The sequence below is a fragment of the Peptoniphilus phoceensis genome (assembly GCF_001517665.2).
Classification (GTDB): Bacteria; Bacillota; Clostridia; order Tissierellales; family Peptoniphilaceae; genus Peptoniphilus_A; species Peptoniphilus_A timonensis.
In genome coordinates this window covers 139,130-234,251 of sequence record NZ_LN999807.1, presented here as the reverse complement: position 1 = coordinate 234,251, position 95,122 = coordinate 139,130, and the positions used below count along the sequence as shown (strand labels likewise).

84 protein-coding genes, 1 tRNA gene, 8 pseudogenes and 1 other annotated feature (1 of these 94 only partly in view) are annotated in these 95,122 nt (G+C 31.2%); of the genes and pseudogenes, 64 read left to right on the top strand and 29 right to left on the bottom strand.

The window, feature by feature from the left end; translation table 11 throughout:
- The 21 genes and pseudogenes from BN3657_RS02055 to BN3657_RS01965 all read left to right on the top strand — a co-directional run.
- A partial coding sequence (locus BN3657_RS02055; RefSeq protein WP_062551566.1) for a hypothetical protein occupies positions 1-200 on the top strand: 200 nt, incomplete at its 5' end.
- Positions 187-1,770, top strand: a complete 1,584-nt coding sequence (locus BN3657_RS02050) for a stalk domain-containing protein (RefSeq protein ID WP_062551565.1) — start codon at positions 187-189, stop codon at positions 1,768-1,770. The genes BN3657_RS02055 and BN3657_RS02050, both read left to right, overlap by 14 nt.
- 14 nt (positions 1,771-1,784) lie before the next feature.
- Positions 1,785-2,645 carry a CD1107 family mobile element protein gene (locus tag BN3657_RS02045; protein WP_062551564.1) on the top strand — a complete coding sequence of 287 codons (861 nt, stop codon included), beginning with the start codon at positions 1,785-1,787 and terminating at the stop codon, positions 2,643-2,645.
- A gap of 73 nt (positions 2,646-2,718) precedes the next feature.
- Positions 2,719-3,330, top strand: coding sequence for a DUF6088 family protein (locus BN3657_RS02040; RefSeq protein ID WP_062551563.1), 612 nt, complete (start codon positions 2,719-2,721; stop codon positions 3,328-3,330).
- Entirely contained in the window at positions 3,323-4,306 is a 984-nt protein-coding gene (locus tag BN3657_RS02035; RefSeq protein ID WP_062551562.1) for a nucleotidyl transferase AbiEii/AbiGii toxin family protein, read from the top strand. Before BN3657_RS02040 ends, BN3657_RS02035 begins: the two co-directional genes overlap by 8 nt.
- Before the next feature lie 93 nt (positions 4,307-4,399).
- A complete protein-coding gene (locus tag BN3657_RS02030) occupies positions 4,400-6,121 on the top strand; it encodes a DNA topoisomerase 3 (RefSeq protein ID WP_062551561.1) in 1,722 nt (573 codons plus the stop codon).
- Positions 6,114-7,079, top strand: a complete 966-nt coding sequence (locus BN3657_RS02025; RefSeq protein WP_062551560.1) for a DNA cytosine methyltransferase — start codon at positions 6,114-6,116, stop codon at positions 7,077-7,079. Before BN3657_RS02030 ends, BN3657_RS02025 begins: the two co-directional genes overlap by 8 nt.
- 1,786 nt (positions 7,080-8,865) lie before the next feature.
- A pseudogene (locus BN3657_RS08715) lies at positions 8,866-13,341 on the top strand (helicase-related protein); the annotation flags it as partial.
- Positions 13,342-13,916: 575 nt separating this feature from the next.
- Positions 13,917-15,587 (top strand): group II intron reverse transcriptase/maturase, encoded by a 1,671-nt coding sequence (gene ltrA, locus BN3657_RS02015; RefSeq protein ID WP_062551558.1) that lies wholly within the window; start codon positions 13,917-13,919, stop codon positions 15,585-15,587.
- Positions 15,588-15,675: 88 nt separating this feature from the next.
- Positions 15,676-17,049, top strand: a pseudogene (locus BN3657_RS02010) (DNA helicase); the annotation flags it as partial.
- A 43-nt stretch (positions 17,050-17,092) separates the two neighbouring features.
- Positions 17,093-17,749, top strand: coding sequence for a hypothetical protein (locus BN3657_RS02005; protein ID WP_062551556.1), 657 nt, complete (start codon positions 17,093-17,095; stop codon positions 17,747-17,749).
- 160 nt (positions 17,750-17,909) lie between these two features.
- A pseudogene (locus BN3657_RS02000) lies at positions 17,910-18,310 on the top strand (phage holin family protein).
- Positions 18,311-18,574, top strand: a pseudogene (locus tag BN3657_RS01995) (N-acetylmuramoyl-L-alanine amidase); the annotation flags it as partial. It lies immediately after the preceding pseudogene.
- A gap of 76 nt (positions 18,575-18,650) precedes the next feature.
- Positions 18,651-18,716 (top strand): annotated as a pseudogene (locus tag BN3657_RS08710) (hypothetical protein); the annotation flags it as partial.
- 226 nt (positions 18,717-18,942) lie between these two features.
- Complete coding sequence (locus BN3657_RS08475; RefSeq protein WP_154664282.1) at positions 18,943-19,092, top strand: hypothetical protein; 150 nt, start codon at positions 18,943-18,945, stop codon at positions 19,090-19,092.
- A gap of 84 nt (positions 19,093-19,176) precedes the next feature.
- Complete coding sequence (locus BN3657_RS01990) at positions 19,177-19,809, top strand: ATP-binding cassette domain-containing protein (protein WP_062551555.1); 633 nt, start codon at positions 19,177-19,179, stop codon at positions 19,807-19,809.
- Positions 19,810-19,814: 5 nt separating this feature from the next.
- The gene (locus BN3657_RS01985; RefSeq protein ID WP_062551554.1) at positions 19,815-21,488 is read left to right on the top strand and encodes an ABC transporter ATP-binding protein; all 1,674 of its coding nucleotides are present in this window, start codon (positions 19,815-19,817) and stop codon (positions 21,486-21,488) included.
- A 736-nt stretch (positions 21,489-22,224) separates the two neighbouring features.
- A complete protein-coding gene (locus BN3657_RS08470) occupies positions 22,225-22,374 on the top strand; it encodes a hypothetical protein (RefSeq protein WP_154664282.1) in 150 nt (49 codons plus the stop codon).
- 82 nt (positions 22,375-22,456) lie between these two features.
- Positions 22,457-23,869 carry a radical SAM protein gene (locus BN3657_RS01975; RefSeq protein WP_062551552.1) on the top strand — a complete coding sequence of 471 codons (1,413 nt, stop codon included), beginning with the start codon at positions 22,457-22,459 and terminating at the stop codon, positions 23,867-23,869.
- A 25-nt stretch (positions 23,870-23,894) separates the two neighbouring features.
- Positions 23,895-25,106, top strand: coding sequence for a radical SAM protein (locus BN3657_RS01970; protein ID WP_062551551.1), 1,212 nt, complete (start codon positions 23,895-23,897; stop codon positions 25,104-25,106).
- Positions 25,107-25,113: 7 nt separating this feature from the next.
- Positions 25,114-25,719 (top strand): hypothetical protein, encoded by a 606-nt coding sequence (locus tag BN3657_RS01965; RefSeq protein WP_062551550.1) that lies wholly within the window; start codon positions 25,114-25,116, stop codon positions 25,717-25,719.
- A 466-nt stretch (positions 25,720-26,185) separates the two neighbouring features.
- Here BN3657_RS01965 and BN3657_RS01960 read toward each other — a convergent pair whose 3' ends face one another.
- From BN3657_RS01960 to BN3657_RS01935, 6 genes are all read right to left on the bottom strand, one after another.
- Entirely contained in the window at positions 26,186-27,517 is a 1,332-nt protein-coding gene (locus BN3657_RS01960; RefSeq protein ID WP_054252129.1) for a relaxase/mobilization nuclease domain-containing protein, read from the bottom strand.
- A gap of 1 nt (position 27,518) precedes the next feature.
- Positions 27,519-27,875: a plasmid mobilization protein gene (locus BN3657_RS01955; protein WP_054251366.1), complete on the bottom strand. Its 357-nt coding sequence runs from the start codon at positions 27,873-27,875 to the stop codon at positions 27,519-27,521.
- A 169-nt stretch (positions 27,876-28,044) separates the two neighbouring features.
- Positions 28,045-29,127, bottom strand: coding sequence for a virulence RhuM family protein (locus tag BN3657_RS01950; RefSeq protein WP_054251367.1), 1,083 nt, complete (start codon positions 29,125-29,127; stop codon positions 28,045-28,047).
- Positions 29,120-29,602 carry a ligand-gated ion channel gene (locus tag BN3657_RS01945; RefSeq protein WP_054251368.1) on the bottom strand — a complete coding sequence of 161 codons (483 nt, stop codon included), beginning with the start codon at positions 29,600-29,602 and terminating at the stop codon, positions 29,120-29,122. Before BN3657_RS01945 ends, BN3657_RS01950 begins: the two co-directional genes overlap by 8 nt.
- Before the next feature lie 8 nt (positions 29,603-29,610).
- The gene (locus tag BN3657_RS01940; protein ID WP_062551549.1) at positions 29,611-30,159 is read right to left on the bottom strand and encodes an ImmA/IrrE family metallo-endopeptidase; all 549 of its coding nucleotides are present in this window, start codon (positions 30,157-30,159) and stop codon (positions 29,611-29,613) included.
- An 8-nt stretch (positions 30,160-30,167) separates the two neighbouring features.
- Positions 30,168-30,569 carry a helix-turn-helix domain-containing protein gene (locus tag BN3657_RS01935; RefSeq protein ID WP_000852880.1) on the bottom strand — a complete coding sequence of 134 codons (402 nt, stop codon included), beginning with the start codon at positions 30,567-30,569 and terminating at the stop codon, positions 30,168-30,170.
- A gap of 158 nt (positions 30,570-30,727) precedes the next feature.
- Between BN3657_RS01935 and BN3657_RS01930 the strand changes: the two genes are divergently transcribed.
- The 12 genes and pseudogenes from BN3657_RS01930 (at position 30,728) to tnpA (BN3657_RS01880) (ending at position 42,255) form a co-directional block, all read left to right on the top strand.
- Entirely contained in the window at positions 30,728-31,207 is a 480-nt protein-coding gene (locus BN3657_RS01930; RefSeq protein WP_230204173.1) for a hypothetical protein, read from the top strand.
- 341 nt (positions 31,208-31,548) lie between these two features.
- A complete protein-coding gene (locus tag BN3657_RS01925; RefSeq protein WP_062551548.1) occupies positions 31,549-31,959 on the top strand; it encodes an RNA polymerase sigma factor in 411 nt (136 codons plus the stop codon).
- 476 nt (positions 31,960-32,435) lie between these two features.
- On the top strand, positions 32,436-32,657 hold the full coding sequence (locus tag BN3657_RS08540; protein ID WP_000924607.1) for a hypothetical protein: 222 nt from the start codon (positions 32,436-32,438) through the stop codon (positions 32,655-32,657).
- A 100-nt stretch (positions 32,658-32,757) separates the two neighbouring features.
- Positions 32,758-34,428 (top strand): recombinase family protein, encoded by a 1,671-nt coding sequence (locus tag BN3657_RS01915; protein WP_062551547.1) that lies wholly within the window; start codon positions 32,758-32,760, stop codon positions 34,426-34,428.
- Positions 34,428-36,094: pseudogene (locus BN3657_RS01910) on the top strand (recombinase family protein). The gene BN3657_RS01915 and the pseudogene BN3657_RS01910 overlap by 1 nt, the downstream one beginning before the upstream one ends.
- On the top strand, positions 36,087-37,580 hold the full coding sequence (locus BN3657_RS01905; protein WP_062551546.1) for a recombinase family protein: 1,494 nt from the start codon (positions 36,087-36,089) through the stop codon (positions 37,578-37,580). The pseudogene BN3657_RS01910 and the gene BN3657_RS01905 overlap by 8 nt, the downstream one beginning before the upstream one ends.
- 100 nt (positions 37,581-37,680) lie before the next feature.
- Positions 37,681-39,189 (top strand): serine/threonine-protein kinase, encoded by a 1,509-nt coding sequence (locus BN3657_RS01900; RefSeq protein ID WP_062551545.1) that lies wholly within the window; start codon positions 37,681-37,683, stop codon positions 39,187-39,189.
- A 210-nt stretch (positions 39,190-39,399) separates the two neighbouring features.
- Positions 39,400-39,603: an N-6 DNA methylase gene (locus BN3657_RS08595; protein ID WP_222859614.1), complete on the top strand. Its 204-nt coding sequence runs from the start codon at positions 39,400-39,402 to the stop codon at positions 39,601-39,603.
- A 75-nt stretch (positions 39,604-39,678) separates the two neighbouring features.
- Complete coding sequence (locus BN3657_RS08590; RefSeq protein ID WP_062551544.1) at positions 39,679-40,230, top strand: hypothetical protein; 552 nt, start codon at positions 39,679-39,681, stop codon at positions 40,228-40,230.
- Positions 40,231-40,232: 2 nt separating this feature from the next.
- Positions 40,233-40,841 carry a restriction endonuclease subunit S gene (locus tag BN3657_RS01890; RefSeq protein ID WP_062551543.1) on the top strand — a complete coding sequence of 203 codons (609 nt, stop codon included), beginning with the start codon at positions 40,233-40,235 and terminating at the stop codon, positions 40,839-40,841.
- Between the two features lie 206 nt (positions 40,842-41,047).
- Complete coding sequence (locus BN3657_RS08705) at positions 41,048-41,374, top strand: restriction endonuclease subunit S (protein WP_062551542.1); 327 nt, start codon at positions 41,048-41,050, stop codon at positions 41,372-41,374.
- Between the two features lie 425 nt (positions 41,375-41,799).
- Positions 41,800-42,255 carry an IS200/IS605 family transposase gene (gene tnpA, locus BN3657_RS01880; protein WP_062551533.1) on the top strand — a complete coding sequence of 152 codons (456 nt, stop codon included), beginning with the start codon at positions 41,800-41,802 and terminating at the stop codon, positions 42,253-42,255.
- A gap of 192 nt (positions 42,256-42,447) precedes the next feature.
- On the opposite strand, the gene BN3657_RS01875 is transcribed toward tnpA (BN3657_RS01880), so the two are convergent.
- Positions 42,448-43,458: an aminomethyltransferase family protein gene (locus tag BN3657_RS01875; protein WP_062551571.1), complete on the bottom strand. Its 1,011-nt coding sequence runs from the start codon at positions 43,456-43,458 to the stop codon at positions 42,448-42,450.
- 297 nt (positions 43,459-43,755) lie between these two features.
- Between BN3657_RS01875 and nadA the strand changes: the two genes are divergently transcribed.
- From nadA to tnpA (BN3657_RS01810), 13 genes are all read left to right on the top strand, one after another.
- A complete protein-coding gene (gene nadA / locus BN3657_RS01870) occupies positions 43,756-44,673 on the top strand; it encodes a quinolinate synthase NadA (RefSeq protein WP_062551541.1) in 918 nt (305 codons plus the stop codon).
- A 1-nt stretch (position 44,674) separates the two neighbouring features.
- Positions 44,675-45,937, top strand: coding sequence for an L-aspartate oxidase (locus BN3657_RS01865; protein ID WP_062551540.1), 1,263 nt, complete (start codon positions 44,675-44,677; stop codon positions 45,935-45,937).
- Positions 45,909-46,754 (top strand): carboxylating nicotinate-nucleotide diphosphorylase, encoded by an 846-nt coding sequence (gene nadC, locus BN3657_RS01860; protein WP_062551539.1) that lies wholly within the window; start codon positions 45,909-45,911, stop codon positions 46,752-46,754. Before BN3657_RS01865 ends, nadC begins: the two co-directional genes overlap by 29 nt.
- 7 nt (positions 46,755-46,761) lie before the next feature.
- A complete protein-coding gene (locus BN3657_RS01855) occupies positions 46,762-47,271 on the top strand; it encodes a transcription repressor NadR (protein WP_062551538.1) in 510 nt (169 codons plus the stop codon).
- A 129-nt stretch (positions 47,272-47,400) separates the two neighbouring features.
- Positions 47,401-48,558 (top strand): copper amine oxidase N-terminal domain-containing protein, encoded by a 1,158-nt coding sequence (locus BN3657_RS01850; RefSeq protein ID WP_062551537.1) that lies wholly within the window; start codon positions 47,401-47,403, stop codon positions 48,556-48,558.
- Positions 48,559-48,790: 232 nt separating this feature from the next.
- Positions 48,791-49,690: a substrate-binding domain-containing protein gene (locus BN3657_RS01845; RefSeq protein WP_019138690.1), complete on the top strand. Its 900-nt coding sequence runs from the start codon at positions 48,791-48,793 to the stop codon at positions 49,688-49,690.
- A gap of 17 nt (positions 49,691-49,707) precedes the next feature.
- Entirely contained in the window at positions 49,708-50,616 is a 909-nt protein-coding gene (gene pstC, locus BN3657_RS01840) for a phosphate ABC transporter permease subunit PstC (RefSeq protein ID WP_040542633.1), read from the top strand.
- On the top strand, positions 50,609-51,490 hold the full coding sequence (gene pstA, locus BN3657_RS01835) for a phosphate ABC transporter permease PstA (RefSeq protein ID WP_187363608.1): 882 nt from the start codon (positions 50,609-50,611) through the stop codon (positions 51,488-51,490). The genes pstC and pstA overlap by 8 nt, the downstream gene beginning before the upstream one ends.
- Entirely contained in the window at positions 51,490-52,245 is a 756-nt protein-coding gene (pstB, locus tag BN3657_RS01830) for a phosphate ABC transporter ATP-binding protein PstB (RefSeq protein ID WP_019138687.1), read from the top strand. The genes pstA and pstB overlap by 1 nt, the downstream gene beginning before the upstream one ends.
- Positions 52,245-52,874 (top strand): phosphate signaling complex protein PhoU, encoded by a 630-nt coding sequence (gene phoU, locus BN3657_RS01825; protein WP_062551536.1) that lies wholly within the window; start codon positions 52,245-52,247, stop codon positions 52,872-52,874. The genes pstB and phoU overlap by 1 nt, the downstream gene beginning before the upstream one ends.
- Positions 52,875-52,909: 35 nt before the next feature.
- Positions 52,910-53,590, top strand: coding sequence for a response regulator transcription factor (locus tag BN3657_RS01820; protein WP_062551535.1), 681 nt, complete (start codon positions 52,910-52,912; stop codon positions 53,588-53,590).
- Between the two features lies 1 nt (position 53,591).
- Complete coding sequence (locus BN3657_RS01815) at positions 53,592-55,262, top strand: sensor histidine kinase (RefSeq protein WP_062551534.1); 1,671 nt, start codon at positions 53,592-53,594, stop codon at positions 55,260-55,262.
- Between the two features lie 188 nt (positions 55,263-55,450).
- The gene (tnpA, locus tag BN3657_RS01810; RefSeq protein WP_062551533.1) at positions 55,451-55,906 is read left to right on the top strand and encodes an IS200/IS605 family transposase; all 456 of its coding nucleotides are present in this window, start codon (positions 55,451-55,453) and stop codon (positions 55,904-55,906) included.
- A 110-nt stretch (positions 55,907-56,016) separates the two neighbouring features.
- Here the strand turns inward: tnpA (BN3657_RS01810) and BN3657_RS01805 are convergent, their stop codons facing one another.
- A complete protein-coding gene (locus BN3657_RS01805; protein WP_062551532.1) occupies positions 56,017-56,544 on the bottom strand; it encodes a DUF4364 family protein in 528 nt (175 codons plus the stop codon).
- Between the two features lie 97 nt (positions 56,545-56,641).
- Here BN3657_RS01805 and hpt point away from each other — a divergent pair, with 97 nt between their 5' ends.
- From hpt to BN3657_RS01785, 4 genes are read left to right on the top strand one after another with little or no spacing between them, the layout of a single operon-like run.
- Positions 56,642-57,169, top strand: a complete 528-nt coding sequence (gene hpt, locus BN3657_RS01800; protein WP_062551531.1) for a hypoxanthine phosphoribosyltransferase — start codon at positions 56,642-56,644, stop codon at positions 57,167-57,169.
- Positions 57,156-58,070 (top strand): type II CAAX endopeptidase family protein, encoded by a 915-nt coding sequence (locus BN3657_RS01795; RefSeq protein WP_082676812.1) that lies wholly within the window; start codon positions 57,156-57,158, stop codon positions 58,068-58,070. Before hpt ends, BN3657_RS01795 begins: the two co-directional genes overlap by 14 nt.
- 12 nt (positions 58,071-58,082) lie before the next feature.
- Positions 58,083-58,820: an SIR2 family NAD-dependent protein deacylase gene (locus BN3657_RS01790; protein WP_062551530.1), complete on the top strand. Its 738-nt coding sequence runs from the start codon at positions 58,083-58,085 to the stop codon at positions 58,818-58,820.
- Positions 58,817-59,542 carry a class I SAM-dependent DNA methyltransferase gene (locus BN3657_RS01785; protein WP_062551529.1) on the top strand — a complete coding sequence of 242 codons (726 nt, stop codon included), beginning with the start codon at positions 58,817-58,819 and terminating at the stop codon, positions 59,540-59,542. Before BN3657_RS01790 ends, BN3657_RS01785 begins: the two co-directional genes overlap by 4 nt.
- A gap of 109 nt (positions 59,543-59,651) precedes the next feature.
- On the opposite strand, the gene BN3657_RS01780 is transcribed toward BN3657_RS01785, so the two are convergent.
- Positions 59,652-60,425 (bottom strand): copper amine oxidase N-terminal domain-containing protein, encoded by a 774-nt coding sequence (locus BN3657_RS01780; RefSeq protein WP_062551528.1) that lies wholly within the window; start codon positions 60,423-60,425, stop codon positions 59,652-59,654.
- A 196-nt stretch (positions 60,426-60,621) separates the two neighbouring features.
- On the opposite strand from BN3657_RS01780, the gene hslO reads away from it, so the two are divergent.
- Complete coding sequence (gene hslO, locus BN3657_RS01775; protein WP_062551527.1) at positions 60,622-61,542, top strand: Hsp33 family molecular chaperone HslO; 921 nt, start codon at positions 60,622-60,624, stop codon at positions 61,540-61,542.
- 87 nt (positions 61,543-61,629) lie between these two features.
- Here hslO and BN3657_RS01770 read toward each other — a convergent pair whose 3' ends face one another.
- The 14 genes and pseudogenes from BN3657_RS01770 to guaA all read right to left on the bottom strand — a co-directional run bounded on the left by BN3657_RS01770 (position 61,630) and on the right by guaA (position 76,045).
- Entirely contained in the window at positions 61,630-62,133 is a 504-nt protein-coding gene (locus BN3657_RS01770) for an ECF transporter S component (protein WP_062551526.1), read from the bottom strand.
- Between the two features lie 100 nt (positions 62,134-62,233).
- Positions 62,234-64,528, bottom strand: coding sequence for a threonine synthase (gene thrC / locus BN3657_RS01765; protein ID WP_062551525.1), 2,295 nt, complete (start codon positions 64,526-64,528; stop codon positions 62,234-62,236).
- Entirely contained in the window at positions 64,525-65,706 is a 1,182-nt protein-coding gene (locus BN3657_RS01760) for a homoserine dehydrogenase (RefSeq protein WP_062551524.1), read from the bottom strand. The genes thrC and BN3657_RS01760 overlap by 4 nt, the downstream gene beginning before the upstream one ends.
- A 1-nt stretch (position 65,707) precedes the next feature.
- Positions 65,708-66,688 carry an aspartate-semialdehyde dehydrogenase gene (locus BN3657_RS01755; protein ID WP_019138673.1) on the bottom strand — a complete coding sequence of 327 codons (981 nt, stop codon included), beginning with the start codon at positions 66,686-66,688 and terminating at the stop codon, positions 65,708-65,710.
- Between the two features lie 2 nt (positions 66,689-66,690).
- The gene (locus BN3657_RS01750; RefSeq protein WP_062551523.1) at positions 66,691-68,001 is read right to left on the bottom strand and encodes an aspartate kinase; all 1,311 of its coding nucleotides are present in this window, start codon (positions 67,999-68,001) and stop codon (positions 66,691-66,693) included.
- A gap of 349 nt (positions 68,002-68,350) precedes the next feature.
- Positions 68,351-69,484: a cation diffusion facilitator family transporter gene (locus BN3657_RS01745; RefSeq protein ID WP_062551522.1), complete on the bottom strand. Its 1,134-nt coding sequence runs from the start codon at positions 69,482-69,484 to the stop codon at positions 68,351-68,353.
- A 442-nt stretch (positions 69,485-69,926) separates the two neighbouring features.
- The gene (locus tag BN3657_RS01740) at positions 69,927-71,786 is read right to left on the bottom strand and encodes an AIPR family protein (RefSeq protein WP_062551521.1); all 1,860 of its coding nucleotides are present in this window, start codon (positions 71,784-71,786) and stop codon (positions 69,927-69,929) included.
- Positions 71,787-72,042: 256 nt separating this feature from the next.
- Positions 72,043-72,468: pseudogene (locus BN3657_RS08685) on the bottom strand (KilA-N domain-containing protein); the annotation flags it as partial.
- Positions 72,469-72,882: 414 nt separating this feature from the next.
- Complete coding sequence (locus BN3657_RS08575) at positions 72,883-73,104, bottom strand: GNAT family N-acetyltransferase (protein ID WP_222859613.1); 222 nt, start codon at positions 73,102-73,104, stop codon at positions 72,883-72,885.
- A complete protein-coding gene (locus BN3657_RS08570; RefSeq protein WP_230204170.1) occupies positions 73,101-73,307 on the bottom strand; it encodes a hypothetical protein in 207 nt (68 codons plus the stop codon). The genes BN3657_RS08575 and BN3657_RS08570 overlap by 4 nt, the downstream gene beginning before the upstream one ends.
- Positions 73,308-73,432: 125 nt before the next feature.
- Entirely contained in the window at positions 73,433-73,642 is a 210-nt protein-coding gene (locus BN3657_RS01720; RefSeq protein ID WP_062551520.1) for a hypothetical protein, read from the bottom strand.
- A gap of 38 nt (positions 73,643-73,680) precedes the next feature.
- Positions 73,681-73,896: a helix-turn-helix domain-containing protein gene (locus BN3657_RS01715; protein ID WP_062551519.1), complete on the bottom strand. Its 216-nt coding sequence runs from the start codon at positions 73,894-73,896 to the stop codon at positions 73,681-73,683.
- A 103-nt stretch (positions 73,897-73,999) separates the two neighbouring features.
- Positions 74,000-74,330: pseudogene (locus BN3657_RS01710) on the bottom strand (plasmid mobilization protein).
- A gap of 194 nt (positions 74,331-74,524) precedes the next feature.
- On the bottom strand, positions 74,525-76,045 hold the full coding sequence (gene guaA, locus BN3657_RS01705) for a glutamine-hydrolyzing GMP synthase (protein WP_062551518.1): 1,521 nt from the start codon (positions 76,043-76,045) through the stop codon (positions 74,525-74,527).
- A gap of 216 nt (positions 76,046-76,261) precedes the next feature.
- Here guaA and secA point away from each other — a divergent pair, with 216 nt between their 5' ends.
- The 5 genes from secA (at position 76,262) to BN3657_RS01680 (ending at position 82,759) form a co-directional block, all read left to right on the top strand.
- The gene (gene secA / locus BN3657_RS01700; protein ID WP_062551517.1) at positions 76,262-79,000 is read left to right on the top strand and encodes a preprotein translocase subunit SecA; all 2,739 of its coding nucleotides are present in this window, start codon (positions 76,262-76,264) and stop codon (positions 78,998-79,000) included.
- Between the two features lie 276 nt (positions 79,001-79,276).
- Positions 79,277-80,371: a dipeptide epimerase gene (locus tag BN3657_RS01695; protein ID WP_062551516.1), complete on the top strand. Its 1,095-nt coding sequence runs from the start codon at positions 79,277-79,279 to the stop codon at positions 80,369-80,371.
- Between the two features lie 89 nt (positions 80,372-80,460).
- Positions 80,461-81,642, top strand: coding sequence for a DUF819 family protein (locus BN3657_RS01690; RefSeq protein ID WP_062551515.1), 1,182 nt, complete (start codon positions 80,461-80,463; stop codon positions 81,640-81,642).
- A gap of 42 nt (positions 81,643-81,684) precedes the next feature.
- Positions 81,685-82,455, top strand: coding sequence for a serine hydrolase (locus tag BN3657_RS01685; RefSeq protein ID WP_230204169.1), 771 nt, complete (start codon positions 81,685-81,687; stop codon positions 82,453-82,455).
- Position 82,456: 1 nt separating this feature from the next.
- The gene (locus BN3657_RS01680) at positions 82,457-82,759 is read left to right on the top strand and encodes a DUF3870 domain-containing protein (RefSeq protein ID WP_062551513.1); all 303 of its coding nucleotides are present in this window, start codon (positions 82,457-82,459) and stop codon (positions 82,757-82,759) included.
- Positions 82,760-82,852: 93 nt separating this feature from the next.
- Here BN3657_RS01680 and BN3657_RS01675 read toward each other — a convergent pair whose 3' ends face one another.
- Complete coding sequence (locus BN3657_RS01675) at positions 82,853-83,509, bottom strand: PepSY domain-containing protein (RefSeq protein ID WP_062551512.1); 657 nt, start codon at positions 83,507-83,509, stop codon at positions 82,853-82,855.
- Between the two features lie 210 nt (positions 83,510-83,719).
- On the opposite strand from BN3657_RS01675, the gene BN3657_RS01670 reads away from it, so the two are divergent.
- The 3 genes from BN3657_RS01670 (at position 83,720) to murI (ending at position 85,559) form a co-directional block, all read left to right on the top strand.
- Positions 83,720-84,388: a GntR family transcriptional regulator gene (locus tag BN3657_RS01670; protein ID WP_062551511.1), complete on the top strand. Its 669-nt coding sequence runs from the start codon at positions 83,720-83,722 to the stop codon at positions 84,386-84,388.
- A 92-nt stretch (positions 84,389-84,480) separates the two neighbouring features.
- Positions 84,481-84,556 (top strand) — tRNA-Lys (locus tag BN3657_RS01665).
- A 172-nt stretch (positions 84,557-84,728) separates the two neighbouring features.
- Positions 84,729-85,559, top strand: coding sequence for a glutamate racemase (gene murI, locus BN3657_RS01660; protein WP_062551510.1), 831 nt, complete (start codon positions 84,729-84,731; stop codon positions 85,557-85,559).
- A gap of 17 nt (positions 85,560-85,576) precedes the next feature.
- On the opposite strand, the gene BN3657_RS01655 is transcribed toward murI, so the two are convergent.
- The 5 genes from BN3657_RS01655 to BN3657_RS01635 form a co-directional block, all read right to left on the bottom strand.
- Positions 85,577-86,359, bottom strand: coding sequence for a type III pantothenate kinase (locus tag BN3657_RS01655; RefSeq protein WP_062551509.1), 783 nt, complete (start codon positions 86,357-86,359; stop codon positions 85,577-85,579).
- A gap of 1 nt (position 86,360) precedes the next feature.
- Positions 86,361-87,110, bottom strand: a complete 750-nt coding sequence (locus tag BN3657_RS01650) for an ECF transporter S component (protein WP_062551508.1) — start codon at positions 87,108-87,110, stop codon at positions 86,361-86,363.
- Positions 87,111-87,151: 41 nt separating this feature from the next.
- Entirely contained in the window at positions 87,152-88,114 is a 963-nt protein-coding gene (locus tag BN3657_RS01645) for a P1 family peptidase (RefSeq protein ID WP_062551507.1), read from the bottom strand.
- 75 nt (positions 88,115-88,189) lie between these two features.
- The gene (locus BN3657_RS01640) at positions 88,190-88,501 is read right to left on the bottom strand and encodes an MTH1187 family thiamine-binding protein (protein WP_062551506.1); all 312 of its coding nucleotides are present in this window, start codon (positions 88,499-88,501) and stop codon (positions 88,190-88,192) included.
- A 1-nt stretch (position 88,502) separates the two neighbouring features.
- Positions 88,503-89,159, bottom strand: coding sequence for a trimeric intracellular cation channel family protein (locus tag BN3657_RS01635; protein WP_062551505.1), 657 nt, complete (start codon positions 89,157-89,159; stop codon positions 88,503-88,505).
- Between the two features lie 100 nt (positions 89,160-89,259).
- Here BN3657_RS01635 and BN3657_RS01630 point away from each other — a divergent pair, with 100 nt between their 5' ends.
- The 5 genes from BN3657_RS01630 to BN3657_RS01610 all read left to right on the top strand — a co-directional run.
- Positions 89,260-90,552: an amidohydrolase gene (locus BN3657_RS01630; RefSeq protein ID WP_062551504.1), complete on the top strand. Its 1,293-nt coding sequence runs from the start codon at positions 89,260-89,262 to the stop codon at positions 90,550-90,552.
- A gap of 1 nt (position 90,553) precedes the next feature.
- Positions 90,554-91,546 carry a tryptophan--tRNA ligase gene (trpS, locus tag BN3657_RS01625; protein WP_062551503.1) on the top strand — a complete coding sequence of 331 codons (993 nt, stop codon included), beginning with the start codon at positions 90,554-90,556 and terminating at the stop codon, positions 91,544-91,546.
- 63 nt (positions 91,547-91,609) lie between these two features.
- Positions 91,610-91,906 carry a hypothetical protein gene (locus BN3657_RS01620; RefSeq protein ID WP_062551502.1) on the top strand — a complete coding sequence of 99 codons (297 nt, stop codon included), beginning with the start codon at positions 91,610-91,612 and terminating at the stop codon, positions 91,904-91,906.
- Positions 91,907-92,108 (top strand) — a binding site (T-box leader). It abuts the gene before it with no gap.
- A gap of 72 nt (positions 92,109-92,180) precedes the next feature.
- Positions 92,181-94,832 carry a valine--tRNA ligase gene (locus BN3657_RS01615; protein ID WP_062551501.1) on the top strand — a complete coding sequence of 884 codons (2,652 nt, stop codon included), beginning with the start codon at positions 92,181-92,183 and terminating at the stop codon, positions 94,830-94,832.
- Positions 94,829-95,122 carry the beginning of a bifunctional folylpolyglutamate synthase/dihydrofolate synthase gene (locus tag BN3657_RS01610; protein WP_062551500.1) on the top strand. It continues 1,005 nt past the right edge of the window, so the window shows 294 of its 1,299 coding nt (coding positions 1-294); it begins with the start codon at positions 94,829-94,831; its stop codon lies beyond the right edge, outside the window. Before BN3657_RS01615 ends, BN3657_RS01610 begins: the two co-directional genes overlap by 4 nt.

Sequence of the window (95,122 nt, the reverse complement as noted above, 5' to 3'; positions counted from 1 at the left end):
GAAACAAAAAGAAAAAAATAGAAGAGAAATTGAAAGATTTAAATGCAAGATACAAGGAAATCTGCGATGAAGAAATACAAGTTGAAAATGAAGAAATAATTGTAACTCTTAGGAGGAACAATATTAGCTTGGAAGAATTAATGGAGAAAATTAATGATAGAAAAAAAGAAAAGGAGAACATTCATAATGAAGAAATTTAATACGAACAGACTAAGAGCCTTTTTTATGGCTCTTTTATTAGTTTTAACATCAACCTCAACTACTAATGTACTAGCTAAAGCTGATGATACAGATGGTAGTAAAAAAGTTATAGAAAGTTCAATAAGTAAAATTAGTGATTTAGAAAATCAGATCAAAGACTTAAATGATAAAAAACAAGAAGACCAATCAAAGATAGATGAATTAAAGGAAAAGTTAGAATATTGCAAAGATAATGGAGAAAAACTAAAACAAGAAAAAGCTAAGTTAGAAGAAGAAATTAGAGATAAAGATAATAAGGTTGCTCAATTGAATAAAGAAATTGAGAATCTTAAAAACTCCAATAATGATGAATTAATAGCAGAAATTACTCAGCTTAAAGATGAATTAAAAAGATTACAAGATATAAATGCAAAACTAAAAGAAGATTATTCATCTACAAAATGGGAGTTAGAAGCTGAGAAAGAAAAGACCGATAAAAACGAAAATAAAATCAAAGAAATGCAAGAAAAGCTTGAGTCTTTAGAAGAGGAACTTGCAAAGAAGACTAAAGAAATTGAGGATAAAGATAATAAAATTAAGGGTTTGGAAAAAGCTCTTGATGAAAAAGATACTAAGATAAAAGACCTAGAGTCTAAAAAGAAAGAAACAGAAAATTCTAAGTTAGAATGTTGTAAGAAAATTGAAGAGCTTCAAAAGGCTATTGATAGTTTAAAAGAATCTTCTGAAAATACAAAAAAAGTATTAGAAGAGAAGATTAAAGGGTTAGAAGAAAAACAAAAAGCTTCTGAAGAAGAAATTAAAAAGCTAAAAGAAGAATTAGATAAGAAAATCGAAGAAGCAAAGAAGTTAATCGAGGAAGCAAATAAAAAATCGAAAGAAGAACTTGAAAAACAAGCTAAAGATGAAAAAGACAAAAACCTAAACCAAGACTTATCTAAGAAATTAGATGAACTTCTAAAACTTCAAAAAGAAAACAAAGAGAAGAAAGAAGATAAGAAATCTCAAGATAAGAAGTGGGACGAAATTTTAAAAGCTGATGATAAGAACATCCTAAATCAATTTGATCTTAACAAGATGAAAAAGCAAGAGGAACAACAGGACAAAAAACAAGTTAAAGATGAAAAAGAATTTGCAGTTTTCCAAGTAGACAAAAACTTTTATAACATTATCAACAAAGATGGTAAGACAACAGTCTATATGGATGTAAAAACTTATGTGGATCAAGGAAGAACTATGATTCCAGTAAGATATATTGCTTATACTCTAGGTTTTAATGTTGAGTATGACAACTCTACTCGTGAAGCTATTTTCTCAAACAAAGAGAATAATATCTTAGCTAAAAAGACATTAAGATTAAATATTGATACTGGTGTTATGAAAGATTCAGATGGAAAGGTCTACAATTCAGATGTTAAGCCAGTGATTATAAATGGAAGAATTCATGCTTCAATTTCAAACATTGCCAAAGCTTTCGGAGCAAGTCATGGGGATATTAAAGATGGTAAAAACCAAACAATAGAATGGGACAATACTAGAAAAGCAGTCTATGTATTTAAAAATGTAAAATAAGAAAGGATAGAAAAATGAATATGAGCATTAAACGAGGAGTAGCCATAGCGTTACTCCTTTTTACATTTACAGTACCAGCAACTACATTTGCAATGACAAATGAAGGGAAAATAGAAAGTCAAAACGAATCAATCTATGAACCACAAAAAGAAGAATTTGAAAAAATGTTGAAAGATGATGTTTTTACACCATCAAAAGAAGAAATTCCTTATCAAGATGTTCCAAGAATACCAGGAAATACAAGTGAAGCAAATAAGCCTTCAAATGATTCTCCAAAGAAAACCCCACTTGTAAAAGGTGGTAATACAAAGGCAGTAAATAATCTTGCAACACAAGAAAATAAGGCAAGAGGTTCAGTAATTGAAAATGTAGATAGGAATGGAAAAGATATTACACCAAGTGGAGATACAGAAAAAGATAAAGAAAATCCAGTTGATGTAAGACAATTCTTAACATTTCAAACTAAAAGTGGAAAAACTATGCACCTAATAGTGGATCACTCGTCAAATCAAGATAATGTAAGGTTATTGACAGAAGTAGGGGAGCAAGACCTACTTAATATGATTGAATCAGAAGATAAAAATACTATAAAGGTTGAAGAGCCTAAGAAAGAAGAAGTAAAAAAAGAAGAACCTAAGACTGTTCCAGTAAAAGAAGAAAAGAAAAGCGGAATAGGTTCATTTCTAATTATTGCACTTGTAATTGGAGGAGTTATAGGAGCAGGATATTACTTTAAAGTAGTCAAAGCAAAAGAAGATAGAATGTTGGAAGACTTTGAAGAAGATGATGAAGATTATATTAGTGAGTCAGAAGATGAATCTGACAATGAAGAAAGTCATGAAGAATCTTTAGATGAAGACGATGAACTATTATAAGGATATTAAATTTAAGTACAATTGAACTTTTGTCCCAGATATGATATGATATTTGGGACAAAGGAGGATTGTAATGAGTTCATATACAGAAAAAATATCAGATAAAATAAATGATTTTGACTCACATAAAGTATTTTTTGCTAATGACTTTTTAGATATTGCTTCTTATGAAACTGCTAGAAAGACATTGAATAGAATGGTTAATGAAAGAAAAATTAAGCGTGTCATTGATGGCTTTTATTACAATCCAAGATATAGTGAATTAATTGGAGAGTACGAAGCAGTATCAATTCACGAGTTGGCACTTGCTATAGCAAGAAAATACAATTGGAATATTGCACCATATAATAGCACAGCCTTAAACTTATTAGGACTTTCAACACAAGTTCCAACTCACTATAAATATATATCTAGTGGAAGATATAAAGAATATAAAATTGGAGATACGGTTTTAGAGTTTAAAAAAGTAAATTCTGGAGAAATTGCCAATATGTCTTTGAAGACAGCAACAGTTATTCAAGCAATTAAGTCTTTAGGTAAAGAAAATATAACCAACGAAGTTATACAAAAAATAAGAGAAAACTTAACTGAAAAAGAAAGAAAAGACTTAATGAATGAGTCAAAATCAGTTCCATCATGGATATATGAAGTAATAAGAGAAATTTCTGAGGGTAAAAATGAATAAGTTTTATATAGGAAACAAGGACGATTTGAGAGTTTTAATAGTCAATACTGCAAGAAAGAAAAATATATCTGAAGCAGTCATTGAAAAGGACTATTGGGTTACTTTTATCTTAGGCTATCTATTTAATGAAAATAAATGGAAAGAATATTTTACTTTTAAAGGCGGCACATCACTTTCAAAGTGTTTTAGACTTATAGAAAGATTTTCAGAAGATATAGATCTAATCTTAGATTGGCGAGTATTAGGTTACGAAGAAAAAGAACCTTGGTTAGAAAGATCAAATACTAAACAGGATAAATTCAACAAAGAAGTTAATAAAAAGACAGAAGAATTTTTAAGAGATGAATTTTTAAAAGTTTTAGAACAAGATTTAAAGGACATGGACTTTGAATTTTCCGTAGATAGTATAGATCCACAAACAATTCTATGTAAATATCCTAAAATCTTTGAATCTAATTATTTAACACAAAATATAAGGCTTGAAATAGGAAGTCTTGCAGCATGGACACCTGCAATTGAAGTGGAAATCCTGCCAATAATTGGAGAAGTCTATCCAAATGTTTTTAAAGAAAAAACTAATATAAGAACAGTATCAGCAGAGAGAACTTTTTGGGAAAAAGCAACAATTTTACACCACGAAGCAAATAGACCAGAATCTTCTCCTATGCCACATAGGTATGCAAGACACTTTTATGACTTATATAAAATAGCAAATTCAGATTTCAAAGACAGAGCCTTAGAGGATAAGGAGTTATTAAAGAAAGTAACTGAATTCAAAATGAAATTCTACCCTAGGAAGTGGGCAAGGTATGAAGAAGCATTAGATGGTAGATTAAAGTTTGTTCCAAGAAACTACCGACTTTCTGAAATAGAAAAAGATTATAAGGCTATGTCAGAAATGATATATGGAGAATATCCAAACTTTGAAGAGATTATAAAAGTTCTTCAAGAACTAGAAAAAGAAATTAATAAGTAAATCGAATTCTCCCAAAAATAATATAATATTCGGGAGAAATACTTTGAGCGAGAGAGAAATCTTTCGCTCTTTTTTTTATTTATGGAGGTATTAATGAAGTTAGTAATAGCAGAAAAGCCAAGTGTAGCAGTTACAATTGCAAAAGTAATTGGAGCAAGAACAAGAAAAAACGGATATTATGAGGGAGGTGGATACATTGTTTCTTGGTGTGTCGGTCATTTAATTCAAATGGCAAGTCCAGATAAGATTGATGAAAAATGGAAGAAATGGAGAATAGACACTCTTCCTATAATTCCAGAAGAATATATTTATGAAGTATCTAAAAGCACTAAAAAACAATATGGAGTTTTAAAGAAACTTTTAAACGATAAGAACATCGACACAGTTATAAATGCTTGTGATGCTGGAAGAGAGGGAGAACTTATTTTTAGGCTTGTATATAATCAAGCTAAATGCAAGAAGAAAATTCAAAGACTTTGGATATCTTCAATGGAAAACAAAGCTATTGAAGATGGCTTTAGAAATCTTAAAGATGGAGAAAACTTTGAAGACTTATATAGATCGGCAAGTGCAAGAGCTATTGCAGATTGGCTGGTAGGAATGAATTTAAGTAGGCTTTATTCTTGCATTTACAAGGAAACATATTCAGTTGGTAGAGTACAAACACCAACTCTATATTTAATAGCTAAAAGAGATAGCGAAATAAATCTATTTAAGAAGCAAAAATATTATACAGTTGACCTATCTTATGGAGGATTGAAACTTGTATCAGATAGAATTGATAAAATTGAAGTTGCAGAACAATTATTAAACTTGCTAGAAGATGAAATAGTTATTACAGAGGTAGAAGATAAAGAAATAAGCACAAAACCAGATAAGCCTTATGATCTCACTACCTTACAAAGAGAAGCAAATAAATATTTTGGATATTCAGCAAATGACACTTTAAATCTGGCACAAGGCTTGTATGAAAAAAAGCTAATCACATATCCAAGAACAGATAGTAGGTATTTAACCGATGATATGGTTACTACTATGAAAGAATTATTGGAAGGACTTGAAGAAGATTTTAAAATCAATGAATCAAACTTTAAGTCTATTTTTAATTCATCTAAAGTTACAGACCACTATGCAATTATTCCTACTATATCAGGTATTGGAAAAGCCAAAGATTTAACTGATAAAGAAAGTAAAATCTATAATCTAATTAAGGATAAATTACTTGCTTCATGTTCGGATAACTTAAAGGAATCTAGTAGAAAAATCAGATATGAATATGATAAATTTAACTTCAATGCAAGTGGCAAGACTATAATCGATGAAGGTTATACCAAGTATCTAAAGAGCTATGGAAAAGAAAAACAAAAAAATGAATTACCAGATATAAAGACTGGAGATAAAATTAAGCTAACTTCTAAAAATATATCGGAGAAATTCACCAAAGCCCCAAGTCATTATAATGAAGATACACTTTTAAAGACTATGGAGAATGCAGGAGTAGAATCTTTGGATAAAGCTATAGAAGTAGAAAGAAAAGGCTTAGGAACACCAGCTACAAGAGCAGGAATTATCGAAAATCTTATCCATAAGGATCTTATAAGAAGAGATAAGAAAAATCTACTTGTAACAGAAAAAGGCAATAGACTTGTATCGATTGTAGAGGATAAGTTTAAATCAGCAGAAACAACATCTGAATGGGAAATGAAACTTGCAAAGATTAGCTCTGGCGAAGTTGATAAAGAAGACTTTTTAAGAGAAATAGAAGATAGTATAAAGGAGCTTGTAGATAGGTACAAGAATAATCTAAATGAATAAGGTAAAAATATTAGAGCTTTTCGGCGGCATAGGTGCTATTAGAAAGGCTTTTATTAATTTAAAGATACCTTATGAAGTTGTTGATTATGTAGAAATAGATAAGGCTTGTGTTAAATCATATAATGAACTTTATGGAGAAGATTATAAGCCAAAATCAGTAGTAGGATATAAAGTACCTAATGAGAATATAGACTTAATAATGCATGGAAGTCCTTGCCAAGACTTTTCAAGAATTGGAAAAAAGCAGGGAGGAGTGAAAAACTCAGGCACTAGATCAAGCTTACTATTTGAAACAATTAGAATAATCAAAGAAATGAAAGATAAACCTAAATGGATAATTTGGGAAAATGTAAAGGGAGTCCTTGATAGAAATATGAGGGACTCCTTTTTTATTTATCTAAAAGAGCTAGAAAACCTTGGATATGAAAGCAAATATGAAATCTTAAATGCAATGGACTTTGGGATACCTCAAAAAAGAGAAAGGATATTTGTTGTTTCATGTCTTGGAGCAAATAACTTTTCTTTTAATAAATTGGAGAGGAAAGAAACTAGACCACTAAGTGAATTTTTAGAAAAGGATGTAAGTGAACTTTACACAATGACCCAACCTTATATGCTGAAATTTTTAAATAAAGGCATAGATAACAGTTTTAGAGGGCGACTAAAAGTGATTAAAGATTTTTCTTATACTATTTCTACAAAACAAATGAGAGTACCTAATTCTGGAATAATAGATATTGGAAATGGTCAGTATAGGTATTTAACAGAAAGAGAATGTTTAAGACTCATGGGTTTTGATGACAGTGATATTGACAAACTAGAAGAAGTACATCCAAGAAGAAAAAATTGCACTTCAAGTAAACTATATAAGCAGGCCGGCAATTCTATTGTGGTTGATATTTTAATGGCTATTATAAAAGAAATTCATAGAATGGAGGTAGAAAATGCAAGTAAATGATTTTAAGAATATACAAGAGGCAATAAAGTATGAAGTGTTACAAGATGAAAAAGAATATTTAAAGCTCTTAAAAGTTATAGGCAATAACCAGAAATATGATTTTTCTAGCCAATTAAGCATATATAACAAGAAACCTGAAGCTAGAGCTTGTGCGACTTTTGATATGTGGAAAAAATATTTTGGTCGAGTTGTTATGAGAGGTCAAAAGGGCATTCCAATTTTAGTTGGAAGTGATATAAATCAAAGAATTTCATATATTTTTGATATTAGTCAGACAACATCAATGGATAGGAATATTAATGAGGTTAGCTTATGGCAGTTTGACCATGAAAACCATAAGGAGGCTTTAAAAGAAATAATAAGAGATTCTTCATTTGAAGCTAGTGATTCACTCAATGAAAATATATTTTCTTTAAGTCGAATTTATGGAGATGAATACATTAATTTGGCACTTGCTGATTTGAGAATAGATATAGAGGATAGACTAAGTTTTGAAAAGTTTATGAGAGACTCAATATCCTATGCGGTAGCTAATAGGTTTAATACAGTTTATCCTATGGATATGGAAAATTTAAAAAATAATTTTTCGAGGATTAATACAATTTCTTTAGAGCAGATAGGTCTTGTAATATCAAGGGTTAGTGAAGATATTATAGATAACACAATAGAAAAATCTAAGGAAATGGATCGAGCTAGGCTGCTGACAGAAAGGGCCGGTGGCGACTATAATAGAGATATAGAAAATATAAACGAAGATAGAGGAGGTCAAAATGATTTATATAGACGAGATGATAGGTCAAGAAGTAGAGATGGACGAGTTTTCACAGATGGAAGCGACAGAGGAAATAGCGATGAAGATCGAAGAGAAAACATTGGACATGATGGAGAAGGATCTGGAATTTATGGAGAGATTTCCGAATCCAACATACGCAGTTCTAAGACTGTCTTACCTGGTAGGGAGCGAGGACATGGAGAACTGGAAGAAACTTCAAGAAATGTACGAGGAGAAAACACTTTTGAACCACCTGAAGGAAATTCAGACTCAGGCAGTGGACTATATCAAGAGAGAGAAAGTCAAGATGATGAAAGCACAAGGATTGACAGAGAAGATGATGAGAGAAAATCCAGAGAAATTCCAAGGACAGATGAACAACTTGATTGCAACAGTGAAGAGAATGGCAATCAAGGAATACGTGGAAGCGTAGAAAAGGAAATAAGCCAAGAAAAGGAAGCTGATGAAGCTTCTTTTTTTGATGGCAAAAACACTGAAAACAGAAAAGATTATTGGATTGTAGAATTTAATGAAAACCACGAATTAGTTCCCGATTATAGTGGACAGATAGTAACCAAAGAATTAATAAATGTCCTAAGACAAAAGGATATTGATGTTAAAGACCATAATCAAACTCTTGGAGAAAATGAATTTGGAGAAATGACTGATGATTATATCGGATATTTCAAATTCTATTTTGACCACTATGTAGACGGCGAAGTTGTCGAACATTATAGGGTTGACCTTGGTGATGGTGAAGAAGTAAATGAGCGTGAATTTTCATTTTTAGAAGAGCAAGTTGAACTAAGTGAGGAAAATTCCTTACAAGAAGAAGTTAAGGAAAAGATAGAGCCTAAGTTTAAAATAGGAGATCAGGTTAGGTATAAAGATAAAGAATTTACCATTACAGATTTTGATGAACTTAGTGGAGGACTTAAAACTGTAACCATTAGAGATAATATGGAATATATGGGAGGTATGATTAGGGGTTCGGAAGTAATTCCATATAGAAACGATTCATACCTGGAAGAAATCTTTGAAAATATAAGTCAAACATCAGAAAAACTAGCGGTAAAGGTTGGAAAAGAATTTATTTTAGAAGATGAGAATACCTTTGATGGAATTAACTTAATTGAAACTGGAACTAAGGTAGAAGTTAATGGGGAAGAAATTCCTTTATATAAGGGTGAAACATTTGAAGAAAGTAGAAAGATTGATGACCTTTTAGATAGTGGAAATTATGAGATATACAAATTATCTGAACATGAAAATCAAATTGGAACAGAAGTAGAGCAAGAAAGCTTTATTGATAACTACAATCCTGAAATTGACCAAATGATGGATAGGTATGATGTCCCAAGGGAAGCAGCCGAAAACTTATTGAGGGGTAAAGAGGATTTAAAAAATCTAGGCTATGAACCTAATAAGGAAAGGCTAAGCTTTGCTAGAAATTATGACTTGAAAAATCATATCTACTCAGAATACCTAACACCATCAGAAAAGCTAGATAAAAATATAAAAGCTATTAAAATGCTAAAAAGACTTGAAAATGAAAACAGGAGTCCAAGAGAGTATGAACAAGCCTATCTTGCTGACTATCTAGGTTGGGGAGGTCTTGCCGATGTCTTTGATGAAGAAAAGGGAGGTCAATGGCTCGAAGCAAGAAATATTTTAAAAGAAAATCTAACAAATGAAGAGTATTTGAATGCTAAAGAGTCTACTTTAACATCCTTTTATACACATAGAGAGGTAATGGATGGAATATATAAGACTCTAACAGATATGGGTTTTAAGATTGGGAATATCCTTGAACCATCTGCAGGGGTCGGTAATTTTATTGGTAATATGCCAAGTGAAATAAAAGGCTCTAAAGTATATGGAGTAGAAAAAGATAGTCTAAGCGGAAGAATAGCAAGAGAACTTTATCCTGAAGCTAATATTCAAATTAAAGGCTTTGAAGAAACAAACTTCTCAAATAACTTTTTCGATTTAGTTATAGGAAATGTTCCCTTTGGAGATTTTAAAGTTAACGATCGTGAATATAACAGAAATAACTTTCTGATTCACGATTATTTTTTTGCAAAGTCAATAGATAAGGTTAGGAATGGAGGAATTATTGCCTTCATAACTTCATCTGGAACTATGGATAAAAAAGATGAATCTGTTAGAAAATATATTAATGCAAGATGTGAGTTTTTAGGAGCTATGAGGCTTCCTAATACAACATTTAAAGGACTTGCTGGTACAGAAGTTACTTCAGATATTATTTTTCTAAAGAAGAGAGACTCAGTTATAGAAAGAGATGACGATTGGATTCATCTAGGAACTGATAAAAAGGGTTTAACTTACAATAAATATTTTGTAGATAATCCTCAAATGGTATTAGGGGATATGAAAGAAGTATCTGGAAGATTTGGAAATACAATTACTTGTGATGAAAAAGAAGACGAAAAGTTAAAAGATTTAATGGATCTTGCAAGTAAGGAAATATCTTCAAATTCAAAATATGAAGAGGTCGAACTATTGGAAGATGAAGAATTAAGTCTTCCAGCGACAGATGATGTTAAGAATTTTTCCTATACCATTATTGATGAAGAGGTCTACCTAAGAGAAAACTCAGTCTTAATTAAGCAGAATATATCAGATAAAAATAAAGAAAAGATAAAAGATTATCTTGATGTAATGAATGCTTTGAAAGATGTAATAGAAAAACAAAAGGACGATTTTTCTGATGAAGAAATAAAAGAGTCACAAGCAAAGTTAAATGAAGTCTATGATAACTTTTCAAAGAAACATGGCTTTATTAACTCCTTATCAAACACTAGAGCCTTAAAGGAAGACTCAAACTTTCCTTTGGTATCATCAATAGAAATACTTGATGATGAGGATAATTTCAAAGCTAAGAGTGATATATTTTCAAAAAGAACAATAACAAAGGCAAAAGTAGTAGACCATGTAGATACTTCCCTTGAAGCCTTAGTCTTATCAGTTTCACAAAAGGGATATGTAGACTTTGAATATATGGAATCTATAACAAGTAAAGATAGGAACACCTTAATTGGTGAGCTTGAGGGCGAGATATTTTTAGATATTAAGGATACAGACCTAATAAATAACAGAATGCCCTTTGAAAACTTTAACAATGATGATCCCTTTCATTTTTCATATGTATCAGCTGATGAATATTTAAGTGGCAATATTAGAGAAAAGATTGGTTACCTCAATTCATATATCGGAGAAATTGAAAATGTAATAGATTTAGCACCTTCTGAAAAGAAAGACACATTATTAAACGAGTTAGGCAAACTCAAATATCAAAGAGAAAAATTACAAGAAGTTATGCCTGAAGAACTCACTGCTTCTGATATAAATGTAAGGTTAGGAGCAACCTGGATACCTCAAAAAGATATAGAAGACTTTACTTTTAACCTTTTAAAAACACCAGGTTATGATAGGTGGAATATAAATGTTAGGTTCTCGCCACACTCAAGTGAATGGAATATTGAGGGTAAAAGTGTTGACTCAACTAATGACCTTGCTAACATGACTTATGGTACAAGTAGAGTGAATGCCTATAAGCTAATTGAAAATGCCCTTAATCTAAAAGATACAAAGGTATTTGACCAAGTAATAAATGATGATGGTTCTAAGACTTCTGTATTAAACAAAAAAGAAACTATGCTTGCAAGTCAAAAGCAAGAACTGATTAAAGAAGAATTTAAGAATTGGATATTTGAAGATCCTGATAGAAGATATAGGCTAGAAAAGATTTATAATGAAAAATTCAACTCAATTAGAAATAGAGAATTTGATGGTTCTAACTTAACATTTGATGGAATGAATACAGAAATCAGACTTCGAGAGCATCAAAAAAACGCCATAGCAAGAACTCTTTATGGTGGAAATACACTACTTGCCCATGTAGTAGGAGCAGGAAAAACTTTTGAAATGGTAGCTTCTGCTATGGAATCTAAAAAGTTAGGACTTGCAAGTAAATCATTATTTGTAGTTCCTAACCATCTAACTACTCAAATTGGTAGGGAGTTTATGCAATTATATCCGTCAGCAAACATTATGGTGGCCGATAAAAAAGACTTTCAACCGAAAAATAGAAAAAGATTTATTGGAAGGATTGCAACAGGAGAATATGACGCAGTCATCATAGGACACTCTCAATTTGAAAAAATACCAATGTCTAAGGAATACCAAGTTAGACATATACAAGACCAAATAGACGATATAGTTTCCTTTATTGATGAGAACAAAAGAAATAGAGGGGAAAATTTCACAGTAAAACAACTGGAAAAGACAAAGAAGAAACTCTTGGTAAGACTTGAAAAACTAACTGATGACTTTAAAAAAGATGATGTAATAACCTTTGAAGAACTAGGAGTAGATAAGTTATTTATAGACGAAGCTCATAATTACAAAAACCTATTTTTGCATACAAAGATGAGAAATGTTGCGGGTATCGGTCAGAGTGAAGCCTTTAAGTCTTCGGATATGTATATGAAATGTAGGTATATGGATGAAATGACAGATGGAAAGGGAGTTGTATTTGCTACTGGTACACCAATATCAAATTCAATGACAGAGCTTTATACCATGCAAAGATACCTTCAATATGACGATTTAAAGGCAAGAGGATTAGAACATTTTGACGCTTGGGCTTCTACTTTTGGAGAAACAGAAAACACCTTTGAGTTATCTCCAGAAGGTACTGGATATAGGCAAAAGACAAGATTTTCAAAGTTTTATAATTTGCCAGAGTTGATGTCTATGTTTAAAGAAGTAGCAGATATAAAGACTTCAGATATGTTAAATTTGCCAGTACCAGAAGCAAATTTTGAAGTTATTAAAACAAAACCTACTGAGGAACAAAAAGAAATATTAGAAGCCATTTCAGAAAGAGCTGATGCGGTTAGAAATAACCAAGTAGAGCCAACAGAAGATAATATGCTAAAGATTACAAATGATGGCAAAAAACTTGCCCTAGACCAAAGATTAATAAACCCACTACTTCCCGATGATCCTAATTCAAAGGTTAATGTATGCGTTAAAAATATCTTTTCGATCTGGGATAAGACAAAAGAAAATTCATCGACCCAATTAGTATTTTCGGATATGTCCACACCAAAAGGAGATGGAGAATTTAATATCTATGATGATATTAGAAATAAGCTAGTGAATATGGGAATACCTAAAGAAGAAATAGCCTTTATTCACGAAGCAGATACAGACAAACAAAAAGATGAATTGTTCTCTAAGGTAAGAAGAGGAGAAGTAAGAGTATTATTAGGCTCTACTCAAAAAATGGGAGCAGGTACAAATGTACAAAATAAGCTAATAGCCTTACACGATTTAGACGTCCCTTGGAGACCGTCTGACCTAGAGCAAAGAAGTGGTAGAATTGTTCGTCAAGGTAATGAAAATGATAAAGTCAATATCTTTAGATATGTAACAGAGAATACATTTGATTCTTATTTGTGGGTGCGACATGAAGTCGCTTAATTTAACTGTTTGGCAAAATGACCAAACCAACTGTTCCGTTAGTTGAGCCGAGTATCGACTGCACTTAGGTGTGGTAAGCCGATATTAAAGTAGCCCTACTTGAGGTAAAACCGTGAGGGAATACCGAAACTGCTAGCAACAAGGTGGTTAGGGAGCGAGGCTTGATAATATGGCTAACATATGTGAACTACTGATAAATGTCGTTAAGGCGAACAGGCTAAAGTTGCTGATAAGCCTGAACAAAATGGTGTGTAGTCGGATAATTCTTTCCACAGTGGGATTACACGGACAAAAAGACTACCGGCAGAGAGGTAGAGCCTAAGTTATCAATGTTAATTAAGTGAAACATGGTAAGCCTGTACTATTGCCATAAGGCAAGGCAAATCGTAAGAAATGCTGATAATGGTGCAGGTAAAGGAGAATGGAAAAAGCGAATGCCATCTTGTAATGAGATGGATAGGGGTTCAAAATTTGCCCTAACTTGAAAGAGTGCAGACTTCCATTTGGTTTTTAATCACAAGAGAACTTGTAGAATTTTTGAAAGGAGAAAGCAAATGAACAGTAAAATGTGTGCTACTACTAACAGAGCTAAAAACTGGGAAAGTATAGATTTTTCTCTAGCAGAAAGCTATGTTAAAAAACTACAAATGCGTATTGTGAAAGCGTGGAAAATGAGTAAATATGGAAAGGTAAAATCTTTACAACATTTACTCACAACTTCATTTTATGCAAAAGCCTTGGCTATTAAGAGGGTAACTGAAAATCAAGGCAAGAAAACAAGTGGTGTAGATGGCGAATTATGGCTAACACCACAGGCAAAGTATAAGGCGATAGAAAAGTTAAATTTAAGAGGATATAAACCTAAGCCTCTTAAAAGAGTGTATATACCAAAGAAAAATGGCAAGAAAAGACCTCTCAGCATTCCTACAATGACAGATAGAGCAATGCAAACCCTATATAAATTTGCACTTGAACCCATAGCAGAAACTACTGCTGACCCTAATTCTTATGGATTTAGGGCAAAAAGATGTACACAAGATGCTATCGAGCAGTGTTTTACATCACTTAATAAAAAGAAATCTGCAAAATGGGTACTTGAGGGAGATATAAAAGGTTGTTTTGATAATATAAGTCATGAATGGATATTAAATAATATCCCAATGAACAAGAAATTATTAAAACTTTGGCTTGAGTGTGGATATATAGAAAAACAAAAACTATTTCCAACAGAAACAGGAAGTCCCCAAGGCTCTCCAATATCACCTATTATTTCCAATATGGTATTAGATGGTTTAGAAAAAGCAATCAAAGAGAAATACCATAGAAGAACAGTAAATAAGAAAACATATTTCCCAAAGGTTAACTTTGTTAGATATGCAGATGATTTCATCGTTACAGGGGAAAGTGCAGAATTACTTGAAAATGGTGTAAAGCCAATCATTGTAAAATTCTTGGCTGAAAGAGGTTTAGAATTATCAGAGGAAAAGACACTCATAACACACATAAATGACGGTTTTGATTTTCTTGGAGTTAATATTAGGATGTATAAAGATAAGTTGCTTACAAAACCATCTGATAAGAACTTTAAGGCTATTGTCGATAAAATCAGACGAATCATAAAAGATAATCCGTCAATGAAACAAGAAATTTTGATTAGAAAATTAAATCCAATCATTATAGGTTGGGTAAACTATCAGAAATATAATGTTTCATCTAAAACCTTTGAAAAACTTGATTATGAAATATATAAAAGCTTGTGGACCTGGTGCGTTCGTAGACACCCAAAGAAAGGTAGAAAATGGATAGCTAAGAAATACTTCCATACCATTGGAAATAGAACCTGGACTTTCAGTGTAGCAACTGGCGACAGAATGGAAAATGGCGAGAAATACTATCTTCGTCTTAAATATGCTACAGACACTGATATTAAAAGATTTACCAAAATACAAGCTGAAGCAAATCCATTTGATGAAAATTGGCAAATATACTTTGAAGAAAGAGAAGAGTTAAAAATACGAAACGAACTTAAAGGACGTACAGTTATAAATAGACTGTATAAAACGCAAAATGGAATATGCCCTGTTTGTGGAGAGAAAATAACTATTGATACAGACTTTAGAGTACATCAAACAATTCAAAATAATATTACTCTTAAAACTTTAGTACACCCTTGGTGTCATAGAAAATTGCATATAGATGATGAAGAAAACACGCTGGCTCTTTAATTAGGGCTTATAAAAACTTGAGCCGTGTGAGGGGAAACTCTCATGCACGGTTCTTAGAGGGGAAAGGGATAGTAATATCCCCGACCTACTCGACCAGACAATAGAGAATAAGCAGAAATTCATATCCCAAATTATGACAAGCAAGACGCCTGTGCGTGTTGCAGAAGATGTTGATGAAGCAAGCCTATCTTATTCAGAAATTAAGGCTTTAGCCACTGGAAATCCTTTAATTAAAGAAAAAATGGATTTAGATAACGAAGTTACAAAACTAAAAATGCTGGAAGCAAACTACAAGTCTAATAAATATAAGCTTGAAGATAAGGTAAATAAAATTTATCCTCAAAGTATTTTAAAAACTGAAATGGAAATACAAGCAGTTAAAGAAGATATTGCAAGTGTTGAGAAATTAGGAGAAGGAGATAGTAAATTTACTTCAATCAGTCTTGGTGCAGATAAAATTTTAGATAAGAAAGAAGCTGGAGAGAAGCTATTAGAAGAAATAAAAAAAGTAAAGATAAATGATAGCAAGGTCATTGGTAAATATAGAAATTTAGACTTACAAGTTTCATATAACTTTATGACTAATACTCATACCTTTAAACTCCTAGGAAAAGCAGAATATTTCGGAGAGCTTTCAAACTCTACTGATGGTAATATAACAAGGCTTGATAATGCCATTGAAAAAATGCCCGCAAAGCTTGAAAGATTAAATCAAAATCTTGAAAACTATAAAGAATCTTTAGAAAATGCCAAAGTAGAATTGACCAAACCATTTGAAAAAGCAGATGAGTTAAGGGATAAGACACTAAGACTAGCTGAAATTAATAAACTTTTAGATATGGGAGAAGTAGAAGAATTAGAAAATCAATCACCACTATTAGAAGATTTAAAAAGGGCGATAGTTGATTATTCTAACTATGAGTTTTCAGAATCTAATAGCTATGAAGACTTTGACAAACTATACCCTGATTTAAGCCATATAGGACTTGCCTATACAGAAACACCAGATGGTAAGCACTCTATTCAATATGAGGTGAATTTGGAAGAAAAAACATGGACTCAGTATGTAGATAATGTTGCTATTAGAACAGAATCTTTTGTAGAAGAAGATATATCTAATTCACAAGCTCTTAAAGATATGACTGAAGCCATAAAGATGTCAAGTTTTGATGATTTGGTATCAGTAGATGAAGAAGATTTAAAACAAGCCTTAGGCTTAGAAATAGATGATGACGGAAACTTCTATGACCCACTAGCAAAAGATCTTGATAATGATGGAATACCAGATAGGTATGACAATGATTTTAAAGATAGTGATTACTTTGAATCAACTTATGATGTAGAGGATAATCTTCACGCAAGGGAAGAGAAACCATCAATATTGGGACAAATATCAAAATTCAAAGCGGAAGAAGAAAAAGATAAAAATCAAGAAAAAAGTGAAAAAGGACAAGAACGATAAAGGAGGGCGAAAGGCTCTCCTTATTTAGTACAAGGAGGAAATTATGGAATACAAAGATATTAGAGAAAATTTAGAAGAAATGATGAATGATAACTACAAGGATTTTATAAAAGCACTTGTGAGCATAGAAAAAGGTGTTACTGATGAAAAGGCACTTGAAGAAGTCTACGTTTTATATATGAACAATGACACAACAGGTCTACTAAGTGATGACTTTGACTATATGATAGATGATATGAAAGAACAGGGAAAGCTTATTGAAAATACCAATGAACTTGAAGAAAAAGATGACCTCATAAATCTCGTGGGTAATATATCTGGAAAAGTAGAAAATCTTGAAAGAGAAAATGTTAATGGAGAAAAATTCAAGGTAAGCAATTTCTCAATTGTTTCTAAAGATGACGATGGGAATAAAATTTATACCAATTGTTCAGCTTATGGAGATAAGACAAAAGATGTAGAGAACCTAAAACAAGGAGATTTTGTTAAAATATTCGGACAAGTAAAAACAAGTATTGATAACAACGGGAAGGAACATAAGAATGTCCGTATTTTATCTTCTAAGCTCTTAAAAGCAAAAGAACAAGTAAAGAGTCAAGATAAAGATAAAAAGTCCATATTAGGGCAAATAAAAAGCTTTAAGACAGATGACAAAACTAAGTCAACTAAGAAAGACCATAGCAAAGGTACAGAGAGATAAATATCGGCAGTCTTCGGACTGCCTTTATTTTTTTGTCATATTGAAACAGATTGTATAATGACGTAATACCTTGGAACAATTAATAACTTATCAAGTCCAATATTAAAAACGGCAGATAAAACAATGAAGATAACATATACCTTAACAGAGGAGGAATAAAATGAACAAATTCTTTGAAATACTAAAAGTATGCTTTACAGCTATCGGAGGATGGTTGGGATTTTATCTAGGAAGTGTAGATGCTTTCATCTACACACTACTCGCTTTTGTGATAGCTGACTATTTAACAGGAGTTTTAAGAGCAGGAGTCGAAAGATAGCTATCCTCATCCATATGATTTAAAGAGATAGCTAAAAAGATTATGATTTTTATAGTTGTGGGAATAGCAAACCTATGTGATGTAAATTTAATTAAAGGTGATGGAACAATCATAAGAACAGCCATCATTTTTTTTATATAGCAAATGAGGGACTTTCTATACTAGAAAATTCTGTAGCACTAGGATTGCCAGTACCAGAAAAGTTAAAGACACTATTAAAACAATTCAAGGAGGAGAAATAAATGAGTAATAGCCCATTAGTACAAGCAACAATTCTATCACCGAACCATAGTGGAAGAAGAAATCAGAATATAACAAAAATTGCTATACACCATGCAGCTGGAGTTATAAATGGTAGAAATCTTGCTGGAGTATTTGTGCCAAGGTCAAGACGAGCATCTGCAAACTACAATTTAGGATCCGATGTAGTAGTTGTTTTAGGGGTAGATGAATCTAACAGAGCCTGGACAACTTCATCTTCCTGGTGTGACAATCGATCAACTAGCAAGAGAATTTATAAATGGAAAATGGAAAATGTAGAAATGGAGAAGAAAGAAAAAAAGATTAACCAATGCTGGATATGATTATCATGTTTTTCAGAGAATAATGAATGAAGTTTTATGTAGTAAAATAATTTTATTAAACTAAACAAAGCAAAATAATCACTTAGGGTGTGTAATATCACGAAAAGATAGAAATAAAGAACAGTTTATTACTTATATACAAGCCTCAGCTAAAGAATCAAGATAAAAACTATCAATAATTTTATAAATATTTGACAAAAATAGAAATATATGATATTAATAAGTCAAGACATATTGTACATTATGTTATGGTCAATCGTTTTCAACTTAAAAATTTATTAAGGAGGTAAATGATGGGTAATTACGATGTAGAAACTAGAAGTGTGGAGTGCTGGGTAATTTGCGGTGGAGGATGTGCGCTGACTTGTTTTGCTGATTCAGGAGTACCTGTGTTAGATGCAGTTGGCATATCACTTTCTTATAATGATGATTTAGCTTAAAATTTAAAAGCATAGTGAACTCTTGAATTATAGGGGTCACTATGCTTTTTTACATAGTTAGTGGATTTGTATGGGGGACTAAAAATGATTATAGAATGCTGTAAATTAAAAAAAAAGATGGGGGATTTCGAATTTTATCTAGAACATATCTTTTTTCAAGAAGGGTGTATGTATGTTATTGAAGGAGAAAATGGATCTGGAAAGACTACATTTTTAAATCTTTTATGTAATTTATTAATTCAGGATGAAGGGATAATTTTATATAATAACAAGAAAATGGAAGGAAATGAAAGAATCATAAAAAATAATATTGGGTTTTTACCAAATGTAATCTGCTTACCTAATATATATGATAGTGAAATAACAGCTAAAATATTCGGAAAGCAATTTTCAAATTTCTCAAAACAGAAATTTCTAAAATATTTGAGAACTTTTAAAATTGACAATGGTAAAAGGATTGGTGAGATGTCAGATGGTATGAAAAAAAAATTTATGATTTCAACTATATTGGCATATTCACCAGATGTTTTAATATTTGATGAGCCTTTTAATGATATAGACACTGAATCTCAGAGGTTTCTTGTAGAAGAATTTAGAAATGTAATAAAAAACAATGGAACTGTTATAATAAGTACTCACATAAAAAACGTTTTAAATTCAATTAGTTATAAAATAATAAAACTTAGCAATGGAAAATTAGATCTTGAAAGCAACTGATAATTATGAAAGATTTTTTAAATATCATAAATATAATACATGAATACGGGAATATAAAAAAGAAAACTATAATTTTATCAGTATTCATATCTATGTTTATAGCCTTATTAAACTCCGCTCCTGTGAAGTTAATACAAAATATTATGGATGAAGGGTTTGTTAAAAAGAACTATGAGTTAATTGTAATCATAAGTATACTCCTAATAGTTATTTATTTTCTCAGGTCAATATTATCCTATTTTTTAAATAAAACTTCTCTAAAGATATCTAAACAATTAGCACAGGATCTTAGAGAATCTTCATTTGAACTGATATTGAATAGCGACTACGAAACATATTCACGATATGATAGTTCTTATATTAATCATAGAATAAATGAAATTGCAACATTGGGGGATATATTTTCTCCTAATATATTTAATATAGTTACAACAACTCTAGAAGCTTCATTTGTATTTTTATTATTATTTAGAATTAATATTTTTCTTTTGATGATATCATTGATTCCAATACCCATATTGTTTTTATTGATTAAAAATAAGAATAATAAATTGGAAGAAAGCACAAAGGAACTGATGGAAAAAATGTCAAGGCAGACTCAGAGAGTAACTGAAAAATTATCAGGTATTGAGTACATACAGAAGACTGGTAAAGAAGGAACAGAAATAAACTCAATGAAATCAATTGATAGAGAGGTCTTTAACCAAAAGTATCATCAGGGGCTGTTAACTAAAAAAATAACTGAGACAATTAGTTTATATGTTACCATTTTACCTGTGTTACTATATATGATTGGAGGATATCTATATATCAATGGCAACATTACATTGGGTGGAATCATATCATTTACTACCAACATATCAAAAGTATATTCTCCTTTTTTAAATGTTGCACTTTTTACTGTAAACATTAAATCAATTAAGGCGTCAGGGAGAAGAATGATAGAATTATTAGAAGAATTTAAAAATGAAGATGATTTAAGAGTAAGTAATGAAAATGATAAAATTTGTTTAGATGAAATTAATAAAATTGAATTCATAAATGTCTATTTCAAATATAAATCTTCATCAAATGTTATAATTCAAAATATTAATTTTGATTTATCTAAAGGAGATGTGATGAAAATATCTGGAGAGAATGGAAGTGGGAAAAGTACTTTACTTAAGCTCGTTTTAGGTATTTTATCTCCAACAAGAGGTAATATAAAAATCGACAGTTTGAAGTATGAAAATTTAGATAAAAATGCTGTAAGGAAAAAAATCGGGATAATTGACCAAAGTATATTTCTTTTTAATGACACAATTGAAAATAATATTTTGTACGCTTTGAATGAAAAACCATCTAGAGATGAATTTGTAAATATAATTAAACTATTAAGATTAGACAGAAACTATAGTGAAAAAGATATAATGGAGAAAAGAATAGGACAAAACGGAAGAAATTTATCAGGCGGAGAAAGACAAAAAGTAGCACTTGCTAGAGTTTTGCTTAGAGATAATGATGTAATTATCTTCGATGAATCAATAGCAAATGTTGATTATGAGACAAGAAATGTAGTAAAAGAAATAATAAACAATGAACTAAATAATAAAATCGTCATAGTTATAGACCATAATAACTTTTTTGACGACATAGTTACAAAGAGTATTCTTTTAAAGAATGAATATAAGGGGTCATAAAAAATGTATGAATTGATTTCTATTGATTTCAAAAATAACTATAAGTTAATAATCTCGTCTCTCTTTATAATAATTTTTTCTAATTATATAGTGAGAAGTAATATTTTAAACTATATTATTTTTTACTATGTAACTTTGGGTATTGTATTAGATATAGAGTCAAAATCAATAAAAGATAAATCGTTATTTTACTTTAATATGCTTCCGAAAATGAGAGGATATGTAATAATAGAGAAAATAATTTTCGGATTCCTTTTAAGTATAGTATTCTACTCACTCACAAATTTAATAAATTATATCATTAGTCTAAACATTATTAAACCCTATACTTTAATTCATTTGTTTAATGTTATTTTAATTTCAGGAATATTATCAATTAAGGTTAAAGTTTATAATTTGAGAGTTTACACAAATATCATAACAATTATTTATGGTCTAACAATAACTGCAGTAAATAAATTTAACTTTCGATTTCCTATTAAGTTTGATTTTTTTTCTGTATTATTCTTTTTCCTATTAGTTTACAGATTTATTTGCAGAATAAGAAAAACAGATTACTTTTATAACAAAAGTATATAATATATACTAGTCTCAACTAAAGAATCAAGATAAAAACCATCAATAATTTCATAAATATTTGACAAAAATAGAAATATATGATATTAATAAGTCAGGACATATTGTACATTATGTTATGGTCAATCGTTTTCAACTTAAAAATTTATTAAGGAGGTAAATGATGGGTAATTACGATGTAGAAACTAGAAGTGTGGAGTGTTGGGTAATTTGCGGTGGAGGATGTGCGCTGACTTGTTTTGCTGATTCAGGAGTACCTGTGTTAGATGCAGTTGGCATATCACTTTCTTATAATGATGATTTAGCTTAAATTTAAAAGCATAGTGACCTCATGAATTATAGGGGTTGCTATGCTTTTTTACATAGTTAGTGGATTTGTATGGGGGTAATATATGTTAAAACCAATAGCTTTTAAGACAAAGAATGACAATTGGTATATTTATGACAATAAAACTCGATTTGTTTTGCCTATTAATGACGTTGAATTATGCGAAAATGACCTAGATAAAAATGGTAATGTAATTGAAGTAGGTAAAATACATCAAATAAAAAATAAATATAAAAAATACCCATTGTTCGAGGATTTTGACATAAGTAATGAAATGGACATTTGGGTTGAAGGAAGTAAGGATTTTATCACAAGTAATGGAATAAGACAGCTAACTTTAATAATAACCGAGGCTTGCAATTTTAGATGTAAATATTGTTTTTATTCTGATGAATATGAGTACTCAAGGAATCATAGTAAGAATATGATGGATTGGAGTATTGCTAAAAAATCAATAGACTATTATTTTAATTTTAATAAAAACGTTCTAACGTATAATCCTAATTTTAAACCAACGATAGGCTTTTATGGTGGAGAACCTTTATTGAATTGGGATGTAATATACAAGAGTGTGGAATATATTAAGGATAATTATGCAAGTAACTATAAAGAGGTATTCTATACAATAACAACAAATGGTTATCTTTTAAATAGTGAGAAGTCTAAATATCTTCTTGATAATGGATTTTCAATAGCAGTTAGCCTAGACGGGAATAAAGAAGATCATAACAGAAATAGAATTCTCCATAATAGAGAAAAAACATACGATTCAGTTATACGTAATATAATTGAATTAGATAGAATATATAGAGACTTATCTAGGGAAAATAATACCATATATCCATATACACTTTTAATGACTTACGATAATAACACATCTTTTTCAAATACAATTAAAGCAGCTTTAGAAATGCCGGATATATTTAATAAATTTAGAAAGATAAATAAAGTAAAATCTATGAATACTAATTATTATAATGGTCAAAGAGGAGATAAGGAGGCATATGCAGATGTTTTAGATATTGTAAATTCGTATATAGACGGAAATTCAAATGGAACTAATATAGAGACTATTTTATTCAATCAATTAACACTTTTTCAAGCCAATAACGTAAATCTTGTAAATAATACAAGCGGGGGTACCTGCATACCAGGTGAAAAATTAGCAGTTACTCATTCTGGGGATATGTATATATGTGAAAGAATAGATTACCAATCTTCGATAGGAAATATTGACGAGGGAATCAATTGGAATTTGCAGAAAAAGTATTTAGAGGATTTTATCAGTATAAAGAAATCTTACTGTAAGAGTTGTAACATATCTAATTTATGTAATCTTTGTTTTGCAAATTGTTCTTGCGGAGATGACAAATTTTTTATGAATGAGGAATACTGCAATAAATACAAACACAATATTACTAAATTATTTAGTCTTTATTATACTGCTTTGGAAAATGGACAGGTAAGTAAGGTTTAAATTTTCAAATGAGGAAGGTGTGAATATGATTAGGTTATTATTAAATCCAGATGTCTATTATGAGAAGGGATTAAGAAAGGATATTTGCTACTCGCTATATGATGGGAAAGTTTATTATTTTGATGATGAACACAGAAAGATAGTTGAAAAGCTATTTAATGGCATCAATGAAGATGAATTTAATTTTATTGAGAGAAAAGTAATGCTTTTTTTTGAGAACAATGGTTTAGGTATAAAAGATGAGTATATGGAAAATCAAAAAGCATTGTCCACTGTGGAACCATTTAAAATGAATTTTTTTGATTTAAAAGCATATGAAAGACTTAAAAAATTAAACATAAAAAGATGCATGATTCAAATAACAGGAGAATGCAATTATAATTGTGAATACTGCCAAAGTAAAAATTACATACCATGTTCTTGTGCTAAAAATAAAGATGGCGAAGAAAATAGTATTAACTGGGAATATTTATTTATTCAGCTAAAACGTTTAGGTGTTGAAAAAATAAACATTATTGGTGGCGAGCCTTATTTAAAAAGAAATACAATAAATGAGATATTGAAGATATTAAAAAGATTAGAAATAGGCTGTATAATTAGCACTAACGGCTCCTTGTTGAAAGAAGATGATATTAAGTTCCTTGGCAAGCATAAATGCTCAATTGAATTATTTGTACCATCGTTGAATGAGGATTCGATGAAAGGTATATCTGGGATTTGTGGCATAAAAAAACAAATTGAAAATGTTATTCATCTGTTTAATAAATACAATATAAATTATAGTATCATATCAGTATTTAGTAAATTGACATTACATGAGAATAAAGATTTAATTACGGAAGCGTCTTGTAAAGATAAGATTTTATATAAAAGTGATTTGCCACCAAGTGAATATGCAGTAATAATAGATAATTCTGTAAAGTATTGTATAGAAAATACACCTGTAAACTATTTAAACTTTGAGTCTCTTAAAAATTTCAATCCATGTTTAAGAAATACAATTTTTATAAACAGTGTTGGTGATATTAAATTATGTCAGAAATTAGATGAGTCATTAGGAAATGTTAGTGAAACACTCTATAAATCATTGATGTCAGACAAAATATTTGATACATGGGAAATAAACAATTATGAAGACTCTAAATGTTCTTCGTGTTGTAAAAAATTAATGTGTATAAATTGTAAAGCAAATTTATTACAAGGGTCTACAGAATATGAATGCATGAGTAAGGAGTAAAGATATTATGTTACATTTAATTAAGTCATCCTTGGAAGCTAATAAAAGACTCAACTTAATTATGATATTAATATTTATAATTATATCATTTTATAAGTTTGAGGCTGGTTTGGTAGCTGCATTATATATAATAATAAAAATTGGAAAATCAATTTCAGACTATAATTACTTTAATGAAATAAAAAATATGGTTAAAACATTTCCGTCCTCAAAAGACCTGTATCCAAAATATTGTATTATAAATAACAATATAACAAGTCTAATAATACTAGTAATGTGGGTCATCATAGGTATGTATAAAAAAGAATATTCTACTCAACAATTGATATTTTATTCGCTAATTATATATACTATAAGTACATTTTACAAATTTATGTTCGACATTTCTGAAATCAACAATAGAAAAGTATATGTTGAAAATATAAGAAAAATGTTATTTGTTATACTAGCTATTTTATTTATTATAGTGTCAAGAACTCCAAATCTTTATGAACATGTAGGAAATATAGTATTCTCATATTCTAATACAAAAATGCTATTAATTATAGTCTTATCAATCATATTAAACATCTTGTACTATAAAATCCTTAAATACAATGCTAATAAATTTTAATAAATATAATAATTCTTGATATTATTTTGGAACAATTGGAACAGGGCTATATATACCTATCTATATGAGTTTTAAGAAAATAGCATATTATTCAGTTTTTAGCTACCCAATGTATCATCTAGTGATAGTTTGAATAATTACTTTAATATTATGTTTAACAGTACCTATAATTATTTTTAATATAGATCTCAAAAAAACTATTATTGAGAGATTGCGTCAAAATTGAATTGGGAACCATATTTAGCAATTTTACCTATAATATCTGTTTGAGAAAAAATCTTAACAGATATTATAGATACCTAAACCTTTAATAAGATAGTATATCTATAAAAGGATATCTTTAATATTACTATAACATTGCTATTTTTAAATTTAATTATAAGATGTTATCCAAATTACTCTGAATTTATTTGTGGAGTATTGTTTTGACAATTGGAATATAAAACATATATTTTAGTATAATGATTTATCTTTCAATTTCTTCTTTATAATAATTTTCATAGTTTTTCCTATACTGAACAAGGTCGGAAAATTGCTCTTTATTCAAAGAATACTCTTGCATAAGGGTGTTCTTTTTTTCTTGCAATTTATTGAGATTTGATAGTATTTCTTTTGTATTTGGAGGCTTTTTATAGTTAACTAAAATTTCTTTAGCGGCTATTTTATAGACGGAAATTTCACTATAATATTCTTCTGCAAATTGCTTGTCCTCAGGATTTTTCTTGTGGTATTTATAGATTTCACGATACTTATTTATAGTATTAATATTTTCCATATCTTGAGATAAACTCTTCATTTCAGTTTCAAATTTCTTTATTTTATCTAACAAGTCTTGTCTATCATCAGCAGATTTTTTGATCAGGTCATCGAGTTGAGTAATTGAATTAATTCCTTGCTCTCTAAGTTTAATTATTGAATCTGCCATTGTTTTTATATTATGTTTCCTTGCCCAAACTTCATAACCTTTAGAGGATAGAGCTTTTTTATTAGTAGAGATATCAATAACATTTCCTACTCGTTTTTTAATAGGATTAGCTTTGTTTTTAATAGCTAAATCTATTCTTTCTTTGATTTTTTCTTCGGTATAATCTTCTCCGATAGTCTTAGCTCTTGTAAATCTTTGTTTGTCTTTATGGCGAAAAGCTATGTGTTTACCAAACTTAATTTCATAATCAAGAGATTTCATATTTTCTAAAAACTCTTCCCACGAGTTAGACTTATTAATCATTCTATCTATATCAAATTGCAGTTTAGATTTCCAAGAATTTCCTTTCTTATTTTGGTCATATTCGTACCAAGATTTACCTGCAGTTTTATATTTTCTTTTGTAAGCTTCATAATATTCATCAATGACTGAAAGCTTATTTTCATTACATAATTCGTCACTTTGATACCTAATTTTATGGTAAGTTTTTTTGTTGGATTGATAGCATTTGCCAGTCTTGTAATTGACATTATTAAAAATAATATGGTTGTGGATATGCCCTCTATCTATATGTGTTGCAAGAACAAATTCATAATCTTCTTTTAAAATTTTCTTGCATAATTCCATTCCAATTTCGTGAGCTTTTATAGGATCAACCTCTCCTGGTAGAAAAGATTGAATTAAATGTCTAGCCAAAACTGTACCTTTAGTATCATTGTCTTCTCGTGTTCTCATAAATTGAATATGAGCAGTAGATGGATGACATTTGAATGAAGATACTAAGATTTTTTCATCAGTTTTTTCACTCTTAGTTATATAATCTATTGCCAAATTTAGAGTTGATTTTATAGGATGTATTTTTGTAATTGCCATATTATTCATCAGAACTTTCTTTTGATTTATTAAGAAGTAGGGAATGGATCTGCCATATTTCTCTTGATAATTTTTCTATCTGATTATTCATAGATTCAATTTCATTTTTGTAAATAACACCAGTTGTATTAGTAGCTTTTGCAATCTGGTTTATATTATTTGTTGCATTTGAAAGCAGCCATTGTAGGTTTCTAAATGGTTCTAAATCTACAACATATATCTCTTTTTCCAATACACATTTTCTAAGAAAGTGGGACATTGTTTTGCAATTTGCAAGTTTCATTTTCTTTTCAAAAACTTCCTTTTCTTCCTTAGTTAATTTTATTTCTATTCTTTCATTTCTAAATCTATTTGCCATTTTATTCTCCTTTATAAAATATATTTCGGGGTCTTAGGGTTCTCCCTAACAAGGTAAAAATTAAAAAAATGGAGCATTCCGTAAAGGTCTGCTCCATTAATTTTTTCGTAAGTGTCCGTACACTTACTGTGCTTGCTATTAAAGTTATAAGCGTTAAGCGTGTATTAAGTTATTCTTCTAATTTTTTAGCATCATCTTCTAGTTCCAAGAATTTATCAAAATCACTCTTGTAGAGTCTATCTTGTATAATTCTATATTTTTCAAACTCACTCTCTGCGTGTTTTTTAGCAAGGGCTGCAGATACTTTTCCTGCATCGTTTAGAATTTCTTTATCCCATAATTGTAAAAATCCATTTAATCTTTTTTCCCAATCTTCCATAGTCATAGGGATATGTCTTTCTGCTTGTAGTTCTGCCATGTCCAAATAAGATGAAACAATTCTTTGCATTTGATTTAATTCTTCTTCGTTTAGATAATTTTTTGCAACGACTACATCATATTTATGAATTTTTGAATCTGGAGAGCCTTCCCAAGTTGTCAGTCCCATATTTTTAGTTTTGTGATTGGCTCTATCTACAATTAATTCGGCTGCAGTTTTTCCATGAATGGCATAGTGTAATTTGTTTTGAATAGCTGCAAAAAACCTTCTTGTTGCTTTTGCAGATGGGTCATAGTCTAAAGATGTGGCATAAATATCTGTGATTTTTTGATAGAATCTTCTTTCAGATAATCGAATCTCACGAATTTTTACAAGTAATTTTTCGAAATAATCCTTGGTAAGTTTTGTGCCAGAATTTTTTAATCTTTCATCATCCATTGCCCAACCTTTAATTGTAAAATCTTTTACAATTTGGTTTGCCCACTTTCTAAATTGGACTGCACGTTCGTTATTTACTTTAAAGCCTACTGCAATAATTGCTTGCAGATTATAGTGTTTTGTTTCCCTTGAAACATTTCTAGAACCTTCTTTTTGAACTATTAGGAAATTCCTAATAGTTGCTTCTTCTTGTAATTCACTATCGGCATAGATTTTTTTAAGATGTTCATTTATTGTGGCGACACTAACATCATAAAGAGCTGCCATCATCTTTTGAGTTAGCCAAATATTCTCATCTTCATATCTAATTTCGATAGCTTCTTGATCATCACCATTTGCTGCAATAAAGGTCAAGTATTCAGCAGCAGATGACCTAATTTGAAGTTCTTTTTTTTTCTGATTTTCGTCTTTATTTTTATCCATTTCTTTACTCATAATTTCCTCCAAATATAAATTTCATTCTACCTTTAAACACTGGAATACTAATCAAGAATACAATTACATAATGTATAAAGGAATTTATCATCATACTGTTTGTTATTGGTAATTGATGATAAGTTTGACCTATTATTTTAAAAGCGGCTAGAGTGTTTGTTATAAAATCTAGTGCCAACCATAAGGCAACTGCTGATCCTATAAAAGCAATTATATAGTTTAAAAACTTGCTAACTTTTGGTAGCTTTTGATTTATTAAAACTAGCAATATTCCATAAACTATTACTACTGTAATTGAGAGGGGAATAGCCAATTTGTTATCTAGTTTATCTTTTATGGATATATAAAATCCTAAACCTACAACTATAAAATCAATCAAAAATGCTGAGATTTTTACAGAGTAGGTAGTGATGAGATAGTAGAAAACTATTCCAGAAAGGATTAATAAAAAATATCCTGTAATAAAAATTCCCATAGAGTCTCCTAATAATAATCATCATGTTCAGGGCGATAGTTTTTAAGAAAATCTCCCTGAGGTATATTAACATTAACTGGTTTATTAAACTTTCCCATTTTTGCTAACTCAGAAATTTTTAGATTTAGTAAATTTATATCTACACCTAATTGTCCAGCGATTTCATAATCACAAACTTGATCATTGATATTATCTAGGACATCTTCATCACTAATTAATAAATGAGCTGCAAAAATATTAGCTTCAGTTTCAAATTTATTTGTAGGGTTTAGCACTGTTTGGTCATGAAAAGCTCCGCCACTCATACAATAATCTCTGTGAAGTTGATCGTGACCTAATTCATGTGCTAATATCGTCTTTCTATTAAAATTTGTGTTACTACTGATAAAAATAAATCTGTTCCTTTGAATATAATGGTACATTCCTAAAAGTATTTTTGTTTCAGGTAGATATACCAGGTTAATATTCAAAACTTCTATTAATTCGATAGGATCTCGTGTCTTGTATTTTTTTATAAGTCGATTAACCTTATCATATATATAGCGATTCATGCTCATAAAATCACCTAATCTTTTTTCTTACGACCGTATTTCTTGTTTTCTCTTTTAGCCTCCCAATAAGCACGAGTAATAGCTTCAAAAGCGGCATCTTTATCTTCATCAGATATTTCTCCACCTGCAAATAAAGAACTTAGACCTTCAGTTAATGCTCTAGCTTTTTCTAATTCTCTTTTGCCACCCATGTTATAAACTCTATTTAAAAACTCGTCACTTTCTTCTAGAAGGTAATTGTAATCACAGTCCATAACTTCAGCTATTTTTTTGTAAACCTCGACATCTCTTGGGTATCTTTCTCCGTCTTCATAATGTACAAGAGTTCTTGTACTTATTCCTATCATCTTTGCAAAATCTGCTTGACTTAACTTTTCTTTTTCACGAAAATCCTTTAATCTATCCGCAAAAGCCATAATTTTAACCTCCTGTACTAATGTGCATTTATAACTTTTAATACGAACAATAGTGCTTGAATTGTTTTTTAATTTGATATATAATACAAACTGAACTTATATTCATATTATAGCACAAACATTCAGGATTGTAAATAAATTGTATTGGGGTGATTAGATTGAGAATAAGTAAAACTTTAAAGAATATAATGAACTTGTATGCAGATAGCAACTTGAAATTTGAAAAAATCAGTTCAGCTGCAAAACTTATTTTAAGTTTATATAGACAAGTTACTTGGGCAGTAGATAACAGGGCAAATTTTATGATGTTTGAGAGTAAAGAAAACTATGGATTAACTTCAGAATCTGCTTACTTGTATCTTTCAACATTTGCTCCAGAAAGAGTTGAAGAAAAGTTTAATAATAGAGTTTCCAATGTAATGGATAGTAAGCTTATGCTTTTAATAATTTATGATGCCTGTGTTAGGTTAAAAGTTTATCCAGAATATGGAGAAATCTATCATAAGATTATTTATAACTACTACATTGCTGAAAAAAAGATTACTGATGAAGCTTGTATGAGAAGTGTATCTTTAGAGAGAACTGTTTATTATCAAAGAAAAAAAGAAGCAATTGCATTGGTTGGTGTAATAATTTGAGGATATACTTTACCGACTGCTATTAGCCAACTTAAAGACGGTCGCAGCATTGAAGAAATAATGAACATCTAAGAAATTAATTTATGACGAACTTATTGCGTACTATTTCCGAATGAAAAAAGTACCATATACGAATTTTATGTGTACTTAAGTGCATATATAATATCCATGCTGGGTGATTTGCACCTAAATTTAATATTGGCATTTATTGGCTGAAAGAATTTATTTTCTTTCGGTCTTTTTTTATGCCCAGGAGAATATATGCATAGAATTAGAAGCCCTCCTTGTGTGAATTTTATTTTCAAACTAAAGAAATTCATGTCAACAAGGAGGAAAAATTAATGGACAAAGAATATTATTTATTTGTAGAAGGAAAGAAAATAGTTGTTAGCAAGGAAGTATATCTTGCCTATCATAGTGAATTGAATAAAGAGAAATATCAAATTAGAAGAGACAGGTTAAATAACTGTTTCTTTTTTTGTTCCTATAATCATGATGGTAATTTTGAAGAAAATTTAGAAGATCTGGAATTTGATGTTGAAAAAATTATCGAAACAAAGGAAATGATTGAAGAAGTAAGAAGAGCTATTTCTAAACTCAACCCTGTTGAAAGAGATTTGATAGAAAGTCTTTTTTATAAAGAAGAAACAATTAGAGAAGTAGCTGCAAAACTGAATATTTCTCATCCAGCCGTTATTAAAAGGCGTAATAAAGTCTTAGAAAAACTAAAGGAAATGTTGGAAAACTTTTAGATGACAGTTGCCAAGAGGGTCTAATTTTCACTGTTACCTATACAGTGGGAATTGGACCTTTTTATTTAACCAAATTTATTTTTGAAAATTGGTTACCAAGAAAGACTTCTTTTCACTCTTAATTATAAGAGGGTAATTTTAAACAATTTTGTTTCATCAAGATAAGTATTTTCTGATGGTCAAATTTTAAAAAGATTAATAACTCTCGATAAATTTTGAACCTTAACAACTGAATAGACCAAGACAAGACGTTAATCATTTTTGGAGCGTAATAACCTATCCGCCAAGATCTTTCTGCTGAATAATTCGGCAAAACAAGTACTGCTAAGCTAAAAGCAAGGGAAGAAGAAAGGGAGCGATAAGTAAGAGTTTGAATATAGGGAGGGATACCCTATTCGCTATGAAGAAAATGAGGATAATGATACTTCTAAGGTTGAAGCCGGCTCATCCTGAACAGAGGCGGAGGTGAGATTCCTATGTTGCTAATCCAAAGCACTTGTCAATGTCAAAAAACTTTAATTTTATATTGTGAGGTAAAACCTATGAATACAAAAGAAAAGAAGAAATGTAAACCTAAAGAGCAAATATCAAAAGAAGATTATTCTAAAAAAATTACTTACACTCAAAGTGATAAAGAGTCCCTCGACTTACTAGATATTGTAGAACTTTATTTATGTAGAGCTTGTATAAGACTATAAGCTGGGGTGCTGACTTAAAAACTTGGGTGCGGTAAAATATAAGTGGTAGAAGAACTCCTTAATGACTATTTGCCCAAATACAAATTAAGGAGGTTTTGTGATGGAGAAATTTGCTTGTATGTATCTTCGTTTATCGAGAGAGGATGGAGATAGCACAGAAAGTAATTCTATTTCAAATCAAAGACAGATTATCAAATCATATGCAAGGGGCAATGATTTTAAAGTTGTTGCTGAATATGTAGACGATGGTTTTTCAGGATCTAATTTTGACAGACCAAAATTTAAGAAGATGATTCAAGATCTTGAAGAAAAGAAGTTCAAAACAATTATTGTGAAGGACTTATCCCGTTTTGGGAGGGATTATATCGAATCAGGAAAATATCTACAAAAGATATTTCCAGAAAAAGGTATAAGGTTTATATCCGTAAACGATAACTATGACAGTGAAAATGCAGATGTAAGCGATACACATTTAATTCTTCCAATAAGAAACTTTATTAATGATTCTTATTGTAGAGATATTTCTATGAAAGTTAAATCTTCAAAGGAAATTAAAAGAAAAAATGGTGAATTTATTGGTGCATTTGCTCCTTTTGGTTATAAGAAGGATAGCAAAAACAAACATAAGTTAGTCGTTGATACAGAAGTTTCACACATAATTGAAAGAATATTCAATATGAAGATAGACGGTTATTCGTCTAAGGCTATTGCAGATTTTTTAAATAGCATAGGTTGTGTAACACCATCTAAGCATAAAGAAAATTCTGGCGATAATCATACTACTGGTTTTATTGTTAAAGACTCTAAATGGGATGCAAAAATGGTCAATAGGATTATTACAAACAAGGTCTATATAGGAGTGCTTGAACAAGGGAAAACTAGAAAACTAAATTACAAGTCTAAGAGAGAAGTAGAAGTAAATGAAGAAGATTGGATTGTAATAAACGACTCTCATAAGCCTATTATTTCAAAAAGCATTTATGCTTTGGCTAATAAGATGATGCTTCGAGATGTAAAACAATCAGCAGATATACCACATATTTTATCAGGAATGCTTTATTGCAAAGATTGTGGATCTTCAATGGTTAGAAGAAAGGTTAAGTCCAAGAATGGATATAATATTTTTTATATTTGTTCTCACTATAATAACAAAGGAGATTGCACAAGACATAGTATAAAAGAAGACTATCTACTGGATATGACTCTTTTTGCACTTAAAGATTATTTAAAAAAATACAATGAATTACTAAGTCAAGTTAATAAGTTAGATGTATCAAAAGTTACATTTAATATTGACTTTGAAAGCTTAAACTCAGAAAAGAGAAAGTATGAAAGACTTAGACAAACTTTATATATGGACTTAGAAGATGAACTTATAACTTCTGAAGAATTTGAAAGGTTCAGAAAAAATTATCTTATTAAAATCAGGAAAATAGAGAAACAAATTGCTACAAAGAAAAATATACTTGCCAATTTGCAAGAAAAGATGAAAAACAAGGACAGTTTGGTTTCCGAAATTGTTCCCACTGATTTAAGCAGTCTAAATAGACTAACAATTGTATCTTTTATAGATAGAATTGAAATCGGAGAAAATAATGAGATTAATTTTGTCTTTAATAATTTGGAAACAGTTAACTTACTGAAGACCCTTATAAAAGAAGAAAGTGAAAGCAAGTCCGAAGTAAAGAAGAATTTAATTTCAATAAATAAGGTATTTGGAAATGCTCTTGAAAATAAGACTCCAATGCAATTAGCTGGAGGTGTTTTATAATGGCAAGAACTTCCAAAAGATATATTGAAAAGAAAAATGAAAAGACAGAAAGAAAAGTCTTTAAAGCCGGAATTTATACAAGACTATCTAACGAAAGAACAGAAGAGTGGAGAGAAAAATCATACTCAATAGAAACTCAAATCCTATCTTGTAAAGAATATGCATTAAAAGAAAATATAGATGTTTTAGAAGTTTACACCGACTATGAATATAGTGGGACAAACTTTGAAAGACCATCATTTCAGAATATGATGCAAGATATTAGAGATAGAAGAATCAATTGTATTATTATCAGAGATTTATCAAGACTTGGAAGAGAATATCTTGAAATGGGAAGATTGATTGATAAAGTTTTTCCATTTTTAGGTGTTAGATTTATTTCAGTTAATGATAAATTAGACACAGTCAAAGAAACAGATTCAAAGAAATCTTTTGAGGTTACTCTTAAAAATATTATCAACGATATGTATGCTAAGGATATTTCAGTTAAGATAAAAACCTCAAAACACAATAGGGCAAGAAACGGATACTTTATTGGTTCTGTTCCACCTTACGGGTACAAGATTAAAAAATCTAAAGAAGGTCAAAAGCTTGTAATTGATGAAAATGTTAGATTTATAGTAGAAGAGATGTTTGATTTAACTCTTCAAGGCAAAAGCCAATATGAAGTCGCAAAGCATTTTAATGAAAAAGGCTATGCTCCTGGAATGATTTACTATAAAACTGGGAGAGTTTATAGACAAGATGATGATCCTGAATGGAATAAAGGGACAATTTCAAAAATGCTTACAAACCAAGCTTATACGGGGACTTTAGTACAAGGAGTTAAGCAACAAAATCTTGCAAAAGTAATTAAGCAACATTTTGTAGACGAAAGTCAGTATATAATTTGTGAGAATGCACATGAAGCAATCATTTCTAAGGAAGTTCACGAAAGAATCTTACGAGAAAGACAAGAAAGAAAAATCATGTTTTCAGTTCGCCAATGCATAATTTTGAAAATAGGGACTATGAGAACAGATTTAAAGGTCTTGTAATCAATAATAATACTGGCAAAGAACTTAATAGAAGAACTCGTATCTATGGTAAAAATAAAGATAGACTTTACTATTCATTTCAGAATGAGAGATTTAGTGGAAGTATAAAACCCGAAAAATCAGTATTCATTATGGAAAGAGATTTGGATCAGGCTATTAGTGATAAGATTTCTGAGTTTATTATGAAGACAACTAGCAAGACAAAATTTGTTAACCGAATTAAAGCTAGATTTAATAAGGCGATAGATACTTTTAAGAAAGACATTGAAAATCTTAAAAGAAAAAATATAAATGAAGAAAATATCATTTAAAAAGCCTATGAAGAATATAGTCTAGGTAAGATTGATAGAGATGAGTATCTATTAAAAAGAGAGATTGCTCAAAGTCATATGTCTACATTTGATAACGAGATTTCAGCAATTGAAGTTAATATCTCAAAGCTTAAAAAAGAAAGATTAAAATCAACAAAATGGATAAATGATTTATATGCTTCAAAGAATTTGGAAAAGCTACCTGGTGATTTAATCCATAGCTTAATTGAAAAAATAATAGTTTATGACAAACACGAATTTGAAATAGTCTTTAAATTCAATATATATAATTTAGTAGGAGGAACAGACGATGAGTAAGATTGCTCTTTATATTAGATTATCCGTTGAAGATATGATAAAGACTGATGAGAGTGAAAGTATCATAAACCAAAGAGCATATCTAAACGATTATCTCGACAAGAATGAAGAATTTAAAAACTTCACAAGAGAAGAATATGTTGATGATGGATATTCTGGAACAAATGAAAATAGACCAGCCTTTCAAAGAATGCTCGAAGATGTAAAGAAAAATAATATTCAGACGATAATTGTAAAAGACTTGTCCAGATTTATGAGAGATTATATAACACTTGGAGATTATCTTGAAAATATATTTCCATTCCTAGGAGTAAGATTTATCGCCATAAATGATGGCTATGATAGCAACAAAGAAAAAGGAAATGGAACAGATTTAGATATTCAATTCAAGGGACTATTATATGATTTCTACACAAAAGATATTTCTGAAAAGGTAAAGTCATCTATGGCTACACTTAAAAAACAAGGAAAGTTTTTAGCCTGGAGTCCACCTTTAGGATATATGAAAAATCCTAATGATAGGCACAAAATCATAGTTGACGAAGAAACTGCTTGGATAGTAAAGAAGATTTTCAAACTTGCACTTGAAGGTATATCTTCAAGAAATATAGCTAAGATATTAAATGAAGAAAAAATACCAACACCATCAAAAAGAAAGAGTGAATTAACAAATCTTGATTTTGAATATTCAATAATCAGAACTGCTAAAAAGCCTAGACCAACTTGGACTAATGGTAATGTAATAGATGTATTAGCAAATGAAAATTACACTGGAACTTACACTTTCAATATGCAAGATAAGTCAGTATTAAATCCATCTTCTTTTAAATTCAAACCAAAAGAAGAATGGGGAAGAGTTGAGAATAACCATGAAGCTATTATTTCTAGAAAAGACTTTGAAAAAGTTCAAAAGATAAAAGAGAAGAATCTATTTATGAAAGGTAAAAATACCGATTATGAATGGAGAAAAAAATCTCCACTACAAGGTTTTGCGAAATGTCCAACTTGCAATCACATTTTAGGATGTGTTCAATCTAAAAGAAAACGACAAGATGGAACTATAAGAGTCCACACATATTTTACATGTAGGATATGTAAATGTAATAATGTAAAACATAAGAACTCAAGAGCAGGAAGCCTTGAAGAGCAAGTATTTGAAGCAATAAAAGAAAAATATGGTTTAGAAGATCCAATCAAGGATGAAAAAGTAAAAGTTAAACCTATGGAAAAATCTATCGAAGATCTTGAAGCTAAGAAAATGCAGAATTTTGAGAAGTATAAATTAGGCAAGATGAATAGACAAAAATTCATTGACTCTAAAAATTTGATAGATGAAGAAATACGAGCAATAAAAGAAAAAATACTAAAAGCAAAAGAAGAAAAAGAAGTAATAGACAACACTAAACTTACCAGAGAATTGATGGAAAAATATATAGACTCAGTATTCTGCGAAGGAAACGAAGTGTTGAACATAATATGGAAGTAGCAAAGGGAGTGAGCAATCACTCTCTTTTAAATTAATATAATTATTATAGCAATTTTATTATAACTAAGAGATGATGTATAATTACAGCAGAGGTGCTGTAATGAATGGTTCATTTTTTGAGATAATTTCAAAAGAGTTTTGTGGAGATTTTGAAGATAGTCTATATGAATATAAAACTGGTTCTACATTGGTAAGGTTTTTTAATTCTAATTTTGGATACAATGATCAATACTATAGTGGATTTCCAACTAGATGGGTTTACGCTAGTGAAAGAATCAAAGATTTATACAATAATGGGAAAATAAACAAATTCTTTTCTTATATTATGTCTATAGAGTTTAATATTCAGGAAAAACAAAAAACGCCTGTTGAAATAGTCCCATTTATCGAAAAATTAAAGGAAAATTGGAATAGGCGATTAAGACCTTTTAAATATCAATTAATACAAATAGGAGATTCATTTGAGTTAACAAAACTTGACGAAGATCTTGAATTAATTGGTGAAGGTGGATTTGCTAATGTATACCTTCAAAAATCTACTGGTCTAGTTATAAAAAAATTAAAAAGAGAAAATCTTCTTGAAGAAAATAGCAAGCATAGATTCAAAAGAGAATTTGAAATTACTAAGAGTTTATCTGACATAGAAGGGATTATTAAAGTATATGATTTTAATGAATCTGAATATTTTTATGTTATGGAAAAGTGTGATTCAACTTTATATGATTTTTTGATTTCTAATCCTTTATCTGTTGAAGTTAAAGAATCTATTATAATAAAAATTCTTTATATAATGGCAAAAGTGCATAACAAAAATATTATCCATAGAGATATATCTTCTAATAATATATTTTTGAAAGGAAATGATATTAAAATAGCAGATTTTGGTTTAGGAAAAAATTTTGATTTAGTTTTTTCACATCAAACAAAAAGCACAGCACAATTGGGACAGGTACAATACTGCCCACCAGAGCAATTAATGATGCTTGGAAGCACAGGAAAATATAGTGATGTATATTCCTTGGGAAGATTAATTAATTTTATTCTAACAAAAAGCCCTAATGATAAAAATCATAAGTATAAATTATTAGTTGAAAAAGCTACAAGTCTAGATATTAATTCTCACTATAAAGATGCAATTAATATGTATGAAAATTTTATCAAAATAAAAAAATTCATAGATGATAATGAGAACAAAGAAGAAATTCTAAGTTTAATAGAATCTAAGAAATATGATGACAGAATATTAATGTATATATCTTCTCTATCATCAAAGGATTTGTGCAACAATATAATTAACACATGTAACTTTAAATATTCATTATATTATTATTTTAATGAGTATCCAGAGTCTATTTTAGAGGTAATTAAGTTTATTGAATTAGATATGGATTCTCAATGCAATAAATTTGAAGATGCAGATAATTTTGCAGATATTGCTAATTACATTCTTGAAAACAATTTATCTGCATTTGAAGTAAGAGAAAAAGCGGCTGAGTTATTGAATCATATTGCATTTTATATTAATAGATTTTATGCACAGAGGTTAGTAGAATCTTTAATAAAAAGAGGCATAGAGCCTATGTTAGAAGAAATTTTAATAGAACATTAAAACAAATAAGATTTTCTAAAAACATTCTGAGAGTAGTTAAGACTACTCTTTTTTATTTACATAGCATCAGAATTTTGTCATAAGCTTGACATGAGAGGGTTCGGGTTCTTTCTTAGTACAAGCTATGGTTAAAGAACTAGCTGACTGTGATAAAGCTAAAATCACTGATTCAGAAAAGAGAATCAAAAGAGAAAATATCAAAAAAATAATATATATGGTGTAGAGATAGAGGAAGTTGCTTTTGGCTTATCTACAACAAATATGCTTATACATGGGGATGGAAATTCTAATATTAAATTAGGCTCTCTTTTTGATATGGAAGATTTTTTTGTAGAAGCTAACCCCGATATTATTCTTATGAACCCTCCATATAACGCAAAACCTAGATCTATACCAAAAAAATACCAAAAGTAGTGGACTAAATCTCAAAAAGATGGTAAGGAAGAGCCGACGAAGGAATTTGTTTTTGCAGAATTTATTTCAGATTGCTTGAAGAACATTAATGATATTAGAATAGAAAATGGAGAATCTAAAAAAGAAATAAAGCTGGCTATCCTACTTCCTGTTGCAGGAGCTATAGGTTCAAACTCTTTACTTACAGCCGCAAAAGAAAAAATGCTTGAAGAAAATACTCTTGAAGCTGTATTTACTTTTCCAAATGAAGTGTTTTATCCAGGAGCATCTTATTGTATGGTTTTCACATTAGGAAGACCACACAAAGCATCTGACGGAAGTATTAAGGACACTTTTTTTGGCTATTATAAAGATGACGGTTTTATTAAAAGAAAATATCTTGGAAGAGTAGAACAATTTAGTAAAGAAGACCATTCATTATGGAAAGATATTGAAGAAAAGTGGTTAGATTTATATAGAAATAAAAAAGTTATAGATGGATTAAGTGCGACAGCCCCTGTAACGCATAAAGACGAATGGCTAGCCGAAGCCTACATGAAAACAGATTATTCTACTCTAACAGAGGCAGATTTTGAAAAAACTATTAGAAGTTATTACTCTTATCTAATAAAGGATGGAGGATTTTAAAAATGTTAAATACTAAAAAGTGGAAATCATTTATATATAATAGAATATTTATCATTAGAAAGGGGTTTTATAATAAAAAACCAGATTCTTCTGAAAATGGTGAAATTCCGTTTTTAGGAGCAACTGATAGCAATAATGGTGTAACTAGTTATCATACAATAGAAAATATAAATAATGCATCTAAAACAGGAGACGATAACAATTCTCCTATTTCAGATAAAATATTTCCTGCTAATGCAGTATGTGTTACTAATAATGGTTCTGTCGGATATGCATACTACCAACCTAAAGAATTTACTTGTAGTCATGATGTAAACCCCTTATATAGAAAAGATGGAATTCCATTTAATCATAAAACAGGATTATTTATTGCTACTGTTATTATGAAAGATAGATATAGATGGCAATACGGAAGAAAATGGAGACCAGTTAGAATGGTTAAATCCACAATTAATTTACCTGTTTTGACTGATAATTATGGACAATGTATTATTGATCCTAAAAAAACTTTCTCAGATGAAGGATATATTCCAGATTGGAAGTATATGGAAGAGTTCATAGAAAGGCTTGAAACTAGAGAGAGAGTCAAGGCTCTATTAAGGATGCATTAAGAACTGATAATAGGGCTGACGAAATCCTGGATTTAAATATAAATTATTGGAAAGAATTTTTATTAGAAGATATTTTTGAGGAAATTTATAAATCGGAAGCTTATGTTAAAAGTGATTTAACTACTTTTGATTCAAATAACATAGATAGAATTTCATTTATCAGCAGAACAGATAAAAATAATGGGTGTGATTGTTATGTTCCTTTAGTGGATATTTCAGTAAAAGAAAAAGGAAATGCAATTATAATTGGGGATACTACATCAACGATATATTATCAAGAAAATGATTTTATTACAGGTGATCACATTGTCGTATGCAGAGCAAAATGGATAAATAAATATACAGCACTATTTATTAAAAGTTTGATTGAAAAAGAAAGGTATAAATATAGTTATGGAAGAGCTTTTAAAATGGATTTAATAAAGAAGACAAAAATAAATCTCCCTGCTATAAACGTTAATGGAGAGTTTGTACCTGATTGGAATTTCATGGAAAACTATATTAATTCCCTTCCTTACGGAGATAAAATATGAGGTTTAAGAAGAATTTTAGAATCAAATAATTATAATCAAAATTAGAATAGATGATGAAATTTAAAGAATGTGATAAAGTCAAAACTTTAGTTGAAAAAGATGGATATCCACCATCCACTATTGGTATTATCGTAAGTTTTTACCCTAATTCTGACTATTGCGAAGTCTAGATCTGGGACGTTGATGGAGATCCTGTAGATGTGGTAACTTATGAAACAGAGGAGCTCGAATTATTTTAAACAAACTTGTTTTTTTAAACTTAAAGGCTATGAGAATTTATACTCATAGCCCTTTTTGTAATTAGAATACCCCTGGTTAGACCAGGGGTTCAATTTAGCTTTAGCGATGAAAAACTAATAAAAAAAGACCTCCATGTTAAAATAAATTGTGGTTTACCAGAACACAAAAATAACAGGAGGTTTTTTATGAATTTAAATCATACACATAGTCTATCACATACAAAATGGAATTGTAAATATCATGTAGTGTTCGCTCCGAAATATAGAAGAAAAGTATTTTACGGAAGCAAAAGATTAGAAATAGGTGCAATATTAAGAGAGCTTTGCAACTGGAAAGGAGTTAACATAATAGAAGCAGAAGTTTGTCCAGATCACGTGCACATGTTGTTAGAAATACCACCAAAATTGAGTATATCTAGTTTTATGGGATTTTTAAAAGGCAAAAGCAGTATTATGATATACGATAAGTGGGGTAGCTTAAAATACAAATACAGAGGAAGGCAATTTTGGTGCCGAGGATACTATGTAGATACAGCAGGAAAAAATACAAAAGCAATAAAAGAGTATATTCATAACCAACTTAAAGAGGATGAATTAAGTGGTCAGATAACAATGGACAACACAGACCCCTTTAGGGGTTAGCTAGTAGTAATTGCAAGTGGTAAACCACAAGCGTCCTTGAGACGCAGCTAGCAAAAAAGGTCCTTTGGACCGCAAAAGCAAAACCACCGGCTACGCCGGTGGATTTTTATTATTTCCACTAAAGATTCATCAAATTATATTTCTAAATTCACTAATTCAATGACTTCTTATAACTTTTGAAATTTTTTATTTTTATCCTTTTACTCTTTCATTATCTTTGTCATAAAAAACCCTGTCGCACAATTTTGCTTCTAGGCTTCCTGCTTTTGTTTTTATTTCTACTTTTTTGCCTTCTACTGCTTTATCTTTTTCTATCATGCAGTAGCCAATATATTTTTCTACTGTGTAGCCGTAAATGAATTTTGTCACTTCACCTATTTCTTTGCCATCAAGTAAAACTATATCTCCTGCTTCGACTTCTCCATCTTCTAATAATTCATATCCAAAGAGGTCACGATTTACATTTTCTTTTGCTTTAAGAAGGGCGTCTTTTCCTATAAAGTCGCTATCCCAAGCTACTGTCCAGCCGTAGCCAACTTCAAGAGGATTTGCTCCTTCTAAATCACTCATAAGAACGTAGCCTTTTTCGCCAGGTAAGCTTCCAATTATAACATCTGTAGTGATGTTCACAAGGTCGAACTCTTTTCCTGCTTCTTTGATTTTTTCTTCTAAGATATCTTTTTTATCTGATTGTACATATAGTTCGTAGCCAAGTTCGCCAGTGAAGCCTGCTCTTGCGACCATAAGTGCTATGTCGCCAAGGGAGTTATCTTCAATTGTGAAGAATTTTAAATCTGAAATGTCCTTGTCTACAATTTTATTTACAAGGTCCTTGGACTTTGGTCCTTGTACTGCAAACATTGTAAGATCATCTGTGATGTCCTTGTAATCTACATCAAATCCTTCTTTAAATTTGTCAAACCACTTAATCATCTTGTCGATATAAAGAGTGGAAATTAGATATTTTTCTTTTTCTAATCTAAAGATAATTACATCGTCAATGATTTTTCCATCTTCATTTAGCATTGTTGTGTAAAGAGCATGAGTATTTTTCATATTTTTAATGTCATTTACAAAAATTTTATCCAAGAAGTCTTCTGCATCTTTTCCAAAGACATCTAAAACTTGGTGGGTAAAGTCATAATATCCAACTGAATTTCTCACAGCCTCGTGTTCTTTTCTTCTCAATTCATCATTTTTCATAAGATCACTTTCCTTTATCACTTTAAAACGACATCCTATATTAATATGATACCCAAGAAAGTTTTTAAGTAACAAAGCCTGAAAGTCCAGTGATTTTAATTTTTATTTTCTTAGCTAAAAAATTTTAAGGACAAAAAAAGAAACTTAGCCATTAAAGTTAAATTATTTTATAAATAAAGCTTAGTCAAAAAAATAAACTCTTCATTCTAAGATAAGCTAGTGTATATACACTTGACTTGTCCGGCATGCTTCTTTGTAATATAATTTTAAGTAAAATTTATTAGGAGATTGGTGAAATTGAAAAATTTAGAAAATTTAACTTTAAAAGAAAAAATTGAAATATTAAAAAAATTAAAGGAAGAGAGAGATGCTGTTATACTTGCCCACTACTATGTTGATGAAGAGATCCAAGCTGTGGCTGACTACATAGGAGATTCTTTTTTCTTAGCTCAAAAGGCTACAGAACTCAAGGAAGACACTATAGTCATGGCAGGAGTCTATTTCATGGGAGAAAGTGTTAAGATTTTGAATCCAAGTAAGAATGTTTTGATGCCTGATCTTGGAGCAGATTGTCCCATGGCCCACATGGTGAGCATTGAAAAAATTAAGGAGATGAGAGAGGCTTACGATGACCTAGCAGTTGTGACTTACATAAATTCTACTGCAGAGATCAAGGCCTACTCAGATATTTGCGTAACATCTTCAAACGCTGCAAAAATTGTTAATAAATTAAAAGAAAAAAATATTTTTTTTGTACCAGATAAAAACCTTGGCGACTACATAAAGAAGTCTTTGCCAGATAAAAATGTTATTTTAAATGATGGCTACTGTCCTGTTCACGATGAGATAGATCTTGAAGATGTAAGAGCCTACAAGGGTAAGGTAAAAATTTTGGCTCATCCAGAATGTAGGAAAGAAGTCCTAGAACTTGCTGACTTCATTGGATCTACAAAGGCAATTATTAATGAAGCAGGCAAGTATGATGATGTTTTAGTTGTCACTGAAGAAGGAATTTTTACTGAGCTTAAGAAAAAATATCCAAAGGTCAACTTTAGAAAGCTTGCCAAGGGACCGATTTGCCTGGACATGAAAAAATTGACCTTAAATAAAATTATTGAAGTCCTAGAAGAAAACAAAAATCAAGTTGAAGTTCCAAGAGAAATTAGAGAAAGAGCCTTAAAACCTCTTGAAAAAATGTTGGAGTTAGGTGCATAGGATGAAAAAATTTGACATTTTAATTGTGGGTTCAGGCCTTGCTGGAGTCAGTACTGCCCTAGAGTTGAGTAAGGATTATAGGATTGGTCTTGTCACAAAGAAAAAGTTAGAAGATTCAAATTCTTATCTTGCCCAAGGTGGGATAAATGTCTTAAGAGATGAAGAAGATAGGGAAGTTTTTATTGAAGACACAATGAGGGCAGGCCACTACAAAAATAATTTGAAGTCAGTTGAGACCATGGTGGACAAGTCAAAAGATGCAATTAAGTTTTTAATGGATCTTGGAGTTGAGTTCACAAAGAAGGATGGCCAGATTGATTATTCAAGAGAGGGCGGACACTCAGCATCAAGGGGCCTTCACATTGACGATGAAATAGGAAAGGGAATCCTCGATGTCCTCTATAAAAGATTAAGGGAAAGGTCAAACATAGAAATATTTGAAGACACGCCTATACTTGATCTTATTGTAAGAGATGGCAAGTGTTACGGAGCAAGGTCTCACGATGAGGTTTTTATTTCTACAAATGTGGTTCTTGCAACTGGTGGACTAGGTGGACTCTTTGACAAGTCAACAAACTTTCCTCATATCTCAGGAGATGGACTTGCCATGGCAATAAAAAACGGGGTCAAGATAAAGGACATATCTTACATTCAATTTCATCCAACTTCTCTTTATGAAGAAGGAGTAGAAAGGCAATTTTTAATTTCCGAATCTGCAAGGGGAGAAGGGGCAGTCCTACTTAATCATAAGGACCAGAGATTCACAGATGAAATGAAGCCAAGAGACATAGTAGCAGGTGCCATAAAAAATGAAATGGAAAAAGAAGGAATGGACTTTGAATACTTGTCTATGAAGCCCCTTGGAGAAGAAAGAATTCCCAAGAGATTTCCAATGATTTTTGATGAGTTAAGGGGCAGGGGGATAGACCCAAGATACGAAAACATTCCAATAGTTCCCTGCCAACACTATACCATGGGAGGAATAGAGTGTGATATCGAAGGAAGGACTAACCTAGAGGGACTCTTTGCAGTTGGTGAAGCTGGTAATGTTGGAATTCATGGTTCTAATAGACTTGCCTGCAATTCACTTTTAGAGTGCCTAGTTTTTGGAAGAATTTTGGCAGACTACTTAAATGAAAATAAACTTGAAGAAAAAGAAATAGACTTTACAATTGACACAAAAGACCTTGATGGAGAAGATAAGAAAAAAATTATTTTTGAAAGGATAAGAGAAGATGAGAGATCTAAAGCCAATCTTAATTGACAAGTATATAATCGCAGCCCTAAGGGAGGACATTACAAGTGGAGACATATCAACAGATGCCATCTTAAAGGATGAGAGGGCAGAGGTAGATTTAAGAGCCAAGGACTCTGGAATACTTGCAGGTCTTGATGTCTTTAAGAGGGTCTTTGAAATCTTGGATGAAGATGTGACCTTTGAATTTTATTTTTCAGATGGAGACCAAGTTAGAAATAAGGACCTAATAGGAAAAATAAGTGGAAGAGCCAAGGCAATCCTTGAGGGAGAAAGGACAGCCTTAAACTTCTTGCAAAGGATGAGTGGGATTGCAACTTACACCAAGAAAATGGTTGATGCCCTTGACAGCGACTATATAAAAATTCTCGACACAAGAAAGACTACACCTAATATGAGGCTTTTTGAAAAGTATGCAGTGACACTTGGTGGAGGCTACAACCACAGGTACAATTTATCTGATGGAATTATGCTAAAGGACAACCACATAGATGCAGCTGGTGGAATAAGAGAGGCAGTGGAAAAAGTGAGAAGGCTCAATCCCTTTGTAAAGAAAATTGAAGTTGAAGTAGAAAATTTTGACCAAGTTAGGGAGGCCTTGGAGGCAAAAGCTGATATAATAATGTTAGACAACATGGATATAGAAGAGATAAAAGAAGCCTGCAAGATAATTAATAAGAGGGCCATCATTGAGTGCTCAGGTAACATAAGTCTTGAAAATATAAATTCTTATAGGAACCTAGATATTGATTATATATCATCAGGTGCAATCACTTATGGGGCAGGAGTCTTGGACCTATCCATGAAAAATTTAAAAATCTATTGAGGGAGATATGTTAGATCCAAAATCAAGAAGAGAAGACGTGTTAAAAATTTTATACGAAAGTCAAAAGCCTATGTCGGGAGAAAATCTGGCAAAAAAGTTTGATGTAACAAGACAGGTGATAGTCCAGGACATGGCAATACTCAGGGCTAGCGGCAAGGATATTGTATCAACTAATAGGGGCTACTACTTGAACGAAGCCAGGACCCAAAAAGTTTTTAAGGTCAAGCATAGTGACAAGGACATAAAAAAAGAACTAGAAGCCATTGTTGACCTGGGAGGACTTGTTAAGGACGTCATTGTCCACCACAAGGTTTATGGTGAAATAAAAAAAGATTTAAATTGTTCATCAAGAAGAGATGTAAAAATTTTTTTAGAGAAGATGAATGAAGAAAAATCCAAACCCCTTGACGTGCTAACAGGTGGAGTTCATTATCACACAGTTGTAGCAGAAAATGAAGAAGTCATGGAAGAGATAGAAGTTGTCTTGGGGGAAATGGGATTTTTAATAGAAGACTAAAGAGTTAGGAGACTAGCTCTTTTTTTATTGTAAATTTAGCATAGTAGTGTATTGACATAAAGTTATAATTTCTATACAATTGACTTAGATGTAAACGTTAACTTATTTCAAAGAAAGAAAGGAGAAGTTATGAAAAAGACGAAACGATATTTTATTTTATTTTTATCTCTTGTAATGCTACTCTCAACAGTAAACGTTTTTGCTGTAAGGCATGAAAAAAGAGATATTCCGTTGAATGGAATTATTGTCAACGACCACATTGTTTATAGTGATGTATATCCTTACATTAAAAATTCTAGGACCTATGTACCTATAAGATTTATAGCTGAAGAACTTGGCTATGATGTTAAGTGGGACGGAGCAAACAAAAAAGTAACAATGACAAATGACGGTACTACAGTTGAACTTACTATAGGATCAAATAAGATGATGGTAAATGGCAAGGCAGTTCACTTAGATGCTCCAGCAGAAATAAGAGACGATAGAACTTTCGTACCACTTAGAGCAATTGCAGAAGCTTTTGGAGAAAAAGTAGATTACTCTAAGGATTATAAGGCTGTCTATATAGGAGACAATCCTAAGTACAATGCATTCTATAAAGTTGTATATTATTATGAAAAGAGAGAAACAGTAATTTCTGAATACACAATTAATATTGCAACTTACAAGATGAATGTAAATGGAAATGTTACAAGATTTGAAACAATAAGCGAACTTGTTAACGTAGTTTATGAAGATTTCTATGAATATAGAGTTAGCGGAGTCTCTAAATATGGTGTTACAACTTATAAAACTAATACAACTACTTATACTCAACCAGTAACTCAACCTGTAACTCAGCCAAAAGAAGAAGTAAAGTATGTTAAAATTCCAAAATCAAATGTAGCAGAAGAAAAACAACTTAAAGATAAATATTATGTAATATCAACAGATGATATTTTTGTAGGATCTTGGTATGGACCTGGTGGACATAAATTTAATGATACAAGTCTAGCCACAGATGTATACACTTATATAACGAGTCTAGGAAATGGAAGATATAAGCTTACGACTAGAACTATACTAAGTTCAGACAATAATTCTGAATATTTTGCAGAACAGTATGGATACTATGATAAGGACAAAAATGCCTTAGTAGTAGAAAAATCACACACAACTTATGGCGAAACTGGATTTTTTGTCGGAGTAAATCCTTATCTTGTGGCAGGAACATATTATCTTGAAAACTCATATACAAGATTATCCTGGGGAAGAATTGGCTCTAGTTATTATTTTGAAAGATACTAAAATTTAATAAAAGAAAAATTAAAAATTTAGCTATGAGATTTACCCTCTTTACTGACAAATAGTAAGGAGGGTATTTTATTAAAAAAAACTTTACACAATTTCACTATTCTTTCACGGTATTCAAAATAATTTACATAAAATTTACAAAAGACTTCTTGGCAATTTACAAATTAAATCTATAATGACCATGAAATAAAAAATAAAATTAAATTTTGAAAGGATGAAAAAAATAATGAAGTTAAAAAGTTTTGGAAAAGTTGCTTTAGTTTTAGCATTAGGAGCTAGTCTTGTAGCATGTGGAGGAAACAAGAAAGAAGAAACTACTGCAAATGCAGGTGGAGAAAAGACAGAAGAACTTAGTTCGATTAATGTTATTACAAGAGAACAAGGTTCAGGTACAAGATCTGCTTTTACTGAACTAACAGGAGTTCTTGTAAAAGATGGCGACAAAGAAGTTGACAACACTTATTCTGAAGCAGCTGTTCAATCTTCTACTGATGCAGTTCTTACTACAGTTCAAAATGATGCATCTTCTATTGGTTATATTTCTCTTGGATCTTTAAATGATGATGTTAAGGCTCTTAAAGTTGAAGGTGTTGAAGCCACTCCTGAAAACATTAAGTCAAACACATATAAACTTGCAAGACCATTTAATGTTGCTTATAAGAAAGATGTTGACGAAAAAGCAATGGACTTAATTAAGTTTATTATGTCAGATGAAGGACAAAAGATTTGTGAAGAAGAAGGTTATGTAGGAGATGCTAAGGGCGAAACTTACGAAGCAATTAATAATGATGCAAAATTAACTATTGCTGGTTCAACTTCTGTTACTCCTCTTATGGAAAAACTTGTTGAAGCATATAAGGCTAAGAACCCAGATGTTGTAATTGATATCCAATCCAATGGTTCATCTGCTGGTATGACTGCTGCAATGGAAGGAACTGCACAACTTGGTATGGCTTCAAGAGAACTTAAAGATGAAGAAAAAGAAGCTCTTGATTTTACAGTTATAGCAAGAGATGGTATTGCAGTTATTGTAAACAAGGAAAACAAAGTTGAAGATGTAACCATGGACGATCTTCAAAAAATCTTTACAGGAGAATTGACAGATTGGGCAAATCTTGCAAAATAAAATGCAAAGGAAATGAAATGGAAAATATTAATATAAAGGCCCCTCGAGAAGACAAGAGGACCAGGACATTTTCATGGGAAGAAATATCTAAGTATTTCTTCCTAATTTGTTCTGTTCTTTCAATATTCTTCTTACTCTTAATTTGTGTCTTTATCTTTAAAGATTCTCTTGCCTTCTTTGGCAAGGTAGGAGTAAAGGAATTTTTATTTAATGATTCTTGGGCACCTATGAATCAACCGCCAACTTATGGAATCTTATCAATGATACTTGGCTCAGTTATTATTACAGCTCTATCATGTATAGCTGCTGTGCCAGTTTCTATAATGGTTGCTGCTTACTTGGCATTTGATTGTCCAAAGAAATTTTATAGAATTTTAAAACCAGGACTTAATTTAATGACAGGTATACCTTCAATTGTCTACGGTTTCTTTGCCTTGACAATTATTGTTCCTATTAATAAAAGTCTTTTTGGTGGAACTGGGATGAATATTTTAAGTGCATCAGTCTTACTTTTAATAATGATTCTTCCTACAATAATTTCTATGGCAGAAGCGTCACTTAGAACAGTGCCAAAATCTTTTTATCAAGGATCACTTTCTCTTGGTGCAACTCATGATGAGACTATAACAAGAGTTATGATACCAGCTGCAAGATCAGGGATTTTTGCAGGAATTATTCTTGGAATTGGCCGTGCTATTGGCGAAACTATGGCAGTAATCCTTGTTGCAGGAAACCAAACAAGACTTACTCTAAACCCTTTAAAAGGAATTAGAACTATGACTACAAATATTGTACTTGAAATGGCTTATGCTGCAGGCGACCACAGACAAGCTCTAATAGCCACAGCTGGAGTCCTATTTGTATTTATTTTAATAATAAATACAAGCTTTTTTATAGTTAAGAATAGGAGAGAAAAAAATGATTAAATATATTGGTCTTGGACTTATAGCAGTTTTAATTTTGTCTATCCTAGGTCTACACTTTATTGGAAAAGTATCTTTTTATAGAATAACAACTAGACTTTTTTCTGCAATGACTCTTGCAATTTTAGTTTTTATAGTTGTCTTTGTTGTCTTAAAGGGAGCCATGTCTTTTAGTCCAAAGATGCTATCTCTAAATTACACAACAGAAAATTTATCCATGGGTCCTGCTATTATAACTACATTACTAACAGTTGTCCTTTCAATTTTACTTGCATCACCTATTGGAATTTTCACTGCTATTTTCCTAGTTGAATACACTCGTGTAGAAAATAAACTAGTAAGAGCAATAAGACTTGCAACTGAAACTCTTGCAGGTATTCCATCTATAGTCTATGGATTATTTGGTATGTTATTTTTTGGATTAAAACTAAAGATGGGATTTTCAGTAATTTCTGGAGTTCTAACAGTTTCTATAATGATTTTACCAATTATAATAAGATCAACTGAAGAAGCACTAAAATCCGTTCATCCATCAGTAAGACAAGGATCTCTTGCTCTTGGTGCAGGAAAGCTTAGAACAATTTTTAAGGTAGTGCTTCCCATAGCAATTCCAGGGATTTTATCAGGAATAATTTTATCTGTTGGTCGTGTAGTTGGAGAAACAGCTGCACTAATGTACACTTTGGGAACAGCGACATCACTTCCAACTACATTAAAGGCATCATCAAGAACTTTGGCTCTACACATGTATGTGCTTTCATCTGAAGGAAAACACGTTGGAGAAGCTTATGCAACAGGTATGATTCTTTTGATTCTTGTCTTAATTATAAATTGGTTTTCAACAAAACTTGCAGACAAACTAAGAGAGGTTGAATAATGAATACAAAAATGAGCGTAAAAGACCTAGATCTTTATTATGGAGATTTTCAGGCTCTTCACAATATAAACTTAGACATAAAAGAAAGAGAAATTCTTTCCTTTATTGGACCTTCTGGTTGCGGTAAGTCCACTCTATTAAAGTGTTTAAATAGAATGAACGACCTTGTAGTGGGTTGCAAGATAGAGGGAGATATTAGACTTGATGGCGAGGACATCTACGCCAAAAATTATGATGTAAATAGTTTGAGAAAAAGAGTTGGAATGGTATTTCAACAACCAAATCCTTTCCCAATGAGCATTTATGAAAATATTGCCTATGGTCCAAAGACACATGGCATAAAAAATAAGGCTGAGCTTGACGAAATTGTTGAGTCTTCACTTAAACAAGCTGCTATTTGGGAAGAAGTAAAAGATGATTTAAAAAAATCTGCCCTTTCAATATCTGGTGGACAACAACAAAGACTTTGCATAGCGAGAGCTCTTGCAGTAAATCCAGAAGTTATCTTAATGGACGAACCAACTTCTGCTCTTGACCCAATTTCAACAGGGAAAATCGAAGACTTAGCACAGGAATTAAAGGATCAATACACAATTGTTATGGTAACTCACAATATGCAACAAGCATCAAGAATTTCTGATGAAACAGCCTTCTTCTTAAATGGTGTAATTGTGGAAAAGGGAAATACAGTTGATATTTTTACAAATCCAAAGGAAGAAAAGACAGAACTATATGTAACAGGAAGGTTCGGTTAATGAGAAAAAGATTTGATGATGAATTAAGAAAGTTAAATGATTTGCTTATAGAAATGGCTGGTTTAAATGAAAGTGCCATAAAAAAAGCAATTTCACTTTTAGATGAAAAAGAAGAAAGCATTGCAGAAGAAGTTGTCCATGACGAAGAGAGAACTGACGAATATGAGGATATAATTCAAAAACAATGCCTTAAAATTTTTGTAGAGCAACAACCAGCAGCTAGCGACCTTAGGAGGGTTTCTTCTGCTTTAAAAATGATTACAGACTTAGAGAGAATTGGCGATAATGCAAGAGATATTGCAGAAATCTGCATGAGTCTTCCAAATAATTATGACACACTTAGTTTCCCTTTAATAAAGAAAATGGCTGATGCAACAGTGGAACTTTTAAATAAATCCATTGATGCCTTTGTAAATCTAGATCTTGAAGCTGCAAAAAAAATCGACAAGGAAGATGACATAGTTGATAATTATTTTGTAATGATAAGAGACCAATTAATTGATATAATAAAGTCAGATTTTGACCCAGCTGCTGCAATTGATTTTATAATGATTGCAAAATATTTGGAGAGAATTTCCGATCATGGAGTAAACATCGCTCACTGGGTTATTTTCACTATTGAAGGCTAGTTTTATAAATTCAATTGATTAATAAGGATGATTTTATGTTAATTTATCTTGTTGAAGATGACACATCGATTTTAAAGTTAATAGAATATTCTCTAAAGACAAAGGGATATGAGGTCAGGGCTTTTGAAAGGGGAAAGGATTTTTTTAAGGTCCTAGAAGAAGATAAGCCTGACTTAGTTTTACTTGATATCATGCTTCCAGACATGGACGGTTTAGAAATTTTAAAGAGGCTTAGGGAGAGAGAAGACACAAAAAATGTTTGGGTTATTATGATCACTGCCAAGACTTCTGAATATGATGTTATTTCTGCTCTTGATAAGGGAGCAGATGATTATATTAAAAAACCTTTCTCTGTTATGGAACTTTTATCTAGAGTTGGAGCAGTGGAAAGACGTGCTGGAAAAGAAATAATTGACGGTAGTGTCTTAGACTTTAATGGTATTGTCATAAAGGATAAGAATAGGTCTGTGACAATTGATGGAAATCAAGTTGATTTTAGTTTAAAGGAATATGAAGTTTTAAAATATTTAATTTTAAACAAGGATATAGTTATCTCTCGTGAAAAACTTCTTACAGAAATTTGGGGATATGACTATGAGGGAGAAACTAGAACAGTTGATATGCATATAAAATTAATTAGAGATAAATTAGGCGACAAGAGAAGATGTATTAAGACCGTTAGAGGTATTGGATACATGCTGACTAGGGAGGAATAAAATGAAAAAAAGATTTTTCAGGTATCTCCTTGGAATATCTCTCTTAACTTTATTTCTATCAACAATTGCTTCCATGTTCATTTATTATTCTGTTTATGCAAAAAGGTCAAATGAAGATCTAAGGAATATTGTAATAACTATGGGAGAAACTTTAAATAAAGTTGAAGATGACAAAAATTATTTAGAATCTCTTGCAAAAAAGAGAATGGATTTTAGAATTACTTTGATAAAAGATGACGGAGAAGTTCTCTACGATTCTAAAAAAGATGTTAGATTTTTACCATCTCACAAGGATAGACCTGAAGTTATTAAGGCAAAAAAGCTTGGCTATGCACAAGTGGAAAGGTATTCTAACACCTTATCAAAGGATCTTTATTATGTGAGCCTTAGATTAGATGATGGCAACATGATTAGGATTTCAAGAGAGATGGATAACCTAATTGGAGCTTTTACAAAGGTTCTTCCTTTTGATATTCTAATGTCTCTTTTAGTGTTTTTAATTGCAACTGTTGTTTCACAAAAACTTACTAAAAAGACTTTTGATCCTCTAAATAATTTGGAAGAAGATTTACTTAATGTTGACACAAATAAGCTTCCGGAAATTTCCCCATTTATTAATAAAATAAAGAAACAAAATATGACTATTGAGGAAAGTTACAAGGAAATTGCAAGAGAAAGGGACACAATAAATACAATCCTAAAAAATATGAAAGAATCTCTTGTTATTGTGGATGAAAATAAAAATCTTTTGACAGTAAATGATTCTGCTAGAGAAATATTTAATTCTAAAAGGGATATTCTCGGTGAAAATATTATAAATCTTATAAGAGATGAAAATATTTTAAATATGGCAGATGAAGCCTTAAAGGGAAAAAGCTGCGAAGCTATAACAAAGATTGGCGATAGAGAATACAAATGCTATGTCAATCCAGTATTTGAAGATAAAAAAGTTAGAGGACTTTTGATTCTTTTTATAGATGAAACAGAAGAAATTAAAGCCACAAGACTTCGTGAAGAATTTTCTTCAAATGTGAGTCATGAGTTAAAAACTCCACTTACATCTATTTCTGGATTTTCAGAACTTCTTTTGAATGATCTTGTTGAAGACAAGGACAAGGAAGGTTTTTACAAATTAATTTATGATGATTCTAAAAGACTTTTAAGTCTTGTGGAAGACATTATGAAAATTTCTGGACTTGAACATGCTGGGGATTTTGATAAAGAAGAGATTGACCTAAAAGAATTAATTGCAGAAATTCTAAAGGGATATAAAAGTTTAATAGAAGAAAAAAATATCTATGTAAATCTAGAAGGTTCAGGATCAGTTTTTGAAAATAGAACTATGATTTGGGAACTTTTCTCTAATTTAATAAATAATGGAATTAAGTACAATAAGGATAGTGGAAGACTTGATATAAAAATTTCTGAAGATGCGAATACTTGTAAAATAATAATTAAAGATACTGGCATAGGGATTCCGCAAGAAGACCTAGCAAGGATTTTTGAAAGATTTTATAGAGTTGATAAGTCTAGGTCAAGAAAAGTTGGAGGAACTGGACTTGGTCTTTCCATTGTAAAACACGTTATACAAAATATTGGTGGAAAAATAAAAATTTCTTCAGAATTAGGAGAAGGAACAAGTTTTGAAATTCTTTTAAAAAAGTTAAAATAAGATACACTTCTAATTTATAAATTCTCACAAAAATAGGACCCATGTGGTCCTTTTTTGTTGTAATTAGAATACCCCTGGTTAGACCAGGGGTTCAATTTAGCTTTAGCGATGAAAAACTAATAAAAAAAGACCTCCATGTTAAAATAAATTGTGGTTTACCAGAACACAAAAATAACAGGAGGTTTTTTATGAATTTAAATCATACACATAGTCTATCACATACAAAATGGAATTGTAAATATCATGTAGTGTTCGCTCCGAAATATAGAAGAAAAGTATTTTACGGAAGCAAAAGATTAGAAATAGGTGCAATATTAAGAGAGCTTTGCAACTGGAAAGGAGTTAACATAATAGAAGCAGAAGTTTGTCCAGATCACGTGCACATGTTGTTAGAAATACCACCAAAATTGAGTATATCTAGTTTTATGGGATTTTTAAAAGGCAAAAGCAGTATTATGATATACGATAAGTGGGGTAGCTTAAAATACAAATACAGAGGAAGGCAATTTTGGTGCCGAGGATACTATGTAGATACAGCAGGAAAAAATACAAAAGCAATAAAAGAGTATATTCATAACCAACTTAAAGAGGATGAATTAAGTGGTCAGATAACAATGGACAACACAGACCCCTTTAGGGGTTAGCTAGTAGTAATTGCAAGTGGTAAACCACAAGCGTCCTTGAGACGCAGCTAGCAAAAAAGGTCCTTTGGACCGCAAAAGCAAAACCACCGGCTACGCCGGTGGATTTTTATTTATTCTTCTGATGTGTCCTCTGTTAAAATTTTTAATATTTTGGAATAAATTTCTTCTGGATTTTTTTTAAAGTTTGAAGAGATTTTTTTTGCCATTGTGGAATCTGATGCTTCAATTTTAAGATCAAGGACATCAATTTCGTCGTCTTTTATTTTTAAGTTCACATAAGAAGTTCCATCTTTGTCAAAAACTTTTGTCAAAATAGAATTTTTTAAGAGAAGTTCGTGACGATAGTTTTCCATTTTCTCGTCTAAAAATTTTATATTGTCTTCAGGGATTTGTTCGTAGAAAATATTTAGTGTGTTTTGTCCATCTTCTGACAAATAATATTTTTTCTCACTATCAAAAAGGACAAGTCCTGTTGATTCTAACTCTTTTAAATATTGTTTAAAGTAAAAATAATTAAAGAGTTCAATGTTAAGTACAAAATAGCTAAGGTCATTTTCTTTCAATCTGTGGTTGAAATTATCTATCACATATAAAATTAATAATTTATTTAATGCAAGTTCAAAAGAACTTTTTTTCATAAGATCACCTTCCAAGTAATTATACCAAAGCCAGGCTTATAATGGCAATTAAAGATGAATTTTTGGCATTTTTTGATATAATGTATTTGGAGGAATTATGGAAAAGGAAATATTATTTTCTCGTGAAGAGATTAAAGAAAAAGTAGAAAGTTTGGGCAAGAGAATTGAAAAGGACTTTGAAGATGATTTCGTAGTTATTTCCCTCTTGAGAGGAAGTTTTATTTTTGCCGCAGACTTAGTTAGAGAGATAGATAAATTAGTAGAGATAGATTTTCTTACAACATCAAGTTATGGACACAGCGAAAGTTCTAGCGGTGAAGTTAGATTTTTGACTGACCTTAGAACAGATATTGAAGGTAGAAATGTGCTTGTAGTCGATGACATTTTAGATACTGGAAACACACTTTATGCAGTGAAAGAAAAATTAAAGGAAAAAAATCCAAAATCTTTAAAGACTTGTGTCTTGCTTGATAAACCTTCAAGGAGAGAGGCAGATGTAAGTGCTGACTATGTTGGATTTGAAATTGATGATATTTTTATAGTTGGTTATGGACTAAATTATGGCGACCACTACAGAAATGTCCCTTACATTTACACATATAAAGAAAAAAATGAGAACTTATAAAAAGAAAAATTTAAATGTCATGAGTGTCAACTCTTTGACACTTGTGCTTGCAATTATTTTTTTGACAATTGGTTTTAATATTCAGGAGCGTTTTAGCTTTTGGGGAACTTTTATAACAGAAACTTTAATAGTTTTGCTACCAGCCCTTCTCATTTCTTCAACTGGAGATGTAAAAGAGGTTTTAAAAATAAAGAAAGTTTCTTTTAAGAGTTTGGGGAAGACAATTATTTTAGTTGTTTTAATTTACCCAGTGATTCTCTTATTAAATGGAGTATTTTTATCCCTACTTTCAAATTTTATTGAATATAAAAATTTCCCCATGGAAATAATGCTACAAAATGTTCCTATTTTAAATTATTTGATTTTTATGTGCCTTGTGCCAGCAATTTGTGAAGAAGTTTTCTTTAGAGGGACACTTACAAATGCCTATAATGTCTATGGAGAAAGATTTGCCATAGTAGTTTCGGCACTTGTATTTGCTTTATTCCACTTCGACATACAAAACTTTATTGCACCTTTTTTGTTGGGACTTTTGTTTGCAAGTTTAATTGAATACACGGGTTCAATTATCCCTGCAATTGTTGCACATTTTATTAACAATGTCATTGCAGTTTTGACAGCTAGATACTTAAATGAAAGACTTTTTGACTTTTTGAGACAGACAAAATTTACACGCGAAATTGGATCTCTTGAACTTTCAATTATTATTATTTTAGTTCTTCTTTCAATTTTTTCATTTATACTTAGTAGGTTGATTTTAAAAAGTTTAAAGGAAGAAAATAATAAATGCAAGGAAGTAAAAATCAGATATAGAGATGTTGAGGGGATAGATTTATTTAACTTTGTTCCCCTAATTGCCCTTGTGATTTTGTATTTCATCTATCACTACATTGTTTTTTAAGGAGATGGGATTATGGATAAAATAAAAGAAGCAGCAGAATTAATTTTAAAATCAAAAAAAGTTTTTGCCCTAACAGGTGCAGGAATTTCTACAGATTCAGGCATTCCTGATTTTAGATCATCTACTGGATATTATTCCAAGATGGATCCAATACTTGCCCTTTCAAAGGACAGACTAATAAATCATCCAGAAATTTTTTATAAAGAAGGCTATAAAATTTTAGAAGACTTAAATGACCAAGAACCCAATGATGGCCACAAGGCCCTTGCAAAGATGGAAGAGCTTGGATATTTATCTGGAATTATTACACAAAATATAGATAACCTTCACGCAAAGGCAGGTTCAAAAAATATTTATGAAGTTCACGGAGAAACTCGTGGCACTCATTGTATGAATTGTGGAAAAGAATATCCCTTTGCCCTAATGCGTGAAAAAGTTGAAAGTGGAGAAATCCCACCTAAATGTGACTCATGTGGCGGAGTAATAAGACCAAATGTTGTGATGTTTGGCGATATGATGCCAGATGATTTTGAAAGAGGAGCAAGAGAACTTGATTCAACTGATACCTTAATTGTTGTGGGCTCATCTCTTACAGTTTCTCCAGTAAATTTCTTGCCAAATTATGTTGATCATTTAATTATAATAAACAATGATCCTACACCAATGGACAGGCGAGCAGATTTTGTTTTCCATGAAAATTCGTCAAAAGTTCTTCAAGAAATTTTAAAGGAGATTGAAATTAGATCATGATGTACGGAGATTTTGCTTATTTTTACGACAAGCTCATGTATGATCTTGATTATGAAAAAATTTATAAATTTATAAGAGAGCTTCTAGGGGAAAAATCTCTAGAAGCTAACTTAATTTTGGAAATGGCTTGTGGGACAGGAGGACTGACAGAAAAGTTGGTCAAGGACTACAAAGTCCACGCCTTTGATTTGTCAGAAGATATGTTAAGTGTTTGTGAAAATAAAATTAGAAGTAGAAATTTAAAACTATTTAAACAAAATATGGCAGATTTTTCTGCTCCATCAACTTATGATGCAATTGTTTCTGTAGGCGACAGCTTAAATTATCTAACAGAAAAAGAAGATTTTGAGTCAGCTCTAAAATCAGCTTTCGAGCATTTAAGAGAAGGTGGAATTTTTATATTCGACCTAAATACTGAGTACAAGTTTAAAAATATTGATCCAGTAACTGTCGATGAAGTTGAAGACGTCTTTTATATTTGGGAAAATATTTTTGATGAAGAAAAGAAATTAAACACTTATGGAGTTAATTTTTTCAGAAATACTGATGACAACAATTATAAGAGATTTTATGAAGAACACCTTGAGAGGGCATACGACCTTTCCTATGTAAAAAAATTTTTAGAAGAAATTGGCTGTAAAGAAATAGAAGTTTATGATGATTATGAATTTAAAGAAGTAAGTGATAAAACTTCGAGATATACAATAGTCGCACAAAAATAAAATACATTAAAAAATGGCTTCCATAGGGAGGCCATTTTTAGTAGATAAATTAAAATTTTTATTTTCTCTTATTAAGAGAGAACCTTTAAGGATAACAGAATACCTATTTTTATGGATGACACCTTTTACAAGCTTGGTAACCGGAATTTATTGCTTCTTCACGTGTGTTAAAAATAACTCTGTTATTTGGTGCTATTTTTTTCGCGGATCCGCAACTTCCTAAGTGTAATTTTTTCTTACTAGAATTCCCAACATATTTTGCATTTGTTGGAATATTATAAGTATTAAAATTATTTCCATTTCCATTGCCAATAGGATTACCAACTAAGGTATTCACATTTGCAGTTTTATTAGTTTCAGCACTTTTTTCACTTGTATTGGTTTCAAGAGTTTTTTCAGTTTTTTTAATTTCCTCTTTTTTAGGAGTAACCTCTTTATTTTGTAAGGTAAAATTATATCCACTTCCAATTACAACAGTTCTATTTGCATTGTCCCAATTGACTTCTTTGTTGAAAAGTTCTGCGATAACTCTGATAGGCACAAAAGTTCTGTCAGAAACTATTTTTGGTGCAACATCCATTTCCATCTTTACGTCGCCCTTGCTATAAAAGTTTTCACCTATTAAAAAAACAAAATAATCTTCACCTTGAGAGATAATTACCTCTTTATCTTTAGCATTCCATTCGACTTCAAGACCCAAATTTTCAGATATAACTCTAAGTGGTACAAGAGTTCTACTATCTTCTATAAAGGGTGCGACATCTGATTCTACATAATTGCCGTCAATCCACAAGTTGATTTCATTATTAGCAAATGCATTTAAAGGCATTAGGCTAAAAAATAAGCAAAAAACTAAAATCAATTTTTCAAACTTCTTATTCAATTAAATTCCTCCTAACTATTTTGGCAGTCAAGCTGCTTATATATTGAATATATTATATTAAATAAAATATATAAAGACAACGTTTCTATAAAAATTTAAAAATTTTACTAATTAGAAGAATAATTAAAATTCCTCAAAAGCTTTAAAATACACCATTTTTACTTAAAAACTGTTATAATAGTAGGCGGTGATTTAAATGGGATATATTTTAAGAGCAATAGATGATACAGAAACTATAAAAATTTCTGCTGCTATAACAACTGATGTTGTGGAAGAGGCGGCAAAGATTCATAAATTATCAAAGACAACTTCGGCAGCCCTAGGAAGAGTTCTTACTGCCACAGCAATTATTGGTTCTTGGCAAAAAAATGAAAAGGACTCAATAACTCTTTCCATTAACGGAAATGGTCCAGCTGGGTCTGTTGTTGCAACTTGCAAAAATGACGGCTTTGTGAAAGGCTATGTGACAAATCCATCAGCAGATCTTCCTATAAGAGAATCTGATGGCAAAATTGATGTTGCTGGTGCAGTTGGTCAAGGAAATTTAACTCTTGTTATGGACACAGGAATGAAAAAACCTTACACTGGAACAGTAAATCTTACAAGTGGCGAAATTGCAGAAGATCTAGCAGTTTATTTTTTACAATCTGATCAAGTTCCATCTGCAGTAGGTCTTGGTGTTTTAGTTGATGTTGATTATTCAATTAAGGCGGCAGGCGGCTTTATAGTTCAACTTATGCCAGATTGCAGAGAAGAAGAAATTGCAAAACTTGAAGAAAATTTGAAAAAACTTAACAATGTGACTTCAGTAATTGACGAGTATCACGATGCAGAAAAGTTAATTGAAATTTTAATGGGAGACATGAACTACAAAGTTCTTGAAAAAAGAGAAATAGAATACAAGTGCAACTGTTCACGTGAAAAAGTTGAAGATGCAATTGTATCTGTTGGTCCAAAGGAAATTGGTAAAATTTTAGAAGAAGACAAAAAAGCTGAAGTAAATTGCTACTTCTGCGACAAGGTCTATGATTTTGATGAAGAAGATTTAGAAAGAATGTTAAAAAAAGCTGAAGACATAAATAAAAATAGGGACGTAATTATCCAAGATAATTTTTAAAATTTTATAAAAAAAGAAAGATAGCTTTTGGAGTTAGAACAAAAAATGGTTTTACTCAATTAGCTATCTTTTTTTGTAATTTTTTAATTAAAAATTTTTAAAAACTTTTTCCATTGGTTTTAAAACAATTAGGACAATTACAGATGAAACTGCAATTTGAATTAAGTTGCCTGGGATTGAGGCAAGAGGTGCAATAAATGATGACAAGATGAAAATTTCTCCTATGTAATAAACTAGAACTTTCACTATAGCCACAAGCACAAAGGACAAAATTAAATTTTTAATATTTAATTTTTTGTAATTCATTTTGTTTAAAATGTAGCCCATAATAAGTGCCGAAATTACTGTCATGGGTGACCAAAGAACCCAACCACTTGTGAGATCAAATAGACCCATTCCAAGAGCACCTGCTGTCATTCCAACTCGCTTGTCAAAAAATATTGCTGCAAGGAAAAAGGGGACATTGCCCAAGTGAATCAAACCTCCATTTGGGGAAAAGGGAAGTTGGATTTTTACTATCCAAGTGAATACATAGACAAGTGCAATAAAAAGTGATGTTATGACAAGGTCCTTAACCTTAAAATTTTTCATGCTTACTCCTTTCACATTTTATTTTAAATTAATAATACCAGAAATTGTCCTATAAAAAAAGAAAAAGGTCGACAATGCGACCTTTGTTTTTTTAAATTTTTTAAATTAAGAAGGCTCCTCTTTTATCAATTTCTACTGGCATAACTTTGTAACTAGTTGATAGTTTTTCCAATTTATTTTTTATGAGTTTTTCTGACTTTCTATCACTAGATTTTAAAATCACCATTATAGTTGAACCAGCACCGCTTAGGTAGTGACCAATGGCAGGGGAGTCAGCAATTATTTTTTCGATTTCATCAATTTCTGGAATTAGTTTTAATCTGTAGGGTTCGTGAATTTTATCTTCAAGGGCAGTTTTTAGATTTTCTTCATTTCCTGATATTAAAGATAAAATAAGCATAGAAACTCTAGAGATATTAAAGACAGTATCTTCTTTTGTGTAAGTTTGTGGAAGGGCTTCTCTTGCTAATTTTGTTGGAAGTTTAAAGTCAGGAATGATTGCCAAGAATTTAAAATTATTTGAGATTTCAAATTTTTCTACAAAAACTTCTTGGTTTTTTAAAATTGCTGCACTTGCATTGCCAAAGATAGCAGGTGAAACATTGTCTGGGTGTCCCTCCATCTCTGTTGAAATTTTTAAAATTTCTTTTTTATCAAATTCTTTATCCATGACAGAAAAGGCAGCCATTATTCCCATCACTATACAAGCTGCTGATGAACCAAGACCTCTTGATAAGAAAATATTTGTATTTACATCAAATTCCACAGGAATTATTTCTTTTTCGTAAAAATCAAAGGCATATTTGTAAGCCTTATATATTAAATTATCTTTAAGATTTTTTTCAAAAAGATCTTTATCAGATGTTTTTTTAAATTCACAAGTGTTATAAAGTCCGAGGGCTAGTCCCAGGGCATCAAAGCCAGGTCCAAGGTTTGCTGAACTTGCAGGCACTGAAATTCTCTTGCCACGAGATGCAAATTTTAAAACTTCTTCTTCAATTTCATCTTTTGAAATTTTTGTATTGTGAATAATTTTTTTATTTCTTAATTTTTTAATTTCATTAGGAATTTTAACTCCTGTTTTTTCATGGAGAATATTTATATTTTCAAATTCATCCTTGGAAATATTTTCGCCAAGAGCATCTAGGACTGATGATGAAAATTTGTAAGGGCTTGCAGTTGATAAGATTACAGTTTTTTTAAGTTCAAGCTTATCCACAATATTTTTTGCAACGCCTGTGTGAGGATCCATCAAATATCCTTCTTCTTTAAAAGTTTTTGCTATTGTATTTTTTGTTTCTTCTTCGCTGGCATAGCCACACAAAAATTCATCAAAGTCGCCTTCAAAAGTGAAGATGTGAGAATCATTTAAGTCCTTCATTTTTTCTTTTACAATTTCATCAGATGACTTGTGGAAAATTAATCTCTCAAGATTTGATGAAACTAAGATATCCATAGAAGGGGAGATTGTCTTTACAAGCTCTCTATTTGCATCGTAAGTTCCACTTGTGAAGAAATCTGTCAAGACATTGTTGTCATTTGATGCTATTACAAGTTTTTCTACTGGAAGACCCATTTCTTTTGCATAATATCCTGCCAAGATGTCTCCAAAGTTTCCTGTTGGGACACAAAAAGAAATTTTTTCTCCTTCAGAAATTTTTCCTTTCTTAACTAAGTCTGCATAAGAATAAAAATAATAAACTATTTGGGGAAGAAGTCTACCAATGTTAATGGAGTTGGCTGAAGATAGATAAATATTTTCTTTTTTTAATTCTTCCTTAATTTTTTTATCATTAAATATTTTTTTGACAGCAGTTTGAGCATCGTCAAAGTTTCCATCAATGGAAATGACCTTGGAGTTAAGAGAATCTGTTGTGTCCATTTGTGCCTTTTGGATGGAGCTTACGCCTTCTGTTGGGTATAAGACCAAGATGTCAATGTCTTCTGTGTTGTAAAATCCTTCAAGTGCAGCCTTTCCAGTGTCGCCTGATGTGGCAGTTAAAATTAAAGTCTTATCTTTTATGCCAAGAGATTTTTTTGCATAAGCTAAAAGATTTGGAAGTAGGCAAAGGGCAAAGTCTTTAAAGGCAGAAGTCCTGCCATGATAAAGTTCAAGATAAAAATCTTTTTTGCAAGTTACTTTTGCAATTTCATCTTCAAAAGATGCGTAGGATTTTTCTATAATTTTTAACAAATCTTGGCTGTCAAAATCTGTAAGATAAAGGGACAAAATTTTGTGAGCAAGATCTGCGTAGGAAAGATCTAAATTTTCCATTATGTCAAAGGAAGGGAAGGATTCTGGAACAAAAAGCCCACCGTCTTCAGAAATTCCCTTTACAATGGCTTCTCTGCCAGAAATTTTTAAATTAGAATTTCTTGTTGATAAAAATTTCATATTTCCTCCTCGATTTCTGCTATAAATATATCATCAAGATCTTTTATAGAATTTCTTAATTCATCAAGACTTATTTCTTTGGTTATTATGTGATGGTCATCTCCAATGCACTTTTCTTCTTCTACTAAATTTTTTAATTGGCTAGAGATTTTTGAAGTCCTAATATAAAATTTATTTTTCAAATTATTTGTGACTTTATAGGAATTTGATGCATCATAAAAAGTTTTTATTTCTCTTTTTGCAAGAATCCTCAAAAGGTCACGCATAATTGCATCGGCAGTTTCAAGTTTACCTGCACCAGGTCCTTTTAATTCATAAGAAGAAAAGTTTTCGCCCCAAACTTTTATTGCATTTATTCCATCAAAAGTTTTTGCAAAAAAGTTGTCTTTTAAAAAAGTTGGTATTACTGAAATATTTATTTTTCCATCTGAAAGTTTTGATTTGGCAAGAAGCCTAATAGCATAGCCCTTATCTTTTGCAAAGTCAAAATCAGATTTTTTTATATTTGAAATTCCAAAAGTAAAAATCTCATCTTCTTCTATCTTTGCCTTATAAATTAGTGAAGAAAGAATTCTTATCTTTCTCATGGCATCAAAACCTAAAACATCAGCACTTGGATCTGCTTCTGCATAGCCAAGTTCTTGTGCTTCTTTTAAAACATCATCATAAGATGAACCTTCAAGCTCCATTTTTGAGAGAATATAATTTGATGTTCCATTTAAAATCCCATAAATTTTATTCATGTCGCTAAAAAAAGCTTCTTCCATTATTGGATGAATTATAGGAATTGCACCGGCAACTGAAGCTTCATAGGAAAAATAAACTTCATTTTCTCTTGCAAGTTCATTTAATTCTTCAAAATATTTTGAAACCATGGCCTTATTGGCAGTTACAATATTTTTACCAGATTTCATTAATTTTACAATTCTATCATGAGTTTCTTCTAAATTTGAAGTGACATCAATAACTGTGTCTACATCAGAATTTAAAATTTCATCAAAATCATCTGTAAAGACTAAGTCCTTATTGTGAGGAAATCTCTCTTTATTTTTATTTTTTATTAAAACTTTTTCTATTTCTATATCAAAATTATTTTTTAAGAGGGCATCTCTTTTTTTGAATAAGATTTCTTCGACGCCAGTTCCCACTGTGCCGAAGCCCATTATTGCAATTTTCAAATTAAACCTCCAAGACTTTTTTAGCAATTTGCACTGCGTTTGTCGCTGCACCCTTTCTTATATTGTCGGCACAAGACCAAAGATTTAGACCATTTTCTACAGTAAAGTCACGTCTAATTCTTCCAACAAAGACTTCGTTTTTGTCAGCTGCCATAAGTGGCATTGGGTAAACTTCATTTGCAAGATCGTCTTCTAAGACCATGCCAGGATATTCTGAGATAATTTTTTTCACGTCGGAAACTTCAAAAGCTTTTTCCACTTCAACATTTATTGATATGGAGTGAGAATTTCTAACAGGGACTCTCACAGTTGTTGCAGTGACAAGAAGGGAGTCGTCATGAAAAATCTTTTTAGTTTCATTTATCATTTTCATCTCTTCCTTTGAGTAACCATTATCTAAAAATACATCAATTTGTGGTATGCAGTTGTTTTTAATTGGATACTTGTAGGCAAGATTAGTACCCTTTTCCAAGTCTGATATACCTTTAATGCCAGATCCTGAAACAGATTGGTAAGTAGAATAAATAACTCTCTTTATCTTGTATTTGTCGTGGATTGGTTTAAGTGGCAAAACAGATTGAATTGTAGAACAATTTGGATTTGCAATTATGCCCTTATTATTTTTTATATCTTCAGGATTTATTTCAGGAACAACTAGGGGAACTTCTGGGTCCATTCTAAAAGCTGAAGAGTTATCTACAACTGTTGCACCAGCTTTTGCAGCAAGGGGAGCAAACTTTTCACTTACAGAACCACCTGCAGAGAAAAGAGCAATTTTAATATCTCTTCCTTCAAAAGAATCTTCCTTTAATTCTTCAACAGTATATTCTTTTCCACAGTATTCAATTTTTTTACCTGCAGATTTTTTCGAACTAAATAAATATAAATTATCTATAGGAAAATTTTCTTCACTTAGAACCTTTAACATCATACTTCCAACTAAACCAGTTGCACCTACAACAGCTACATTTACTTTCTTCATCTTTAGTCCTCCTTGTAAAATTCTTTGTAAATAGCACGAATTGCCTTTTCAAAATCCTTAGTTTCAACTCCAATAATAATATTAATTTCGCTGGAACCTTGACTTATCATCTTTATATTAATGCCCTCTCTGGCAAGAGCAGTGAATGTCCTAGAAGAAACACCTTTTTCATTTATCATGCCACGACCAACAACAGCAATAAGGGAAATATCTCTTTCCCAAGAAAGATTGTCAACATTTAGATAAATTTTTAATTCTTCAAGAACCTTATTTAACTTTGGTGTTATAAAAGAATCTGCAACAAGCACAGAAACAGAATCAATGCTCGATGGCATGTGTTCAATAGAAATGTCATTAGATTCAAAAACTGTAGTTAATTTTCTGAAAAAGTCCTTTTCAGTATTCATGTTTACTTTTTCAAGATTTATAACAGTAAAATCTTTTTTGCCAGAAATACCAGTTAAAATATTTTTATTTTTCACATCGCACTTGGATAAAATCAAAGTACCTTCTTCATGTGGGGCATTGGTATTTTTTATATTAATAGGAATATTTTTGTCCCTAAGTGGAAAGATTGCCTCTTCGTGTAAAACTTTTGCACCCATGTAAGAAAGTTCTCTAAGTTCTTTATAAGTAATAGTTCCCATTGGTGCAGGATTTTTTACTATTTTTGGATCTGCAACTAAAAATCCAGAGACATCTGTAAAGTTTTCATACATTTCGGCATCAAGGGCAGAAGCAATTACAGAACCAGTCACGTCAGACCCACCACGAGAAAAAGTCTTTACCTTTCCGTCTTCTTTTACACCATAAAAACCAGGTATTACAGCCCTGTCGTGTTTAGTCAAAACATTTTTAATATTTTCTTCTGACTTTTCTAAATCTAAAACTCCATTTGTGAAAACAATAAGATCTTTAGCATCAACAAAATCATATCCCAAATAAGAAGCTAGAACTTGAGCACTGATAAATTCGCCACGACTTATGACAAAATCATAACTTGAACCCTTAGTAATTTCATCTTTAACATTAGATAAAATACTATTTATGTCAATATCCAAAACAAGATCATCAACAATATTTTTAAAAACATTTTCGATGATCTTGTAAACTTCATTAAAATTCAATTCGTGCGCACTTAGCTCATGGCACATTGCTAAAAGGTCAGTGACCTTGTGATTGTTGTTAACACCTTTTCCAGGCGCAGAAACCACGATATACTTTCTTGCGTCATCTTCCAGAATAATATCCTTAACTTTTTTCAGCTGACGAGCATCGGCAAGTGAACTGCCACCAAATTTTGCGACTTTCATCTTTTTCTCCTTTTTAAGTAATCTAAAATAAGTAAGCTAATAAAATTCTTTAACATAAATTTGTGAAAATAAAAAATAAAAATAGAATACCATATAAATAAAAATAGATAAAAATTTTTTAATCCCTAAAATAGGGAAGAAAACTAAAAAAATCTCACAAAAGAACCATTAATATAGGTAGAATGTTAAAAGTAATTTTTTCGATTATACAATTATTTACTAAAGTTGTCAATTGCTAGGGGTCTATAATAAAGAAAGGAAAGATAAGTTATGACAAATGAGAAAGGGGATAGTCAAGATAAAATTTTAAAATGTGAAAATAAAAAAGGCCCTTAGTGGGCCGTTAAAATTATAAATCAATATCTGGAACAATTTGAATTTTGTAATCAGGATAAAGTGTAGAAATTTCTTCTTCAATAACTTTTAAAGCCTCATCTCTTTCTACATCAAAACTCAAGACAACATCAAATCTAATACTTTTATTTTTTGTGTCAACATAAAATCCATGAACTTGGAGGGCCCAAGCGTGGGACATTATCTTTCTTTCAATTGTCCTCCTAATTTCTCCAGCTTCCTTGTCCCTTGTGTTGTAGGAATAAACACCCAGAGCAATCAATATAATACCAGTTTTTTTATAGACTTTATATTGTAATTTTCTTGTAAGTTTATCTACCTCATCAACATCCATATTGTCTGGAAGCTCAACATGAAGAGAGCAATAATATTTGTTAGGTCCATAATTAAAAAGTGCAAGGTCATATACTCCAATTACAGGTTCTTCTTCTTTTACTAAGTCTTTAATCTTTTTAATCATTTCTGGATCAGATCTATGACCAATTAAATCATCAATAGTAGAAAGAATCATTTCTATACCAGCCTTAATCATAAAGGCAGAGATGACAAGACCTACATAAGATTCGAGAGAGAGTCCAAAAACCATAAAAATAATAGCAGAAATAAAAACTGAAAGTGAGAGAATTGAATCAAATAGGGCATCTGACCCAGATACAATCAAAGCGCCTGAGTTTACTTTTTTTCCTTGTCCTTTGACATATTTGCCTAAGAAAAACTTCACTACAACAGCAAGACCAATTACAAATATTGAAAGCTTGGTGTAGGAAGCAGGGCTTGGGTTAATAATTTTTTTAACACATTCCACTAGAGAAGTGATTCCAGCATAGAGAACAAGGGCAGCTATAACCATAGAAGAAATATATTCAATCCTTCCATAACCCATAGGATGCTTCTTATCTGGTGCTTTGCTTGCGAGTTTTTCTCCTATAATAGTTACAAGAGAGGAAAGAGCATCAGACAAGTTATTAAGAGCGTCAAGGGTTAAGGCAATGGAATTGACCAAAAAACCAAGTATTGCCTTGAAGACCGCTAATAAAACATTTGTGATTATTCCAATAATACTAGTCCTTACAATAATTTTTCCACGAATTGCTGATTCATTTAATACTTCAAAGTTGTCATTTGACATTTTTTCACTCCTTATTATTGATTTGATAGATTAAATTTTCAAGATATAAAATTAAGTTGAGAACATTAAAATTGTTTTTGAAAAATTAACTCTTCAAAAAATTATTAAGTAAGCTAATCCAGCTTAATTATTTCAAGATTTAACATTTAAAATTTAATTTTAAAAATGTTTTATATTTTCTAGATATAATAACACACTTTAGAAAATTCTTATAGCTATGATTTCGTATCATGACAAATAAATAAGACCCTAGTATTAACTAAGGTCTTGTAAACTTTTATAAAATTTTGCTATTATTCCCATTCTTCTTTTCCAAACGTCCGATATATCCCAAACCTTTCAAAATACAAGATTCCTTTTTTTAGAGTATCACCAAATCCACCTAATTATAGGACGTTTTCAAATTTTTAGTCCAATCCCAGTCCCAGTACCGGAAGATTAGTCATGATTGTGTTTCTTCGATCTTAGTTATTTTAAATTCGTAATCATTTAAGTCATTATTAATTGTTGAGCCTTTATAATAATTATCAAAATCTTCAACTCGTGTAGCAATAACTAGATTTTCCATTTTTTCTTTACCATTTTTATTCTCCTGCTTGAGAATTTCTTCTTTTTCATAGAAATAATCAATATTAGATTTTTTATTTGATTGTATACGTTCAAATTCTTTCCATTGATCTAAAATTTCATCTACGATCAAATTTAATGAATCTTCAGTCCTATCAAAATATTCATCTGTTAAAAATTTAGAAATAACATTTATTATTGCATATTTCCCATATCTTAATCCTTCACCATAATCGGATCTACTATTTTCTTTTTTTTCTTTTTTTTCTAAATATTTAAATGCAATGTATAAGAAATATATACGATCATATCCTTCAGGTCCTATATCTATATTGAAAAATTTCTCATAATCATTCATATTATATAAAGCATCTTCACCATTTCGCCTGGCAGCATTTACTCTACCATTCATAGCATAGATAATTCTAATAATTGTATTTCTACTAATAATTTGATCTTTAGAAATATAGCCTTTTTCGATACCTTCAGTGAATTCACCTGTTTTTCTATGATAAAAGTATCCGTAGTTATTGTATATATACTTTTGAAAATCAATTTGTACATTTGAATTTGATTTCCTATCTGCAACTGTTACTTTACTTTGATTATTTGTTGTTAATGAAAGCTCATCAATTAATCTTTGTTTGCTTACTTCATCATTCATCCCTTGATCAAAAGTAATTACCTTTAGTAGTACTTCTTTATTATCAAATACTTTATTATCTATGTCATCATCTTCTAAAACAGTTGATAAAGTGTAAGCTGTTTGTCCTCCATTAATTATTTGTGGATTTAACAATGATAATTCACCTATACCTTCTCTGCCAGTCCTTGAGGTATATGATGTTTTATCAGATAGCAATGTAATTCCATTGTTAAACAATGCAAATACATTACCTGAACGATTGATTACAGAATCTTTTATTGAAGAGTTTACTTCATTGACTGACGCTCCTAAATAGCTTCTTGGATTAAACTTCAATATAGAGTTCTTAAATGAACTCATTAATTTTGCAATTTCTAATATCGGAACAAAAAACAATTGTACAGATGTGGTAAATTCTTCGTCTTCAACCCAATAATCCATTGTATAATTATTTTTCGAACCTAAATTTAAATTAACAGAAATATTTGTTGCTTGATGAACAGTTCCCCTAACTATAGGAAAAACCAATTCTTCATATGCTCTTTCATAGTTGTAAACTTCAAATGGAAAATTTAATAACTTACCCATTGCATCTGCAAGTACACTACTTACGTTTGCAAGTATAATAACATTAAAATCGTACCTACTTATTTGCTCAATTTCTGAAAGATTTTGTATTAATCTTTGGATTTTGTCGTTGTATTTTATTCCATTTTTATCTATTGTTTCACCTCTACTTATCCTATCTATATCCATTTTATTTATTTCTTCTAATTCGATAGATTTATTCATGAAGTTATCATTATTCGTTCTAAACTTTGATTGAATAAAATATATTTTTTTATTTTCATGATCAATATAGTAGGCGTCAATTCCTCCATCTTGAGAATCATCTGTAACAAATTTTTCTCGTTTCTCAAAATCCAACAAATTAAATTTAGCTTTTAAAAGCAAATGAATATAAGCTCTAGAATTTGCACGATTTACTTTATCTAAATCATCCTTATTTGGATGATAAATTCTATAATCTTCTGGAGCTTCTTTTCTCAACGCTTCTAGAACTTTAAGTAAAGTAAGATATTTTATCATGTACTTTCCTCCTTATATTTTTAAAATCTATATTTTTATTTCCTTAGTAGAAGGCTTGAAACCAAGTATTCATCGCCACTATCTTCCCTTTTAATAATTATACCGCTAGATCCACAAGAAAAATCCGAGGTATTATTTGTAGAATTTTAATTATATAGAAATCATCATTTCCTAGTGGTTTTGCTCTCATTTTAAGAATTACACATTCAATAAGGTAAACCAACGTTTTACAATATTTTTCTATATTCGGTTAAAACTACTTGTTTCTTTCTAATCTCCTGATACCACTATCACCAAGCTTTTCAATTGACACCAATTGTCTTCTAGCAAGTTTTCTAAGTTCTGTCATTCTTTCTTTTTGATCCATCCTTTTATCGATAAGAACCGCATTATAGCTTTCCATATTTGCAGGGACCAATAACTCATTTAAACTTGCATAGTCTCTCATATTACCTTTTAAATCCTGATTTTTTTCACGCTACTCTTTAGCAGTTTTATTAAATAATACTACATTTAGCATATCCGATTCACTAGCATACTTGAATGATAATTGTTCATTGGTTAAATCTTTAAGAAGGTATTCTTTTATTGCATCGGTATGGATTTTATAATTAATCTTTGATATTTCTCTATGCAGATTCCAAGATAATGATAATTTTAAGTTTTCATCTTCTTTAAGTCTTAAGTCTTTTGTAATCATTTTTAAAATCTTCAGTATAAACTTGAATTGAAAATCCTTTAGCAGAAATTTGCTATTTATTTATTTTTGACAATTTACTACCTCCTTATACTAGTGTACTCCTTACAATAGTCATTATATAATCATTACTCTAAGCAACACACCAACTGTTAATTTTTCGATTTTTAAACTTTGGTAGAAGTCTTGAGCTCCTTATGTTTACATAACTATTTGTCTCCATCTGTATGATGACACGAAACACTCAAAAACATCCTATAGTATTATTAATGATTGCAGACACTATCTTTTCGATCTATTAAGGCGGATTATTAATCGCATCAACTGAAAAATTTATACATCGGAAATTTATTTAGATACTTTTTACCATTTTTATATTATTGTATCGTGTTCCATTCTTCAAAATAAATGCTTCTGGAATTCCCCCACTTTGACGAATCCTAGTTTCTCATAAAGTATCTGATCTCTTATATTACCTAAGAAATAGTCCAGTTCAATTTGGGTAAGGCCCCATTCCTTAGTATAGTCTTCAAGACAAAGAAGCATCTTCTTTCCTATTTCTAAATTCCAAAATTCTTTCAGAACTGTAACAGCAACATTTCCTCGATGATGCATTTTCATTTTTTTGATCTTGAAATCTGAGCACTTGCAATCAATCTTCCATCAATTTCTGCTATATTCATAAGAATATCTTCAGATTCATTAAATTCTTTTATCGTTTTCTTTTCCTGTTCAACATTCAGAGTTATTTCTTCTGGATAATAGTATAAAAAGTTAGATTCTCCCATAACGGTTTTCCAAATATTCAATAGTTTCTGCGGCATCTTTTACTTGAATTTCTCTAATTTAGCAAATCCTACCATTTTTCATTTCAAAACTTACTGGTATGTATTTCATATTTATCCCTCCCTTATTTTTTATTGTAATATTTTCTTCTTTCTAAATTATTTTACAAATTTACTGTAAAAATCATTAAATCCTTATTTTTATTTTTTGTTTCTACTAATATAACTAATCTATCATTTTTAAATCTTATGCCTAAGTATTGATGGTTTGTATCTGTGTCTCCTTTTTGGTAATCTTTTATATTTTTTCCAACTGTTTTAAGTGCTTTAACATAATTAAACTTTCCTGATTCAGTGTTACCAATCTGATGCATGTTACCTATTTTTTATTGTTTCGTATTTATTCATTTAATTACCTGACATAATCTATAATATCCTCAACCTTACACTCAAGAACATAACAAATCTTTGCTATAGTTTCTAAATCAATTCTTTTAACTTTATTATTACAATAAGAATTAAGTTGCGTCCTTTGAAGGTTTGCTTCTTTATCTAATTTATTTTTGCTTATACTTTTTTCTTCTAAAACTTGGTCTATTCTAAAAATAATTTTGCCAAAGTTTTGCATAGATTTCTCTCTCTTGTCATTTTAAAAATCGGCATTTCATTTGAATATATTATATCTTATTTTAAAAACTTCTTACAGGTCTAAGATTTATTTCAGCTGAATTCTATTTAGTTTTTCTTAAAAACAAGGAATATATATCCCATATCTCTTTTGCCAATTTTTCTATTTTTTCTCTCATATAATCAATATTTTTCTTATAAATGACTCCAGTTGTATTAGTTTCTGTTGCGATCTGGTTTTATATTATTTGTTACATTTGAAAGTAGCCATTGGAGATCTCTAATTGGTTCTAGGTTTACAATATATATTTCTTTTTCTAATACACATTTTCTTAAAAAATGGGACATAGTTTTGCAATTAGCAAGTTTCATCTTCTTTTCAAAAACTTCTTTTTCTTCATCTGTTAAATATATTTTAAGTTGATTTTTTTTTATTAATAATAACGAGATGTTTTTATAATATAAAAGACCGCAGCTTGAAACTACGGTCTGATTTTTTGTCCGAATGTAAACCACTTGGAACTATTATTCAATTTATTCTTTTTGACAAATGTTCCCATTTTAATCCCAGTTACAGTTTTTAATCTTCTGTAACCATTGATTTTACAAAGTTTTTTGTTTTTTTGCTACTATTCCCATTCAATTGTTGCTGGGGGTTTTGATGTTATGTCATACACTATTCTATTTATGTGGTCTACTTCATTTACTATTCTATTTGATACTTTATCCAAGATTTCCCAAGGTATTCTTGCAAAGTCTGCTGTCATAAAGTCTGTTGTTGATACTGCACGAAGGGCAAGTGTATAGTCGTAGGTTCTAAAGTCGCCCATTACTCCTACTGTTCTGTTGTTTGTTAGGACTGCGAAGTATTGGTTGATGTCTTCTAGTTTTACTTTTTCTAATTCGTCTCTAAAGATTTTATCTGCATCGCGAAGTATGTCTAATTTTTCTTTTGTTATTTCGCCCATTACTCTTATGGCAAGTCCTGGTCCAGGGAAGGGTTGTCTATCTACTAGATAGTCTGCTAGTCCAAGTTCTCGTCCTAAGTCACGTACTTCGTCTTTAAATAGCATGCGAAGTGGTTCTATTATTTCTTTAAAGTCAACGAAGTCAGGTAATCCTCCAACATTGTGGTGGGATTTTATTACTGCGGAATCGCCTAGTCCTGATTCTATTACGTCTGGATATATTGTTCCTTGTGCTAAGAAGTCTACGGATTTTATTTTTTGGCCTTCTTCTTCAAAGACTCTTATAAATTCTTCGCCAATGATTTTTCTTTTCTTTTCTGGGTCTGTCACGCCAGATAGTTTATCTAAAAATCTTTTTTCTGCGTCTACTCTTATGAAGTGCATGCCTGAATTTTTAAAGGCTTCTTCTACTTCGTCACCTTCATTTTTTCTCATTAGACCGTGGTCTACAAAGATACAAGTTAGGTTTTCGCCAACTGCTTTTGATAGTAGGGCAGCTGTTACTGATGAGTCAACTCCACCTGATAGGGCAAGGAGTACTTTACCGTCAGCGACTTTTTCTTTTATTTCTTGGATTGATTTTTTGGCGTAGTTTTCCATTGTCCAATCTTTTTTTGCTCCACAGATTTTTACTGCAAAGTTTTCTAACATTTCTTTTCCATGGACTGAATGGTTTACTTCTGGATGGAATTGTAGGGCATAGAGTTTTTTGTCTACATTTGCCATTGCTGCTATTGGGCAGTTAGCACTGTTTGCTATTGTTTCGAATCCTTCTGGAGCTTTTTCAACTCTATCTACATGGCTCATCCAAACTGTTTCTTCTTGAGATAGGTTTTCGAAGATTTCTGATTTTTTTGTTTCTATTTTTGTTTTTCCAAATTCTCTTTCTTTAGGTGATTTTATTACTTTTCCACCTAATGTGTGGGCCATGATTTGCATTCCATAGCAAAGTCCAAGGATTGGAATGTTTTTGTCGAAGATTTCTTTTTCTATTTGTGGTGCTCCTTCTTCGTAAACTGAGTTAGGTCCACCTGTAAATATTATTCCTTCTACGTTTTTTCTATTTTCTAATTCTTTTAAGGCCTTGTTGTATGGGACAACTTCACAGTAAATATTTAGATCTCTTATTCTTCTTGCTATTAACTGATTGTATTGGCCGCCAAAGTCAACTACTAGTATCATATTAACCTCCTCTTTATTTAATACATTTTATAATAAAATTTTTCATTTGTATAGCAATAGCTTAGAAGATAGGATTTAAATTAAGTAATTATCTTATTTATATTGACATTAAATATTAGTAACAATATAATTTATAGAGATATATGAAAAGTGAATTTTATTGTAAAATATGCCATTTAATGATAAAATAATACGTCAGGTAAAAGGAGTGGTAAAATGGGTTTAATGGAAAAGATTTTTGGTACCTATAGCGAAAGGGAACTAAAAAAAATCGAGCCCCTTGTGAATAAAGTTATGAGTCTCGAAGGCGAGATGGAAAAACTTTCTGATAATGAGCTTAAAGATAAAACTGAAGAATTTAAAAATAGAATTAAAAATGGTGAAACTACTGATGATTTACTTCCAGAAGCTTTTGCTGTTGTAAGGGAAGCTGCTTGGAGAGTGCTTGGAATGAAGCACTTTAGAGTTCAAGTTATTGGTGGTATTATTCTTCATCAAGGTAGAATTGCTGAAATGAAAACTGGTGAAGGTAAGACACTTGTTGCTACACTGCCAGCTTACTTAAATGCTCTTGAAGGTAAGGGTACTCATGTTGTAACTGTAAATGATTATTTGGCTAGTCGTGATAGGGACTGGATGGCTAAGGTTTATGAATTCTTGGGTCTTACTGTTGGATGTATTATCCACGATATGGATCAAGATGACAGAAAGGCTGCTTACAATGCAGATATCACTTATGGTACTAACAATGAATTTGGTTTCGACTACCTAAGAGATAACATGGTTATTTATAAAGAAGAAATGGTTCAAAGAGGACTACACTTCTGTATCGTCGACGAAGTTGACTCAATTTTAATTGACGAAGCGAGAACACCTCTTATTATTTCAGGTCAAGGCGACGAATCTGTTGACTTATATGTAAGGGCAAGAGATTTTGTAAATACACTTAGCCACAGAATTAAGAGCCAAGATGAAATTGATCTTGAAAGATTTAACAGAGAATTCGAAGAAGAAACTGTTGATTATGTAATAGATGAAAAAGACAAGACTGCAACTCTTACTGATAAGGGTATTGCTAAGGCTGAAAAATATTTTGGCATAGATAACTTAGCAGATGCAGAACACATGGAACTTTCTCACCATATTAATCAAGCTCTAAAGGCAGCAGGAACAATGAAAAAAGACATTGACTATGTTGTTAAGGATGGCGAAGTTATTATAGTTGATGAATTTACTGGTCGTCTAATGTATGGTAGAAGATACTCTGAAGGATTACACCAAGCTATTGAAGCTAAAGAAGGTCTAGAAGTAAGAGCTGAATCAAAAACTCTTGCAACTATTACTTTCCAAAACTACTTTAGAATGTATGACAAGCTTTCTGGTATGACAGGTACTGCCATGACAGAAGAAGGCGAATTCAGAGATATTTATAATATTGACGTTGTTGAAATTCCTACAAATAAACCAGTACAAAGGGAAGATGACAATGATCACATTTATCTAAATGAAGATGCAAAATTCAAAGCGGTTACAAGAGAAATTGCTGAAGCGCATGAAAAGGGACAACCAGTTCTAGTTGGTACAGTTTCAATTGACAAGTCTGAAGCTCTTTCAAAATATTTAAAACGTGCAGGCATTAAGCACAATGTTTTGAATGCTAAAAAGCACGAACAAGAATCTGAAATAGTTGCACAAGCTGGTCGTTTTGGACAAGTTACTATTGCTACAAACATGGCTGGTCGTGGTACCGACATTGTACTTGGTGGTAACCCAGAATATCTTGCAAAGAAAGAACTTAAAAAGCAAGGTATGGAAGATGAAATGCTTGAATATGCAGATTCATACTTCAAGACAGAAGACCCAGAAATTATAAAAGCAAGAGAAGATTATCAAGCTCTTGTAAAAAAATTCAAAGTGGATACTGATAAAGAAGCTGAAGAAGTTAAAGCAGTTGGTGGACTTAGAATTATTGGTACTGAAAGACACGAATCAAGACGTATTGATAACCAACTTCGTGGACGTTCAGGTCGTCAAGGAGACCCAGGTTCTTCAAGATTTTATATTTCAGCAGATGATGATTTAATTAGACTATTTGCTGGAGATAGATTTAAAGAAACAATGCTAAAACTTGATCCAGAAGAAGATGAACCAATTGAACACAAAATCTTGACAAGATTAATTGAATCAGCTCAAAGAAAAGTAGAAGGAAATAACTTTAGTATTCGTAAAAATGTCCTAAAATATGACGACGTTATGAATAAACAAAGAGAAGTTATTTATGCAGAAAGAAGAAGAGTACTTGAAGGTGAAAACCTAAAAGATGACATTATAGCAATGAGAAATGATGTTATCGACAAGACTGTTGATTTCTACAATAAGCTTGATGACAACAACAAAAATTATCTTGATTTTGAATCAATTAGAAACTTTGGCGTAGCTACTTTTGATTTTGAAGAAGACTTCTTAAAGAAACTTGAAAATCCAACTGTAGACTCTATAAAAGATTATATGAAGAAACTTGCTGATGAAAAATATCTTGAAAAAGAAGAAGAATTCGGCGAAGAAAAATTCAGAGAAATCGAAAGAGTTGCCTTACTTCAAAATGTTGACCAAAAATGGATGGACCACATCGATGCAATGGATCAACTAAGAAAGGGAATTGGACTTCGTGCAGTAGGACAAACTGACCCAGTAAGAGCTTATGCGGAAGAAGGTTTTGACATGTTCGAAGCAATGAACGAGTCAATAAAAGAAGATACAGTTAAGATGCTTTACCACGTTGTTAACCCTGAAAGAGTAAAAAGAGTTAGAGTGGCAAAAGAAGTTGAAACTGTAAATCCAGATGACGGAAAGAAAAAACCCTACGTTAGAAAAAAAGAAAAAGTAGGAAGAAATGATCCATGTCCATGTGGAAGTGGAAAAAAATATAAAAACTGTCACGGAAAATTTGAATAAGATTTATAAATAGAAATTAACTCTGGTAGCAATGCCAGAGTTTTTTTTTGTGTCATACACTTTAGCTTGATAACATATTGACAAATCGGCTAAAAAATAGTAAAATGTTTTCACAAATAAATATTAACTGCTTCATTTTGCATGAGCTATTACAGTAGATCAAAAAACATTATGAGACCCAGTAAATAAACATCTTTTATTTTGCTGGGTTTTTTTATATGAATTTATAAATAATAGCTCGAAGTTAAATTATATATTTATTTAAAGGAGGTAAATATGAAAATTACAGAAGTAAAATTAGGAATCTTATCAGTTCCATTAAGGGTTCCTTTTAAGACAGCCCTAAGATCAGTTAATAGTGTTGAAGACATAATAGTTGAAATACACACAGACACAGGACAAATAGGATATGGAGAAGCACCACCAACAGGAGCAGTGACAGGAGAGACACAATATTCAATTATAGGAGCCTTCAAAGACCACATAATAAAAACAATAGTGGGAAGAGATGTTGACGATTTTGAAAATCTAATGAAGGATTTAAATTCTTGCATAGTAAAAAATACAAGTGCAAAGGCAGCTTGTGACATGGCTCTTTGGGATCTTTATGGTCAGCTACATAAAATTCCTGTTCACAAATTAATGGGTGGATCAAGAAAGAAAATAATTACGGACATAACAATTTCTGTAAATGACCCAGAAGAAATGGCAAGAGATGCCATAGACGCAGTTAAAAGAAAATATGATACCCTAAAAGTTAAAGTGGGAATTGATCCTAGCCTTGACGTAAAAAGACTTGAAGCCATAAGAAAAGCTGTTGGTCCAGATGTGAGAATAAGAATAGATGCAAATCAAGCATGGAAACCTAAAGAAGCAGTTAGGATTTTAGACTCAATGCAAGAAAAACTTTTGGACATAGAACTCGTAGAACAACCGGTAAAAGCTCACGACTACGAAGGATTAAAATACGTAACAGACCATTCCATAGTGCCAGTTCTTGCAGACGAGAGTGTATTTTCTCCAGAAGATGCTATGACAATTTTAAACATGAAGGCAGCAGACTTAATTAACATAAAACTTATGAAGTGCGGAGGACTTTACAATGCCCTTAAAATCACAAGCATGGCAGAACTTTGTGGAGTTGAATGTATGATTGGCTGCATGTTAGAAGCAAAAATATCTGTAAACGCAGCAGTTCACTTAGCTTGTGCAAAACAAATAATAACAAAAATTGATTTAGACGGACCAGTACTTTGCTCAGAAGATCCAATAGAAGGTGGAGCAGTATTTGATGAAAAAGAAGTTACAGTCACAGATGACTTTGGACTTGGAATAAAGTCAGTTAAGGGAATAAAATACCTAGATCTTTAAAAATTGAAATCATAAAATTTAAAAACAAAATTAAAAAATAGAAAGTTAAAACTAACTTAAATAAAAATAAAAAATGAAAGGAGATAATTATGGTTATTACTAATGGATTTACTTACATCGCATTTTTAATGTTCGTGGCAGGAGCCCTCTTAGCACTTGAAAAATACACAAAATGGAAAATTTTTAATGTAGTTCCACCACTTGTATTTATCTACGTATTAAACATGATATTCTGCACAATGGGCCTATACGCATCAGACGCATGTTCAGATACATATTCAGCCCTAAAAAATAACCTCTTGTATGCAATGATTTTTGTAATGTTATTACGTTGTGACTTTAAAAAACTTGCAAAACTAGGCGGCAGAATGGTAGCAATATTCTTGGGATGTTCAGCAACCCTATTTGTAGGATTTTTAATTGGATACCCAATTTTTAAACACACTTTGGGAACAGACACTTGGGCAGCAGTAGCAGCACTATTTGCATCTTGGGTTGGAGGATCAGCAAACATGGCAGCTATGCAAGCAGCACTTCCAGTAGATGCAGGAGCTTACTCTTGTGCCCTTGCACTTGACACAGTTTGCTATTCACTTTGGATTGCCCTACTATTATTAGCAGTAAGATACGCACCAAAATGGAACAAATCAACAAAAGCTGACACATCAAAACTACAAGCAGTAGCAGATGCAGCAGCAGAAGAAGTAGCAAAGGGAAAGAAAAATGCAGATTCAGCAGATTGGATTTTCTTAATTGGATTATCACTAATAGTTTCAGCACTTTCACAACTAGTTGGAGCAAAACTATCTGAAGGACTTACAAACGCAGGTCTTGCTATGTTCGATAAAGGAACAATAACAACTTTATTCGTAACAATACTAGGACTTATATGTGCCCTATCTCCAATAGGAAAACTTCCAGCAGTAGAAGAATTATCAAACGTATATCTATACGCCGTAGTTTCCTTACTTGCATCAACAGCATCAGTAGTAGACTTAATATCTGCACCAATGTGGGTAGTTTATGGAATCTTCATACTAGCAATTCACGTAGTACTTATGTATCTACTTTCAAAAGTTTTTCACTGGGATCTTTGTATGGTTTCAACAGCATCTCTTGCTAACATTGGTGGATCAGCATCAGCTCCAATAGTAGCATCTGCCTATGACGCATCTTATGCAGGTATAGGAGTTCTAATGGGAGTACTAGGTGCTGCTGTTGGTAACTTCTTGGGAATTGGCATGGGACAAATTTTAAAATTACTTAGCTAGTTTGATAGAAAAGAAAGGCTTCCTATGATAAACTATAATAAATTGAAAAAAGAAATAGAAGATATGGTGAAAGACAGTTCTGCAAATATTTCTATTAGTTTTTATGATTTAGATGAAGATGAAAACTTTGCTATAAATGGAGATAAAAAAGTTCCTTCAGCAAGCATGATAAAATTATTAATTATGCTAAAGGTTTTAGAAAAAGTTGAAAGAAAAGAATTGGATCTTGAAGAAAAAATAAAAATTCAAGATTATAAAAAAGTTGATGGATCTGGAATATTAAAAGAACTTTCATGGGATCACACATTTTCTATTAGAGAGCTTTTGACTCTTATGATAATTGTAAGTGACAATTTTGCCACAAATATTTTAATAGAAATCCTTGGCATGGATGAGGTAAATGACCTTGGGGAAAAACTTGGGCTATTAAATACAAGTCTTCAAAGAAAAATGATGGACTTAGATGCCAAAGAAAAGGGATTTGACAATTATACATCGTCTCAAGATATATTAAAAATCTTAAAAATGATTTATGAAAAAACTTTTTTGAGAGAAGATTTATCTGATCTTGCTCTTGATATATTGTTGAGGCAGCAGGAAAGAAGTAGACTTCAAAGATTTTTATCAGAAGATATAAAGATTGCAAGCAAAAGTGGCAATTTAGATAATTTAGAAAATGATGGCGGAATATTTTTTACTAATAAGAAAAACTATATTCTAGTGGTTTTAGTAAATGAAGCCCAGTCAAATGTACTTGCAAAAGAAATCATAGGCAAAATCTCTCTCAAAATTTATGAGGAAATTGGAGAATAGGATGAAAAATACTTTATATCTCACGGGAGAAGCAAGGACTAGTTCTGATAATGCAATAACAAAGATTTACGGAGTTTTCTATTTAGCCTTTGAAGTTGAAGAAGATGGCATGATTATCGATGCGGATACCAATGCAACTCTTGAACTTACTAGAAAGTTTATAAAGGGAATTTTTATTGGAAAAAATATAAATGACCACGACCTTATTGTTGAAGAAGTCCAAAGAAGATACAATGCTTCATCTACTAAGGCAATAATTTCTGCCTATAAAGATGCCCTGCAGAGATATAAAAATTTAAAATAAAAAAAAGCTTTTATCTCTTGATGTGGAGATGAAAGCTTTTTTACTTTAATTTTAAACAAGAAAAAAAGAGGTCAAAGCCTCTTTTTCTTTAAATTACATATCTTTTTCTATTAATTTTCCTGTTTCAAGATCATATTCATAAGTGATGTCTTTATTTCCGTTTACAACTTCAACACTTACTACATACTTTCCGTCATCGTATTCTACTTCGTATTCGCCAGCTTCATAGCCTTGACCAGCGTCTTTTAAAGCTTCATCCATGAACTTGTCAACAGCTTCAACCATGTGTATTTGAACGTCAGCAACTTTATTTGAAGTGTTTTCTGCTTCGACTTCATCTTTTACAATATCACCAGTAACTGCATCAACTTTAACTTCGTATTCATTTTTTGCATCGTAGCCATCAACTGTGTAGTAGGCTTTTCCATTTTCAACATCAAGTCCGAAAGATTCAATCTTTGCGTCAGCGTGAAGTTTTTTGAAACCGTCAAAAGCAATTCCTGGATCTAAGTTTGCAACAGCACCCTTATTTACTGCAGTTTCTTCTTTTGTTTGAGCATCATTCATACTCTTATTTGCATTTTTATTAGCATTTTCTTTTGCAGCTGCATTTGTATTAGCATTAGCAGTTGTTGCTGTATTATTTGTCTTTTCATTTTTTGTATTTAGAGCTTGGTTTTTTGGACCACATGCTGAAAGAGTAAGTGCTAATCCAAGTCCAACAGTTGTCATTAAAATTTTCTTATTCATAATTCCTCCTAAAATTTAACAATTCTCTCTATATTTTTCTACCCAGAAGAGCTTTATCTATTCATATTTTTTATAGATTTTTGTATTTTTAGTAAAAATAAGTAAATAAATAGTAAATAATAGTAGAAAACTACCCTCAATATGTTATAATGAAAAAAAGAATTTAATGCACTAAAGGAAAACATTTTTTAAAATAGGGAGGTGAGATTTTTGGAATTAAAGACTAATAAAAAATCTCTTAGTAATATGGTATATAGAGATTTAAAAGAAAAAATTTTAAAAAACAAATTACTACCTGGAGATAAGCTTATAGAGATGGAAATCGCTTCTGAATTAGATGTTTCTAGAACTCCAGTGAGGGAAGCTCTAAAAAAATTAGAAAATGATGGTTTAGTAACAAGTTTTCCAAGAAAATCATATATTGTTTCTAAAATTTCTGTCAAGGAAGCCAAAAATCTATATATAGTGAGAAAATCTTTAGAGCCTCTTTGTGTCGAACTCTTGGCAGAAAAAGGATTGGGAAAAAATACCAAATATTTTCAAGAAATAAACAAAGAACTTGGAATAGCCATAGACAATGAGGAAGAAGAGTTGGCACAAAATCTTATAATAGAGTGGAATTTAGCACTTGTAAAATCACTAAACAATGAAATTCTATATGAAGTTATGACTATGGTAAATAAAAGACTTTACAGGTTTGGGAATTTTATTTTTAAGAACAAGGCAAATTATGGCAAACACTACAAAAATTTACAAAGAATTTATAATTTAATAGAAGAAAAAAATCCTGAAGAAGCTAGAGAAGCCAGTGAAAGAACTATTGATGCTATTTATGAGATGTTTGAAGAGCAGGCTGATTATAGAATGTTTAGGAAATAAAAAAATAAAAAAACACTTGACAGGAGTGTTTTTTTTATTTATAATTATTTTTGTTGTACTGATGGTACAGCTCAAAAGTAAAATTATTATATGCACCTTTAGCTCAGTTGGTAGAGCAACTGACTCTTAATCAGTGGGCCTACGGTTCGAGTCCGTAAAGGTGCACCACTTAAAACCTGCTGACTTAGTTGGCAGGTTTTTTTCTATGATATTATAAAATTAAAATGTGAAAAATTTTAGTAAATATTTTTATGAAATTTTACATATTATGCTATAAATGTTTATTATTCTTTTTGTTTTTCATCTTATATAGTATTATAATAAAAGAGTTGGTGATTTAATGGGAAAAAATATGATTGGCTTTTATGACAGTGGAGTCGGTGGGCTTTCAGTTCTAAAAGTCGCTTTAAATAAAATAAAAAATAAAAATTTTGTCTTTTTTGGGGATACTCTTAGAATGCCTTATGGCGCAAGAACTGATGAAGAGATAAAAAATTATACAATGGAAGTCATGGGATATTTCAAAGATTTAGATGTAGATCTTTCTATCATTGCCTGTAATACAGCTACAAGTCATGGTTTAAAAGAGTCAAATGAAAAATATAAGTATCCTATAATTGGAGTTGTCGAACCAGGTAGCATCAACGCACTTGAGAGGACAAATACAAAGAAAATTGCTTTAGTTGCAACTAAATCTTGTGTAAACAGTAAAGTTTATGAAAAAGTCCTAAAGTCTATGGACCCATCTATTGAATTAAAATCTGTTTATTGTCCAAAACTCACCCTTGCTATTGAAAGGGGAGAGTTTGAAAAGGATTATATGGATGCAATTGTAAAAGAGTACTTAGATGAATTTGGCGACTATGATTTTGACACTATGATTTTGGGCTGCACTCATTATCCTCTTGTCGAAGATTCTTTTAAAAGAGTTTTAAATTCACAAGGTAAAAAAGTTTTAATGGTGGATCCAGCTTACAAAACTGTCCTTGATGCCATGAATATTTTAAATATAAAAGAAAATCACGAAGAAATTCCAAATAGAAAAATTGATTTTTATATTACAGGAGATATAGATCAGTTTAGATACACTATGGAAAAGATTGTGGATTTAAGTGGATTTGATGTCAACTTCCACAAGGTTGATACAAAGGATTTAATAAAATATAGATAAAAAAACAAGGCTTATTTTTATGAAGCCTTGTTTTTATTTAAGTCGTAAATATATTTTAAACCACTTATGCCCAGTTCATCTTCTCTTATCATTTCGTATTTACAAAATTTAAGAAGATAGGCATAGGCACCAGTTATTAAAATACTTGTATTATCTTTTTTCAGTGAATAGGATTCTATTATTTCATCAATTATCCCAAGGACTGCTTTTTTGTAGCCAAAGTAAAGACCCCTTTGGATTGCTTTTTCTGTATTTTTTCCAATAATATCATCAGGTCTTTTTATTTCCACATGAGGGAGTTTTGCACTTCCTCTTACAAGTGAATCTTGAAGTAAGTTGATTCCCGGAAGGATCAGTCCTCCCAGGAATTCTTTTTTTGCATTGATATAGTCAATTGTCGTAATTGATGATGCAGACACAATTATTATATTGCTCTTGTATTTGTGAGTGGCTGCCACAGCTTTTATTATTCTGTCGCTGCCAACTTCTCTTGGACTTTCACATTTTATATTTAGACCAGTTTTAACTCCAGCAGATATAACTATTGGTTTTTTGCCAATTAGTTCTCTTGAAATCATTTCATAAGAAGATGAAAGTTCGGGAACTACATTGGAAATTATAATTTCATCAATTTCACTGAGATTTATATTTTTATCTTTTAAAATTAATTTAATTGTCAGTTTAATTTCCACAACAGACCTGTTTTTGTCAGTTGTAATGGAAAATTTATCTATTAGTTCATCTTTATCATAGACTCCAAAGTCTGTTGACCTATTATCTATATCAATTGCAAGTAACATATTAACCCCTTCTTGATTTTAAAGCTTTTATAACTGCTGTAGTTATTATAACAGATAAGATTGCTTCAGGTATTCCTGATGTAACTGATACACCGAGGATTGCTGATTTTGCATTGTCTAGTGGTATATCTAGAGCTTCTACATATCTCTTTGCATAGATAAGATAAATTCCACCAAGAACTAAAATAGTATTAGTCATTGATCCCACAAAGGCACCTATGGCAATAGGAAAGTCCTTTTCACTTGACTTAAAAGAATAAACTAAAAATCCAATACATAGTGCAAGTAATATCACTACAAATGTAATATTAAGTGCTGTTCCACCAGTCCTAATATTTTTGATAAGTAAATAAACTAAAAATATTGAGATAAGACCCCAAAGTGCTTTTGTAAGATTTCTCAAATTTTTGTCTTCAAGTTTTTTTACAGCTGTGTAAGAATAGTAGGAAGTTATCCCAATTAAAATTCTTGGCACAACAGAAATTAAGGGATTGTAAAAGACAAAAGCAACGGGACTTGCATTTCTTAAAATTGCATTTAAAAGAGAAGATACTCCAAAAATAAGTCCAACTAAAGCTCCAACTACGGGACCTTCTGCTATTGCTCCAATAATTACTGGTATGTGCATTGTAGTTGCATTAATTACTCCAAGTGGAATTAGTCCAAGGGGAGTAAGACTGAGTACAACGGTAATTGCACCAAGCATGGCAGCTATTACTAGCCTTCTGTTACGTTCTGTTGATCGATTCATTTTTACCTCCGATAGGGTTCAAAAAGATACCCTTCATTGCATCATTTGATGCTATTATAACTAACAAGCCCGCCTGAATCCTTAGCTGAATAAATTGCATTGGCAATAGACCTAGAAATTGTCTTTGCAGCAAGAATTCCAACTAAATTAATATCTGCTTCAACTTCGTCAGATGCAAGTGTAAAAATTGTATCTCCATCGTTCATGGTATGCACAGGATTAATTGACCTTCCATAACCATCATGAGCCATTTGTGAGATCTTATTACAGTTTGCCTTAGTGAGTTTTGCATTTGTCGCAACAAGAGAAATTGTTGTGTTGGCTGGGCTAAATTGATTATAATCGTTTAAGCTCTTTTCGTAAAGAGTACAAGTGTCTAAAAATTTTTTATTTTTTCTGTCATAAACTCCAGCAATTCTTTTTCCCTTTTCATAATCAAAAATATCTCCCATGGCATTTAAGGCAACAATAGATGACACCACTAAGTCACCAACTTTTACAGAAGATTGACCTATGCCAGACTTCATGGCAAAATCATTTCCCAAAATTTTACCAACACTTGCGCCACAACCTGCTCCCAGATTTCCCATGCTTTCATCTTTTTCGCTTGCATTTTTAGCAGCCTCATAACCCATCTTAAAATCAGGTCGAACTTTTGAGTCGCCTACAGCGAGATCAAATAGGACTGCACCAGGAACTATGGGAACCACTCCAACACCTACATCAAAGCCAACATTTTTTTCTTCTAAAAATTTCATTATGCCGCCGCCAACATCAAGACCATAGGCAGACCCACCAGTTAAGAAAACTCCGTGAACCTTTTGCACTAAATTTTCAGCTCTCAATAAATCAGTTTCACGAGTGCCAGGTCCAGCACCACGAACATCAACTCCTGCAGTAAATCCATCTTCACACAAGATGACACTTGTTCCAGTAAGAGCAAGATCATCTTCTGCGTGACCAAGCCTTATCCCTTTAACATCTGTCAAAAATCCTTCGTACATATTTCCTCCTCCTTAAAATTTTCACTTAAAATAAATTTATCAAAAGCCCCATCAATGATGAGGCTTAAATTATTTCTATTTATTTTTTCTCTTTTCATTTACGGACTTTACCTTGTCCTTAAAAGTGTAATCCTTGTCACGTCTGTCATCAATTTTTACGACAGAGTAAACTCTATTTGCTCCAGCCTCAAAGACAGATTCTTGCATCCTTCTTATTACTTCATATAAAACTGAAAGATCTTTGTGAGATATAACTGTTCCCATAGGGTTTAGTTCATAAGTTAGTCCTTCGATTTCTCCAATTGAATCCAAGGCGCCTGCTATGTACTTGCTCACTGATGTTGTCTTAGTTCCTATAGGTATAAGTGTTAATTCTGCTACTGCCATTTTATTCCTCCTGATTTTTTATCCTTGGCAAGTTCCAATTCTTTTTCACTGCCAAGAGTCTAAATACTAAAACTGTAAAAAAACAAATTATCATGGAAAGTTCATAAGAAAAAAAGTTTCTTGCTATGATAAATACAATTGATCCCAAGATGCAGGCACCAGCATAAATTTGTTCCTTAAAAATAAAGGGGATAGTGCCAGCCAAGACATCACGAATCATACCGCCACCAACACCTGTAATTGCACCCACAAAGATGAGCAAAAACTTTTTGTGATAGCCTAGGGAGAGGGCAGTTGCCATTCCCGTTATAGTAAAAGATGCCAAGCCAATTGTATCAGTTATAATCATGAACCTATTCATGAGTTTTAACAAGTGGTTGTTGGAAAAATTTTTCTTTGTAAAAAAGAAAATAAAAACCAAAACTGAAAAAACTGTGGATATAAGTGCGTTAGTTGAATTTTGAAACATATTTGGTGGATTTATTCCAAGAACCAAATCACGAACAAAGCCACCTCCAAGGGCAGTCACAAGTCCCAAAACTATTACACCAAGTATGTCCATGTTTTTTTTGCAAGCAAGTATGGCACCGGAAATTGCAAAGGCAATAGTTCCGATGATGTCAAAAAATACATTAAATTCTAAATAATTACCATTCATAAGCCCATTATACCAAAGTTTATTTTGTGAAGTGAGAAATTTCAATAAATTGAAAAAAATTTTTAAACTTTGTTATAATAATATTAGTATTGGAGGAATTATGAGTATACTTATAAAAAATATTTCTTATTTAGATATAGAAGAAGAAAAAATTGTCGACAAGGCAGATATTTTTATAGAAGAAAATAAAATAAAAAAAATTGGAGAAAATTTAGACCAAAAAGCAGACCAAGTCCTTGATGGAGAAAATAAACTTTTGACACCAGGCTTTGTCAATGCGCACACTCATCTTGGTATGTCTTATTTTAGAAATTATGCCGACGATTTGGCACTTATGGACTGGCTTGAAAATGAAATTTGGCCCATAGAAGCGAAGTTAAATGCAGAGGACATATATTGGTCAAGCTTGCTTTCTATTATTGAAAATATAAAATCAGGCGTCACATCTTTTTGTGATATGTACTACGAAATGGATAGGGTTGGCGATGCAGCAATAGAAGCTGGAATCCGTGGAGTCTTAACTCGTGGCATGACAGATGTAGATGGCAAGGGCGAAGAAAAGTTACAAGAGTTTGATGATCTTTACAATAATTATCACGAAAAAAGTAATGGAAGAATTAGAGTTGTGCCTGCACCTCACGCAATTTACACTTGTTCCACAGAATTTTTAAAAGAAATTGCAAAAAGATCTCTTGAAAGATATGACAGTCTAATTCACATTCACCTTTCAGAAACTCTTACAGAAGTGGAAAATTCTAAAAAAGAATATGGCATGACGCCAATTGAATATGTAAATTCACTGGGACTACTTGATAGTCAAATAATTGCAGCTCACTGCGTTCACATTACTGATGAAGAAATTGAACTTGTAAAAGATAAAAAATTCTATCCAGTTTACAACCCATCATCAAATTTAAAGCTTGCAAGTGGATTTACTCCGGTGGATAAACTTTTGAAAAATAATATTACTATGGCACTTGGGACTGACGGTGACTCATCAAATAACAATCAAGATTTTGTTGAAGAAATGCATATTGGAGGCATTGTCAATAAGGCTGTTACTATGAATGAAAAAGCCGTTCCTGCCATAGGAATTTTAAAAATGGCAACAATAAATGGAGCAAAGGCACTGGGATTTAAAAAGCTTGGACTTATAAAAGAAGATTATCTAGCAGATCTTACAATTTTTGATTTAAATTCAAATTCCTTTACACCGAGGAACAATCTCATTTCTGCACTAGTTTATTCTGCATCTTCATCTGATGTGGAATCAGTTATTTGTGACGGAAAATTCATTATGCGAGACAGAAAACTAGTAAACATAGATGAAGAAAAAATTAGAGAAATTGTAAACAAGAGATGGGAAGATATAAAAACAAGGGGAGAAAATTAAAATGGATGATAAAAAAATAGTTTATTCTGGGATCCAACCTTCAGGATCACTTACTATTGGAAATTATATTGGAGCTTTAAAGAATTTTATTGGACTTCAAGATGACTACAACTGCTTGTACTGCATTGTAGACATGCACGCAATTACTGCACCACAAGAACCAAAGGACCTTAGGAAAAATACTCTTGATGTTCTTGCTCTTTATCTTGCAGCAGGTCTTGACCCAAAGAAATCTATAATTTATATTCAATCACACGTGCCACAACACGCAGAACTTGGCTGGGTTTTAAATACAATGACAGGACTTGGACAACTTCAAAGGATGACACAATTTAAAGATAAGTCAAAAAAATATACTGATGTCCAAGCAGGAATTTTAAATTATCCAGTCCTAATGGCTGCCGATATTTTGTTATATGGAACATCTTATGTGCCTGTTGGCGAAGATCAAAAGCAACACATTGAACTTACAAGGGACTTGGCTCAAAGATTTAACTCAAGATATTCAGAAACTTTTACTATTCCAGAAATTATGACTCCAAAAGTTGGAGCGAGAATCATGTCTCTAAAAGACCCATTTTCAAAGATGTCAAAGTCAGATTCAAATAAAGATGCCTTTATCTTAATTTTAGATTCAGAAGATGACACAAGAAAGAAAATAAAAAGAGCCGTGACAGATTCCTCTGGCGAATTTAGATATTCAGATGAACAAGCAGGTCTAAAGAATTTAATAAATATTCACTCATCTTTTTCTGGAATGAGCCCAGAAGAAATTGTAAAGAAATACGAAAACCTTGGCTACGGAGAATTTAAGGAAGACCTTGGAGAAGTTGTAGTTGAAGGATTAAGACCTCTACGAACACGATTTAAAGAAATAAGGTCTGACAAGGCTTATCTTGAATCAGTTTATAAAGAAGGAGCAGAAAAAGCATCTTATCTTGCAAATAAAACTCTTAGAAAAGTTTATAAAAAAGTTGGATTTATCCCTAGATAATCGAATTTTTATTGATTTCAAAGGATTTTTGTGGTATCTTTTATATTAATTAGGAGGTGTCCTATGAATAAAATAATAATTGTAGTAGCGATTGGCTTAATAGGTTCAGGAGTCTTAGATAGATCTAATGCAAATGAAGCTGAATCTATTGGAATAATTGGTGGAGCAGACGGTCCAACTCAAATCTATACAGAAACAAATAAAAAGACTGACAAAGATAAGGGTATAGAAATTATCGGTGGGGCAGACGGTCCGACACAGATTTATACTGAAAAGAAAGAAAACAATGACAAAGATAAAGGTATAGTAATTATTGGTGGAGCAGACGGTCCAACACAGATTTATACTGAATCAAAATAAAAACAAGCAATAAAAAAGAGGATTGTAAAAATTTATATTTAGAGAGAAACTGTTTGCTGAAAAGTTTTTATAAATTTTACAATTGTAGCTTTTTTGCTTCTTTGGTGAAAATAGTAGCCAAAGACGACTTATCTCGTTAAAGATTATAGAGAGTTTATTGAAAAATAAAAATTAAGGTGGTACCGCGTCTTTCGTCCTTAGGGATGGAGGACGCTTTTTTATTTTTAATTTTATAAATTGTAAATATTTAAAAAAGATAAATTTAGGAGGAAAAATGAAAGAGTTAAACAAAACTTATGATCCAAAGGATTTTGAAGAAAAAATCTATGACTATTGGATGGAAAATAATTATTTTAAGGCAGAGGTGGACGAAAACAAGAAGCCTTATTCTATAGTAATGCCACCTCCAAATGTAACAGGCAACCTTCACATGGGTCACGCACTTAATAACACAATCCAAGATGTTTTAATTAGGACAAAGAGAATGCAAGGTTACTCTGCTCTTTGGCTGCCAGGAACAGACCACGCTTCTATTTCTACAGAAGCAAAGGTTGTAGAAAAATTAAGAAATGAAGGCATAGACAAAGAAGACATTGGAAGGGAAAAATTCCTAGAAAGAGCTTGGGATTGGACTCACGAATATGGTGGAAACATTGTAAATCAACTTAAAAAACTTGGAATTTCTTGTGACTGGTCAAGACAAAGTTTTACCCTTGATGATAATTTATCCAACGCAGTGGAAGAAGTTTTTATCGAACTTTATGAAAAGGGACTAATTTATCGTGGCAACAGAATCATTAACTGGTGTCCATCTTGTGAAACTTCAATTTCTGATGCAGAAGTAGAACACGTTGAAAGTGATGGAAATATCTGGTACTTTAAATATCCTTTTGCAGATAGAGAAGGTGGAATTGAAATTGCAACAACAAGACCAGAAACAATCCCAGGAGACCTTGCCATTGCAGTAAATCCTGAAGATGAAAGATATACTGATTTAGTTGGCGAATATGTAATGATCCCAGTAATGGACAACAAAAAAATTCCTATTATTGCCGATGAATATGTAGAAATGGACTTTGGCTCTGGGGCAGTAAAGATCACTCCATCACATGACCCTAATGACTTTGAAGTTGGAGCACGTCACGATCTTGGTCAAAACATAGTAATTGATGGCAAGGGATATTTAAATGAAAATGCTGGAGCTTATGCAGGCATGGAAAGATATGAAGCAAGAAAAAAAATCATAGAAGATTTTGAAAAACTTGGCTTCTACATTGGCAAAAAACACCATCACAATGCCGTTGGTCACTGCGAAAGATGCCACACAGTTATTGAACCACTAATTTCAAAACAATGGTTTGTAAAAATGGCACCTCTTGCAAAGCCAGCTCTTGAAGAATACAGAAAGGGAAATTTAAATATTGTCCCAGAAAGATTTGGTAAAATTTATGAAAATTGGCTAGAAAATATTCGTGACTGGAATATTTCAAGACAACTTTGGTGGGGACACAGACTTCCAGTTTGGTATTCTGATTCTGATGATGAAATTGTAATATCAAGAGAAGATCCATCAAACACTCCTGGACACGAAGGCAAAACTTTTACACAAGATCAAGACACTTTAGACACTTGGTTTTCATCAGCTCTTTGGCCTTTCTCAACATTAGGTTGGCCAGAAAAAACTCCTGAATATGAATATTTTTATCCAACAAATGTGCTTGTAACTGGTTATGACATAATTTTCTTCTGGGTAATTAGAATGGTATTTTCTGCCCTAGAACAAACTGGCAAACTTCCTTTTAAAGATGTATTTTTAAATGGACTTGTAAGAGATGACCAAGGTAGAAAGATGTCAAAATCTCTTGGAAATGGAATTGACCCACTAGATATAATAAGAGATTATGGTGCTGACGCCCTTAGATTTACTCTTGTAACTGGAAATACACCAGGTAATGACATGAGATTTTATATTAAGAGGGTAGAAGCAAATAGAAACTTTGCCAACAAACTTTGGAATGCAACAAGATTTCTAATGATGAATATGTCTGATGAAATCAAGGATTCAAAGTTTGATTTAGAAAAACTTCACTACCAAGACAAGTGGATAATTTCAAAATTACAAAAAGTTATAAAATCAATTACAGAAAAAATCGACAAATATGAAATTGGACTTGTAGCAGATGCAATCTACGACTTCATCTGGTCTGACTTCTGTGACTGGTACATTGAAATTGTAAAGCCAGTTTTATATTCAGATGATATTGAAGAAAAAACTAACACAGTAAAAGTTCTTCTTTATGTATTAGAAAACATCTTAAAACTTCTTCATCCATTTATGCCATATATAACAGAAGAAATTTGGCAAGCTTTACCAAATAGAGAAGAAGCCCTAATTATTTCATCTTGGCCAGAATATAAGGAAGAATTTGTATTTGAAAAAGAAGAAAAGGCAACTGAATACATTGAAAATGCAATTCGTGAAATTAGAAATGCAAGAAGTGAAATGAATATAGAAAACTCAAAGAAATCCAATACTCTTGTCTACACTAAGGATGCTGAAGTGAAGGAAATCTTTGAAGAAATGAAGGGACTTTTACTAAATCTTGGCTATTCAAATTCTGTTGAAATAACAGATGACGAATCAAAGAAAAATTCTGAAAATATAGCAATTGTTCTCGATAGAGCAGAAATTCAACTTCCACTAAAAGAACTTGTTGACTTTGAAAAAGAATTAAAGAGACTTCAAAAGGACAAGAAGGATGCAGAAGCTGAACTAAAAAGAGCTAAGGGAAAACTTTCTAACCAAGGTTTCGTATCAAAAGCTCCAGCTAAATTAATCGAAGAAGAAAAAGAAAAAGTTACAAAATACGAAGAAATTTTAAAAACTGTTGAAGCACAAATTGCGAAGGTAGAAAAAAATCTATGACTTATGAAGAAATTGTAGCAAACATTGAGAAGAGAATTGGAAAATTCAAGTCCAAGGGCAATGTGAGAATAAAAAAATTCTTAGAAAATATTGATTCACCCCATAAAAAATTAAAAGTTATTCACATTGCAGGTACTAATGGCAAGGGCTCAACTGTTAGTTTTTTAAAAGACATCTTAAAAGAAGATTATAAACTTGGCACTTTTGTTTCTCCTCATCTAATCACATATTGCGACAGGATAAAAATTGGCGATAGAGAAATATCACAAAAAGACTTTGCTGATATAGGC

Bases quoted from the DNA above. Each gene is read 5' to 3' on its own strand.
- BN3657_RS01740 (WP_062551521.1), bottom strand. From the start codon at position 71,786: ATGATAAAATATCTTACTTTACTTAAAGTTCTAGAAGCGTTGAGAAAA.
- BN3657_RS02025 (WP_062551560.1), top strand. From the start codon at position 6,114: ATGAATAAGGTAAAAATATTAGAGCTTTTCGGCGGCATAGGTGCTATT.
- BN3657_RS01945 (WP_054251368.1), bottom strand. From the start codon at position 29,602: ATGGGAATTTTTATTACAGGATATTTTTTATTAATCCTTTCTGGAATA.
- BN3657_RS01915 (WP_062551547.1), top strand. From the start codon at position 32,758: ATGGAGAAATTTGCTTGTATGTATCTTCGTTTATCGAGAGAGGATGGA.
- BN3657_RS01905 (WP_062551546.1), top strand. From the start codon at position 36,087: ATGAGTAAGATTGCTCTTTATATTAGATTATCCGTTGAAGATATGATA.
- BN3657_RS01720 (WP_062551520.1), bottom strand. From the start codon at position 73,642: ATGCATCAGATTGGTAACACTGAATCAGGAAAGTTTAATTATGTTAAA.
- BN3657_RS01985 (WP_062551554.1), top strand. From the start codon at position 19,815: ATGAAAGATTTTTTAAATATCATAAATATAATACATGAATACGGGAAT.
- BN3657_RS01750 (WP_062551523.1), bottom strand. From the start codon at position 68,001: ATGAAAGTCGCAAAATTTGGTGGCAGTTCACTTGCCGATGCTCGTCAG.
- BN3657_RS01970 (WP_062551551.1), top strand. From the start codon at position 23,895: ATGATTAGGTTATTATTAAATCCAGATGTCTATTATGAGAAGGGATTA.
- tnpA (WP_062551533.1), top strand. From the start codon at position 41,800: ATGAATTTAAATCATACACATAGTCTATCACATACAAAATGGAATTGT.
- BN3657_RS01845 (WP_019138690.1), top strand. From the start codon at position 48,791: ATGAAGTTAAAAAGTTTTGGAAAAGTTGCTTTAGTTTTAGCATTAGGA.
- BN3657_RS01620 (WP_062551502.1), top strand. From the start codon at position 91,610: ATGAATAAAATAATAATTGTAGTAGCGATTGGCTTAATAGGTTCAGGA.
- BN3657_RS01630 (WP_062551504.1), top strand. From the start codon at position 89,260: ATGAGTATACTTATAAAAAATATTTCTTATTTAGATATAGAAGAAGAA.
- BN3657_RS02040 (WP_062551563.1), top strand. From the start codon at position 2,719: ATGAGTTCATATACAGAAAAAATATCAGATAAAATAAATGATTTTGAC.
- BN3657_RS01955 (WP_054251366.1), bottom strand. From the start codon at position 27,875: ATGGCAAATAGATTTAGAAATGAAAGAATAGAAATAAAATTAACTAAG.
- BN3657_RS01785 (WP_062551529.1), top strand. From the start codon at position 58,817: ATGATGTACGGAGATTTTGCTTATTTTTACGACAAGCTCATGTATGAT.
- trpS (WP_062551503.1), top strand. From the start codon at position 90,554: ATGGATGATAAAAAAATAGTTTATTCTGGGATCCAACCTTCAGGATCA.
- BN3657_RS01650 (WP_062551508.1), bottom strand. From the start codon at position 87,110: ATGAATCGATCAACAGAACGTAACAGAAGGCTAGTAATAGCTGCCATG.
- BN3657_RS01875 (WP_062551571.1), bottom strand. From the start codon at position 43,458: ATGAAAAATGATGAATTGAGAAGAAAAGAACACGAGGCTGTGAGAAAT.
- BN3657_RS01950 (WP_054251367.1), bottom strand. From the start codon at position 29,127: ATGAGTAAAGAAATGGATAAAAATAAAGACGAAAATCAGAAAAAAAAA.
- BN3657_RS01755 (WP_019138673.1), bottom strand. From the start codon at position 66,688: ATGAAGAAAGTAAATGTAGCTGTTGTAGGTGCAACTGGTTTAGTTGGA.
- BN3657_RS01805 (WP_062551532.1), bottom strand. From the start codon at position 56,544: ATGAAAAAAAGTTCTTTTGAACTTGCATTAAATAAATTATTAATTTTA.
- BN3657_RS01850 (WP_062551537.1), top strand. From the start codon at position 47,401: ATGAAAAAGACGAAACGATATTTTATTTTATTTTTATCTCTTGTAATG.
- murI (WP_062551510.1), top strand. From the start codon at position 84,729: ATGGGAAAAAATATGATTGGCTTTTATGACAGTGGAGTCGGTGGGCTT.
- tnpA (WP_062551533.1), top strand. From the start codon at position 55,451: ATGAATTTAAATCATACACATAGTCTATCACATACAAAATGGAATTGT.
- BN3657_RS02005 (WP_062551556.1), top strand. From the start codon at position 17,093: ATGGAATACAAAGATATTAGAGAAAATTTAGAAGAAATGATGAATGAT.
- BN3657_RS01975 (WP_062551552.1), top strand. From the start codon at position 22,457: ATGTTAAAACCAATAGCTTTTAAGACAAAGAATGACAATTGGTATATT.
- pstB (WP_019138687.1), top strand. From the start codon at position 51,490: ATGAATACAAAAATGAGCGTAAAAGACCTAGATCTTTATTATGGAGAT.
- BN3657_RS08540 (WP_000924607.1), top strand. From the start codon at position 32,436: ATGTTGCTAATCCAAAGCACTTGTCAATGTCAAAAAACTTTAATTTTA.
- BN3657_RS01925 (WP_062551548.1), top strand. From the start codon at position 31,549: ATGGACAAAGAATATTATTTATTTGTAGAAGGAAAGAAAATAGTTGTT.
- BN3657_RS01815 (WP_062551534.1), top strand. From the start codon at position 53,592: ATGAAAAAAAGATTTTTCAGGTATCTCCTTGGAATATCTCTCTTAACT.
- BN3657_RS08470 (WP_154664282.1), top strand. From the start codon at position 22,225: ATGATGGGTAATTACGATGTAGAAACTAGAAGTGTGGAGTGTTGGGTA.
- pstA (WP_187363608.1), top strand. From the start codon at position 50,609: ATGATTAAATATATTGGTCTTGGACTTATAGCAGTTTTAATTTTGTCT.
- BN3657_RS01790 (WP_062551530.1), top strand. From the start codon at position 58,083: ATGGATAAAATAAAAGAAGCAGCAGAATTAATTTTAAAATCAAAAAAA.
- guaA (WP_062551518.1), bottom strand. From the start codon at position 76,045: ATGATACTAGTAGTTGACTTTGGCGGCCAATACAATCAGTTAATAGCA.
- BN3657_RS01645 (WP_062551507.1), bottom strand. From the start codon at position 88,114: ATGTACGAAGGATTTTTGACAGATGTTAAAGGGATAAGGCTTGGTCAC.
- BN3657_RS01770 (WP_062551526.1), bottom strand. From the start codon at position 62,133: ATGAAAAATTTTAAGGTTAAGGACCTTGTCATAACATCACTTTTTATT.
- BN3657_RS01745 (WP_062551522.1), bottom strand. From the start codon at position 69,484: ATGTCAAATGACAACTTTGAAGTATTAAATGAATCAGCAATTCGTGGA.
- BN3657_RS01615 (WP_062551501.1), top strand. From the start codon at position 92,181: ATGAAAGAGTTAAACAAAACTTATGATCCAAAGGATTTTGAAGAAAAA.
- BN3657_RS01965 (WP_062551550.1), top strand. From the start codon at position 25,114: ATGTTACATTTAATTAAGTCATCCTTGGAAGCTAATAAAAGACTCAAC.
- BN3657_RS01690 (WP_062551515.1), top strand. From the start codon at position 80,461: ATGGTTATTACTAATGGATTTACTTACATCGCATTTTTAATGTTCGTG.
- thrC (WP_062551525.1), bottom strand. From the start codon at position 64,528: ATGAAATTTTTATCAACAAGAAATTCTAATTTAAAAATTTCTGGCAGA.
- hslO (WP_062551527.1), top strand. From the start codon at position 60,622: ATGGGATATATTTTAAGAGCAATAGATGATACAGAAACTATAAAAATT.
- BN3657_RS01990 (WP_062551555.1), top strand. From the start codon at position 19,177: ATGATTATAGAATGCTGTAAATTAAAAAAAAAGATGGGGGATTTCGAA.
- BN3657_RS01675 (WP_062551512.1), bottom strand. From the start codon at position 83,509: ATGAATAAGAAAATTTTAATGACAACTGTTGGACTTGGATTAGCACTT.
- ltrA (WP_062551558.1), top strand. From the start codon at position 13,917: ATGAACAGTAAAATGTGTGCTACTACTAACAGAGCTAAAAACTGGGAA.
- BN3657_RS02035 (WP_062551562.1), top strand. From the start codon at position 3,323: ATGAATAAGTTTTATATAGGAAACAAGGACGATTTGAGAGTTTTAATA.
- BN3657_RS01935 (WP_000852880.1), bottom strand. From the start codon at position 30,569: ATGGCTTTTGCGGATAGATTAAAGGATTTTCGTGAAAAAGAAAAGTTA.
- BN3657_RS08475 (WP_154664282.1), top strand. From the start codon at position 18,943: ATGATGGGTAATTACGATGTAGAAACTAGAAGTGTGGAGTGCTGGGTA.
- BN3657_RS08570 (WP_230204170.1), bottom strand. From the start codon at position 73,307: ATGCCGCAGAAACTATTGAATATTTGGAAAACCGTTATGGGAGAATCT.
- BN3657_RS02050 (WP_062551565.1), top strand. From the start codon at position 187: ATGAAGAAATTTAATACGAACAGACTAAGAGCCTTTTTTATGGCTCTT.
- BN3657_RS02030 (WP_062551561.1), top strand. From the start codon at position 4,400: ATGAAGTTAGTAATAGCAGAAAAGCCAAGTGTAGCAGTTACAATTGCA.
- BN3657_RS01715 (WP_062551519.1), bottom strand. From the start codon at position 73,896: ATGCAAAACTTTGGCAAAATTATTTTTAGAATAGACCAAGTTTTAGAA.
- BN3657_RS08575 (WP_222859613.1), bottom strand. From the start codon at position 73,104: ATGAAAATGCATCATCGAGGAAATGTTGCTGTTACAGTTCTGAAAGAA.
- secA (WP_062551517.1), top strand. From the start codon at position 76,262: ATGGGTTTAATGGAAAAGATTTTTGGTACCTATAGCGAAAGGGAACTA.
- nadC (WP_062551539.1), top strand. From the start codon at position 45,909: ATGAGAGATCTAAAGCCAATCTTAATTGACAAGTATATAATCGCAGCC.
- BN3657_RS01640 (WP_062551506.1), bottom strand. From the start codon at position 88,501: ATGGCAGTAGCAGAATTAACACTTATACCTATAGGAACTAAGACAACA.
- BN3657_RS01900 (WP_062551545.1), top strand. From the start codon at position 37,681: ATGAATGGTTCATTTTTTGAGATAATTTCAAAAGAGTTTTGTGGAGAT.
- BN3657_RS01635 (WP_062551505.1), bottom strand. From the start codon at position 89,159: ATGAATGGTAATTATTTAGAATTTAATGTATTTTTTGACATCATCGGA.
- BN3657_RS01820 (WP_062551535.1), top strand. From the start codon at position 52,910: ATGTTAATTTATCTTGTTGAAGATGACACATCGATTTTAAAGTTAATA.
- BN3657_RS01940 (WP_062551549.1), bottom strand. From the start codon at position 30,159: ATGAGCATGAATCGCTATATATATGATAAGGTTAATCGACTTATAAAA.
- BN3657_RS01655 (WP_062551509.1), bottom strand. From the start codon at position 86,359: ATGTTACTTGCAATTGATATAGATAATAGGTCAACAGACTTTGGAGTC.
- phoU (WP_062551536.1), top strand. From the start codon at position 52,245: ATGAGAAAAAGATTTGATGATGAATTAAGAAAGTTAAATGATTTGCTT.
- BN3657_RS01680 (WP_062551513.1), top strand. From the start codon at position 82,457: ATGAAAAATACTTTATATCTCACGGGAGAAGCAAGGACTAGTTCTGAT.
- pstC (WP_040542633.1), top strand. From the start codon at position 49,708: ATGGAAAATATTAATATAAAGGCCCCTCGAGAAGACAAGAGGACCAGG.
- BN3657_RS01695 (WP_062551516.1), top strand. From the start codon at position 79,277: ATGAAAATTACAGAAGTAAAATTAGGAATCTTATCAGTTCCATTAAGG.
- BN3657_RS01865 (WP_062551540.1), top strand. From the start codon at position 44,675: ATGAAAAAATTTGACATTTTAATTGTGGGTTCAGGCCTTGCTGGAGTC.
- BN3657_RS01960 (WP_054252129.1), bottom strand. From the start codon at position 27,517: ATGGCAATTACAAAAATACATCCTATAAAATCAACTCTAAATTTGGCA.
- hpt (WP_062551531.1), top strand. From the start codon at position 56,642: ATGGAAAAGGAAATATTATTTTCTCGTGAAGAGATTAAAGAAAAAGTA.
- BN3657_RS01855 (WP_062551538.1), top strand. From the start codon at position 46,762: ATGTTAGATCCAAAATCAAGAAGAGAAGACGTGTTAAAAATTTTATAC.
- BN3657_RS02045 (WP_062551564.1), top strand. From the start codon at position 1,785: ATGAATATGAGCATTAAACGAGGAGTAGCCATAGCGTTACTCCTTTTT.
- BN3657_RS01890 (WP_062551543.1), top strand. From the start codon at position 40,233: ATGTTAAATACTAAAAAGTGGAAATCATTTATATATAATAGAATATTT.
- BN3657_RS01795 (WP_082676812.1), top strand. From the start codon at position 57,156: ATGAGAACTTATAAAAAGAAAAATTTAAATGTCATGAGTGTCAACTCT.